137 protein-coding genes and 4 pseudogenes (2 of these 141 only partly in view) are annotated in these 108329 nt (G+C 50.0%); 67 read left to right on the forward strand and 74 right to left on the reverse strand.

Annotation, left to right across the window (positions count from 1 at the left end):
* The 34 genes from C2U43_RS14565 to C2U43_RS14730 form a co-directional block, all read left to right on the forward strand.
* Positions 1-179, forward strand: the final stretch of a protein-coding gene (locus C2U43_RS14565) for a Mor transcription activator family protein (RefSeq protein WP_044712148.1). 229 nt of this gene lie to the left of the window's left edge; the window shows 179 of its 408 coding nt (coding positions 230-408); the start codon falls outside the window, past its left edge; the stop codon is at positions 177-179.
* Between the two features lie 12 nt (positions 180-191).
* A complete protein-coding gene (locus tag C2U43_RS14570; protein WP_044712145.1) occupies positions 192-710 on the forward strand; it encodes a hypothetical protein in 519 nt (172 codons plus the stop codon).
* A gap of 85 nt (positions 711-795) precedes the next feature.
* Complete coding sequence (locus C2U43_RS14575) at positions 796-1386, forward strand: glycoside hydrolase family 108 protein (RefSeq protein WP_044712143.1); 591 nt, start codon at positions 796-798, stop codon at positions 1384-1386.
* A 1-nt stretch (position 1387) separates the two neighbouring features.
* Complete coding sequence (locus C2U43_RS14580; protein WP_023277381.1) at positions 1388-1606, forward strand: hypothetical protein; 219 nt, start codon at positions 1388-1390, stop codon at positions 1604-1606.
* Positions 1599-2006 carry a hypothetical protein gene (locus C2U43_RS14585; protein WP_044712134.1) on the forward strand — a complete coding sequence of 136 codons (408 nt, stop codon included), beginning with the start codon at positions 1599-1601 and terminating at the stop codon, positions 2004-2006. The genes C2U43_RS14580 and C2U43_RS14585 overlap by 8 nt, the downstream gene beginning before the upstream one ends.
* The gene (locus C2U43_RS14590; protein ID WP_103285374.1) at positions 1994-2602 is read left to right on the forward strand and encodes a hypothetical protein; all 609 of its coding nucleotides are present in this window, start codon (positions 1994-1996) and stop codon (positions 2600-2602) included. Before C2U43_RS14585 ends, C2U43_RS14590 begins: the two co-directional genes overlap by 13 nt.
* Positions 2599-2805: a TraR/DksA family transcriptional regulator gene (locus C2U43_RS14595; protein ID WP_044712129.1), complete on the forward strand. Its 207-nt coding sequence runs from the start codon at positions 2599-2601 to the stop codon at positions 2803-2805. Before C2U43_RS14590 ends, C2U43_RS14595 begins: the two co-directional genes overlap by 4 nt.
* Complete coding sequence (locus C2U43_RS14600; protein WP_016239613.1) at positions 2806-3111, forward strand: DUF2730 family protein; 306 nt, start codon at positions 2806-2808, stop codon at positions 3109-3111. It abuts the gene before it with no gap.
* Positions 3112-3123: 12 nt separating this feature from the next.
* Entirely contained in the window at positions 3124-3411 is a 288-nt protein-coding gene (locus C2U43_RS14605) for a VpaChn25_0724 family phage protein (protein WP_016239612.1), read from the forward strand.
* Positions 3412-3437: 26 nt separating this feature from the next.
* Positions 3438-3788: a hypothetical protein gene (locus tag C2U43_RS14610; RefSeq protein WP_233899539.1), complete on the forward strand. Its 351-nt coding sequence runs from the start codon at positions 3438-3440 to the stop codon at positions 3786-3788.
* Positions 3781-4059 (forward strand): hypothetical protein, encoded by a 279-nt coding sequence (locus C2U43_RS14615; protein WP_044712124.1) that lies wholly within the window; start codon positions 3781-3783, stop codon positions 4057-4059. Before C2U43_RS14610 ends, C2U43_RS14615 begins: the two co-directional genes overlap by 8 nt.
* Positions 4049-4627, forward strand: a complete 579-nt coding sequence (locus tag C2U43_RS14620) for a DUF3486 family protein (protein ID WP_016239609.1) — start codon at positions 4049-4051, stop codon at positions 4625-4627. Before C2U43_RS14615 ends, C2U43_RS14620 begins: the two co-directional genes overlap by 11 nt.
* The gene (locus tag C2U43_RS14625) at positions 4624-6207 is read left to right on the forward strand and encodes a terminase large subunit domain-containing protein (RefSeq protein WP_044712121.1); all 1584 of its coding nucleotides are present in this window, start codon (positions 4624-4626) and stop codon (positions 6205-6207) included. The genes C2U43_RS14620 and C2U43_RS14625 overlap by 4 nt, the downstream gene beginning before the upstream one ends.
* A complete protein-coding gene (locus C2U43_RS14630; RefSeq protein ID WP_044712119.1) occupies positions 6207-7775 on the forward strand; it encodes a DUF935 domain-containing protein in 1569 nt (522 codons plus the stop codon). The genes C2U43_RS14625 and C2U43_RS14630 overlap by 1 nt, the downstream gene beginning before the upstream one ends.
* Positions 7768-8562: a phage head morphogenesis protein gene (locus C2U43_RS14635; RefSeq protein WP_044712118.1), complete on the forward strand. Its 795-nt coding sequence runs from the start codon at positions 7768-7770 to the stop codon at positions 8560-8562. Before C2U43_RS14630 ends, C2U43_RS14635 begins: the two co-directional genes overlap by 8 nt.
* 203 nt (positions 8563-8765) lie before the next feature.
* A complete protein-coding gene (locus C2U43_RS14640) occupies positions 8766-9722 on the forward strand; it encodes a phage protease (protein ID WP_044712117.1) in 957 nt (318 codons plus the stop codon).
* Between the two features lie 3 nt (positions 9723-9725).
* Positions 9726-10619 (forward strand): Mu-like prophage major head subunit gpT family protein, encoded by an 894-nt coding sequence (locus tag C2U43_RS14645; protein WP_016239604.1) that lies wholly within the window; start codon positions 9726-9728, stop codon positions 10617-10619.
* A gap of 83 nt (positions 10620-10702) precedes the next feature.
* Positions 10703-11296 (forward strand): hypothetical protein, encoded by a 594-nt coding sequence (locus tag C2U43_RS14650; RefSeq protein WP_044712112.1) that lies wholly within the window; start codon positions 10703-10705, stop codon positions 11294-11296.
* Positions 11296-11736 (forward strand): gp436 family protein, encoded by a 441-nt coding sequence (locus tag C2U43_RS14655; protein ID WP_044712109.1) that lies wholly within the window; start codon positions 11296-11298, stop codon positions 11734-11736. Before C2U43_RS14650 ends, C2U43_RS14655 begins: the two co-directional genes overlap by 1 nt.
* Positions 11736-12278: a phage virion morphogenesis protein gene (locus C2U43_RS14660; protein WP_044712108.1), complete on the forward strand. Its 543-nt coding sequence runs from the start codon at positions 11736-11738 to the stop codon at positions 12276-12278. The genes C2U43_RS14655 and C2U43_RS14660 overlap by 1 nt, the downstream gene beginning before the upstream one ends.
* The gene (locus C2U43_RS14665; protein WP_044712105.1) at positions 12275-12898 is read left to right on the forward strand and encodes a hypothetical protein; all 624 of its coding nucleotides are present in this window, start codon (positions 12275-12277) and stop codon (positions 12896-12898) included. Before C2U43_RS14660 ends, C2U43_RS14665 begins: the two co-directional genes overlap by 4 nt.
* Entirely contained in the window at positions 12879-13067 is a 189-nt protein-coding gene (locus C2U43_RS14670; protein WP_044712104.1) for a DUF2635 domain-containing protein, read from the forward strand. Before C2U43_RS14665 ends, C2U43_RS14670 begins: the two co-directional genes overlap by 20 nt.
* Complete coding sequence (locus tag C2U43_RS14675) at positions 13067-14545, forward strand: phage tail sheath subtilisin-like domain-containing protein (protein WP_044712103.1); 1479 nt, start codon at positions 13067-13069, stop codon at positions 14543-14545. The genes C2U43_RS14670 and C2U43_RS14675 overlap by 1 nt, the downstream gene beginning before the upstream one ends.
* Before the next feature lie 9 nt (positions 14546-14554).
* Positions 14555-14911 (forward strand): phage tail tube protein, encoded by a 357-nt coding sequence (locus C2U43_RS14680; RefSeq protein ID WP_044712102.1) that lies wholly within the window; start codon positions 14555-14557, stop codon positions 14909-14911.
* Between the two features lie 3 nt (positions 14912-14914).
* Positions 14915-15310: a phage tail assembly protein gene (locus tag C2U43_RS14685; protein WP_044712101.1), complete on the forward strand. Its 396-nt coding sequence runs from the start codon at positions 14915-14917 to the stop codon at positions 15308-15310.
* A gap of 86 nt (positions 15311-15396) precedes the next feature.
* The gene (locus C2U43_RS14690) at positions 15397-17319 is read left to right on the forward strand and encodes a phage tail tape measure protein (RefSeq protein ID WP_044712098.1); all 1923 of its coding nucleotides are present in this window, start codon (positions 15397-15399) and stop codon (positions 17317-17319) included.
* Positions 17319-18650 carry a DNA circularization protein gene (locus C2U43_RS14695; protein ID WP_044712096.1) on the forward strand — a complete coding sequence of 444 codons (1332 nt, stop codon included), beginning with the start codon at positions 17319-17321 and terminating at the stop codon, positions 18648-18650. Before C2U43_RS14690 ends, C2U43_RS14695 begins: the two co-directional genes overlap by 1 nt.
* Positions 18650-19741, forward strand: a complete 1092-nt coding sequence (locus C2U43_RS14700) for a phage baseplate assembly protein (protein WP_044712094.1) — start codon at positions 18650-18652, stop codon at positions 19739-19741. The genes C2U43_RS14695 and C2U43_RS14700 overlap by 1 nt, the downstream gene beginning before the upstream one ends.
* Entirely contained in the window at positions 19732-20274 is a 543-nt protein-coding gene (locus tag C2U43_RS14705; protein ID WP_044712092.1) for a phage baseplate assembly protein V, read from the forward strand. The genes C2U43_RS14700 and C2U43_RS14705 overlap by 10 nt, the downstream gene beginning before the upstream one ends.
* Entirely contained in the window at positions 20271-20723 is a 453-nt protein-coding gene (locus C2U43_RS14710) for a phage GP46 family protein (protein ID WP_016239591.1), read from the forward strand. Before C2U43_RS14705 ends, C2U43_RS14710 begins: the two co-directional genes overlap by 4 nt.
* Positions 20713-21789: a baseplate J/gp47 family protein gene (locus C2U43_RS14715; RefSeq protein ID WP_044712086.1), complete on the forward strand. Its 1077-nt coding sequence runs from the start codon at positions 20713-20715 to the stop codon at positions 21787-21789. The genes C2U43_RS14710 and C2U43_RS14715 overlap by 11 nt, the downstream gene beginning before the upstream one ends.
* Positions 21774-22364, forward strand: a complete 591-nt coding sequence (locus tag C2U43_RS14720; protein ID WP_044712085.1) for a putative phage tail protein — start codon at positions 21774-21776, stop codon at positions 22362-22364. Before C2U43_RS14715 ends, C2U43_RS14720 begins: the two co-directional genes overlap by 16 nt.
* Before the next feature lie 35 nt (positions 22365-22399).
* Entirely contained in the window at positions 22400-23146 is a 747-nt protein-coding gene (locus tag C2U43_RS14725) for a phage tail protein (RefSeq protein WP_424953106.1), read from the forward strand.
* Positions 23146-23745, forward strand: coding sequence for a tail fiber assembly protein (locus C2U43_RS14730; protein WP_071445145.1), 600 nt, complete (start codon positions 23146-23148; stop codon positions 23743-23745). Before C2U43_RS14725 ends, C2U43_RS14730 begins: the two co-directional genes overlap by 1 nt.
* Here C2U43_RS14730 and C2U43_RS14735 read toward each other — a convergent pair.
* Positions 23717-24169 (reverse strand): tail fiber assembly protein, encoded by a 453-nt coding sequence (locus tag C2U43_RS14735; protein WP_103285376.1) that lies wholly within the window; start codon positions 24167-24169, stop codon positions 23717-23719. The two genes, C2U43_RS14730 and C2U43_RS14735, sit on opposite strands and share 29 nt — an antisense overlap.
* A gap of 4 nt (positions 24170-24173) precedes the next feature.
* Positions 24174-24527, reverse strand: coding sequence for a gp53-like domain-containing protein (locus C2U43_RS30070; protein WP_199771084.1), 354 nt, complete (start codon positions 24525-24527; stop codon positions 24174-24176).
* Between the two features lie 125 nt (positions 24528-24652).
* Here C2U43_RS30070 and C2U43_RS14745 point away from each other — a divergent pair, with 125 nt between their 5' ends.
* Positions 24653-25207, forward strand: a complete 555-nt coding sequence (locus C2U43_RS14745; RefSeq protein WP_044712083.1) for a recombinase family protein — start codon at positions 24653-24655, stop codon at positions 25205-25207.
* A gap of 26 nt (positions 25208-25233) precedes the next feature.
* Here C2U43_RS14745 and C2U43_RS14750 read toward each other — a convergent pair whose 3' ends face one another.
* The 15 genes from C2U43_RS14750 to C2U43_RS14815 all read right to left on the reverse strand — a co-directional run bounded on the left by C2U43_RS14750 (position 25234) and on the right by C2U43_RS14815 (position 34831).
* Entirely contained in the window at positions 25234-25557 is a 324-nt protein-coding gene (locus tag C2U43_RS14750; protein WP_103285377.1) for a DUF4054 domain-containing protein, read from the reverse strand.
* A 14-nt stretch (positions 25558-25571) separates the two neighbouring features.
* On the reverse strand, positions 25572-26540 hold the full coding sequence (locus tag C2U43_RS14755) for a major capsid family protein (protein ID WP_103285378.1): 969 nt from the start codon (positions 26538-26540) through the stop codon (positions 25572-25574).
* A 3-nt stretch (positions 26541-26543) separates the two neighbouring features.
* Positions 26544-27026 carry a structural cement protein Gp24 gene (locus C2U43_RS14760; RefSeq protein ID WP_103285379.1) on the reverse strand — a complete coding sequence of 161 codons (483 nt, stop codon included), beginning with the start codon at positions 27024-27026 and terminating at the stop codon, positions 26544-26546.
* 2 nt (positions 27027-27028) lie between these two features.
* Entirely contained in the window at positions 27029-28171 is a 1143-nt protein-coding gene (locus C2U43_RS14765) for a DUF2213 domain-containing protein (protein WP_103285380.1), read from the reverse strand.
* Positions 28172-28174: 3 nt separating this feature from the next.
* Positions 28175-29026, reverse strand: coding sequence for a phage head morphogenesis protein (locus C2U43_RS14770; protein WP_103285381.1), 852 nt, complete (start codon positions 29024-29026; stop codon positions 28175-28177).
* The gene (locus tag C2U43_RS14775; RefSeq protein WP_103285382.1) at positions 29004-30326 is read right to left on the reverse strand and encodes a phage portal protein; all 1323 of its coding nucleotides are present in this window, start codon (positions 30324-30326) and stop codon (positions 29004-29006) included. Before C2U43_RS14775 ends, C2U43_RS14770 begins: the two co-directional genes overlap by 23 nt.
* Complete coding sequence (terL, locus tag C2U43_RS14780; RefSeq protein ID WP_103285383.1) at positions 30326-31744, reverse strand: phage terminase large subunit; 1419 nt, start codon at positions 31742-31744, stop codon at positions 30326-30328. The genes C2U43_RS14775 and terL overlap by 1 nt, the downstream gene beginning before the upstream one ends.
* Positions 31710-32708 carry a terminase small subunit gene (locus C2U43_RS14785; RefSeq protein ID WP_103285384.1) on the reverse strand — a complete coding sequence of 333 codons (999 nt, stop codon included), beginning with the start codon at positions 32706-32708 and terminating at the stop codon, positions 31710-31712. The genes terL and C2U43_RS14785 overlap by 35 nt, the downstream gene beginning before the upstream one ends.
* 3 nt (positions 32709-32711) lie before the next feature.
* Positions 32712-32900, reverse strand: a complete 189-nt coding sequence (locus tag C2U43_RS14790) for a hypothetical protein (protein ID WP_103285385.1) — start codon at positions 32898-32900, stop codon at positions 32712-32714.
* Positions 32901-33027: 127 nt separating this feature from the next.
* Entirely contained in the window at positions 33028-33225 is a 198-nt protein-coding gene (locus C2U43_RS29790) for a YnfU family zinc-binding protein (RefSeq protein ID WP_316340051.1), read from the reverse strand.
* A gap of 50 nt (positions 33226-33275) precedes the next feature.
* Entirely contained in the window at positions 33276-33479 is a 204-nt protein-coding gene (locus tag C2U43_RS29795; RefSeq protein ID WP_103285386.1) for a hypothetical protein, read from the reverse strand.
* A complete protein-coding gene (locus C2U43_RS14800; RefSeq protein ID WP_103285387.1) occupies positions 33436-33708 on the reverse strand; it encodes a hypothetical protein in 273 nt (90 codons plus the stop codon). Before C2U43_RS14800 ends, C2U43_RS29795 begins: the two co-directional genes overlap by 44 nt.
* Complete coding sequence (locus tag C2U43_RS14805) at positions 33705-34184, reverse strand: glycoside hydrolase family 24 protein (protein ID WP_103285388.1); 480 nt, start codon at positions 34182-34184, stop codon at positions 33705-33707. The genes C2U43_RS14800 and C2U43_RS14805 overlap by 4 nt, the downstream gene beginning before the upstream one ends.
* A gap of 3 nt (positions 34185-34187) precedes the next feature.
* Positions 34188-34457, reverse strand: a complete 270-nt coding sequence (locus tag C2U43_RS14810) for a phage holin family protein (RefSeq protein ID WP_103285389.1) — start codon at positions 34455-34457, stop codon at positions 34188-34190.
* Positions 34454-34831, reverse strand: a complete 378-nt coding sequence (locus C2U43_RS14815) for a putative holin (protein WP_103285390.1) — start codon at positions 34829-34831, stop codon at positions 34454-34456. Before C2U43_RS14815 ends, C2U43_RS14810 begins: the two co-directional genes overlap by 4 nt.
* 218 nt (positions 34832-35049) lie before the next feature.
* Between C2U43_RS14815 and C2U43_RS14820 the strand changes: the two genes are divergently transcribed.
* Positions 35050-35460 (forward strand): hypothetical protein, encoded by a 411-nt coding sequence (locus C2U43_RS14820; RefSeq protein ID WP_060683741.1) that lies wholly within the window; start codon positions 35050-35052, stop codon positions 35458-35460.
* Positions 35461-35656: 196 nt separating this feature from the next.
* Here C2U43_RS14820 and C2U43_RS14825 read toward each other — a convergent pair whose 3' ends face one another.
* From C2U43_RS14825 to C2U43_RS14920, 20 genes are all read right to left on the reverse strand, one after another.
* A complete protein-coding gene (locus tag C2U43_RS14825; RefSeq protein WP_060682531.1) occupies positions 35657-36466 on the reverse strand; it encodes an antitermination protein Q in 810 nt (269 codons plus the stop codon).
* The gene (locus tag C2U43_RS14830) at positions 36463-36603 is read right to left on the reverse strand and encodes a YlcG family protein (protein WP_001664172.1); all 141 of its coding nucleotides are present in this window, start codon (positions 36601-36603) and stop codon (positions 36463-36465) included. Before C2U43_RS14830 ends, C2U43_RS14825 begins: the two co-directional genes overlap by 4 nt.
* A complete protein-coding gene (locus C2U43_RS14835) occupies positions 36600-37208 on the reverse strand; it encodes a recombination protein NinG (protein ID WP_060683712.1) in 609 nt (202 codons plus the stop codon). The genes C2U43_RS14830 and C2U43_RS14835 overlap by 4 nt, the downstream gene beginning before the upstream one ends.
* A gap of 2 nt (positions 37209-37210) precedes the next feature.
* The gene (locus C2U43_RS14840) at positions 37211-37417 is read right to left on the reverse strand and encodes a hypothetical protein (RefSeq protein WP_103285391.1); all 207 of its coding nucleotides are present in this window, start codon (positions 37415-37417) and stop codon (positions 37211-37213) included.
* Positions 37417-38016 (reverse strand): DUF1367 family protein, encoded by a 600-nt coding sequence (locus C2U43_RS14845; RefSeq protein ID WP_103285392.1) that lies wholly within the window; start codon positions 38014-38016, stop codon positions 37417-37419. Before C2U43_RS14845 ends, C2U43_RS14840 begins: the two co-directional genes overlap by 1 nt.
* Positions 38017-38109: 93 nt before the next feature.
* Positions 38110-38397 carry a hypothetical protein gene (locus tag C2U43_RS14850; RefSeq protein ID WP_103285393.1) on the reverse strand — a complete coding sequence of 96 codons (288 nt, stop codon included), beginning with the start codon at positions 38395-38397 and terminating at the stop codon, positions 38110-38112.
* Positions 38398-38687: 290 nt separating this feature from the next.
* Complete coding sequence (locus tag C2U43_RS14855; protein ID WP_103285394.1) at positions 38688-39557, reverse strand: hypothetical protein; 870 nt, start codon at positions 39555-39557, stop codon at positions 38688-38690.
* A complete protein-coding gene (locus C2U43_RS30075; protein WP_327003348.1) occupies positions 39545-39745 on the reverse strand; it encodes a hypothetical protein in 201 nt (66 codons plus the stop codon). The genes C2U43_RS14855 and C2U43_RS30075 overlap by 13 nt, the downstream gene beginning before the upstream one ends.
* A complete protein-coding gene (locus C2U43_RS14865) occupies positions 39727-40707 on the reverse strand; it encodes an IS5-like element ISKpn26 family transposase (RefSeq protein ID WP_000019450.1) in 981 nt (326 codons plus the stop codon). Before C2U43_RS14865 ends, C2U43_RS30075 begins: the two co-directional genes overlap by 19 nt.
* Before the next feature lie 68 nt (positions 40708-40775).
* Complete coding sequence (locus C2U43_RS14870; protein ID WP_103285395.1) at positions 40776-41390, reverse strand: hypothetical protein; 615 nt, start codon at positions 41388-41390, stop codon at positions 40776-40778.
* Between the two features lie 9 nt (positions 41391-41399).
* Complete coding sequence (locus C2U43_RS14875) at positions 41400-42167, reverse strand: TIGR04255 family protein (protein ID WP_103285396.1); 768 nt, start codon at positions 42165-42167, stop codon at positions 41400-41402.
* A gap of 122 nt (positions 42168-42289) precedes the next feature.
* Positions 42290-42637, reverse strand: a complete 348-nt coding sequence (locus tag C2U43_RS14880) for a hypothetical protein (RefSeq protein WP_103285397.1) — start codon at positions 42635-42637, stop codon at positions 42290-42292.
* On the reverse strand, positions 42634-42879 hold the full coding sequence (locus tag C2U43_RS14885; protein WP_103285398.1) for a hypothetical protein: 246 nt from the start codon (positions 42877-42879) through the stop codon (positions 42634-42636). The genes C2U43_RS14880 and C2U43_RS14885 overlap by 4 nt, the downstream gene beginning before the upstream one ends.
* 49 nt (positions 42880-42928) lie before the next feature.
* Entirely contained in the window at positions 42929-43468 is a 540-nt protein-coding gene (locus C2U43_RS29800; protein ID WP_233899540.1) for a protein regulator of cytokinesis family protein, read from the reverse strand.
* The gene (locus C2U43_RS14895; RefSeq protein ID WP_103285399.1) at positions 43465-43776 is read right to left on the reverse strand and encodes a hypothetical protein; all 312 of its coding nucleotides are present in this window, start codon (positions 43774-43776) and stop codon (positions 43465-43467) included. Before C2U43_RS14895 ends, C2U43_RS29800 begins: the two co-directional genes overlap by 4 nt.
* Positions 43777-43794: 18 nt before the next feature.
* On the reverse strand, positions 43795-44544 hold the full coding sequence (locus tag C2U43_RS14900; RefSeq protein ID WP_103285400.1) for an ATP-binding protein: 750 nt from the start codon (positions 44542-44544) through the stop codon (positions 43795-43797).
* Between the two features lie 2 nt (positions 44545-44546).
* Complete coding sequence (locus tag C2U43_RS14905; RefSeq protein WP_170972981.1) at positions 44547-45437, reverse strand: hypothetical protein; 891 nt, start codon at positions 45435-45437, stop codon at positions 44547-44549.
* Positions 45438-45453: 16 nt separating this feature from the next.
* Positions 45454-45645, reverse strand: a complete 192-nt coding sequence (locus C2U43_RS14910; protein ID WP_103285401.1) for a ClpX C4-type zinc finger protein — start codon at positions 45643-45645, stop codon at positions 45454-45456.
* Between the two features lie 85 nt (positions 45646-45730).
* A complete protein-coding gene (locus C2U43_RS14915; protein ID WP_103285402.1) occupies positions 45731-46270 on the reverse strand; it encodes a toxin YdaT domain-containing protein in 540 nt (179 codons plus the stop codon).
* Between the two features lie 39 nt (positions 46271-46309).
* Positions 46310-46519 carry a transcriptional regulator gene (locus C2U43_RS14920; protein WP_099531219.1) on the reverse strand — a complete coding sequence of 70 codons (210 nt, stop codon included), beginning with the start codon at positions 46517-46519 and terminating at the stop codon, positions 46310-46312.
* Positions 46520-46628: 109 nt separating this feature from the next.
* Between C2U43_RS14920 and C2U43_RS14925 the strand changes: the two genes are divergently transcribed.
* The 3 genes and pseudogenes from C2U43_RS14925 to C2U43_RS29805 all read left to right on the forward strand — a co-directional run.
* Positions 46629-47330, forward strand: a complete 702-nt coding sequence (locus C2U43_RS14925; protein WP_199771085.1) for an XRE family transcriptional regulator — start codon at positions 46629-46631, stop codon at positions 47328-47330.
* Between the two features lie 21 nt (positions 47331-47351).
* Positions 47352-48506 carry a type I restriction endonuclease gene (locus C2U43_RS14930; protein WP_103285403.1) on the forward strand — a complete coding sequence of 385 codons (1155 nt, stop codon included), beginning with the start codon at positions 47352-47354 and terminating at the stop codon, positions 48504-48506.
* A gap of 256 nt (positions 48507-48762) precedes the next feature.
* A pseudogene (locus C2U43_RS29805) lies at positions 48763-48879 on the forward strand (hypothetical protein); the annotation flags it as partial.
* Between the two features lie 253 nt (positions 48880-49132).
* Here the strand turns inward: C2U43_RS29805 and C2U43_RS30210 are convergent.
* Complete coding sequence (locus C2U43_RS30210) at positions 49133-49408, reverse strand: YdiH family protein (protein ID WP_375290870.1); 276 nt, start codon at positions 49406-49408, stop codon at positions 49133-49135.
* A gap of 106 nt (positions 49409-49514) precedes the next feature.
* Here C2U43_RS30210 and C2U43_RS14940 point away from each other — a divergent pair, with 106 nt between their 5' ends.
* The 9 genes from C2U43_RS14940 (at position 49515) to C2U43_RS14975 (ending at position 56115) form a co-directional block, all read left to right on the forward strand.
* On the forward strand, positions 49515-49721 hold the full coding sequence (locus C2U43_RS14940; protein WP_016156718.1) for a hypothetical protein: 207 nt from the start codon (positions 49515-49517) through the stop codon (positions 49719-49721).
* Positions 49722-49732: 11 nt separating this feature from the next.
* Entirely contained in the window at positions 49733-49894 is a 162-nt protein-coding gene (locus tag C2U43_RS29595) for a YdaE family protein (protein ID WP_057064861.1), read from the forward strand.
* Positions 49895-50034: 140 nt separating this feature from the next.
* Positions 50035-52797: a RecE family exodeoxyribonuclease gene (locus tag C2U43_RS14945; protein ID WP_103285405.1), complete on the forward strand. Its 2763-nt coding sequence runs from the start codon at positions 50035-50037 to the stop codon at positions 52795-52797.
* 11 nt (positions 52798-52808) lie between these two features.
* A complete protein-coding gene (locus C2U43_RS14950; RefSeq protein WP_103285406.1) occupies positions 52809-53921 on the forward strand; it encodes a RecT family recombinase in 1113 nt (370 codons plus the stop codon).
* A gap of 34 nt (positions 53922-53955) precedes the next feature.
* Positions 53956-54300 (forward strand): hypothetical protein, encoded by a 345-nt coding sequence (locus tag C2U43_RS14955; protein WP_103285407.1) that lies wholly within the window; start codon positions 53956-53958, stop codon positions 54298-54300.
* On the forward strand, positions 54293-54496 hold the full coding sequence (locus C2U43_RS14960; RefSeq protein ID WP_103285408.1) for a hypothetical protein: 204 nt from the start codon (positions 54293-54295) through the stop codon (positions 54494-54496). Before C2U43_RS14955 ends, C2U43_RS14960 begins: the two co-directional genes overlap by 8 nt.
* Positions 54483-54725 carry a DUF4060 family protein gene (locus tag C2U43_RS14965; protein WP_001237028.1) on the forward strand — a complete coding sequence of 81 codons (243 nt, stop codon included), beginning with the start codon at positions 54483-54485 and terminating at the stop codon, positions 54723-54725. The genes C2U43_RS14960 and C2U43_RS14965 overlap by 14 nt, the downstream gene beginning before the upstream one ends.
* Before the next feature lie 63 nt (positions 54726-54788).
* On the forward strand, positions 54789-55061 hold the full coding sequence (locus tag C2U43_RS14970; RefSeq protein ID WP_032170291.1) for an excisionase: 273 nt from the start codon (positions 54789-54791) through the stop codon (positions 55059-55061).
* Complete coding sequence (locus C2U43_RS14975; protein WP_103285409.1) at positions 55030-56115, forward strand: tyrosine-type recombinase/integrase; 1086 nt, start codon at positions 55030-55032, stop codon at positions 56113-56115. Before C2U43_RS14970 ends, C2U43_RS14975 begins: the two co-directional genes overlap by 32 nt.
* 336 nt (positions 56116-56451) lie before the next feature.
* Here C2U43_RS14975 and C2U43_RS14980 read toward each other — a convergent pair whose 3' ends face one another.
* From C2U43_RS14980 to yobA, 3 genes are read right to left on the reverse strand one after another with little or no spacing between them, the layout of a single operon-like run.
* Positions 56452-56790, reverse strand: a complete 339-nt coding sequence (locus C2U43_RS14980; RefSeq protein WP_003833793.1) for a YebY family protein — start codon at positions 56788-56790, stop codon at positions 56452-56454.
* 20 nt (positions 56791-56810) lie between these two features.
* Complete coding sequence (gene copD / locus C2U43_RS14985) at positions 56811-57683, reverse strand: copper homeostasis membrane protein CopD (RefSeq protein ID WP_032943772.1); 873 nt, start codon at positions 57681-57683, stop codon at positions 56811-56813.
* Between the two features lie 3 nt (positions 57684-57686).
* On the reverse strand, positions 57687-58061 hold the full coding sequence (yobA, locus tag C2U43_RS14990; protein ID WP_103285410.1) for a CopC domain-containing protein YobA: 375 nt from the start codon (positions 58059-58061) through the stop codon (positions 57687-57689).
* A gap of 143 nt (positions 58062-58204) precedes the next feature.
* Here yobA and C2U43_RS14995 point away from each other — a divergent pair, with 143 nt between their 5' ends.
* The 3 genes from C2U43_RS14995 (at position 58205) to exoX (ending at position 59884) form a co-directional block, all read left to right on the forward strand.
* Positions 58205-58435 (forward strand): DNA polymerase III subunit theta, encoded by a 231-nt coding sequence (locus tag C2U43_RS14995; RefSeq protein WP_003034925.1) that lies wholly within the window; start codon positions 58205-58207, stop codon positions 58433-58435.
* A gap of 106 nt (positions 58436-58541) precedes the next feature.
* Positions 58542-59198 carry a carbon-nitrogen hydrolase family protein gene (locus tag C2U43_RS15000; RefSeq protein ID WP_008785043.1) on the forward strand — a complete coding sequence of 219 codons (657 nt, stop codon included), beginning with the start codon at positions 58542-58544 and terminating at the stop codon, positions 59196-59198.
* Positions 59199-59221: 23 nt separating this feature from the next.
* Complete coding sequence (gene exoX, locus C2U43_RS15005; protein WP_003833802.1) at positions 59222-59884, forward strand: exodeoxyribonuclease X; 663 nt, start codon at positions 59222-59224, stop codon at positions 59882-59884.
* Here exoX and ptrB read toward each other — a convergent pair.
* The 4 genes from ptrB to yebG form a co-directional block, all read right to left on the reverse strand.
* Positions 59875-61929, reverse strand: coding sequence for an oligopeptidase B (ptrB, locus tag C2U43_RS15010; RefSeq protein ID WP_172979250.1), 2055 nt, complete (start codon positions 61927-61929; stop codon positions 59875-59877). The two genes, exoX and ptrB, sit on opposite strands and share 10 nt — an antisense overlap.
* A gap of 86 nt (positions 61930-62015) precedes the next feature.
* Complete coding sequence (locus C2U43_RS15015; RefSeq protein WP_103285412.1) at positions 62016-62675, reverse strand: tellurite resistance TerB family protein; 660 nt, start codon at positions 62673-62675, stop codon at positions 62016-62018.
* Between the two features lie 94 nt (positions 62676-62769).
* On the reverse strand, positions 62770-63123 hold the full coding sequence (yebF, locus tag C2U43_RS15020) for a protein YebF (protein ID WP_020996626.1): 354 nt from the start codon (positions 63121-63123) through the stop codon (positions 62770-62772).
* A gap of 121 nt (positions 63124-63244) precedes the next feature.
* Positions 63245-63535 carry a DNA damage-inducible protein YebG gene (yebG, locus tag C2U43_RS15025; protein ID WP_032943780.1) on the reverse strand — a complete coding sequence of 97 codons (291 nt, stop codon included), beginning with the start codon at positions 63533-63535 and terminating at the stop codon, positions 63245-63247.
* 132 nt (positions 63536-63667) lie between these two features.
* On the opposite strand from yebG, the gene purT reads away from it, so the two are divergent.
* The gene (purT, locus tag C2U43_RS15030; RefSeq protein WP_103285413.1) at positions 63668-64846 is read left to right on the forward strand and encodes a formate-dependent phosphoribosylglycinamide formyltransferase; all 1179 of its coding nucleotides are present in this window, start codon (positions 63668-63670) and stop codon (positions 64844-64846) included.
* A gap of 67 nt (positions 64847-64913) precedes the next feature.
* Here the strand turns inward: purT and kdgA are convergent, their stop codons facing one another.
* From kdgA to zwf, 3 genes are all read right to left on the reverse strand, one after another.
* On the reverse strand, positions 64914-65555 hold the full coding sequence (kdgA, locus tag C2U43_RS15035) for a bifunctional 4-hydroxy-2-oxoglutarate aldolase/2-dehydro-3-deoxy-phosphogluconate aldolase (protein ID WP_003034901.1): 642 nt from the start codon (positions 65553-65555) through the stop codon (positions 64914-64916).
* 34 nt (positions 65556-65589) lie between these two features.
* Positions 65590-67401: a phosphogluconate dehydratase gene (gene edd, locus C2U43_RS15040; protein WP_032943782.1), complete on the reverse strand. Its 1812-nt coding sequence runs from the start codon at positions 67399-67401 to the stop codon at positions 65590-65592.
* Between the two features lie 233 nt (positions 67402-67634).
* A complete protein-coding gene (zwf, locus tag C2U43_RS15045; protein WP_003833817.1) occupies positions 67635-69110 on the reverse strand; it encodes a glucose-6-phosphate dehydrogenase in 1476 nt (491 codons plus the stop codon).
* Between the two features lie 364 nt (positions 69111-69474).
* On the opposite strand from zwf, the gene C2U43_RS15055 reads away from it, so the two are divergent.
* Positions 69475-70344 carry a MurR/RpiR family transcriptional regulator gene (locus C2U43_RS15055; RefSeq protein ID WP_008785051.1) on the forward strand — a complete coding sequence of 290 codons (870 nt, stop codon included), beginning with the start codon at positions 69475-69477 and terminating at the stop codon, positions 70342-70344.
* Positions 70345-70463: 119 nt separating this feature from the next.
* Entirely contained in the window at positions 70464-71906 is a 1443-nt protein-coding gene (pyk, locus tag C2U43_RS15060) for a pyruvate kinase (RefSeq protein ID WP_003034890.1), read from the forward strand.
* A gap of 46 nt (positions 71907-71952) precedes the next feature.
* On the opposite strand, the gene lpxM is transcribed toward pyk, so the two are convergent.
* The 3 genes from lpxM to znuA form a co-directional block, all read right to left on the reverse strand.
* The gene (gene lpxM / locus C2U43_RS15065) at positions 71953-72924 is read right to left on the reverse strand and encodes a lauroyl-Kdo(2)-lipid IV(A) myristoyltransferase (protein ID WP_103285414.1); all 972 of its coding nucleotides are present in this window, start codon (positions 72922-72924) and stop codon (positions 71953-71955) included.
* A gap of 119 nt (positions 72925-73043) precedes the next feature.
* Positions 73044-74363 (reverse strand): murein DD-endopeptidase MepM, encoded by a 1320-nt coding sequence (gene mepM, locus C2U43_RS15070; RefSeq protein WP_003833825.1) that lies wholly within the window; start codon positions 74361-74363, stop codon positions 73044-73046.
* A 15-nt stretch (positions 74364-74378) separates the two neighbouring features.
* Complete coding sequence (znuA, locus tag C2U43_RS15075; protein ID WP_158654538.1) at positions 74379-75323, reverse strand: zinc ABC transporter substrate-binding protein ZnuA; 945 nt, start codon at positions 75321-75323, stop codon at positions 74379-74381.
* A 78-nt stretch (positions 75324-75401) separates the two neighbouring features.
* Here znuA and znuC point away from each other — a divergent pair, with 78 nt between their 5' ends.
* Positions 75402-76157, forward strand: coding sequence for a zinc ABC transporter ATP-binding protein ZnuC (gene znuC, locus C2U43_RS15080; RefSeq protein WP_003833829.1), 756 nt, complete (start codon positions 75402-75404; stop codon positions 76155-76157).
* Positions 76154-76939, forward strand: a complete 786-nt coding sequence (gene znuB, locus C2U43_RS15085; protein ID WP_003034874.1) for a zinc ABC transporter permease subunit ZnuB — start codon at positions 76154-76156, stop codon at positions 76937-76939. Before znuC ends, znuB begins: the two co-directional genes overlap by 4 nt.
* 78 nt (positions 76940-77017) lie before the next feature.
* On the opposite strand, the gene ruvB is transcribed toward znuB, so the two are convergent.
* The 3 genes from ruvB to C2U43_RS15100 form a co-directional block, all read right to left on the reverse strand.
* Positions 77018-78028: a Holliday junction branch migration DNA helicase RuvB gene (gene ruvB, locus C2U43_RS15090; protein ID WP_003034872.1), complete on the reverse strand. Its 1011-nt coding sequence runs from the start codon at positions 78026-78028 to the stop codon at positions 77018-77020.
* 8 nt (positions 78029-78036) lie between these two features.
* Complete coding sequence (gene ruvA, locus C2U43_RS15095) at positions 78037-78648, reverse strand: Holliday junction branch migration protein RuvA (RefSeq protein ID WP_003034869.1); 612 nt, start codon at positions 78646-78648, stop codon at positions 78037-78039.
* A 453-nt stretch (positions 78649-79101) separates the two neighbouring features.
* Positions 79102-80082: an IS5-like element ISKpn26 family transposase gene (locus tag C2U43_RS15100; RefSeq protein WP_000019450.1), complete on the reverse strand. Its 981-nt coding sequence runs from the start codon at positions 80080-80082 to the stop codon at positions 79102-79104.
* A gap of 836 nt (positions 80083-80918) precedes the next feature.
* Here C2U43_RS15100 and C2U43_RS15105 point away from each other — a divergent pair.
* A complete protein-coding gene (locus C2U43_RS15105) occupies positions 80919-81815 on the forward strand; it encodes a DUF4034 domain-containing protein (RefSeq protein WP_103285996.1) in 897 nt (298 codons plus the stop codon).
* 254 nt (positions 81816-82069) lie between these two features.
* Complete coding sequence (locus C2U43_RS15110; RefSeq protein WP_103285416.1) at positions 82070-82681, forward strand: YebB family permuted papain-like enzyme; 612 nt, start codon at positions 82070-82072, stop codon at positions 82679-82681.
* Here C2U43_RS15110 and ruvC read toward each other — a convergent pair.
* From ruvC to aspS, 4 genes are read right to left on the reverse strand one after another with little or no spacing between them, the layout of a single operon-like run.
* A complete protein-coding gene (gene ruvC, locus C2U43_RS15115) occupies positions 82673-83194 on the reverse strand; it encodes a crossover junction endodeoxyribonuclease RuvC (RefSeq protein ID WP_003034867.1) in 522 nt (173 codons plus the stop codon). The genes C2U43_RS15110 and ruvC overlap by 9 nt on opposite strands.
* Before the next feature lie 34 nt (positions 83195-83228).
* Positions 83229-83972, reverse strand: coding sequence for a YebC/PmpR family DNA-binding transcriptional regulator (locus tag C2U43_RS15120; RefSeq protein ID WP_003833836.1), 744 nt, complete (start codon positions 83970-83972; stop codon positions 83229-83231).
* A gap of 28 nt (positions 83973-84000) precedes the next feature.
* Positions 84001-84444, reverse strand: coding sequence for a dihydroneopterin triphosphate diphosphatase (gene nudB, locus C2U43_RS15125; protein WP_003034863.1), 444 nt, complete (start codon positions 84442-84444; stop codon positions 84001-84003).
* A gap of 1 nt (position 84445) precedes the next feature.
* Positions 84446-86218, reverse strand: a complete 1773-nt coding sequence (gene aspS, locus C2U43_RS15130) for an aspartate--tRNA ligase (RefSeq protein WP_003833841.1) — start codon at positions 86216-86218, stop codon at positions 84446-84448.
* Positions 86219-86505: 287 nt separating this feature from the next.
* Between aspS and C2U43_RS15135 the strand changes: the two genes are divergently transcribed.
* The 3 genes and pseudogenes from C2U43_RS15135 to C2U43_RS15145 all read left to right on the forward strand — a co-directional run bounded on the left by C2U43_RS15135 (position 86506) and on the right by C2U43_RS15145 (position 89139).
* Positions 86506-87072 carry a hydrolase gene (locus C2U43_RS15135; RefSeq protein ID WP_103285417.1) on the forward strand — a complete coding sequence of 189 codons (567 nt, stop codon included), beginning with the start codon at positions 86506-86508 and terminating at the stop codon, positions 87070-87072.
* Positions 87069-87551, forward strand: a pseudogene (locus tag C2U43_RS15140) (DUF72 domain-containing protein); the annotation flags it as partial. The gene C2U43_RS15135 and the pseudogene C2U43_RS15140, both read left to right, overlap by 4 nt.
* A 64-nt stretch (positions 87552-87615) precedes the next feature.
* On the forward strand, positions 87616-89139 hold the full coding sequence (locus C2U43_RS15145) for a recombinase family protein (protein WP_103285419.1): 1524 nt from the start codon (positions 87616-87618) through the stop codon (positions 89137-89139).
* Here C2U43_RS15145 and C2U43_RS15150 read toward each other — a convergent pair.
* Both C2U43_RS15150 and C2U43_RS15155 read right to left on the reverse strand, forming a co-directional pair.
* A complete protein-coding gene (locus C2U43_RS15150; RefSeq protein WP_103285420.1) occupies positions 89136-89915 on the reverse strand; it encodes a phage baseplate protein in 780 nt (259 codons plus the stop codon). The genes C2U43_RS15145 and C2U43_RS15150 overlap by 4 nt on opposite strands.
* A gap of 92 nt (positions 89916-90007) precedes the next feature.
* Positions 90008-91834 carry a tape measure protein gene (locus tag C2U43_RS15155; protein WP_103285997.1) on the reverse strand — a complete coding sequence of 609 codons (1827 nt, stop codon included), beginning with the start codon at positions 91832-91834 and terminating at the stop codon, positions 90008-90010.
* A gap of 105 nt (positions 91835-91939) precedes the next feature.
* Here C2U43_RS15155 and C2U43_RS15160 point away from each other — a divergent pair, with 105 nt between their 5' ends.
* Positions 91940-92971: an IS630-like element ISEc33 family transposase gene (locus tag C2U43_RS15160; RefSeq protein ID WP_001752311.1), complete on the forward strand. Its 1032-nt coding sequence runs from the start codon at positions 91940-91942 to the stop codon at positions 92969-92971.
* Positions 92972-92992: 21 nt separating this feature from the next.
* Here C2U43_RS15160 and C2U43_RS15165 read toward each other — a convergent pair.
* The 10 genes and pseudogenes from C2U43_RS15165 to C2U43_RS15225 all read right to left on the reverse strand — a co-directional run.
* Positions 92993-93334: pseudogene (locus C2U43_RS15165) on the reverse strand (tape measure protein); the annotation flags it as partial.
* Positions 93335-93419: 85 nt separating this feature from the next.
* Positions 93420-93635, reverse strand: a complete 216-nt coding sequence (locus C2U43_RS15170) for a hypothetical protein (RefSeq protein WP_103285421.1) — start codon at positions 93633-93635, stop codon at positions 93420-93422.
* A gap of 23 nt (positions 93636-93658) precedes the next feature.
* The gene (locus tag C2U43_RS15175; protein WP_103285422.1) at positions 93659-94075 is read right to left on the reverse strand and encodes a hypothetical protein; all 417 of its coding nucleotides are present in this window, start codon (positions 94073-94075) and stop codon (positions 93659-93661) included.
* An 8-nt stretch (positions 94076-94083) separates the two neighbouring features.
* Positions 94084-94803: a transposase gene (locus C2U43_RS15180; RefSeq protein ID WP_103285423.1), complete on the reverse strand. Its 720-nt coding sequence runs from the start codon at positions 94801-94803 to the stop codon at positions 94084-94086.
* Positions 94804-95186: 383 nt separating this feature from the next.
* The gene (locus tag C2U43_RS15185) at positions 95187-96218 is read right to left on the reverse strand and encodes an IS630-like element ISEc33 family transposase (RefSeq protein WP_001395480.1); all 1032 of its coding nucleotides are present in this window, start codon (positions 96216-96218) and stop codon (positions 95187-95189) included.
* A gap of 286 nt (positions 96219-96504) precedes the next feature.
* On the reverse strand, positions 96505-96729 hold the full coding sequence (locus C2U43_RS15190) for a hypothetical protein (protein WP_103285424.1): 225 nt from the start codon (positions 96727-96729) through the stop codon (positions 96505-96507).
* Positions 96729-97055 carry a hypothetical protein gene (locus C2U43_RS15195; protein WP_103285425.1) on the reverse strand — a complete coding sequence of 109 codons (327 nt, stop codon included), beginning with the start codon at positions 97053-97055 and terminating at the stop codon, positions 96729-96731. The genes C2U43_RS15190 and C2U43_RS15195 overlap by 1 nt, the downstream gene beginning before the upstream one ends.
* A gap of 582 nt (positions 97056-97637) precedes the next feature.
* On the reverse strand, positions 97638-97928 hold the full coding sequence (locus tag C2U43_RS15210) for a hypothetical protein (protein ID WP_103285428.1): 291 nt from the start codon (positions 97926-97928) through the stop codon (positions 97638-97640).
* 343 nt (positions 97929-98271) lie between these two features.
* On the reverse strand, positions 98272-98562 hold the full coding sequence (locus tag C2U43_RS15220; RefSeq protein ID WP_103285430.1) for a hypothetical protein: 291 nt from the start codon (positions 98560-98562) through the stop codon (positions 98272-98274).
* Positions 98559-99530, reverse strand: coding sequence for a helix-turn-helix domain-containing protein (locus tag C2U43_RS15225; protein WP_103285431.1), 972 nt, complete (start codon positions 99528-99530; stop codon positions 98559-98561). The genes C2U43_RS15220 and C2U43_RS15225 overlap by 4 nt, the downstream gene beginning before the upstream one ends.
* A gap of 1228 nt (positions 99531-100758) precedes the next feature.
* Here C2U43_RS15225 and C2U43_RS15230 point away from each other — a divergent pair.
* A complete protein-coding gene (locus tag C2U43_RS15230) occupies positions 100759-102162 on the forward strand; it encodes an ISNCY-like element ISKpn21 family transposase (protein WP_001567368.1) in 1404 nt (467 codons plus the stop codon).
* 28 nt (positions 102163-102190) lie between these two features.
* Here the strand turns inward: C2U43_RS15230 and C2U43_RS15235 are convergent, their stop codons facing one another.
* Positions 102191-102823 (reverse strand): DUF6904 family protein, encoded by a 633-nt coding sequence (locus C2U43_RS15235; RefSeq protein ID WP_001567369.1) that lies wholly within the window; start codon positions 102821-102823, stop codon positions 102191-102193.
* 520 nt (positions 102824-103343) lie between these two features.
* Positions 103344-104177: a hypothetical protein gene (locus tag C2U43_RS15240; RefSeq protein WP_233899541.1), complete on the reverse strand. Its 834-nt coding sequence runs from the start codon at positions 104175-104177 to the stop codon at positions 103344-103346.
* 93 nt (positions 104178-104270) lie between these two features.
* Here C2U43_RS15240 and C2U43_RS15245 point away from each other — a divergent pair.
* The 4 genes and pseudogenes from C2U43_RS15245 to cmoB form a co-directional block, all read left to right on the forward strand.
* A pseudogene (locus C2U43_RS15245) lies at positions 104271-104618 on the forward strand (DUF72 domain-containing protein); the annotation flags it as partial.
* Between the two features lie 174 nt (positions 104619-104792).
* Positions 104793-105188, forward strand: coding sequence for an MAPEG family protein (locus tag C2U43_RS15250; protein WP_003833847.1), 396 nt, complete (start codon positions 104793-104795; stop codon positions 105186-105188).
* A 40-nt stretch (positions 105189-105228) separates the two neighbouring features.
* Positions 105229-105972, forward strand: a complete 744-nt coding sequence (cmoA, locus tag C2U43_RS15255) for a carboxy-S-adenosyl-L-methionine synthase CmoA (RefSeq protein ID WP_103285433.1) — start codon at positions 105229-105231, stop codon at positions 105970-105972.
* Positions 105969-106937 (forward strand): tRNA 5-methoxyuridine(34)/uridine 5-oxyacetic acid(34) synthase CmoB, encoded by a 969-nt coding sequence (gene cmoB, locus C2U43_RS15260; protein ID WP_003833851.1) that lies wholly within the window; start codon positions 105969-105971, stop codon positions 106935-106937. Before cmoA ends, cmoB begins: the two co-directional genes overlap by 4 nt.
* Before the next feature lie 234 nt (positions 106938-107171).
* Here the strand turns inward: cmoB and cutC are convergent, their stop codons facing one another.
* Both cutC and C2U43_RS15270 read right to left on the reverse strand, forming a co-directional pair.
* Positions 107172-107918: a copper homeostasis protein CutC gene (gene cutC, locus C2U43_RS15265; protein ID WP_103285434.1), complete on the reverse strand. Its 747-nt coding sequence runs from the start codon at positions 107916-107918 to the stop codon at positions 107172-107174.
* A 2-nt stretch (positions 107919-107920) separates the two neighbouring features.
* A protein-coding gene (locus tag C2U43_RS15270) for a VOC family protein (protein WP_003833855.1) crosses the window boundary here: on the reverse strand, positions 107921-108329 show its 3' portion. Its footprint extends 158 nt past the window's final position; 409 of the gene's 567 nt are visible here — the last part of the coding sequence; its start codon lies beyond the right edge, outside the window; its stop codon occupies positions 107921-107923.

Consider the following 108329-nt stretch of genomic DNA (forward strand, 5'->3'; position numbering starts at 1 on the left):
GCGGCCAGACTCTTGAATCACTGATTCGTGATATGAAAATCTGGCGTGATTTCAATGGCAGAAACATCACAGAGTTGGTTGAGCGTTACCGTGTTACCTATAAAACGGTGTATAAAGCCATCAGACGCATGCGTAAACTAGAGCACCGCAAGCATCAACTGGACCTGTTTGGCAATTAAGGATGTTGTTTTATGAGAATGTTGTTATTGATCCCATTGTTACTGGCGTCGTTATCGGTTTCAGCGACTGACTCTTTACTCGAAAAAGTAAAAGAGTCAGTTTCTGGTGTTACACCTATTGATGCCACAGAGTGGTATAAAAAAGGCGATACAAATTTCGCTGAATATGAAGGCGAGTACCGAGGCGTCAAACAGAAAATTAAAGTGGCTGTAAAAACTGGTGAAATCCATATTAAATCTGAAGTTGATAGAGGTGACTTAGCAAAAGATATGGATGCTTTCATGAGAGAGTCTACACTGCGGTGTAACCTGATTTTTAGAAGCATCATTTTACCAGCGGATAAACTGGCAGCTGTGACAGACTGGAATAACGATGAATCTGACGGATTTGAGTTCATGGAAGCCGAAACAGTGTCTGAATCAACCAGACATGAGGCCATGAATGGTGCACCCCATAAAAATATTTATGGGTGGGATGTTAGTATTCGGAGAGAATTAGGAAAAACAGCCTGCTCAGCAATAAAGAACTAATACAATGAAGCCGGTTAATCCGGCTTTTTTTTCGTCCGGCACATGATGGAAGGGAAATTTAACCCACTTCCAAAGGTGCCGTTTTATGAGCAACACCCCCGATTCTCCCGCATTTCGCAATGCTCTTGCTTTCGTGCTCAGCGCAGAACGCGGATATGTCAATGACCCCACTGACCGTGGCGGTGAAACCAACTTCGGTATATCAGATAAACGCGACGGTGTTGCCGATGGCATGACCGACGTTAATGGCGATGGCAAGCCTGATACGCGTATTCGTGATTTAACGGTTGAACAGGCCGGACAGATTTACTTCCGTGACTACTGGTATCCGGCGTATTGCCAGTTTTGGCCGGATGATATAGCCCTGTTTGTCTTTGACTCTGCCGTCCAGCATGGCGTCAAAAAGGCTGTCCAGTTGCTTCAGGAAGCTGCGGGTTTCACCGGCAAAAGTGTTGACGGTATCGCCGGTAAAAACACCCGCGCAGCCGTTGAACGAGCTGACCCTGACTGGCTGCTGAACCGTTTATTTCTGCGTCGTTCCCGCTATTACGCCGACATCATCAAATCAAACCCTTCACAGGGCAAGTTCCTCAACGGCTGGTTTAACCGCCTGGACAACCTCGCTGACGCCTGTCGTGAGATTTCCGGTGTCCGCTATTCGGTAGCCCGGAGCTGATATGGGCAAGGGATGGGACGCTTCGCTGAAACAGGGGCGACGTGACCGGCTGCGGCAGGAAGTGCTTCACCGAATGGCAGGCGGCCCCGTCCCTGTTCCGACAAGTTATGCAGGTCATGACGGTACACACGCCAGTTACTACATGCGCGGCTGGTCATCCGTCGATATCAGAGACATCGTCTGGCAATGCCAGCGATACAAGGAAAAACATAATGTTTAAATCGTTTAGCTACGACTGGTTAAAGCTGGCGCTGGTACAGGTTTTGCGCTCCGGATGGAGCATTGTCATTCTCGTCGGTTTGTCGTTGTTTATCTGTAGTTTTACGGGGCGTCACGCCTTTCTGGTCTGGTGGCTGGCGTTGTCCGGTGTGGTCCTGGTCGGGTTCAGCATCTTTCTTGGCAATCTGCCTTACAGGCTTCTTAAACCTGAAACGCACATCAGCCGGCATGCCTGTTTCTGGTCGTGGGTTGTCTGGGGCGTTGGGTTCGTTCTTATCTGCCTGAGTCCACTTTATGCCAGCCCGCTGTACCTCCTTTTCCTTGAACCACTCGGCGCAGCCACAGGATTTCTGTTCTGTCAGTGGGTTGCACGTAAGGGGCTGCTTGTATGGATCCAGTAACCCTCACCACCATTGCCTCCGTTCTGATGAAGGCCGGACCGTCATTACTGCGTACTGTGGGCGGCTGGTTCGGTGGTGACACCGCCAGAACGGCAGATTCTGTGGCGGGGATCGTTGAGAACGTCAACAGCGTCATTAACCCGCAGGACCAGCAGCGAGTGCTTGAGCAGAAACTGGCGGCGCTGCCGCCAGAACAGTTCGTCCAGCTCCAGTCCCTGAAAGTCCAGATTGAGCAATTCCAGCTTGAGTGGGACAAAGCCGTACTGGCTGACCGTCAGGCTGCTCACCATGAACAGCAGGAAACCATCCGTAACGGGGACAACGCCACGGATGAATATGTCCGTCAGACCAGACCGCTGATGGCCCGGCTGTCGCTCTACAGCAGCATTGCGTATGTGATGCTGATGTCTGTGGGTCAGCAGGCTGGCGCGGTATCCGGTGCTTTTGGTCATGCCTTCTCCATGCCATCACCGGACTGGGATATCGCACTCATGCTGGCGACACCGGCGCTTGGGTATCTCGGTTTTCGCACCCTTGACGGGTTCGCCCGGTACAGCAAATCAAGCAAACACAAAACGATGGCGGCGGGTAGATGACGGATGAACTGGACAAGGCCAGCGGCCTTGAGATGGCAGACCGTGAACGGGCATTAAATGCTCAGTTAAACAGGGTTAAAGAATCCCCTGACACTCCAGGCCACTGCAACGACTGTGGTGACGAAATTGACCCGAAACGACTGGCGGCCATGCCGGATGCCGTGACCTGCATTGACTGCCAGACACTCAGGGAGACGGCATAAATGGAATGGGAAACCGTAAGAAGTAACTGGGCTGTCATCTGGGCCGGACTGATGTCCGGAATCAATATTATCCACCTGCTGCTGGTAAAAACCTATGCCCGCCGGGAAGAGATGGAGAAAGTTAACAGCCGGATGAGTGCACTTGAAAAGGCCATCGACGGGATGCCGTCGCGACAGGAACTCCACCAGTTGCAACTGGATATGAGCAACCTGCGCGGCGAAATACGGGAGTTCTCCGGAATGCTCCGGCAGGCCACACGTATCAGCGATCTGTTGCTGGAAAACGAACTGAAGGAAAAAAATTAAGAGGCTATGAGCATGCAAGAAATCCTCAACAGCGACCAGCGTCTGGTCATTCTGCGCTCACTGGTGGAGTGCGGAGACAGCGCAAACGAATCCATTCTACAGACCTGCCTTCAGACTTACGGCCATCGGGTTTCCCGTGACACCGTCCGCACCCTCCTTGCGTGGCTACGTGAACAGGGACTCGTCACCCTGTCAGATGTCTCCGGGTGTTACGTCGCCGGCATCACTGGACGCGGTGAAGATGTGGCCTTCGGGCTGGCGACGGTCCCCGGCGTCAAAAAACCACGTGCGCGGGAGTGACTATGGAACGGGCCAGAATACTTCAAATGTTAATGACCTGCCGCCAGCAGGCGGAACAGTTGCGCCGCCTGTCAGGTCTGGCGGAACGTCGGGAGTCCGGTGAAATTGGCATATCAGCGAATGCGCTTTTTCAGGCCGCTGTGATCATTGATTCCCTTATCAGTGCAAATGAAAAAGCACTGGAAGGCATTGCGCGGCTGGACCGCTCTGAAACCCAGCTTATCGGAGAGCGTGATCAGGTCATCGCCGCACTGGACAGCATGTATGAGGCTGTAACCGGTGCGCCCCCGGAGTGGAGCAGCGCATTTGGCTTTACGGATGCGATTAACGGCGTGACAGAGCGTATTTTTGAACTGGAGAATATCAGCCATGACTAAAGCCCTTAAGCCACTGAGCAGTAGCCAGCGTGACATTATCCGGAAAATGGCCGCCATTCTCGTCTGTGCGGAAATTGAAGTCAGAGCCATTGCGCCACGGTTTGAAAAATCGACGGGTAAAAAATACAACTCCGAATCCGCTGATTCGTATCTGAACACATTCCTCAACAGCAACCCGGAATATAAACGCGTCTGGAAGTTGCTGCTGAAAGACAAATCCAGCGTTGAACGTGACTTCCTTGACCGTATGAGGAGGGAGAATGGCAAGTGAACGCCAGACGCGCGGACGACCTTCAAAGATTGATTTGCTCCCGGATGCGGTCCGGGAGCAACTTCATCAGATGCTACGCGACAAACGACATACCCAGGAAGAAATCCGCGAAGCGATTAACGAGTTGATCAACGAATATAACCTTCCGGAGGACATGCAAATCAGCCGTACCGGTCTGAACCGCTACGCAAGCCGCATGGAAACGATGGGGTCAAAGATTCGCGCTTCACGCGAGATGGCTGAAATATGGGCATCAAAACTTGGCTCAGCGCCGACGTCTGACGTCGGAAAATTACTGCTGGAGTTTGTCAAAACACTGGCCTTTGAAACCTCAATGGAAATGGCTGACAGCGATAAAACTGTCGAACCAAAAGCGCTGGGCCAGCTTGCGCTTGTCGCCCAGCGACTGGAAGCTGCAGCGATGGCAAGCCACAAACGCGAGAAAGAAATCCAGCAGGAGTTTGCGAAAAAAGCCGCTGCGGCCGCAGAGACCATTACCCGTTCTGCTGGTCTGTCTGCTGAGACGGCGGCTGATATCAAACGTCAGATTCTGGGGATTGCAGAATGACGACGATGACGCCGGACAGAACACTCACCAGTCAGTCCGCTGCGGCTATCCTGTCGGGCGAGTTCGACAAAAGCCAGCTACTGCTTCCCTACCAGAAGCGGTGGATTGCCGACTCCTCTCAACTGAAGATTGCCGAGAAGTCGCGTCGTACCGGTCTGACCTGGGCGGAAGCGGCTGACGCGGCCCTCAACGGCTCAATGTCGGTGGAGGCTGGCGGGTGCGACACGTTCTACGTCGGCACAACGAAAGACATGGCCCGTGAGTTTATTGATGCCTGTGCCATGTGGGCGAAAGCCTATGACCGCGCCGCGTCTGGCATTGGTGAAGAAGTGCTGAAGGATGAAGACAAAGACATCCTGGTCTATGTCATCCAGTTCGCCAGTGGCTACAAAATCAAGGCGCTGTCGTCTAACCCGTCGAACCTGCGTGGTATGCAGGGTAACGTCATCATTGACGAGGCCGCATTCCAGGCTGACCTTGCAGCGGTACTCAAGGCGGCGCTGGCGCTGACAATGTGGGGGAATAATGTTCGCCTTATTTCCACCCACAACGGTATTGATAACCTGTTTAACACCATCATTACCGACAGCCGGGCCGGGAAAAAACGCTACTCTGTCCATCACGTCGATATTGAAACGGCCATTGCTGAGGGGCTGTATCAGCGCATCTGTCAGGTCACAAAAAAAGTCTGGTCTGTGGAAGCCGAAGCGGAATGGCTGGCTAACCTGCTGAGCGACACGGCTACAGAGGAAGATGCCCGCGAGGAATACTACTGCGAGCCGAAGAACGGCGGTGGCGTCTATATCGCACGTTCCCTGCGCGAACGCGCGGCCAGAGGTCCGACCGTTGTCCTGCGCTTCACTGGTACGGCTGATTTTAACGCGATGCCGGACGGGCTGCGCCGTGTGGACATGCAGGAATGGCTGGAGACGGTCGTACTTCCCGAACTGGAGAAACTGCCGCAGAACCTGCGCCACTGTCTGGGGGAAGACTTTGCGCGTAATGGTGACCTGACCGTGTTTGCACCGGTGACAGTCAACGATGACACGACGCGCAACGTCCCGTTCCTGGTGGAACTCAGCAATGTGCCATTTAAACAGCAGGAGCAGGCGCTGTTTTATATCTGTGACAGGCTTCCCCGCCGTGACGGCATCAAGCTCGATGCGCGGGGTAACGGTCAGTATCTGGCAGAACAGGCGGCGGAAAAATACGGTGATGAAGTTGAGCAGGTGCAGCTTTCCGTCAAATACTACCGGGAAAACATGCCCCGGTTCCGTGCGGCATTCGAAGACAATGAACTGGTACTGCCAAAACATGAAGATGTGATCACCGACCTCGGCGCAATTCAGCTTTATCGCGGCGTACCTGGCATTGATGATGCACGCACTACCGGCACCGATGGCCGCAAGCGTCACGGTGACTCCGCTATCGCTATTTTTCTCGGTTTCCTCGCCAGTCGCGAGGACTGCCGGCGTTATGAAGTCTACAAGTTAAAGAAACCTTCCCGCCCCGATGAGCGTAATGAACACCGTCAGGTCCGCATCACACGGGGTCTTAAAAATCAGCGGGGATTACTCTGATGTTTAAACAACTAACCGGAGCCGTTCGTCGGCTGTTCAGTCCTGCCACGGGGGAAGTTGTCACCGTGAACAAGGACGAGCTGAAACAGACGCAATCCGCAGCGGCGGTAATGAGTGTACGTTCCCCCTCGGCAGGTATCAGCGTTGCCAGTACGCTGAGTCCCGGCAGGCTTGCGGGGATTTTACGTAATGCAGCCGATGGTCATGCCCGTGATTTCTTCATCATGGCGGAGGAACTGGAGGAACGTGACCTCCACTACGCCAGCGTTTTACGTACGCGCAAGCTGACGGTTTCCGGGATTGAACCTTCGGTGGAGGCCGGGAGCGATTCCCCTCGTGATGTGGAAATCGCAGATGATATCCGTAATCTCATGGCGCAACCGCAGGTTCCTGAACTGCTGTTCGATCTGCTGGACGGGCTTGGTAAAGGGGTTGGTGTCTGCGAAATCCTCTGGAATACCAGCACCACACTCTGGAAACCCCGCGATTATGAATGGGTTGATCCGCGCTTTCTGAAACCTGACCGGGAAACCCTGCGTGATTTCAGGCTACTGACGGACAGGAACCCCATTGATGGTGAACCATTGTCACCGGGGAAATTTATCGTCCATAAACCCCGCCTGAAATCCGGTTTGCCCTTGCGTAACGGTCTGGCGCGTCTGGTGGCCGTTATGTATATGCTCAAGTCCTACACCGTCCGGGACTGGTGGGCGTTTGCTGAAAAATTTGGTATCCCGATTGTAGTGGGTAAATACGGCAACAATGCCAGCCCGGAACAAATCCAGACATTGCTGGATGCGATTGCATCACTGGCATCAGATGCCGGCTGCGCAATCCCCGATTCGATGAAACTGGAGATGCAGGAAGCGGCGAGCCGTAACAGCGGTGGCACTCTCTTTAAAGAGATGGCCGAATGGTGTGACGCGCAGATTAGTAAGGCCGTACTGGGGCAGACCATGACCACCGATGACGGCAGTTCACGTGCTCAGGCGGAAGTCCACAATGGTGTGCGTATGGACATCGCCAAATGGGATGCCTGGCAGTTATCCAACACGCTGTCTGAATTCCTTGTCCGTCCCTATGTGGATATGAATTACGGGCCACAGGAGCATTACCCCCGCGTCGTTCTGCGCATCAGCAAACCGGAAGACCTTAAGGTACTGGTGGATGCACTGTCGCCACTGATTGACCGGGGTATGGAAGTTCAGATGTCAGAGATCCGTGACAAATTCGGGCTGTCTGAACCGGAGAAAGGCGCAAAAATTCTGACACCAACGGCGCAAATGGCTAACCCACTACCGGCCATGAACCGTGAGCAGACTGCACTTAACCGCAGCCAGCCTGACGCCCTTGATATGATGGTGGATGACGCCATGAAAGACTGGCAGCGTACCGGCGATGCGTTCACCAGTCCGGTGCTTGCGCTGGCAAAGAACTCTGACAGTTTTGAATCTTTTCTCGCTGGTCTGCCGGCGCTTCAGAAAGAACTTAATGCGGATGAGTTTGCGACGCAACTGGCGATGCTCTGTTTTAAAGCCCGGTCGCTGGGAGATGTAAACGATGGCTAAGCCGGTCAGCGATAAATACAGCATTATTCCCCAGGAAGCACTGGCCTGGCTGAAGGCGAAAAAGCTGAAGCCGGGATTTGATTACCGTGATGTCTGGATGGAAGAACACAGCATCGGCTTTACTGTGGCAAAAATGACGCAGCTTGATTTGCTGGCGGACGTTCGCCAACTCGTGGAGGACGCACTGGAGAACGGCCAGACCTTTGAGCAGTTTCGCGAGGTTCTTAAACCTATGCTGGTCAAACGTGGATGGTGGGGACAGCAACTGATGGATGACCCCCTGACCGGTGAAACCCGTACTGTCCAGCTCGGCAGTGACCGCCGGATGCGCGTTATCTATGACACTAATATGCGGACCGCCCGCGCGGCGGGACAATGGCAGCGTATTGAACGGACCCAACGGGCAATGCCTTATCTTGTCTACACCGTCGGACCCTCACGTGAGCACCGTGCAGAACATCTGCGCTGGAAGGATGTCTGTCTACCGGTGGACCATCCCTTCTGGCGAACACACATGGGGCCGAACGGCTGGGGCTGCAAATGCGGTGCACGGCAAGTCAGCCGGTATGAGTATGAGCAGATGAAGGCCAACGGCACTATCAACACGGAAGCCCCTGAAGTCCGCACGGTCAGGTGGGTTAACAAACGCACCGGCGAAGAAGAGACCATTCCGGAGGGGATTGATCCCGGCTGGGCGTACAACCCCGGAATCTCCCGCAGTCGCGAGCTGGATGAACAGCTACGCAGAAAACAGGACGCGTTTGACAGTCATTCGCCACAAAGATAAAAATCATCCCACAACGCGCGTGGCGGCATTAACGATTATTACGTCATGACGGCATATGAAAAAATCGTTAAACGCGCCACAGCGTTTTTAAACGTGTTTTAAACGCGGTTTCATGCCGCGTTTACAGTGAAGCCGGTTAATCCACCTGCATCCCCGTTTCCCCCCACACTGTCCGGAAGTAAACAACGTGACCGGACAACACCATGAACCCGAACAATACGGAACTGCTGGCGCTCTGCTTTCAGCTTCCTGACCTTACCGATGATGCATTGCCTGAATGGCTGCCGATGATACCGGCGGGAACCTTTACAGGGCGTGATGGCCGTTCATGGGTGAACAATAATCCTGAAGCCATCATTCGTGCCTCGATGGCTTATCCAAAGCTCCCGTTTGATATCGAGCACTCCACCGAACTGAAAGGCCCGAAAGGCGATGAAGCCCCGGCTTATGGCTGGATTGACGGCTATCGCGTCAGTGATGGCGTGGTGGAGGCGCACGTTGAATGGACTGATGACGGCGTGGCGCAGCTGCGCGGCAAGAAGTATCTCTATTACAGTCCGGCCTTTCGGTTCACTGCGGACGGTCAGGTCACCCGCCTGTCCAGCGCCGCGCTGACCAACAAACCCAACCTTGATTTACCCGCACTCAACTCTGAGGAAAACACGATGACCGTACCTGTCCAGATTGTGACAGTACTTGGCCTCGCGGCCACTGCCACAGCAGACGACGCAGTAAAAGCCATTCAGCAGATTAAGACCGCCGAGCAGGTGGCGCTTAACCGCGCTGAGAATCCTGACCTGACGAAATTCATTCCGGTAGAGACCCACCAGTTAGCACTTAACCGTGCGGAAAGTGCTGAAAGCAAACTCAATGAGATTGCCATCAAAGAATCAGAAGCTCTGGTGGACAGTGCCATCGAGTCGGGGAAAGTCGCACCGGCTAACCGCGAAATGTATCTCGCCACCTGCCGCTCTGAAGAAGGCCGCCAGCGATTCTCTGAATTCGTGAAAGCGGCACCGGTCATTGTCAGCAAGACCACGACGACCAAAAAAGAAAGCACCGAAGGTCACGCCTCGCTTTCTGACGAAGACCTCGCGATGTGCCGCCATATGGGCATCAGCGAAGAAGAATTCCTTTCCGTTCGTAAGCAGGAGAAATAATTCATGCAGGTATCCGCAGAAGTATTGCATGCCCTGACCACCGCACTGAGCGCCGCCTTTACCAAAGGTGTTGGTCGTGTCAATCCGCAGTATCGATCCATCGCCACGGTTATCCCCAGTTCCGGCGCATCTAACACTTATGGCTGGGTTGAAGACTTCCCGACCATCAAAGAATGGATCGGGGCGCGTCAACTGAAAGAACTGGCTCAGGCCGGGTATGTCATTACCAACAAGACCTGGGAAAACTCGGTCAAGGTTAAGCGTGAAAAAATCGAGGACGATCAGATTGGTCAGTATTCCGTGATTGCTGAGCAGCTTGGCCGCGATACCACGATTTTCCCGGACAAACTGTCGTTTGAGTTGCTGTGCAAAGGCTTCGATACGCTGTGCTGGGATGGTCAGTATTTCTTCGATACCGATCACCCTGTTGGTACATCCACCAAATCGAACGTTGTGGGCGACCCGGCGACCGATACGGGTGAGCCGTGGTTCCTGATTGATGCAACGCATGCGCTGCTGCCCATCATTTATCAGGAACGCCGTCCGTTTAACTTCATCGCCCTTGATGATCTCACCAGCGAGCGCGTGTTCCTTCAGAACGAATTCGCCTACGGGACCGATGGCCGCAGCAACGTTGGTTTTGGTTTCTGGCAGACCTGTGTGGGATCAAAAGCCGCACTGAACAAAGCGAACTATGAAGCCGCCGTCTCCGCAATGATGGGTATCACGGACTCTAACGGCGAACCTCTGGGCATGAATCCGACATTGCTGGTCGTCGGTAAGAATAACCGTGGTGCGGCCAAAGCGCTGATTGAAGCGGTTACGGCTGATGGTGGCGGTTCAAACATCTATTACAAGGATGTTGATCTGCTGGTCTCTCCTTACGTCAAAGCATGACGTCATTACGTAAAAAATCACGTAACGCCGGATTAAGGAGGGGTTAACCCTCCTTTAAACCCACCCTGAATGAGGTTTAAAAAGTGAGTGGAAAAGTTAATAAGTCAGCCGCTGGTAAGACCGGAACCACTTCGGAAAAGAAAGCCGACAAAGCAACGAAGAATACGACTGTCCCGGCGCAACCGACACCGGTGGCACCAGTTATTACTGATGACAGTCAGACATCACAACCGACGGTTGCAGCTTCAGATGTCGCATCTGACCCGGAACCTGTACCCGGTGACGGTGGAATAACGGCTATCCCGGCCACAGTCAGCCTTGTCACCATGCCGGGCGAGAACACGGGTGATGACCTGAGAAAACATCTCTGGCAGGAAACGCTGGCACATGACCATTCAGAGGCTGTTCGCATTGCTGAAAATGTCGTGGTGCTGGAGGTCCGCGCCATTCCTGAAAATGGTTTTCACCGGGCAGGCCGATTCTGGCCGCACGATACGGTGCATGTGTTTGTCAGCGATAACCCGGATGAACAGATTCTGGAAGATGCCGGTGGTAAGCCGCTACAGGGTTGCGTGATCAGCACCGACACAGCCCTGCGTCTGAAGGCTGAAAAGATGCTGATTGTGACCGAACTGGCGACCATTGCCGGGACTGAAGCCAACGTGGAGAGCGAATAATGGGCATCTACGTAACGCGTGAAGACCTGCTGGCAACCGATGGTGACCGCGTCTGGAACATGGCAATCAACAAAGAGACGCAGCAGCTTGACGAAGAAAAGATCCAGCGTGCGATTGATGATACTGATGCAGAAATTAATTCCTTTCTGGCAAAGCGTTATCAGTTGCCGCTGAACCTTCCGATCCTGCCGAGTCCGTTGCGCCGGGCGGCGGTTTCCATCGCGTTCTACTGGCTGTCTGAACGGGACCATCAGATCACCGATGAAATCCAGAAGCGTTACGACGAAGCCCTCCGCACCCTGCGTGAAATCGCCAACGGCACCCGTGACCTCGGTGTGCCGTCTGACACCCCGGTCCCTGAGACCGACACTGGAAAGCTGATCATCGTCAGTGAAAACCGTCGTCTGTTCACCCGTAACAACCTGAAAGGGGTGCTGTGATGGGAATTACTGTCGAGGTCAGAGGAGACCAGAAGCTTCAGGACATTCGCCGTGCGATTGAGCGACTGGCTGACCAGTCGCTGCAACAGGAGCTACTGGAGAGCATTGGCGCTGTGGTGGAGTCACAGACCCGCCGACGTATCTCCAGCGAGAAATCCAGTCCTGCCGGTGAGAAGTGGCAGGACTGGTCTGACAGCTACGCGAAAACCCGACACAGCAACCAGAGTCTGTTACAGGGCAACGGCGACCTGCTCGACAGTATCCAGTATGTGGTCAGCGGCTCTGTCGTTCGTGTGGGTACGCCGCTTGATTATGGCCGGACGCATAACGAGGGTTTTTCCGGCTCGGTGTCTGTGTCAGCCCATAAGCGCCTCATCTCACAGGCATTTGGTCGGGCGCTTAAACACGGGGTATGGCAAACCGTGGGGGCGCATAAACGTATGTTAAACATCCCGCAGCGTGAATTCCTCGGCCTGTCCTCCGGGAACAGTCAGGAACTGCTGCACGTCATCGGGGATTTCTGGAATGAGGTTCTGCAATGAGTGAGCGTCCGGCATTTGTCACCCTGGGCAGCACGGTCAGTGCCGCCGAGAATATTGTTAACTGGCTGAAAGCTGAACTTGAGGGTGAAAAACAACCAGACCGGGTTGAAAAGTTGGAACGTCACATCGGTCAGTTTAACACCCCGGAACAGGTCAAAAGCTATATGTCCGGGCGTGGCGGCAGTATCCGTATAGCAGCCTTGCGGGTCAGAAACATCCAGAACCGTCGCGGCATGACCGGCCTTGTGACCTGGGCGGCCTACATCATGATGGCTGATTTCTGGGGATACCCGCGCGATGCCCGCTGTGAGGTTATCGCCGGACGCCTTGCCCGTCGTATCAGTTGTCGTGAAGCGGCTGCGGGCATGAAGGCTGAGCGTATGGCTGAGAACATTGCCGCTGAAAACCTCTGGTCGGGTGGCCTGGACAATCTCGGGATCACCATGTGGGCCGTTACATGGGAACAGGAATTCCGTCTTGATGATGAGATAGACCTGTCCACGCTGCCGGAATTCCTGCGACTGGGTGCAACCATTGTGGTGAACGGACAGCCGGTAAGCGATGAGCCGCAAATCATAAACGTAAGAGAAGGACAGACTGATGACAAAGAAAATGATTAAGCCATCACGGGCGGGCCTGCTCGTTCGTAAGGCTGATGGCAGTCACCTTGCCGCTGATGGCGAGACACTGCCGGTCAATGCGTACTGGCTGCGCCGTGAAAAAGAAGGCGATGTGAATATCACTGAGCCACCGAAGTCCCGCACATCTAAAACCGATAAGGAGGCATGATGTCCATCGGTAATATTCCTGATGATATTCGTGTCCCGCTGGTCTGGATCGATATCGATAACTCTATGGCGATGAGTGCCGCGCCGGCACAGTCCCGAAAAATTCTGGTTGTGGGTCAGCAGCTCGCCAGCGCGACTGCTTTACCGTTGACGCTGAATCGTATTACTGGCGACAGCATGGCCGATGAACTCTATGGCCGTGGCTCGATGCTGGGTGAAATGGCAAAGATGGTCCGTAAGGCCAACAGCTACACCGAGATGTATGCGATGGGACTGGAGGATATTGCCCAGGGCGCCGCAGCGAGTGCCACAGTCACGATGCTCGGCACCGCCACTCAGGCCGGTACACTGGCACTGATGATCAATGGCGTGTCTGTCCAGGTCGGGGTCAGCATCGGTGATGAAGCGGAAACCATTGCCGGCAATATCATCACTGCGATTACCGCAAAGCCTGCCACTCAGGTCACCGCCACAGCAAAAGCTGAGGCTGCTGCAACGGTAGTGCTGACCGTGAAGTGGAAAGGTGTCACGGGAAATGACAGCGATGTGCGCCTGAACTATTACGCCGGAGAAAAAACACCTGCCGGCATCAGTGCAACACTGACTGCATTTTCGGGTGGCACGGGGACGCCGGATATTCAGGCGGTTGTCGCTGCGCTGGGAGATGACTGGTACACGGATATCATCTTCCCGTACCTCGATACCCAGAGCCTGAACACTATCCGTGACGAACTGCTGGAGCGCTGGGGACCGCTCAAAATGATGGAGGCTTTGCTGTGGTCTGCTTATCGCGGAACACATGCCCAGAGCGGTACATTCGGACATACCCGCAATGACTGGCTGATTTCCTGTATTGGCACCAACATCGCACCTGAACCGTCATGGTTATGGGCCGCCAGCTACGGCGCAACGGCGGCATACCAGTTGGCCCTTGACCCGGCCCGTCCTCTCCAGACTCTGATCCTGAGCGGCATTAAGCCGCCCGCTCGCGGTATCCGCTGGGATATGCCGGAGCGTAACCTGCTGCTGCATGACGGTATCGCCACGCACTTTGTCGATGCCGGAGATAACGTCTGTATTGAGCGCGAAATCACCATGTACCGCGTTAACCGCTATGGCGATACTGACATTTCATACCTCGATGTGCAGTCGCCGGCAACGCTTGGCCGTATCCGCTATGTCATCAAAAACCGTTTCACCAGTCGCTACCCACGCCACAAGCTGGCAGGTGATGACGTGCTTGATTTGCTCGATGCCGGTCAGCCAGTCATGACGCCAAAAATCTGTCGGGCTGAGTTACTGGATATTGCGCTGACGGAGCTTATCCCGGCAGGTCTGGTGGAGGATTTCGAGGATTATAAAGACACGCTTGATGTCACCATCGACAGCAAAGACCCAAACCGTCTGAACTTTATCTGCCACCCGAATCTGGTGAATCAGTTGCGCGTTCTGGCCGGTCTCATCCAGTTCAAACTTTAAGGAGCCAGCATGGCAAATATTCTGGGTATGGCGGCGATTCGTATTAATGGCCGTGAAATCAAAACTGAAGGCAAATCCACCCTGAATCCGGGAGGCTATGCCCGCCAGCAACACATGGGCGGCGGTAAAGTCTGGGGTAATTCCCGCAAGATGGCGGCCCCCTCCATCAAGCTGACCATTGCTGCGGATCGCGATGTCGATGTGATTGAAATCAGTAACTGGGAGGACGTGACCATCATGTTCTACGGTGACAACGGTCTCAATTACATGATGACCGGCGCGGCCACCGATAACCCGGCAGAACTGGACGAAGACGCGGGGACGGTCTCGGCTAACTTCATCGGCGTCAAGTGTGTGAAGGTGTAAGACATGGCTGAAATGACATTCACTCTGGTACACGGTCTGCGTACCGGCAAAGGCACTACCGACGAAATGCTTCACAAGGATGTGACGCTTCGCGAGCTGACATCACGGGATGTTATCGAATCACAACTGGCCTCCGAGCGCGTCGTGATTGGGGATAACGGCAAGGCGGTTGCCTACTGCTCTGAGGTCATGATGGGGCTGGAGATGATGCGCCGGCAGATTAAAAAGATTGGTGAAATCCCCGGCCCGCTGGACATGAATCAAATTTATGCTCTGCATCCGGAAGATTTGAAGTTGCTGACAGAAAAGGGTCAGGCGATGGATGACATGCTGGGGGAGACTGCTGAACGGGGGCGACATGATGCCGATGGCAGCGGCGCTCAATCTACTGCTGATTAACCTCTCTCAGCGTTTCGATGTTAACCGGCTTGAGCAACTGCCCCTGCGGCAGTTGCTTATTCAGGTCAGGCAACTGAGGAAGCAATATGACAAACCGCCTAAGCACTGAAATTCTGATTAACCTTGCCGGGAACCTGACGGCCAAAGCCCGCCAGTACGGCGCTAACATGAGCGAGTTTGCCAGCCGTAACCAGAAAGCAATGTCTGTTGTGAAGGCGGCGTCTGAATCTGCCGGACGTGGTCTGGATATGCTCAGTAATCGCTATACAACGATGATTGCCGGCCTTGCCAGCGGCGCAGCGCTGAGGGATTTTGCTAAAACAGACCGACAATTAACCGGGCTGGGTATTGCCGCCGGTAAAACTCGCGATGAGATGCGCAATATCTTTGATGGTATTCAGGATACCGCTATCAAATTCCGGGTCGATGACTCGGAGGTGCTGGCGGCGCTGGAGAATGTCAACAAAACGACCGGTGATCTGGATTTTGGTATTCAGAATAAGGGCATGATAGCCGCTTCTATTGCTGCATCAGGCTCTCAGGGGGATTCGATTGGCGGGCTGTTTTCTCAGTTCCCCAAATTTGGTCTTCAGACTGAAAAGCAGACGCTTGCAGCTATGGACACGTTAAACCTTCTGGGAAAAGAAGGCGCATTTGAGCTGAAAGACATTGCAGAAAAAGGCGTCAGAGCCTTCTCTATGTACTCCGCTGCTGGAGGGAGTGGCGTTAAAGGAGTCAAAGACGTAGGTGTTGTACTGGAATCTGCCATTGATGCCACAGGCAACCGTGATACAGCAGCCACGGCGACTGAAAACCTTATTCGTGATCTGCAGTTGCCAAAGGTTGTTGACACTCTCAAGAAGAAAGCAGGAATTAACGTATATGGCAAAGATGGAAAAATGCGTTCTCTTCCAGAAATTCTGGCTGAAGTAGCGAAATCATCTGGTAGCAAAGGATCGAAAGAGCAGAATAAAAGACTCCTGGAAGCCGGTTTTAACCAGGACAGTATTTTACTTATCAGCAGTGCCACTTCTGGTAAAGGCGCGGAAAACCTCAAGCGATACCAGTCAGTTGTCGGAGACGGTACAGGCATCATGAAAGATGCTGAATATGCGGCGAAAGATTTTACTTCGGCGCTGACCAGCCTGAATGTTACCTGGAAGAAATTTTCTAACAGCAATCTTGCCGGACCGGTACAGGAACTGGCTGATGCCATCAATTCAGTAGATCAAAAGACGGTTCAGAACTGGCTTGAAGTCGGCAAGAAAATTGCCATTGCGACTGCCGGAGTCATTGCAGCACGCAAAGCATTTAAAATCGGTAAAGGTGCATGGGATTTTCTCCAGCCAGAGAAAGGCGGAAAAGGTATCCCTAAAGGCGTCTCCGATGTTTTTGGTTCCGGAGTTATGCCCGTTTATGTTGTGAACATGGGCAAAGGTGGGATGGGTGGTCCTGGTGATTTAATCCCCGATGGACCTGATGGAAAAAATCCCCGGAAACCTAATAGTCCCAGACGTCTTGGCAGCCCACAGGGAATGGTCGGCCTGACCATGCTGGCGTCAACTATTCCATATCTTTATGAAGAACCATCACTGAGCAGTGATGACAAAGCTGGCATGGTTCAGTGGGCAAAGGATCGTGCTAAACGCAAAGCGAATGAGAAACCGGTTATTGACCCACGCCCGTGGGCATCGATGACACCGGCAACGCCGTTTATCCCTGCGTCTGAAAATTCCCCGGCAGAGAGGTCGCGCCCTGAAACGAGTGACCATTCTTTGTTTGGTGTCATCGTTGATTTTCTGCGTGGCACCAACGCCGCAATTGAAAACAAAAACGCGTTTGATAAACCTGTTCAGCCACCTGCATTACCCACAACCCTACAGAAAATGCAGGGCGAAATCCGCGTGATCCTTGAAGGGGGCGGTGGCCGTGTTAAAAGCGTCACTATGAACCAGCCGGGTATCAAACTTAGTGCGTCTGCTGGCGTGTCCAGCGTGGAGCAAGGCTGATGGTTGCTACCCGATGGGAAGACCTGCGCGATGCTTCGTTCCGGGGCGTCTCCTTCTATCTGGTCGATAACGAAGGCACCAGTGGCCGTCGGGCAATTCCCCGCGCCTACCCCAAAAAAGAAGTGGGCTGGACCGAAGATAACGGTGCCGTTCTGACCCAACAGCAAATCAACGGCAAGCTGATTGGAAAGAACTACCAGAGCCAACTGGAGGCACTTCTCCGCGCACTGAACACACCGGGACCCGGCGAACTTATCCATCCGTGGTTCGGCATTCAGAAGGTTCAGGTTGGCAAGGTAACACACCGTCTGAGCACTGAGGAAGGCGGCATTGCCTACATCTCTTTTGAGGTATCTGAAGCGGGCGAACGTCTGTTTCCAGCACCGGCAGAAAATACCAGTCTGACGGTACTCAGCGCTGCGGATAAGGTCAAAGCTGCGCTGGCGAATGGCGATGTCTTTGCCCTGCTTGATGGTCTTGGCGAAATGGCCGATACGTGGATGGACGACATGGAGAATCTGGTGGTGGGTGTGTTGACGCTGCCCTCTGCGATTACTGAATGGACTGACCGTTTAGGGCGTTTTCGTGGGTTGATTGAGCTGGCTGTCGCGAAACCAGCCGGGTTTATCAATGATGTTGTGGACCTTATCAGCGGTGTCCGTGAGACCGTAACTGAACCTCTGTGGTCAATGCGGGTTTATGATCAACTCCGCAACCGATGGCAGGGAGATCAGTTTTCCGGCTCATCTTCTTCGCCGTGGCCGTCGCCGGTTTCACCAACAAATACAAGTGACCGCGCGACAGCCGCTGCACTTCACCAGTTGCCCAAATATATGTCAGTCACACCAGGTTCAGTGACTGACGGAAAGTATGGTTTTGCCAGCAGCCTTCCGGACGTTGTCCCTGAGCTGACCGATGCCATGCAGGACAACATCACTCATTTCCGTCAGTTGATTGTCGTTGCCAGCCTGATTGGACAGGCAGAGACCGTTGCCAGCACTGAGTTCAGAAGCAGTGAGGAAGCCATAAGTTCGGGTGACACGCTGGCTGAGCAACTGAATGAACAGGCTGTGTACGCCGTAGAAAACGGTCAGCGGGATTTGTGGCATGCCCTGCGTGAGCTGCGCTTTGCCGTCGTCAATGACGTGCGGGTCAGGAGCGCTCAGCTACCACAGACACGAACGGTCATCCTGACCACAACATCCCCGGTATCCCTTATTGCATGGCGTGAAACCGGTAATACCGAGAACCGTGATGCCATCGCCTCAAGGAACCGATTGAAAGACCCGGCTTTCATTCTTCCGGGTAAACCTGTCGAGGTAACAGATTGATGGAAATGGTTGTGCTTGAGGTTGACGGCCAGCAGTGGGACGGATGGACAGAGATGTCCATCACTTCCTCACTGGAGGCTGTTGCCGGCGAATTTGATCTCACTGTCACCACGCAATGGTCAGAAGCTTCACCGCGCGTGATTAAGCAGGGCATGCCCTGCATCGTCAGGCTGGGAAAAGATACGGTTCTGACGGGGTATATCGATGATTTCATTCCCAGCTATGACGCAGAAAACATGAGTATTCGCGTTATGGGGCGGGATAAAACCGGCGATCTCGTTGACAGCTCAGTGGTGCATAAATCCGGCCAGTGGAAAGGTGTTCGACTGGAGCAACTGGCAGTGGAAATCTGCAAACCCTATGGCATCAGTGTTATCAGTGAAACTGACACTGGTGAAACCTTCGGTAGCGTGGTGCTTGAACAGGGAGAGACCGCCTTCGATCTTCTTGACCGCCTGGCTAAACAACGCGGCGTTCTGCTGACTGCTGATGGTCTGGGTAATCTGATCATCACCCGTGCATCAACAAAGCGTGCCGGCGTTCCTCTGATTTTCGGGACCAATATTCTTGCAGCCCGTGGCCGGTTCAGTTGGCGTGAGCGAAACAGCCAGTACATCGTGAAAGGCACATCCAGTGCGGGTGGGAGTACGTGGGATGATCAGCCTGTCAAAGTGATTGGAGGACGTCAGACCATCGTTGATGACGGTGATATCAACCGTTACCGCCCGAAAATCCTGGTCAATGAAGACAGCCTGACCGTCGGCGGCGCAAGTACACGCGGTGAATGGTACAAAGCGCGGATGATGGGCGAAGCCAACAGCACCGAAATTACACTGGCAGGATGGCGCGAGAATGGCGATGAAGGTCCGTTATGGCAGAAAAACAGGCTCGTTGATATTGATGACCCGATACAGAACCTGAAGGACTCATGGCTGATTAAAACCGTCACGTTTACTGAAGGTGATAACGGACGTCTCTGCGTTCTGACGCTGGTTCCCCCTGAGTCGATGGATATGCCTGAAACCAGTACGAAAAAAGCAGGCAAGAAAGGCAATAAATCAAAGGCAAAAACGGTGGCAACATGGGACTGAATCCGGCAAATATCGGTCGCACACTTGAAGGTATTGGACGCCGGCTACGGCTGCTCGTTGACAGGGCCGTTGTTCGTATCGTTACAGACAGTCTCGGGCGTCAGAACCTTCAAATTCAGTCTCTGGCGGATTCCACCAATGATGATGTTGAACGTTTCCAGAATTACGGCCTGACGTCTGTGCCGCCAGTCGGTTCAGAAGCACTCATTCTGGCTGTGGGGGGACGCCGGGAAGGTCTGGTGGCAATCGCTGTAGAAGACAAGCGCTGCCGTCCAAAAGGTCTGGAGGATGGAGAGGTCAGGTTATATCACGGCGATGGTCAGTCTTATATCACCCTGAAAAAAGGTGGTCTTATCGAAGTTAAAGGGAAATCGGTTAATTACGATGCCAGCGAATTGTTTGCGATAAATACAAAATTATTAAAAGTTAACGGCCCATCTGTATTTTCAAAGGATATTCAGGTCGCCGGTAAATCTGTTCTTGAGCATTTCCATATTGACGGGGATAGCAAAAAAACATCGGAGATGAAATGACAATTGGTATCAGCTGGAATAATCAGCTATCCAGAGGTGAACTGACAATTAACCATGATGGTTTATCGCGTGATGAAGGACTGGTCACTTTGGTTCTGATTTGTCTTTTCACCGACGTCCGTGCTGATACTGATGACATTATTCCTGATAACTCATCGGACCCGAGAGGCTGGCCCGGCGACACATTTAGTGATTATCCGTGGGGATCGAAACTCTGGTTGCTGGATCGCGAGAAGCTGACGGAATCCGTCAGAATGCGGGTGGAAGATTATGCACTGCTTTCTATGCAACCGCTTTTACGTTCTGGTTATGCGCGTAATGCAGCAGTCACAGCCACTATAAGCGGCAATGACCGAATTAATTTTATTGTCATTCTAACCCGCCCGGATAAAACGACGCTCCGGATTGAAATAAGTAAACGCTGGGAGTCCACTGCTAATGCCTTATAACGTTCCCGCGCTGCGCAAGCTTATTACTGACGGCGAAAAAGATATTGCCTTTGAACTGGGGCTGCAAAAACTTCCGCCAGTAGGCGTTGAGAAAGCTCTAAATACCTCATTCAGCAATCAGATTCGTGATTTATACGACCATCAGAGCTGGATTAAAGACCAGATTATTCCGTCTGTTAAATCTGATGATGAAACCATCATTGAGACTGCGGCCAGCGAAGGCGTCATCAGAAAACAGGCCACGTTTGCTACGGGGCCAGCGGTATTTAAAGGGAATACACCGCTTCCGGAAGATATGGAGATGCAAACCGCTACCGGTATTGTTTATGCCGTGACGACTTCCGGCGTTCCTGTAGATGGGGTCATGACTGTAACCATTCAGGCCAGCGATGCCGGCGCGTCAGGAAACCTTCCGGAAGGTGAAAGCCTGACCTTGCTGTCCCCCGTTCCCGGCGTGGAAAGTATTGGTTTAACGGGTACGGGGGGCATCATCGGTGGTGCGGATATTGAGCCAGTTCCTGAATTGCTTGACCGGCTTTTATTCCGTAAACGCAATCCCCCCGTTGGTGGGGCTGTGCATGACTATGTCATCTGGGCGCGAGAAATGGCTGGTGTCAGTCGGGCGTGGGCATTTGATGCCTGGCATGGCCCCTGCACAATCGGACTGGCATGGGTTTATGACGATCGTTCAGTGATTACCCCCGGATATCAGGACCGGAAAAATATGGAAGATTACCTTTTCCGTCATACCGACCCGGCGACTGGCGTATGGGTTGGTAAACCTGGAGGAATAGAAGTCTGGCCCGTGGAACTGGTGCTCCGTCCCGTCAATATGATTATTGGCATAACACCGGATACGCCGGCCACGCGTAAAGCTGTCCAGTCCCGCCTGTTGACGCTTCAGAAGACGCTGCAACCAGGACAAACGCTGCCCATTTCAGCGATTCGTACTGCTATCGGCACCGCATCTGGCGTGACGGATTACTCGCTGAATCTGACCGCTGACATTCCATGTGCACAGAATGAACTTATCACTATCGGAGTGCTGACATGGCCCACAGTGTAGATGAATGGCTGGGCGCTTTATGGCAGGTCATGCCACGTGGCAAAGCGTGGTCACGCGATGAGGATGGTGATTTAAACCGTTTTTTACGGGCGTTAGCCAGACGTTTAAGTCAGACGGAATTTGATGCAGAAAACCTGCTACCAGAGATGCGGCCAGAAACAACATTTATGCTGCTGGAAGAATGGGAGGAATACCTTGAACTGCCGGAGTGTGGGCAGCTAAGCGGTACTGTAGAAGACCGGCGTCGTGCTGTCGTGGAGAAGTATCACCGCAAAGGTGGCCTTTCCCCGTGGCAGATTGAAGCGGTGGCTGCTGCGCTTGGATTTACTATACGGGTTACTGTCATTCTCCCTCACCACTGCATGCGTAGCTGCATGCATCCCCTTTATTCAGCCCGTTATCGCTGGACGTTAAAGATTGATGTGATTGGTATCAGCGGCGGACGTTTTACCTGTATCGATAACGTCATGACACCGCTTCTGAGCGAACGGGCAAGAGAACTGGAGTGTGTGCTGACGAAATACCGTCTGGGCGGCACAGCATACGAATATTTTTATTCTTCAGGAGATAACTGATGTATCACGTAGATAATTCGACCGGTATTCCGGTTATGCCACAACCGTCTCCTGTCACCAGTGAGACAGAGCTTTTCTTTACTGAAGGTGGTAATGGAGTTCCTCCGACGTACCCCGGCCCGGACTGGTTTAATACCATTCAAAGTGAGCTGCTTAATATTCTCAGGTCCGCTGGGCTTGATCCTGACAAAATGGACAACACGCAGATTCTGGCCGCTCTCAAAAAACTGTTTCTGAGTCGCTCCAATCCATTTGGCGACATTAAAGCTGATGGTGCGGCAGCAATCGCGACGGCTCTCTCAAACCTTGGTTTAGGGGAAGGCTCCGCGTTACCGGTTGGTGTTCCTGTTCCGTGGCCGTCAGCAACGCCGCCAGCAGGGTGGCTCAAGTGCAATGGTGCGGCTTTTACCGCGGCTCAATATCCTAAGCTGGCGCAGGCTTACCCTACGTTTATCCTGCCTGATTTGCGCGGTGAGTTTATCCGTGGCTGGGATGATGGGCGCGGTGTAGATGCTGGGCGTACTTTACTTTTTGCGCAAGGTAGCCAGAACCTTTCACATAGTCATGATGAAACCGCTGCTTATGGGGGCAACCCGGGCGGGGATGTATCAACAGATAGAAGCCGTTTTGCCAAAACATATTATACAGGTCTGAATGATCTGTATTCGAGGCCAGTTAATGGTTGGACGGGGGCCATTTCAGACCTGTCAACGGCTGCGAGCGGTGGTGGTGAGTCTCGCCCACGCAATATTGCATTTAACTACATCGTGAGGGCCGCATAATGTCTCAGGCACAATTAAACAGCGAACTAATTGCCATCGTGGCTGGTGAAATCACCGTATTTAACTACGATGGCGAAACCAGAGAATATCTTTCCTCATCGGTTGAGTTTTTGCCCTTGGGGGTGGGGATTCCCGCCAATTCATGCGTTGATGCGCCAGGCAAAATCAAAAAGGGTTTTGCCATTTGCAGGGCAGCAGGTGGCAAAGTCTGGGAGTATGTAGCCGATCATCGGGGCGAGACGGTATACAGTACAAAGACAGGTGAACAAATCGTCATCACCGTGCCGGGGGCGTATCCGGAAGATACCACCACGCTGGCCCCGTCCACACCATACGATAAGTGGAACGGTAGCCAGTGGATGACGGACTCAAAAGCGCAGCACGCTGCAGATGTGGCAGAAGCGGAACAGCAGAAAACTACGTTGCTGGCGGAGGCGACGGCGATTATCGCCCCGCTGGCAGATGCTCAGGCTGGAGGCTACATCGACGATGCTGATGTGTCACGGCTGGCAGAATGGCAGCGGTACCGATACAAGCTGACGAAAGTCGATACCAGTACCGCGCCTGGCATTACCTTTCCACCGAAGCCGGAGGTGTAGGCCATTTGATATCTGGTGCTCTGATCGTGCCTACAGCTTCCAGTGCGTCCAGATAATCCAGCCACAGATTGTACTGTGCCAGCTCATCACCTTTCAGCCGACCTATTGCCGCTTTTCCGGGCCACTGTTTTCCGCTAATAAACTCGTTGGCCTGAGCGATAAGCACCTGTCGGGCTTTTTCTGCTTCGGCAATGAGTTCCTCTTTGCTCTTTGAGGGCGCGTCAATCCAGCATGGCATACCGTTAGCATCGGAACGTCTTATTTTCCCCTCTGGCGGTATTCCTGAATATTCAAAGTACATTTCGTCACTTACACCAACAGGATCGGCAGGCCATGACGATGCCTTTTCATAATCCGCCTGCAAAGCAACAGGATAAAATAGATTACTTTTCGGGCTATAAGCGTAATTAAATGTTTTATCCATAGTTTTATTTCCCGTATGCGATAAATCCATAATCGGCAATTGCTGTTGTCATTGATGAGTTATAAAGCGTGATCTGGTTTTTCCCGCTCCATTTAATCCCCACGCTAGCAGTAAAACCGGGAGCCAGTGCGCCCGTATAAGGCACTACTGCAAGAATGCCAGAGGGGAACGGGAAAGGAAGTTCAATCACTTTTGTCTCACCTGCTACCATTCCGCCTGTATTGCCTCCAACCCATTGCCGGATTAAACCAGAAGGCTCTTTTGCGTAGCCACTTAGGGCTAACTGAGCGTCAAACGCTGACATATCCGGTATCTGGTTCGCGCCAGTGCCCACGTCCCGTTTTGCGGCTTCTTTCAAACCAACGTTTTCCGGAACACACCACCACTTCTGACTATGTTGGCCATTTTCTGCAGTACAGCCAGAAATGACGTTGCTCGATACAATGCGGGCCAATAATGCGTTTACAGGTGGGGTGATTTTCTATACTGATTGGATATGTACGGGTATCAACAAATGACCAGAACCTTGAATTACAACTTGACGCGCTTAACAGGTTAGATTGCGACCAGATATTTGAGGATAAAATATCCGGTGCGAAATCGAAAAGACCTGGTCTGGACAAGATGATGAAGAAGTTACGCCCTGGGGACACCGTTGTTGTCTGGAAGTTAGATAGGTTAGGTCGTTCTCTAATCCATCTTGTGGATTTGCTACGTTATTTCCGTGAGAACAACATTGAATTTATCTCCGTTACAGAGGGGATAAGAATTAGCACCTCAATTGGGCGCTTCGCTTATACGATGCTGAGCGCAGCAGCCGAGATGGAAAGGGAAAACATAATAGAGCGAACACGAGCTGGATTGGCTGTTGCAAGGGCAAAAGGACGAATAGGTGGACGAAGACCAAAGTTGACGCCTGAGCAATGGGCGCAGGCTGGAAGACTATTGGCCGCAGGGGAAACGCGGCAGCGGGTAGCAATCATCTATGATGTTGGAATTTCTACTCTGTACAAAAAATTTCCAGCGGCTGACATATAAATCACGATCACACAGGCGATCCAATGTTATTTGTCAATGTGTCGCGATTTGATTGGCGCGCGGCAACCATCGTGATTTGCACCAAACCCGGCATCCGGGGCGGAATACCCTAAAGACAATCCAGCCACTGAACGACTGGTTATTGACTGGGCAGTTTTGCCGCTGGAATTTCCGGAAGGGGTTAACGCACCTGAGGCATAAAGAAGATGTGCCGCTAAAGCATGAAGCCCTTGCTCATAGAGCTTGTTCCATACTTTGCGGCTCATCTGGTTTGCTGCATCCTGTAGCGCCCCTTCTATTCGAGCAGGGGCAACACTGGCGAACTCGGGGTAACGAACGGTGAAATCCATGCTACCCCCTGTGATTACTCTGCCGGAGAGGATTTGTAATCCACATACACCGCGGACTGCGGCTGTTTCCACATCGCACCACCGAAGGCAGAACGATAGCCACACTCATAGGTCAACAGGTCGCGGGAGCGCACAGCCAGAAGCTCTGGCATATGAACTTCCATTTCAAGGTAATCAGCCTCGTAGGTGTAAACCGCCAGACGCGTTTTTCCCGCCTTGATGCCGACAGCGTAATTGCTTGGCACCTTAACAAACGTGATGCTGAACGATTCGTTACCTGACGCCTTACGCAGTGCAGCCATAATCCGATCCATCGCAGCGATAGGAAGCAGGTCAGTGCCTACGATTACTGGCGTTGGGTCGAACTTCTGCATAGCAAGCATGAAGTCGCTGGCATCCATTGCGATGTGCGTTGGCTGGATGCGATAACTGGACTTGCGCCACGCCACGTTGTAAGCATCCAGCACCAGCTTAACGAATTCATCTGACGTCATATCAGTAATGGTCTTGTTGGCTGGATCGGTAATCAACTGAACAGCAGAGCCAGTCAATAACCCTTCTTGCCCCTTCACTCCGCCATGCCCCACGTATCCAGCATACTGAATCGTTGCCAGGGCGTTTGCGTACAGGTCATCCTGCTTTTTGGATTGCAGGTTGATGTTCAGGCGGGCGATCTTCTCCAGTTCCTGCTGCGTCCAGGTGGCGGCCTTTGCCCACAGCCCAACAGGCGCTTTCATCCATTCGATATCGCTATCGATAGTTTTCAGGCTGTTGGTTTTATTACCGATAATGCCGTCTTTTACAGAGCCGACAACTTTAGATACGCCGAAATCAACGTACTCCAGAGCGAAGTCCAACCCTTCTTTAACCGGCAATGCTTCACCGATGTTAATTTCCGGCAACTCTTTTTCCTGCAACTGCATATCGCGCTCAGTTAGCGCCTCTTGCAGTACGTTTTCAAAATCTGCGGCTTCCATTGGCATTGGTTATACTCCTGCTGCCGTTTTCTGTACGTAACCCAGGGTGATCGCCACGCAGTTATTACCTGCGCTTACATCCTCAACCCAGTAACCCAAATCAATATTGCCGATTGCCACATTGGTAACCTTGCCAGCATCTGCCCCGGCAGGGATGATGTAAGCGGTGTCGCCGCGAGCAAAGTCTGCTGCATCTACGGTCAGGGCGCCCACGCAGTCACCGTGAGAGAAGTGACCGATGTTTGCCTGCTTGTTAGCTGGTGACGCTTCACCGTAGATATCGCGAACGACAATGCCGTGAATGCGGGTATCAGCCGCCAGGGGCATTACTCCGCCCAGTGGGTTAACGGCCACGAAAGTACCGTAGGCCAGTGGTGTATCCGTCAGGTTCTCTTCGCCCCATACTTTGTCGTTAGAGCTTGAAGCGCGTTTGATCGAGCCGGGTTTAATGGTGCCGTCGGCACCGTCCCAGTCAATGAATCCGAATGCCATGATTATTTACCCCCGAGGCGCTGGTTAGCGGTTTTCGTAGTTTTTGCTGCATTGTCGTTCAGCAGGTGACTGCCGATCTCGCTGCGTGGTTTTGATGTGGCCTGAATGGCCGCGTATGCCGCGCGAACTTCGCTGTCGGTCATGGCTTTAACCTGGGCGTCGTTGAATGCGCGAGTACTGACCAGCACAGCAGCGCGAACATCGCGGGCTGATTTGGCATCGTTGAAATTGACTTTCGGGAAGCGGGACTTAGCATCGTTCAGCGTGGATTCCGTTTCGCTGCCCGCTTTCAGCGTTTCCAGCTCCTCTTCCAGTTCCTTCACCTTCGCTTTCAGGTCGGCGTTCTCGGTTTCCAGCGAGGTGATCTTCGCGTCCTTGTCGGCATCAGCACCTTCCCCGTCCGCATCCGCTGGCCCGGCTGGTGTCATCCCTTCCAGTTGAGACTTAAGCTCAGCAAGCTGTGCCAGCACCTGTTGTGCCTGCGCTGCCGCTTCTTCAGTACCCTGCCCCTGAAGATCTGCCAGGGCCTTTTCCAGCGCGGCAATCATGCCGACCAGTTCGTCAGCAGTCAGTGCGGCACCTTCTGCATCTTTCAGTTTTTTGCCCTTCAGGAAACTCAGGGCGTCAGTTAATGTTTTGAACATCGGCTTACCTTTTTTGTCGTTTAGCTTGCATTGACGCCCGTAGCGCCCCTCTGCAACACCCGCAACGTGATTGCCGCGAATATTGATGTGGTAAAATTTCCCGCCACGCTCCACCAGCTCCGCAGGCTCATACCCCACTGAAACCTCACGTATCCCCGTCTCCTCGAGCGTCTCTATTGCTGCGGCATCAGTCAGATAAACGTCGCAAACCACCTCACCACCCTCGATACGGGTATTGGCGATATGACCGGATGCTTTGTCTTTGTGGTCTGCTGCGGTGACTTCCCCGTCGTCTGGGTGAGTTATGGTGAACGGGAGGCCATTGAATGAAGCGAGAGTTTCGGGTTTTGATAGTTCGTCGAGGGTGCGAACTACGGTGATTTTTTTGTTGGCATCGCTGCCAGTTAATCCCAGTTCGTGACCGTAATACTCAATCGGCCCGGCGCGGGTGATCGTCGCAGTGGTAATCACGTACCCCTGCGGTGTTCGTTTCCACTTCATTGATTAATCCCATGAGACGTAAGGGAGGGCCAGACATCGGCATTGGTAATCCTCGCCGGGTTTACCGATGAATGCCCCGATGGTTGAGCGTTTCTTCCACGTTTTGCCGCCGTCGTCTGAGTAGACCGTCGGATCGGAGTATTTACAGAGCATGCCGTTTAACGCGGAATGACTGTCGCGCTCCCGTTCATCGCCAGTGCCGCCCCACTCATACAGGTCAAGACCAAGAGCCACATTGCGCGCTTCAGTCAAATCTGCGTTCAGTTTCGAGGTCTGGTCGCGAGCGATGAACCTTGCACGATTGCGGGTGACCTCCCCACGCTCCTTAATCAGGTCAATGAGGTTTTCATGTCGGCCGCCGTCTTTCATGTTCTCGAAAACCGCCGCGCCGATATCGTGGATAAAGTCGGTATGGATGGAGGTGATCAGGTCAACGTTGTCATTAACCGCCTTCTCCATTTCTGGTTTTATCGCGCCATCGCCGAGCATCCCGGTCAGATCAATCCCAAAAGCCTGAGAGAACGTGCGCTGCGTCTGCTCTTTGTTCTGCAGGTTTGCCCGCGTAACGAATCCGGCAGAGAGTCGGGCGGCGACTTCCTTGATGGAAATGCTCGCCAGGCGCTGCATGACAGCGGCAAGACGCGTCGTAATCGAGAGAGGTGTGCTATCAGGGGCATCGACAAGCACAGGCTTACCCAACTCGTCAATAAACGCCTGGACCATGCTGTCGATAAAATCCGTCAACCTGTCCCGATACCATACCTCTGCTCGCTTACTGGCGGTCGGTGGACGCATTCGCCGACGACGCGGTTTCAAACGTCCCTGCTTACGCTCAAGAAGCAGTTTTAATTCCATAATCCCCTCGGAAGCCAGCATTCGCCCCGGCGCTGACTATCGCCTTGATTTCAGATTCGGTAACAGTCTTCAGCACGCCGCGGTTTACCATCTCCCTGATGGCAACCTCTTCCGTCAGAATTGACGACGTTACCAGCGTATTGAAGCCCGTCGCATACTGGCTAAACCGGTTAGCTTCGTCTGCCTCGTTGATGCTGTCGATTGTCGGATATTCGTAGGTAAGGCTTTCCGTAATGGCGAGTTTATCCAGCGTGAACTGGTCGGCGAAATCCTGCATTGGACGAAGCCGGGACTCCTGCAGTCCGTTAATCGTCTCGTAATAGGATTTATTGTCTTCCTCGCCGCTGCTGAACCCGCTGGCAGACTCACCAAACAGAACCGTTATGGGCCTGTCCAGCGCACCGGCCAGTACAATCGCCATTTTGCTAATCACATCCGACAGCCCGGTAAATTGCGCGTTTTTCTGCTCATAGCGCCCCTGTGCCTGTGTATCACCAGCATCAATCAATAACATCCCGGTTGAAGATTTGGTGTCCTTCATCACCCTGGCATACTCGCGAACCTGCCCTTCCTGACCAGCTGCGATCTGGTTATTCATGCCGGGGATAAACAGCACATCGACGTTTGCCTCCTGTATGGTGTCGCCGGTGCTGAGGATTGCAGTGTCGAAGGTTTTGATGTGCTCATAGGGCGCCTGAAGGTCTGACGTACCAAACTTTGCGCGATCCTTAATGCTGTGATTGCCCAGCTTTGTCCGGCAGCAGCGGGAATGATGAAACCTGAGTTGCTTCGTCCCGACGTCAAGTTGATACGTTAGCGGCTCACCGAAACAGTCCGAACGTATGTCGGTAATGACATTACTGTCCGGCGTGTACTCCCCTTTACGGAACACCAGGAATTTAACGATATCTTCGCTCTGCAAATTGAGCGGCAGGGCGATCTGGTCATCAGCACAATCTGTGATAGCCACGATTAGCGAATCGCCCAGCAGGGAGGCCCACCCCAGCGCGCTGTGAAAGACTGCATTCAATTTCAGTTCTTTTTCAGCGTCAGCGATGCGCTTGGTTATAGAGCTATCGACGTCGCCCGAAAATTTACGGGGCAACTTCAGCATGTCGTCGGCGGTTTTGTTGATGTACTTTTTCACCACCCACGATTTTTTATACATCGCGAGCAGTTCTTTATCCGGCACATCGGGCTTACTGCTGCTATACCGCACCGCGCCGATCTTCTCGCCGAGTGAAGTCATTAAGCTAACCAGGCCATCATTCAGACGACCAACGATATTTTTTTTCGTCATTACATGATGTCCAGTGGGCTGAGTGTTTTTCTCTGATACAAATCGCGTAATCCCTGCGTCATTGCATCGACAACGTCATCGTTCGCGCCGACCGGGAAGGTGGTGATTTCCTCGACCGTCTCGGTGATCCAAGGGGCAATATCTTTGTGAGGTAGGAAAACGTTACCCGCTTCCCATACGGCGGTAATCGCATGCGCACGAGCTACTTTGCTACCGTCCGGTTCGACGGGTACCAGCCCTGCAACAGTGCTTTTCAGTGAGTCAATAACCGCCGGGCCATTGGCTTTGTCCTCCACCAGCTTGCGTAAGCCTTTGGGGTATTCGTCAGCCATGCGCTTAACGGCTTTGAGCGTTGCTGTAAAGCTCATGCGCGCCCTGACCTGGTGAAGCAGATAGGCGTTTGCTCCCTTTTTGCCCCAGACCTGACCGACAACGTAGTCGGTGCCCTCACTGTCTTTGAACGTCATATCCCAGCTGTGGACGACGATGTCGAAGGTGGCCGGCAAGTCTTTCGGGAGGTAATACTTGATCCACTCATCTTTGAAGATTGAGCCGCCAGCCTGCTTCGGTGACTGCTGATACATCGCGGACCAGAAGTAATCCCCCAGGATAGCTTTTGTCTCTAACAGCTTGTCGATCGGGTGCAGGTCTGGCACCAGCGCTTCGCCCCGTTCGTTGATGGCGGGGAACGCCAGCACTTTAGCTTTCGGGGTTTTCTCCACCACTCGACCGGACAGGTCATCTGTCGCCCAGCGGGTCGCCATGATGATTTCGCCACTGTTTTTGGACAGACGCGTTTTGAACGTGGATACGTACCAGTTCCAGATCGATTTTTTGGTAGTCGGGGACAGCGCCTCTTTGGAGTTTTTTATCGGGTCATCGATGATACCGAGATCGATTTTCTTACCTGTTAACGGACCGCCTACGCCAGCACAAACATACGTTCCCTTATGGTTGGCTATACCGAATTCGTCAGTGTTACGCTTGACGGCAACACCATCGTCGGGTTTATTGCCCAGCCAGGCGTCAGGAAATATGTTGCGGTATTCAGGCGTAGACATAATGCGCTGAACGTCGGCGTTCATGTCCCCGGCAAGGTCAGCAGAGTACGACAGCGCACCTACGCGCATTTCAGGGTACTTGCCGAAGAAATACGCTGGCAAATAACGAGAGACAATATCCGATTTACCATGCTGCGGCGGCGCGCCGAGAATAAGTATCGGGCGCAGCCCGTTCATCATATCCAGCAGGAATTGATCCAGCTCGTCGCAAACCGTCTGAGAGAACTTGCTGGTGATGTATTCGGGGTTTATGTACTGAATGAAGTCGTGGAGGCTTGCTCGGGCACTGCGCCGCTTGAGTAGTTCCCTGGCTGCTGCCTGTTTACTTACCGCCGATAATTGCGGCGAGTTGCTCATCAGTGAGATCCTCCGCACTTACAGAGTGGCTGTGCTGTATGGGCTCACCATTCGGGCCACTTAACTCAGTTTTGGTTTTCAGCATTCCGAGGTGCTGTGCGACCATCTTCATAGCCTCATCCTGATTGCGAGTGATCATTTCAAGGCCAAATTTGCCCTCTTTAATCCCGGCAAAAAGACGGCGTTCTGCGCCCTTCAAATCTCGCGTATCGTGGAAAACAGGACGGCTCAGACCAACGCCATTGCAGCGGGGGCAATCCGGGTTCGGGTCCAGTGTGCCGTCGTAGCCGTAGCCGCCCGTATCCTTAGGCTGTATGGCACCTTCCTTCCCCTTAACCTTTTCTTCCGCCTCTTCAAACTCAACTGCATCGCGCCACTGGTAGTTAAATCCGAGCCCCCAGCAGTATCGGCAACAGCCGCGGTGATGCTCGGTCAGTTGAGTAGCGTCTGCCGTCGCAATGTCCCACCACCATTTCAACACTTCGTCTTGTGTAACTTTCACTCTTCGCGAACGTTCATCCAGCGCGTCACGAATTGCCTGGCTGACCTTAGCATTCCTTAGCAATCGAGAGGCGTTAACGTAAGCCGTATTACCTTCGCCTTTGTAGCCAGCCCGCTTGTATGCAGCGGTCCTGTTCAGATCGAGAAGATACTCTTCGACAAACCTGATCTGCATATCGTTAAGGCCGTAATTGCGCAGGTTGAAGGGTTGCGCACTTTTCGGTATATCGGTCTGCGCATCAGTTGGGGATTGCTCATACTGCGCAGTGGTAGGGGCTTGTTCAGTCTGCGCATTGCGCACTTTCTTTTGCGCAGTTTTTTGCGCAGTTGGCTTTTTGATGTAGCGCCGCGCAGATGTGTAATTCAGTCCCTGCGCTTCACACCAGTCTTTTGGTGATACGCCGGTTACGGCATGATCGGACAGGAACCGTTGCTGAAGCACGCCCCAGTCCGGTTTGCTCATTCATCACTCCATTGTTGATCCTGTGGGCTCTACCGTCACTTTCTGGGTCATGCCATGCTTCACGATGAACGCAGCCACCTTTTCGTAATCAGGCTCGCGCTGCATCAGCATGCAGAACAGGGTCAGCGTTTTGATATAAACCGGCAACCACCATTTGGCTTTGAGTTCGACTAACAGCTTGCAAATTGCCATTGGTAACTCCGCTTATCCCCTACAGGGTATATTTACGATTTATCCGCTACAGCCATTACGATGGGTCTGCCCATAGTGATGGCAATAAAAAACCGCCCGTAGGCGGTTATATTCAGCAGGTCGCATGTTATCTGTGAATGACAAACAGTGATTTGCATTGAGGGCAGAGCAACGGTAGTTCTTGCCGTACTTTTGTGGACGGGTGGTTCGAGTTATGGCCGCATATCGGGCAAGCCACTGTTGTTTTGGTCGCCGCTTCAACGCGTTTAAGTGCGTAATCGAAGAATGACATATTTTTAACCCCTCTAAGAATGAGGTCTATCATACCACGATTGATTATTTTTTAATCTAAAATAGCCACAACTTAGCACTTAATCACCGAGTTAATAAACTGCTATCGGTTGGTTGTTTGCAGTTCGCCTGCCACGATTTGTTATGCGCCAGGATGTCGCGCTTCGTCTGGCGGTCCATCACTTCGATGTCGTGCTCAGTAAGGCGAATCGCGCTCACCCAGTCACATCCTGTATCGATGACCTCAACCTTTGCGGGTCCAGTTTGCGCGCAGCTCGCGATCAACATCGTCATCAGGCATATGGCTAACTGTCTGCTGTACATTGCTGGCCTCCTTCGTTACTTCAACGCGGCGTTCTGCAGCTGCTTTGGTGGCTGCGGCGTTATCGTCGGTGCGCTGTTTATCCGCTTTGGTTTCCGCCTTTTCGCGACCACGCATGCTGCCCAGACCGAAAGCACCGAGAATGAGCAGTCCAGCTGTCACGACAAACGCCAGAATAGCTTTCAGTTTCGTCATTGCTTCGGCTCCGCAATAAATCCACCAGCCTCTTTGAATTTCTTCAGGAGGTTTTCAACCTTGTGTTCGTGCTGACCGTAACCAGCGCCGGGCAGTGATGCCCAGATGTTGCTGCAGCGATCAATGGCCTGCCGGATATAGCCGTCGTCAATGAGCTGCAGCGCGCGTCGTTCTTTAATCTGCTGCAGCGCCACCGCATCCTGGCTGGTCGGAGAGAAATCCTTCAGGCCAAGTTGTTTACGATACGCATCCCAGTAACGCGCCAGTAACTGATAGCGGCCAGCGGCGGTGGATTTAATCTTTAAGCGCGGTAGGTCGATTAATTTTCGCGGGTGATCGGCATAGCCGGAAAAGAGAGAGCCGCCCACTATTACGTCATAACCCCGGTTACGCGTCGGCTGCCCTGGCTTGTCGGTGCCTTCCGACCAGGCCAGCATGTTCAGGAACGCGGTGCGCTGTGCGTTGATTGCCTGCATTACCTAACTCCTTTTGCCGGTGATATTCCCCCGGGAGAGGATCATCACAACCAGAAACCCGATATTGACCACCAGCTCAGAACGGTCGACGACCGGATAATCGCCAATCCAGATACGAATGGGGATCGAGAAGAAAGAGAGCGCCAGCACGTAGGCCAGCAGCGAGAAGTACCATTTATGCGTGCGGCCACCCCGACTGAAGCCTGCAATAGCCAGACCTGCCATCAGCGCGATAAGTGCATGCATTTGAAGCAGTATGAATGGAGTAATCATTGCCCCTCCTCAGCCGCCTTTTTCTCAGCGCGCTTTTTGAGGGCGAGAACAATAGTGATCGCCGTTGCTGCTGACACCATCGCGCCGAGAGACTCAGGGATACCCGCGCCATCGGTACCAGGCAGATATTGCCCGACGATGGTGTTGATAACGCGGGTTGCCAGTGGCGCAGCCAGGATGCCGGAGATAAAGGCTGCAATGCCGTACATGCATCGCTCGATGATGCTGAGGTTGTGAGACGTGAGAACGTAGATAAGCGCCCCGGCCAGCGCCCCAAGGATTACGCCAGCCTCAGTGTTTGCCCAGAATCCGGCAAATGTGGCAGTCGTAACCGCTGCATGCGCCGTAGCGCTGCCGGATAGTGGTTCGGACATAGATTTTCCATTTTGAAAGGTTCAGGCTCCCGGACGCTTAACGACAAAGCACCTGATGGGGGTTCCGGGAGCCTGAAATAGAAAAAGGCCGCCAAGCGGCAGCCAACAGTCGATTCAATACCGGGATATTTATCCACGCCCGGCACGTGGTTTCCCTGCTTTCCACAGACAAAGGAAATTGCTAAATTGGTCATTCCACAGACAATTAGGGAATGACCATGGATGTAGGATTACTTATCGCGTCCCTTAAAAACGGGATCGGCGCGCTTTCTGCTGTGCAAAGTAACGAGGTCCTGCGCGAGCGCATCGCTTTCATTGGAGAGCAGATCGACGTACTTCAAAAAGCCCATGCTGCCACCATAGAAGAACTTGCCGAGGCGAAGGCCAAATGCGTAGAACTTGCGAAGGAAGTAGCGGCTTACCGGGCAAAGGATGAGTTTGTCGAGCACATGGGTGCGGCCTTTAGAAAAAATCCCGCGGGTGGGTATATCAGCGCGGTTTATTGTCCCAACTGTCTTAAACAAGTCGGAAGCGGGTTCGATGATTTTCCGTACCATTGCGGCTCCTGCGGCTGGACTTCAAGATTTGAAGGAAGGGAGATTGATAACGTAATGAAAACCCTCCCTTAATGTTAAGGCGAGGGTAGCGCCTCGCCGTTACCTCCAGAAACGCAAAAGCCCCACGGAGTTAACCGCAGGGCTTGAATATTTTATTGCTGGTCGAAACGATTGAACGGATTCCCAGCGTTAGAGCCGATACTAGACGAAAATTCCGTAAACTACAATATCTATTTTCTCTAAAATTTACCTTCCATAGAAAAAATCACTATTGAGTAACTGATTTCAATGCACTGTCTGCATATCCCTCCTGCCGGTGACACTCTTCTACCAATAATTCGAATAATGGCTGGATGTGGTCATAAGCCGTGGTTTTCTTCACATCCCACTCGGTGCGTACACCCTCCAGCACATTAGAGAATTTAAGCCGGGCATAACCTCTGCCTGTGCAGCGCTCACAAACTTTCATAACCGGCACGCCCTGCATCTCCGTTTCTTTCTTGTCCAGTACCTTCCCTTTCCCATGGCAGCGACACGCATTGCTGATAACACCTTTTCCGTTACAGGCTGAGCATAAAACGCGCGCAGTCTCCCGTACCGACTTCCATTCCTCCCAATAGGACGGGCAAACCCCCTTCGTGATTTTTGCCCATTTAGGCGGTTTCCCATCCGGGTACTGAACTTTATTTGTGAAAATATCTGCCTCGGTAAAGCCGTCCCCATCGCAACAGTCGCATTTGCGAACGCTTGCCGCACTACGGGCGTAATCCTGATAAGCAAAAGCGCACAGTATTTCGAGAACTCGTTGGCGTAATCCTTCATCGAGTTCAGTAACTGGTCTGAAATGTCGTGATATCTCAACGGCTGAACCATATAGAGCCTCCATTGCCCGCTCCGGGCTGCTGATGCCAATTTTTGCCAGGTAAAGATCGAAACCAAATCCGCACTTAGCATTAACGAGGCCAAGCGCGGCCATCACATCAGTACCAGTGAGATTGTCTGTAGCTGTTGCCCGCGAGGAGTCACTGAACATCGGGGACTTCGGTGCAAAGTATTTTGCGATTGATTCGAGGTTCATCGTGTTTCTCCAGCATAAGTTTTCACGTAATTCTTCAGTATTCGGTAGTCCGTCAGCACAGAGCCGGGAAAGTGATATAAGCGCAATCGTTGCCAACGAACGCGGAGGTGATCGGCAAAGTAGGATTCGAATGTCATGCGGCCTCCCTTGCTTTGACGAGTTGTCGCCTCAGCGCGCTGTAATGCTTTCTGATGGCTTCGAGTTCTTCGATGGTGTATCGGTGCGGGGTGTTATTGTTTTCGAGCGCCTCAACGCGTTCAGCTCCAATTTTCTCTATAAGGCCAAGGCGGTACTGCTGCTGATTGCCCGACAGCTGAACGTTACAGTGGTGGCACTGTTTACGGATATTGTCTTCGTGATAGCGGAGATGTGACGCTTTCCCACGTGAGCGGTAATGCCCGGCTTCCCACTGGACGGTGTCGAACGTCCCACAACTGATGCATGGCAAATCATGGTCACGCTCGCGAATATAGTCATTGACTACACGCTGCGTTAAATCTTCCCAGTGCTTCAGCGGCTTAACCGCAGCTTTACGCTGGCGCCAGGCGGCTCGCTCTTTCTTCTCAGTAGCGCGCTGTTTGGCGGACTCTTTGCGCTTAGCGTCTTCACGGGCTTTTCTGGTCTGCTCTTTGCCGACAGCGCTGGCGCACTCATAACCGCAGACAGTCTGCGTATCACGCACCGGGTGAAACCACTGGCGGCATTCTTTGTTGGCGCACTTACGGCGCGGTAGCTTAGCCATGCTCACCCCCACGCCCTGTTTTGCCAGACCTTACTCGGGCACGGTGCTTTCTCGCTTTCCGGCAGCTGCACGCTGACAGTCCAGGTGATGTTGTCGCGATTCAGGCTACGTTCTACCGTGGCGCCACGGCGGCGGTAACTGGCCACCAGTTCGTCGGCCTGCTCGGTTGTGCACTCGTGATGGTGAAACCAGGAATATTTCATCGCCATCACCCCGCAAAGCTCATGAGCTGCGATGCGGCGTTTTCCGCTTCACGCTGGTCTTTAAATGCCCGGGACAATACCCAGCGCCACAGAACATCGAGCGCGGCTTTGTACAGCTGCTGGAACTCGGTTTCGTCCATGTTGGCGAAGGCGATACTGCGGGGGTGTTTGCGAAGGGTGCCATCGGGAAGCTGTATGGCGTCGTAGTGGCCAGACTCGATGATCACCCATGCACGGTATGCGTCATAGGATTTGCAGATGCTAATGCTACCGGCTCGCTTATCAGCGATACGGTCGAGATATTGCTCGGCAGCATCCAGGAGTGCGGCTTCACTTCCCGCGAATGAGGCAAGGAATTTGGCGTAGCCGGTTACCAGTTTGCGCTCGTTGGAGGAGATCGCCCCGCCAGTAGGCTCCCAGTATTCGAAACCGAGATTGAGTAACGCGAAGAAACGGCGATGGAATGCGGGATTCCTCACCTGCCGGAACTCGGCCACCAGCACGGCGCCGAGTTTGATTTTTGATTGCAGAATATCGCTGGTCTCCGGCGTCGCGGGGATCAGGATTCCTGAGGACTGCTTGATGAGTTGTAATTCGTGCGCCATGGTTTCTCTCCGTGGCGCATCAAGTTGTCAGTTGTTCAGGCTGACGCGGGAATTATGGCGGTTTGATTATGGAAAATCAAAGGTCATTTTAATCTAACTATTCACTGCCTCGGGAAGGGGGTGAACCTTTGATCGCTCAATAAGTTTTCCGATATCATCTTGGCTAACCATCCCATGCGATCCCTCTCCTAACGCTACTGCATAGCTCTTACCTAAGTGATTCATGACATGTACTTTTAAAGTTCGCTCTGAGTATTGAGGGGCGTCATCGTGGGCTGGATTAAATACTAAAGACTTAGGTAAAACGAAGCCTGCGTCCGGCGAAGTCCGAACAACGTCTCCGTTTCGCCAACATCCAACCAGCAGATAATCAATATTCATATTTTACCGCCTTAATGATGAATGGTACTTACCAGAGAGCCACATAGAAACTTGGCTTGATGACATTATATCAGGCAGCGGCTTCGTGTTCTCTACAAAGTTCCGGCAGGTTAGCCCTCACCAGTGCTTCAGCAAACGGCGGCGGGACGGCGTTACCGCAGCGGGCAACCCAATAAGAAACATGCCTATAAAACATTATCATTAATTGCACTTAGATATAGAGCAAACGTAATCATTATAAATTTAAATAAAAAATGAAGACTACAGTTGATAAATTATTATGCTCTGAGTTAACTGCCGAAAAAGCCAGCAGGTAACGCACCTTCTGCACCTGCATCGTTGTATGTATAGTACTCTAGAGAATAACGTTTAAATTGACGTTCTAGACTCTTTGTGAACTCCCCCTCGGGGAGAGTGTTTATACTTTCCAAAACAACGCCCTCCATTGAAGAAAATATCCCTTTTATTCTTTCAACCATTGCAGGTACATTATTTTTCATAACCTGAGCTAATTCACGCCCTCGAAAACTTTCAGGAATGGTTAGCACTATTGACAGATTATATTTTATCTCATCATCTAACTCTTCGTCAGTTGAGAGGGCAAAGTGCACACCTGAGCAACAATTAACATAATCATCACTTTTCCACATTTTTTTCAACAACTTATCCTTGCTGGCAATTCTCCTGTTAAATGCATCTGGAAAAGTAGCCTGGTTAAATCGCCCGCTGATCCAATTAAGAAGGCACTCTAAAGCCAAGGGACCCCACTTTAACTTCAAATTTGGGGTGCTATTTTTTAAGAGAAACTCTCTTTCTATTTGGGCGAATCCAAGCGAAGAAATCTCCATCCACTTGACATTATCTTCACCATCAACAAAATATGGCAAACATAATCTGCGAGGGTTTCTGGCATTCTTAAACTCCGAACGTTCGTCACATGGGGTACCTATCACTACTTGCACCCAATGTTCTCTTTCGAAGTCCATATCGATCAAAGCACATTCATATAATACCGGAATCAAAACTGCATCTTTCTCGGTATATAATGATGCTAGTTTTTCAGGTAATGTGGCTAAGAGTGCGGGATGATTAAAGAGACTCACGAATGATCCTCTCATCCATCCCGCCTTGATTAACTCCTCTCGATTTAACCCTGACATCCCTTAACCCTCCAATTACTAGGGAAGGTGCGAATAAGCAGGTCATTTCTTCCCAAGCTGACTCGCTGATTAAAATTTCGCGGATCTGGGCCGATTTTTTTCCCGCAAACACATCGAATCAGCCTATTTAGGCTATTTTTTCCACCATTTCTGGCGTTATTTCCGGTTTTTACTGAGATCTCTCCCACTGACGTATCATTTGGTCCACCCGAAACAGGTTGGCCAGGGTGAATAACATCGCCAGTTGGTTATCGTTTTTCAGCAGCCCTTTGTATCTGGCTTTCACGAAGCCGAACTGCCGCTTGATGATGCGAAACGGGTGCTCCACCCTGGCACGGATGCTGGCTTTCATGTATTCGATGTTGATGGCCGTTTTGTTCTTGCGCGGATGCTGCTTCAAGGTTTTTACCCTGCCGGGACGCTCGGCGATCAGCCAGTCCACATCCACCTCGGCCAGCTCCTCGCGCTGTGGCGCTCCTTGGTAGCCGGCATCGGCTGAGACAAATTGCTCCTCTCCATGAAGCAGATTACCCAGCTGATTGAGGTCATGCTCGTTGGCCGCGGTGGTGACTAGGCTGTGGGTCAGGCCACTCTTGGCATCGACACCAATGTGGGCCTTCATGCCAAAGTGCCACTGATTGCCTTTCTTGGTCTGATGCATCTCCGGATCGCGTTGCTGCTCTTTGTTCTTGGTAGAGCTGGGTGCCTCAATGATGGTGGCATCCACCAAAGTGCCTTGGGTCATCATGACGCCTGCTTCGGCCAGCCAGCGATTGATGGTCTTGAACAATTGACGGGCCAGTTGATGCTGCTCGAGCAGGTGGCGGAAATTCATGATGGTGGTGCGATCCGGCAGGGCGCTATCCAGGGATAATCGGGCAAACAGGCGCATGGAGGCGATTTCGTACAGGGCATCTTCCATGGCACCGTCGCTCAGGTTGTACCAATGCTGCATGCAGTGAATACGCAGCATGGTCTCCAGCGGATAGGGCCGTCGGCCATTGCCCGCCTTGGGATAAAACGGCTCGATGACAGCGGTCATATTCTGCCATGGCAGAATCTGCTCCATGCGGGAGAGGAAAATCTCTTTTCGGGTCTGACGGCGCTTAGTGCTGAATTCACTATCGGCGAAGGTGAGTTGATGGCTCATGATGTCCCTCTGGGATGCGCTCCGGATGAATATGATGATCTCATATCAGGAACTTGTTCGCACCTTCCCTAGGCCAATCTGGCTCTAACCGAATACCCTTCAATCTGCGCATAAATGTCATAATACGCATCGACCATTTTATTAAGATCTAATGGTTCTTCATAGAACGCCGTTCTAATCCCCTCATTACCCATTTTCCCAAAAATAAATTTCTTCAGATATGGCGCGTGGCTTATATCCATTTCCTTATAGAAAGCTTCAAATGCATTTATTCTTGATATGGTTGCATTTTTTATTCTAGTTTCTTTTTTACCATTCCAATTGTAAATCGTTTTTCTTTCCACCTTAAGTAACGAAGCCCATTGAGATACGTTAAAGTTGAATCCCTTCTGTAAAGCATTGCTTTTTTCGATGGCACTTGGTTCTTTTTTTACATCAATTTTCGATGAAGAATTATAGTTTCTTACAATTGGTTTAATTTCAACAGGAGATGCTCCAGTCATTGAACCAACATTTAATAAACTAGATAAAGCGAAAACACCTAAAAGGGCCTTACCAACGACAGTGCCTAAATTTTTTCGCGCCTCAATAGTATTGTTGGTTGTCTTGTATGATTGCGCAGAACTAGCCGGCAAAAATGGTCCGGTACCGATTTTTATCCCGCTTGTAACGAAACCAGTCATACTAACCTCCTATAATACTATGTGTTTGAATATTGCATTAGATGCAACTCTTAACTCATTGAGTTTATTTGATATAACGTCAAGATTAAACTCTTCCATCCTATCTTCTAAAAAATAAAATGAATCTATATCGACATGTGCTACAACCCCAGCATCAATATCAACTGGATTTAATATGTCAGAAGCAAGTTCTGCAAGTTCTGGTGTAATTTTAGGGCCATTGATAACGACACCGCTATTTATACTCAAGAAATATCTTTTCTCCATATCTTCGTACCTAGAAGAAAGATTGCTTCCTCCCCTATTATAACCATCAATTATAGGCTGTAAGAATTCAGTTCGATTAATACCAAATTCATTCGATAAGTCAGCTGAATGTGGAAACTTATTTAAAAATCTCATCCCTATAAAAGAAAAATGCGATATGCCCAGAGCTTCCTGAAGAGAAGATAAAAGCTTTTTCATTCTCTTTTCAAAATCATCAAAACAATCATAATTTTTTGTATGTAATATGATATGCTCAGGCGTTATACGAATTGCCCATTCTTTATTGGCCGAAACCAATGTCAAAACAGGATCTTCTTCCTGAATCATTTCCGGGATACCCGCTCCCTTGAACTCTATCTTAAATGTCTGTACATTTTTTTTAGGCAATACAATAGGATACTCCTTCCTCAAAGCTTCAAGTATATAATCTGATGCTGAAAGAAAAGTGGTATTAGGTATGCGCCCAAACTGAATCTTTGAAAGCATATATATTAAGTTTTTATTCATCATAAGTATAATCCTCCATCACATCACAACCAACATTTTACACACTTTTTTGGCTTACCACATAAAAATTACACACTTTTTTTTCATTTTTCTGCTCCCTCGCACCGGAATCCCGCCAGCCGAATCTACCGCTTGGCGAGCGTAATGGCTTCTTCATGCGCTTTTTCTTGCTCATTCCAGTAGCCGTTTGTTTTTGGCAACAAAACGGGATTAGCTAACTTTGCCTCCAGTTCTGCCATGCGCTTCTCTGCGGCTTCCAGTAGAGAATGAAGCCGAACGCATTCTCCGTTGCGTTGCCCAACGACCGCATTAAGATCATCAATTGCTCGTCGTGCTTGCAGAAGCTCTCGGAGCGCACAAGCAATATCCGCGCTTTCCTGTGCAAATTCATAATCACCGATTCCTAAAGCCTCCTGTTCCGCCCCGTGAAATTCTTGAAGACGGAAAAGCAACTGCCCCTCTGTTAAGTTCATCGTTCCATCCCCTGCTTTAGTTCCTCAGTTAAAAAATCAACGCCTTTTTGATAGATGCCAATAAGCTCTATGTCGTCATCAGTTTTTTCTTTCCATGCTTGCATTGAAGAAAGGCCGTCTTTCAGCCGGGGCAAAAGGCATTGACATAGATAGGCTCTTCGCCCCTCGATGCACTCACGAGAAGCGTCGTTAATGTAGAAATTAATCAATCTCGCAGCGGCGCATTCTGATGCTGGAATCATAGCTCTGCTCCTTGCGCCGCTTCACGCAGCGCCTGTTTGTTGAGTGCTGTCATTGGGCTGCTCCAGTTCTAAGTTGAGCCATTCGCAAAGCTGATTCTGCAATGTTGTCTTCTTCGGTTTTCAACGGCTCCAAATCCACTTCACCTTCCCTGGCGTTAATTACCCACTGACCGAATGGAGTGATATTGCGGATTCCATGAGGACCTTTACCTGCCAGCCCTATTTCAACAAGTCGCGCCATCGCTTCTGCGCCAATGTCATACCCTTCCCCGTCTTCGCATGTTTCATTGAAACGCATCAAGGCGTTGATATCTTGCTCCTGCAAACGAGGCCAGTGACCCGCCGCCAGCTCCCTGCACTTGCTCTCGGCGTTAGCGAGCTGTACTGCCATGTCTGTGACTTCAGCTTCAAGGTTTTCAGTGTATTCAATCAGGAGATCGATTCTTTCCGGCGTTACGGTTTTAACGTATTTGCAAATCGATGACGCATAATTATCATCCTGGAGTGTGCCAGCCAGGCCATTACAAAATTTGCGGTTCCCTTTTGTCGCCTTGATATCGGCGATGATTTTTTTAACATCTGGTTTCATGCTGATGCTCTCCCGTAAAACGCCAGTACACGCTGCATAGCCGGACTTGTGCGGCATACTGATGTGACCATGTTTTCGCTCATGTTCGATTTGAGCTGCTTGATGTTCAGCTCCCCGCCAGGCTGAAGTGAATAGACCGGGCGGTGCGGCTCGCCAGTGCGGATTACTACCGCTCTGCGTACCAGGTGAAGCAGCAGGTTGTGTGCCTTCTTGCAGTCACATCCCAGCAGGCTCTGGACCTGACGAGGCGTGATGGTCTGGTTAACCCGAAGGAAATCGACGATTGCCCACAGTGATTTGCTTGCCATAGTGATTTTCCCTCGAGGTTATTTAACGATCCGGAGATGGCTAACGTTCTTGCGATAGCTGCCCCAGTCAAAGTTCACCCACATCCCGCCATCCATCTGGAGGCGATCGATAACCCGCGCACCCAATGCGCCGAGAAGTTCGTCATGGTTCAGATTCGTCAGAACGCCAACTGGACGCATCGACGACAGCCGACGGTCGATAACCTGATTCAGGATAACTTTCTCCCCGTTGCTACCGCGCTGAATACCGACTTCATCCAACACCAGCAGATCAACTTTGCAGAGGTCATCCAGAAGTGAAGCCTCTGACTGGCCACCGTCGTAACACTCGCGAACACGCAGCATCAGGTCAGGGATTGTCACCACCAGCACTGATTGGCCACCGGACAGGAGATGATTTCCGATCGCTGCTGCCAGATGGTTTTTACCGGTACCAGGCCCGCCACTGAACACGAAGCTCGCAAAGCCAGCCCCAAAGTTCTGTGCGTAGCTTTTCGCCATGGTGTAGGCCTTGCGCTGTTGCTCACCGGATACTTCGTAGTTGGCGAACGTGCAGCTGCGGTGCAGGCTCTGGATACCAGATCGACCGAAGATTTTCTCTGTGCGCGCTTTCTGATTCCGCTTTCCCAGCTCTTCGCAATGTTTCAGGCCTTCTTCACGCTGCCACGCCAGCAGTTCTGCTGCGCTGGTGAACTTCGGCTGTACGCCTGGCGGAATGAGTTTTTTCAGGCGCTCAAGAGCGCTGCCAGTACCAATCATGTTTTTCATCGCTACCCCCTGAACCCTGGTGGAATGGTGTTATCTGGTCGGGAAATCGTATTCAGATCCCGCATACCTGACGATGCAGTCACTTCCCAGGCTTCCTCGTAGTGCTTAGAGGGGCCAAAGAACGTTGCGGCCTGTTTCACGTACTCGGTGTTAAGTTTCCCCGTAGCTTTCACGAAGTCGGCATATCGCTGTGTACCGTTGAGCAACTCCTGAGCTGTAGCTCCTGAGTTAACTCTGGCGTTCCAGGCTTTGCAGGCGTCGGCCTTGCTATTTCCTCCAGCGCGTTTTGGATAAATCGACCACGCCTGCTCGAAGTCATCCGGATAGGCATTTTTTTTTGGTGGCGTCTCATCATCGGAAGAATCATCACTCTCTGGGGGTGTGGCGTAGCCATGCCCCAAAGTGTTTTCTTCTTCCTGTTCCTGTTCCTGTTCCTGTTCCTGTTCCTGGTTAAGGAACGGTTCAAGAACCCTTTCTGAACCCTTTAGCTTCAAGCCACCAATGTGAGCTATCGCATCAGCCATAACCCGCGCCAGTTCTGGCTTCACCGAAGATTTATCCGGCACTTGAGAAAACAAACGCATAGCCGCTATACCCTGATTAGGGTTCTCAACTGGGTTCCAGCTCATGAAGTTCCGAATAAGGACCCATTTCGAGGCAAAATCACGCGTTGCAAAACCGTTCATAGATAGCTCATCAAACCCTTTCGCAACCCTTTCAGATGTCCAGTTGAGGTCTTCCGAAACGTATCCATCAGGCAGTCGAAAACAACCAATCATGTTCGTGTGTTGCCCCGTGAGCAGATACAGCGCGAGCAAACGGGCATCATCAGAAACCCGACGCATTCCATCGCTTATCCAAAAAGATGTATGCACCTTGCCGTAATCACGCATAAAAACCCCTGAATGCTTAAATTACTGTCGGTTCGTCAGTTCTGGCGGAGTGCTTAAAGACGATCTCGACGCACAAAAAAACGCATTCCTGACAGATTGAGACGCCATCCCCAACGACGAGAACGCCAGCAATTTCGACATTCGTCTTTCCGCAAAAAGAGCACTTATGGGTTGGCTGGATATTTACCTTGGTACTGGTTGCTGACATACTTACCCCGCAATGATTTCGCAATGAATTGCACCAGAAAGCCGTTGGTGTTCGAGCACCGCGGCTTTCGCCATTTTTGAACCGGTCATATAGCCCCCAGCATCATCTGCACCATCTCCATCAGTGGACCGGTTAACCCAGGGTCAACGCGGTACATCTCTACTATCCCCTCGCTCAACTCTTTCAGCTTCTGATGCCGTGGCGCATCCATCGCGACAGCTATCTTCGCTTCGCTGGTTTCCTTCTCCATACGTGCCAGGCGAGCCATGATGTTGCCTTCTGGCAGCAGGCGACTGCGGAACTCGAGCGGCAGAACAGCAAGAATTGCCGGAGTCAGCTGGCGGACGTTCTCGCGGTATCTTTCACTGTTGAAATGGTTGTCCAGGAAGCGGAAAAGCTTCTGACGCTGCCGACTGAGATCATCGGGGAAATTGATCTCGTCACCTCCCTGCGCCCGGTACTCTTCGATGATCAGTGCAGAAACGACATCCTGACCATCTACACCCGCCCATGAGCGAACGGCATCTCGAATATCTTCGTGACACGGTCCCTTATAGGGTTGAGCGCGATTTATCACCGCTTGTTGCGGTACTCCTGTATCCTGGTAAAACGTAAGTGATTGCATTTGCAGCCCCCTGAAGGTTAGCGCCGCCGGTCAGACGGCTTAATGTGGAAATAAATCGGATAAGTCAGGCCTGATTTCATGGGCTTTGACCTCACCATTAGTAGCCTTGACGATTGATAGAACGTGCTTTGGGGATACAGATCCTCCGTTCAACCACTTATGAACGGCTGGTTGAGAAACTCCACAGGCGTCAGCAAGCCTTTGCTGACTCCCCACGATTTCCAGTGCCTTGTAAATAACTAAATTCATAAATCATTCCTCGAATGGTGATTAACAATGAAAAGATAACCTAAGTTATGCCAGTAGTCCATAATATTTGTTATTTTACTTTCTATAACCACGGTTATAAATTGACGACATGAAAACCTTCGCAGAACGATTAATCGCCGCTATGACCGCAGCAGGCTTGTCCCAAGGGCAGCTAGCTGAACGTGTTGGACTCTCACAACCGGCGATTCAAAAAATGACATCAGGAAAGACAAATGGCAGCCGTAAGATGGTTGAGCTTTCGCGTGCGCTAAGCGTCAGACCTGAATGGCTGAGCGCAGGAAGTGGTCCGATGCGTCATGAAGACAACACCCCACCAGAGAAAGAGTGGGGGAAAATTGACTCATGGGACAGAAACACACCGCTTCCTGAAGATGAAGTGGAGATCCCCTTTTTGAGAGATATAGAGTTTGCTTGTGGTGACGGCAGGGTTTCTGACGAGGATTACAACGGTTTTAAACTGAGGTTTTCGAAAGCGACTCTGCGCAAGGTAGGTGCTAACACTGATGGCTCAGGTGTTCTATGTTTCCCTGCGAGAGGAAATAGTATGGAACCCAATATTCCTGATGGCACTACGGTCGCTGTAAACACAAAAGATAAAAAAATCGTTGATGGGAAAATGTATGCCATCAACGAAGATGGGTGGAAAAGAATTAAACTGCTTTATCGCACAGGACCCGAGATGATCAGCATTCGCAGTTACAACAGTGCTGAGTATCCATCTGAGGATAAAAATCTAGGAGACATAGAAATTATAGGCAGGGTTTTTTGGTGGTCAGTTTTAGACTATTAACACAGATATGGGACACCCCAAATGGATGCATTTAAAAACAGGTTAAAGCTTCATAGTGATCATGTTAAAAACGTTGGACTGCATTGCACTACTGAAGAAACAACAAAGCAGGCACTAATTTTACCATTTTTGGATATTCTCGGTTTTAGTCCATACGATCCACAAAAAGTAAAAGCTGAATATGGTGCTGATTTTCCTGGGGTGAAAGCTAATGAGCGGGTTGACTATGCCCTGTTTTGTCAAGGGATTCCAGTCATGTTCATTGAAGCCAAAGCCTATAAAGAAAAAATTGATAATCACTGCCCGCAGTTATCAAGATATTTTAACTCAACCCCAGAGGTAACAATCTCAGCCATAACCAATGGAGTTGAGTGGAGATTTTTTACTGACCTAAAAGAGAAAAATATTATGGACCCCACTCCATTCTTAAAAATAAGAATGGATGAAGCTACAGACGCTGATGCTGAGCAACTGTTTAGATTTAGACATGACAAGTTCAAGCCCGAAGCCTTAAGAACCCTCGCAGAAGAAAGCGTATACCTTTCCGCTTTTACTAAAACAATAAGTTCAAGCCTTCGAGAAGTTGACCAGGAATTTGTTAGATATGTAGCAAGCAGATCTAATGTAGAAAGACAATTGAACCAAAGATTTCTTGAGTCGATAACACCATTAGTTAAACAAGCAGTAGAATTATCAGTAAGTGCCATGGTAGTTTCTGGGCTATCTGGAAAAAACCCAACAGAATCCTTGCACGATGAAGTTCATGACGAGAACGAACAAGAAAAGTCTGATGCACAAGCGGATGTTGTAGACCCAGATAATCCTAATATTGTTACTACTCATAACGAAAGGCAGCTCTTTGATAAAATCGTATCAATCATTGGATTTGAGCACGACATTCAATACAAAGACACTGCATCGTACTTCGGTGTTCTCTTCCAGGGTAAAACGAACCGCTGGATAGTTCGCTACTATGATAAGAAATCGAAATCATCGATCCAACTACCTATAGATTTGAATGACATAACAATTAATGAAATCTCTAGAGCAGGATTAACCTGCGATGCTTCAAGGATTTACATGGATAATCCTGAGGATATTTTGAGGATATCGGGATTAGTTCTTGATTCTTTTGAGTACGTAAAAAACGACGAAAATTTCCGCAAGAAGCAATAACATAACCGGCCTCATGGCCGGTTTCTCCTTCGCCATCCTAAAGCAATAAATCCACTTCTGCTATCCATACCCCATTTTTATAAAATTAAATTCCCTTTGTTATTAGGCATATATAACTCAATTCCCATTTTTATAAGTTAAGTTATGGACAATATCGATAACTATAGTTATTCTTACCCCATCGCGAAACACTAAGCGCATCAAGTTCAAACGTTCCGCCAGCCTGGCGACAAGGGCAAAGCACAGGAGCTGTGAGATGGAAGAGTTAAAACACGTAATCGCATTGTTGCTGGAAGACGCCAAACGCTTGCAGCAGATTAAGCCAAACGCAGGTACTGAGGCCCGCATTACACAGGCTATAAAAGTGCTTGAACCTGCCTTTAACGCCAAAATCGAATGCTCAACAAGAAAGGCATCGCTCGAAGCCCCAAAAAAAGCCGAAGAAACCATTATTTTTGATGGCGTGCTAGCTAATGAACAGTTTGCAACTCATGTGGTGGATAAATTTCACCCTACCATTTCTCGAGTGATTGAAGAGATGGTTTTGAATGGCAAGCCGGAAGATCAAATTAAAGAAGCCGCAGCAACAACCGGCAGAGCAATCGTTGCTGGGGTAAGGGAGTTAATTAGAAGTGCCTCCACTCGTTTGAAGGGTGAGCCTTCGCCTCACGCTCAAGTTCAGAAGGACTAAGTTCGAGAAGGTCGGCAAATCTGGCCCTTAACCTTTGAACTTCGCAAAGAAACTCAGCTTCATTGCAACTATTTTGGGGTGGATTGTGGTGAAGAAACTGAAATGCGAGTTGGGTTATATCAATATTATTTTTCATTTTTGAATTCCTTGCTGGCTGTGTGAGAACTACCAGCATACCACCGAGCCTGAAGTGGATAAAAGACAGGCACATAAGAGTGGGTTTCGCGGTGGTGAACTGCAGAGTTAAAACGCTCAACTGTGAAGATCAGCGTCACGGCACCACCAGCGAAGTTCACTCAGCAATAGTGGAGAACATCATGGTTCATCAGCACTACGGTACACAGACGGTAAACCGCGGCGCAGTTCAGCCTGGAATGCTCGTCAAACACAAGGATTCAACCTGGACGGCATCAGCTAATGCTCGTGGTCGTTTGTATCTGCATCGCGGCGTTGAGATGACTTACACCAGGGATTTGCTGGTTGAAGTTTATCTGAACGGTCTGGGGAATGGCCTCAGCCATTAACGTAGAGTGTCATGCAAGACAAGAAATGCGGTTATTGCAGCAAACCGGTTAAACCGGAAGAGGTAATCAAAAGCACCCTTCTCTATCGCAACGGCTCACTGCTGGCGCGCAAAGAGAAAGAGTACTGTTCCAGACGTTGCGCTTCGCACGACCAGATGGCTCACGAAGGCTAACGTACACCCCGCGCAAGGCGGGATCTACGTCCGGTGCCACCGACCAAAGTTACACCGGAATTTATAGCAAACCAAATAAGACACCCAATGGGCGCTATCAATGGTCCGGGGATTCTAACACCCAAAAATGAGGATCTCACATGGAATTCTTTAATGTGGTTAAAGCCACTCAGAAATCCGGAAAGCAAGATGCAGTGATTTGGTTCACTGCTAAAACCGAGGCTCGCGCCAACCTGCAGCTGGATGTTGCACTGGAAGATGCTGGCATCGAAACGGGTCGCGGTAAGGACTACGCCAAACCGATTCGCACTGATTTCCCGGTTGTTGATGACCTTCCGGAAGAAGGTGAAGTTGATTTCACTTGGTGTGATCGTTATGAACTGGCCGAAGACCAGCGCACCTGGAATGTTAAACAACAGACTGAAGATGAGTCTGTCGACGACGCAGATATTGAAGACAGCACCGCAGAAGAATCTCAGCAGTCAGAGCAGCCGAACCTGATCGTCGTTGCCACCCTGCCATTCCGTCAGCGCGTACTGGCTCAGTTCATCGGTGATGGTGAATATCTCTATCACGTCGACGCTGGTCAGAAAAACGAGATTGTCCGCCTTGAGATGGACACTGATAACGCGTACGCCCAAAACCTGCTGCTGGCTGCTGAGAATGTGGAAGCATTCAAAAAAGCCATTGAGCACGATATCCATAAAGTCGTGAATGCCGTTAAGAAAGCCTTCCCTGTCGACGGTAAAAAACCGGAACTGGCAACAGTTATCCAGTTCCTGACGGTGTGGTTCAACACTGATTACATCGACCGTGGCATCCTGGCGCGCGAATGGACCGCCGGTAACCGCATCAGCAATGTTCAGCGCACCGATTCCGGTACCAACGCCGACGGCGGATATGTCACTGACCGTGGCGAAAATGCTTACCACACGCTGGATACTCTGGATTTAGAGATTGCCTGCGCCCTGCTCCCAATGGACTTTAACCATCTTGAAATCCCGGGCAGCATCCACCGCCGCGCCAAAGAGATAGTGGCCAACAAAGAACAACCATGGAAATCATGGAGCAGCATCCTGCGCAATCAGCCTGGCGTTCTGTCGGTAAACCGCGCTGCCATCTTCAATCTGGTGCGCATCGCGCCGGAAAATATTCACCTGACGCCAGTTGCACATCTGGAGTTCGTTAACCAGACCATGACAGCTGAGTTCAATTCAGCAACTGAGTTGCTGCCGTTGCCAGTAGCTGGCGCGCAGGAACCAAACAGTCAGGATCAACCTCGAGTTGAGAATCTTGGCGCTGGAATTTTCTCCATAGAAAGCCTGATGGGTGATCAACAACCAAAAACAGATGACCGTTCACCACTTAATGAGGAAGCCACCAGCGATGTGCAGATGGAAGAAACTGTCAGTGATGAAGAACAGACTGGTGATGAAGTGCAGTCAGGCGAAAGCAGTCTGGAAACTGGTGAAGAGTCACATACCGGCCAGCAGGCCGATGTGAAACAAAAACCGGAAAATGCGCATCAGAATGATGAATCTGCGCACCAAAACGCCAAAAAAGTGAATCAAACCGAGCCAGAAGCTCAATCTGACGAACCGGCTGTTGTTTACCCTGCTTACTTTGAGCCAGGCCGCTATGAAGGTCTGCCGAACGAGGTTTATCACGCAGCGAACGGGATCAGCAGCACCCAGGTGAAAGATGCCCGCGTGAGCCTGATGTACTTCAACGCGCGCCACGTTGCCAAAACGATCACCAAAGAGCGTTCTCCTGTGCTGGACATGGGTAACCTGGTGCACGGCCTTGCGTTGCAGCCAGAGCAGCTCGATGAAGAGTTCAGCGTTGAACCGGTGATCCCGGAAGGCGCGTTCACCACAACGGCAACAATCCGCGCGTTTATTGATGAGTACAACGCAGGCCTGCCGGCGCAGCTGAGCGCCGACGACATCAAAGCGTTGCTGGAAGAATACAACGCCACTCTGCCTGCTCAGGTGCCACTGGGTGGTTCAGTCGAGGAAACTGGCCAGAGCTACATGTCTCTGCCCGAAGAGTACCAGCGGATCGAAGCGGACCAGAAGCAGACCGCAGCGGCGATGAAAGCCTGCATCAAGGAATACAACGCCACTCTGCCTGCTCAGGTGAAAACCAGCGGTAGCCGTGATGCGTTACTCGAGCAGCTGGCAATCATCAATCCCGACCTGGTCGCGCAGGAAGCGCAGAAGCCGCAGCCGCTGAAAGTGTCCGGTACCAAAGCGGATCTGATTCAGGCCGTGAAGTCTGTTAATCCAGGCGCTGTCTTTGCCGACGAACTGCTGGATGCGTGGCGCGAGAATCCGCAAGGGAAAGTACTGGTCACCCGCCAGCAACTGAGCACCGCACTGGCCATTCAGAAAGCCCTGCTACAGCACCCAACCGCCGGGATGCTGCTCCAGCACCCAAGTCGCGCCGTTGAGGTCAGCTATTTTGGCTTTGACGATGAAACCGGTCTGGAAGTCCGCGTTCGTCCAGACCTTGAGATCGACCTGGACGGAGTGCGCATCGGTGCCGACCTGAAAACTATCAGCATGTGGAACATTAAGCAGGAAGGCCTGCGCGCCAAACTGCACCGGGAAATCATCGACCGTGACTATCACCTGAGCGCCGCCATGTATTGCGAGACCGCAGCACTGGACCAGTTCTTCTGGATTTTCGTCAACAAAGACGAGAACTACCACTGGATCGCCATCATCGAAGCATCCGCCGAACTGCTGGAGCTGGGCATGCTTGAGTACCGTAAATCAATGCGTGCTATCGCTACCGGCTTTGACACTGGCGAATGGCCAGCGCCCATCACCGCTGATTACACCGACGAACTGAACGACTTCGACCTGCGCCGCCTTGAAGCGCTGCGTACTCAGGCATAAGGGGAACGATGATGGAAAACATGAATATCGTAACTGCAGAGCAACAGGCTCCGAACACTATTTCCGCCAGCAACGCCATTTTTAATGTTCAAGCATTAACGCAGCTTCAGTCGGTGGCGGGCCTGATGGCACAGGCTGCCGTCACGGTTCCCGAGCATCTTCGCGGGAATCCTGCCGACTGCATGGCAATCATCATGCAGGCCATGCAATGGGGCATGAACCCTTACGCAGTGGCGCAGAAAACGCACCTGGTCAACGGTGTGCTGGGCTATGAAGCGCAGTTGGTAAACGCGGTGATCTCCAGCTCTAACGCCATCGTTGGCCGCTTTCACTATGAGTACGAAGGCGACTGGTCGAAATGCGCCAGCAGCCGCGAAGAGATCGTGAAGAAGCCTGCAAAAGGCGGTGGAACTTACGACAAGAAAGAAATGGTACGGGGCTGGAACAGCGCCGACGAGCAAGGCCTGTCGGTTCGTGTGGGTGCCGTCATTCGCGGCGAAAGTGAGATTACCTGGGGCGAACCGGTATTCCTCTCCAGCGTGATTACACGTAACTCTCCACTGTGGATTTCGAACCCGAAACAGCAGATCGCATATCTGGCCCTTAAATACTGGGCGCGACTGTACTGCCCTGCGGTCGTTCTCGGCGTTTATACCCCGGATGAAGTCGAGCAGCGCACAGAGAAGGAGATTAACCCGGCGCCGCAACGCGTTAGCCTGGCGGATATCGCAGGTGACACCGTCACAACTACGCAAAGCGCACACGAATCGTCGGTAAATATCGACGCTCTTGCCGATGATTTCCGCGAGCGCATCGAGGCAGCACAGGATGTTGATAGCGCCAAAGCACTGCGTGCTGATATCGAAAGCGCGAAGGCCACGCTCGGATCTGCCCTGTTCACCGAGCTGAAGAATAAGGCAGTGAAGCGCTACTACCTGGTTGATTCACGTAACAAGGTTGAAGCCGCGATAAACTCCCTGCCGTCTCCGGATGAACCGGATGCAGCTGAACGGTTTGGGGAAGTTGAGCGAGTTCTTGCAACGGCGAAACGTCATCTGGGCGACGAACTGCACGATCAGTTCAGCATCACCTTGGCGGATATGAAACCGGAATACGTGGCCTAAGGGAGGCGGGAGGGCGAACCCTCCCGGTAACGAGATGAGTAAATCTTTAAACGCACGCTGCATCCGCCGCTGGGAAATTGAGTTCAAAGGACGTTGCGATTCGAAAGTAAGTCCTTGGTGGCGCAAACACCACCTTCGCGGTTACATCCGGGAATACGCCCTGACAACTGCCGACTGCATGGTTGAGCGTATGGCTGAGGACAACGCTCTGGTTGATTTTCAAGGTAATGGTCGCGGCTGGTCACCGGAGTTCTCTGCCTGGTACCACGAACGCCGAGAACAGTATCTTAAAGAGGCGCGCGACTATCTAAACGAAGACGCCACCAATGACGAGATCGACGAGGAAATCCAGAACGAGCTGGAGGCCTGGAATGACTGAGCTAAATTATAACCCGGCAGACCCCGATAAAATGCAACTCCCGAAGGGTAAGACCTGCGGCGACTGCGCCCATATCCGGCGCTGTAAGGCAATTTTCGGGCATACCGAAACCGATGCATATTGCGACTGGTCGCCATCCCGAGCGGTTTTCCGTCAACCATCCAACCCAGAAGGCGGTGACCATGCGACTAATTAACCGCGGAAATCAGCAATCCCCATTAGCACGCCAGGCATGCGACATCGCACTGGCTACCCACCAGCAACGCTACGGCGACTACGGGCGTAGCAAGATGAAAGAGACGTACACGGTGAGAGTTGAAGGCGTGAAGGTCTGGGTAGAAGTAGTGAACCGCAAGGCCAGCTACGTGGCCACGGCGATGACAGGTATGCGCCGGCTGCGCGCACTGCCGGGTCAGGTTTCTTGATAACGATATTTCATTAACAGTTTTCCGGCAGCTCTATAATGAGTTGCCGGATCCGGAGGTAGTATGGCCAAGCTTCTTAATCTGCAGGAATGGGCGAATTCGACTTATTCAACCCCGCCGTCTCTTTCAACACTTCGCCGCTGGGCGCGGGAGGGGCGCATTTACCCTGCTCCGGAACTTCACGGAAAAGAATATAAGGTTCAGCCTGACGCCATCTATGTGGATCCGAGCAAAAAGAACCTTCGTCCCAAATCAAAACGCTTAGCGCTGCCAACTGGCGGCACTCTACTGGAGAGACTGACTCATGGCGAAAAGGCCAGTACGTTACGACGCTAACCTGCCCCGTAACCTGACCTATCGTAAAAGAGACAGGCTTTATAGCTGGCGAAACCCGATTACCGGTCAAGAATTATCTCTTGGCCGGATCGACAGAAAGGACGCCATTTCTCAGGCCATCGAGGCCAACAACTACATCGACCAAAATTACCTTCCGTCAGCGCTGCTTGACCGCATAAAGGAAACACCAACGTTTACGGTTAAAGCGTGGCTCGAGCGCTACGAAGTAATTCTTGAGCGAAGAGAATTGAAGCCCAACACGATGAAGGTCAGGCGCAATCAGATCGCCACTATCAGTGATGAATTCGGACGTATGCCGCTATCGTCGGTCAGCACGAAGGATGTATCTACTTTCCTGGAGAGTTACATACTCTGCGATAAGAAGAGTATGGCCTCAGGCCTGCGTTCGGTATTGTTGGATATTTTCAGGGAGGCGATCGTCGAGGGACATATTGAAAGGAACCCGGCAGAGCCGACAAGAACGCCGACGCCAAAAGTTAAGCGTGAGCGTCTTTTACTCGAGCAGTTTGAGATAATAAGGGATGCCGCAACCGCTCATTCTGGATGGGCTGCAAATGCATGTGACCTGGCGCTGGTCACCGGGCAGAGAAGAGAGGACGTATCGTTGTTCAGATTCAGCGATATCAGGGATGGAAGGTTGTTTGTGACGCAGGAAAAGACAGGTCACAAATTGGCGTTGCCACTTGATTTGCGACTGGACTCTGCTGATTTGGTGCTGCAGGATATTATCGACCGTTGTCGTAAAAACAACCCGTCAGACTTCATGCTTTATTCTGCGGTAAGGCGTGGCGGCAGGAAGCCAGGTCCGTTAACCCCGGACGGAATCACCCAAGCATTTTCTGATATCAGGGATTCCACAGAGTTAAAGTTTGGCCCCAACCCTCCCCCGTTCCATGAGATCAGGAGCTTGGCGAGCAGACTCTATGAAAGAGAGCGCGGAGAGGATTTCGCACAGAGACTGCTGGGGCATAAAAATTTAACAATGACCAAAAAATACCTGGACGCACGCGGTGCAGAATATGTTATGGTTTAGACAGGATATGGAAATTTCGAGTAATTTTCGTGGGATTTCGTGATAGCACCGAAAAAACCTTACGAAAACAAGCACATAAAAAGAGACCGAATACGATTCCTGTATTCGGTCCAGGGAAATGGCTCTTGGGAGAGAGCCGTGCGCTAAAAGTTGGCATTAATGCAGGCTAAGTTACCCTGCCATTTAAGAATAGATGACAGCGCCAGGTTTTCCAGTCCGCGACTAAAGTGGCCGGAAAAAAAGGACGTTTGTTACGCATCCAAACGCAAAAACCGCAAGTTCTCCTGCGAGATCCTTGCGGTTTTTTATTGGAAATCAGAGCGCTACATCTGACAATTAGCAGAGCTTTTCTGCACGCTCTACAAACGGTGCCAGGCTCATTTTTTCGCCCGGTTTCGCAGGATCATCGATCTGGATAATCTCGATCGGCTTTGCCGTGGTTTTTCCGCTCTCTACCTGCTGTCTGGCGACATCATTCAACGGGTATTGCACCAGCGTACTGGGATTGATGACATACAGCGCGTTACCTGGACGGCAGGTCAGCATCACCTCTTCCCGATTAAACGCCCACTTATCTTTGCCAACCTCAAAACGGCTGACGGTAATGACCTGCGGCGCAGCCAGCGCGGCTCCGGAGCTTGCCAGGAGTAATAAAGAGATAATGATTTTTTTCATGCGTTTCGCCAGTCCATCAATCAGAAAGGTTCAAGGGTTGCAAACAGGCTGACAATCGCCAGCACAACGGCTCCTATACCCCATTCCAGCTTGGTCATCCAAATAAAATAGAGAGTCATGCCGCGGTTATCCTGCCGCATGCGTGGTACCAGAACATACCGATTCACCAGCGCAATCGCCACCATTAACATGACCAGGGCACCTTTTAACAAAAGCAGTCGACCGTAAGCCATGTGCCAGGGAACAGAAAAACCGACAATAAACAGCGCATTCATAATACCGGTTAGTAAAACACCGATAACGAAAAGATGCCCATAGCGTGAGAAGCGCATCATGGTACTGATGGCCTGTTCCCGCCAGCGACCTTGCGCCATTCGCATACAGTAAAGTACCGGCAGCAAACCGCCGAACCAGGCGGCAGCGCATACCAAATGTAAGGCGTGGTTAACCTGCTGGATTGCGCCAGGGATACCGCTGTGCAGCGTCGCATGTCCGACGCCAGCCAGCAAAATAAACTGCGCAATTGTCAGCATTAACAGCAGTCGCGGCATACTGCGCGGCACCATGATGGTCACCACCAGCGTGACCAACGCGAGGATAATCTGCCATAACCAGACGCCGCCAAATTGCGTTTGCAACACGGCGAGCCAAACATCTGGAGAGACAACATCCCGCCAGCCTGAGCCCATTAACCCACCCTGAATCGCCAGCATCAGCGTCGCGCTGATAAAGCTCCACGTTGCAGCATGCCGTTGCAGACGTAAAAAACGACGCATCATTAAACGACGAACCGAAACGGGGGCCAGCCATGCGCCATAAAGCGCACAGCCAAACACCAGCATCAAAGCTGTAAAATGGATAAACCGTAGCGCAACCCAGGTAAATGCCAGCATTGGTTATTTCACGCTAAAGGTATATTGCCCCTTCGTCTTGTGACCATCCACGGAGACAACGTGCCAGTCGACCGTATATTTTCCTGCTTCAAGCGTTTGATCAAGCGGAACAATCAGCTGCGTTTTGTCCTGCTCACTGCGCGTTGCCTTGCCCGTTTTGATCTGTTCTTTGTTAGGACCGGTCAGCGTTGCGCCGCTGAATCCCGGCTCTACGCCTTCAGAAAAATTCAGCGTCAACGCCTGAGGAGATGCCGCAACTTCAGCGTTAGCCGCCGGACTTTGTTTTGTGAGGTGGGCATGCGCCAATGCCGCAGGTGTTGCCAGGACGCTGGCGAGTACGATGAGCGCGTTGCGAAGCATAGATGCAGATGAAGCCATTTCAACTATTCCTTTTTGTTATGTCTAACCTGTAGAGAATAACCTTCTACAATGGTCGAGTCGAGAATCATCATTTCTGTCTTGCCATTAACGCACACTCTTAGTAACTTTGCGCGCCGAAAGACAGAGAAAAGGAGAAGCCCATGAACATCAATCTGGCCAAACTTGAGCAAGCGGAAATGGACAAGGTCAATGTCGATCTGGCTGCGGCTGGAGTGGCATTTAAGGAGCGATACAATATGCCCGTTGTTGCAGAAGTTGTTGAACGCGAACAGCCAGAGCATTTACGCGACTGGTTCCGCGAAAGACTCATTGCGCACCGCCTGGCATCCGTTTCGCTTTCACGTTTACCATACGAGCCTAAAGTTAAATAAAACTTATATTACGTTACGATTCCTTACATGACGCCTGCTACAGTATAAGCATATTCTTAATCCACACATTAAGGATGGTTGTAGACACTATGAAAAGGAAATCATTATGTCATACTGGAAAATCGCAGCAGCACAATACGAACCTCTTCACACCTCAGTTACCGAACATGTCGCGCATCACCTGCAATTCATTCATGCGGCAGCTCAATGCCAATGTGAATTGCTGGTCTTCCCTTCCCTCTCATTGCTGGGTTGTGTTGATGAGAATGACGCGCTTCCTGCCCCACCCGATGAAGCGCTGTTAGAACCTCTCGCACATGCCGCCGCGACTTATCGCATGACGATAATTGCGGGACTACCGGTAGAACATAACAACCGGTTCGTGAAAGGCATTGCGCTTTTCTCTCCCTGGATGACTTCGCCATTAACCTTCCATCAGAGCCACGGGGCTTGTATTGCCAGACAGCGAAATGCCATCAGCGTTGTAGATAGCCAACCGGAAGGCATTGATATCGACCCGGCTTATTCGCTGTTCACCAGCTGCCAGTCAGTCAGTGAACCGGAACTGCTCTCCTCTACATCTCGTCTACAAAGTTTCTCACATAAATTCGCCATCGCGGTATTAATGGCCAATGCGCGGGGTAGCAGTGCGTTATGGGATGAACGAGGTCGATTGATTGTTCGCGCAGACAGCGGTTCGTTGCTGTTAACCGGCCAACGCACGCCACGGGGTTGGCAAGGTGATATCATTCCATTACGCTAGTCGTTTTGGGTCAGGAGCATGGCATGTTGCGCATAATAGATACAGAAACCTGTGGTCTACAGGGAGGCATTGTTGAAATTGCTTCTGTCGACGTGGTTGATGGAAAAATAGTCAACCCCATGAGCCACCTGGTACGCCCTGACCGCCCCATCAGCCCACAGGCGATGGCTATCCATCGCATTACTGAAGCAATGGTGGCCGATAAGCCATGGATTGAAGACGTCATCCCGCAGTATTACGGTAGCGAATGGTACGTTGCGCACAATGCCAGCTTTGACCGCCGCGTATTGCCCGACATGCCCGGGGAATGGATTTGCACCATGAAGCTCTCCCGTCGGTTGTGGCCGGGGATCAAATACAGCAACATGGCGCTGTATAAATCGCGCAAGCTGAGCGTCCAGACGCCAGCGGGTCTCCACCATCACCGCGCCCTGTACGATTGCTACATCACTGCGGCACTGCTGATCGACATCATGCAAACGTCAGGCTGGACAGCCGATCAAATGGTCGATATTACCGGCCGTCCCGCGTTACTCACTACTTTCACTTTTGGTAAGTACCGCGGAAAACCGGTATCAGAAGTGGCTGAACGCGATCCGGGCTATCTGCGCTGGTTATTTAATAACCTTGACAATATGAGCCCGGAACTGCGATTAACGCTAAAACACTATTTGGATCACGCCTGAGCAGGCAGTGTTCCCTGCGCCAGTCCAATCAAAAAAGCGTACTCAAGGGCCACGCCTTCGTAAGATTTAAAACGCCCGGATTTACCGCCGTGTCCGGAATCCATATCCGTGCAAAGTAGCAGCAAACGATCGTCCGTTTTCAGCTCACGCAGTTTTGCCACCCATTTTGCTGGCTCCCAGTATTGCACCTGGGAATCGTGTAATCCCGTCGTGACCAGCAGATGTGGGTATGCCTGCGCGGTTACATTGTCATACGGGCTGTAGCTTTTCATATAGGTGTAATACTCTTCGTCCTGCGGATTACCCCACTCTTCAAACTCACCGGTCGTCAGGGGAATTGATTCATCGAGCATTGTGGTTACCACATCGACAAACGGCACCTGAGCAATAACACCATGGAAGCGTTCCGGGCGTTCATTAATGGCGACGCCCATTAACATGCCTCCGGCGCTTCCGCCCATGCCATAACATAACTCAGGCGCGCCATAGCCCATTTTTAGCAACGCATCACAGACGTCGAGGTAATCATTAAAAGTATTTTTCTTGTGCAGAAACTTACCGTCCTCGTACCACTGTTGTCCTAATTCACCACCACCACGCACATGGGCAATAGCATAAACAAAGCCGCGATCCAGTAAGCTCAAACGGCTGCTGCTGAAATCGGCATCCATGCTGGCGCCATATGAGCCATAGCCATAAACCAGTAACGGATTTTTTCCTTTCAGGAAATACTTTTGATGATAAACCAGCGAAACCGGAACCTCGGTGCCATCACGCGCAGTTATCCATAGGTGTTCGCTACGGTAATTCGCCGCATCAAATCCGGGGACCTCCGTCTGCTTAAGCACACGACGTTCCCCGGTGTCCATATCCAGTTCAAACAACGTGTCCGGGGTGGTCATGGAGGAATAGCCATAGCGCAGACGCGATGTCTCCGGCTCTGGATTATAGGCAAGCCAGGTCACATAAGCCGGATCGTCAAAGGCGATCCCGACCACTTCGCGCGTTTTACGATTAATCTGTCGTAGGCTGGTTAAGCCCCGCTGACGCTCTTCTACCACCAGCCAGTCAGTGAATAGCGTAAAGCCCTCGAGCATCACGTTGTCGCGCGCAGGGATCAGCGTCTCCCAGGCTTGCTCATCACGAACGCGGGTACGATACAGGCCGAAATTTTTCCCCTGACGGTTGGAGCGCAGATAAAAATTGTGTTGATAGTGATCGAGACTGTATTCATGGTCTTTGCGTCGCGCTAAAAAGACCAACGGTTCGGCATCCGCCAGTTCTGCGTCAAGCAGTAAAACCTCACTGGTGGTCGCGCTGGCGATATGAATAACCACATAGTGTAGCGAGGTGGTTTTATGCAGGCTGACATAAAACATATCATCGGCTTCTTCATACACCAGCTCATCCAGTGACGATGGCGAGCCGACCATATGTCGCCACACCTGATACGGCAATAACGTTGTTTCGTGCTTGCGCACGTAATAGAAAGTCTGAGAATCATTCGCCCAGACCAGATCCGCTTCGACGTTTTCCAGCACTTCCGGATACCAGTTGCCGCTTTGCAGGTTGCGAAAACGCACGCCATATTGCCGGCGAGAGAGATAATCTTCCGCCAGCGCCATGATGGTGTTATCCGGAGATATCGCCAGTCCTCCCAGCGTATAAAACTCGCTGTGTGCCGCGCGCTGGTTCCCATCCAACAGAGTATCCCAATCATCCCACTCTTCACTGAGGGCAGACTGACGCTGATAAATAGCATATTCGCACCCCGGTTCATAAATATGCCGGTAGCGATAACCATTCTTCACATAGGGGGCGGAAGCATCCTGAGGCGGGATACGGTCGATAATCTCTTTCAGGACGCGATCCTGCAAAGCCTGCTGCGAGGCCATAACCTGGCGGCCATACGCATTTTCTTGTTGCAGATAATCCAGCACTTCTGGCTGCGAGCGGGTGTCATCTCGCAGCCAGTAATAATTATCAACACGAGTATCGCCATGCTGCGTCATGGCGTGGGGAATACGAGAAGCTTTTGGTAGCATGTCATTGTTCTTTTGCTTAAACATCCTATAAGGGTGGCAAAAGACAGCAATGATGCAAGCGAAACATGCACCTTAGCGGTAAGTAATTAACCCGGTAAAGCCTGTTTTTGTTCTTTGAGATCCTGTTCAATACCTTCACGAACATCCTGCGGGATCTTCAACGCATCGCCCAGCGCATTGAGATAGCTACGCTCCATAAAGTGGTCGATATCAATCGCCGCACAGCTCAGGAAGTAAATTTCTAGCGCTTCTTCTTCGTTGCGGATCCCTTGCGCCAGGCGCTGGGGATCTAACGGTTGTTCAATGGCTCTTTCAATCAGAACGCGGCCCTGCTCTTCCACGCCCGCTTCACGAAGCTGCTGCTCAATGGCCACTCGTTCTTTAGCATCAATATGACCGTCGCTTTTCGCCGCAAAAACCAGCGCCAGGATCAGACGCTCGGTTCGCTCATCCAGCGGTGAGCTTTGTACGCCGAACTGCGGCTCATCCTGATGCGCAGCGCGAACTTTATCTTTGTATTTGTTCCATAATACGGTACCGGCAACCGCGCCGCCGCCCACCAGAAGCGCGCTGGTGCCGTATTTACTCAGTAATTTACGTGAAGATTTGTTGGCAACCAGTAATCCTGCCAGACCGCCTAACGCGCCTGGAACCAGAAGTTTACTCAGCCCTTGCTCGCCAGAAGATGACGTGGAGGATCCTTTTTGCCCAAGAAGAGATTGTAGTTGATTCAGCCAATTAGCCATTTTGCCCCTCAAGTACAGACGAATAATCATCAAAGCGTACCCGAGGGGATGTCAGGAAGTGTTCAGGTCATCAAAAGATGTGCAAATACCTGCGTTACTGCGGCTGATACTCCGCCGTTCCGGCTTTGCAGTCGACTTTTACCTGATAGTGAATATCCGCGCTTTTACCGCGAACCGTCAGGGGAACTGACCATTTCCCGTCTTTGCCCGTAATATCGGGCGTGTTGACCCAGGCGACAGGGTCGGCTTGCCCGACGAGTTTTTGATCGTCAGCCCAGCGCGCGATGCGATTTTGCTGATAGTCACGTTTCACGCTTGCCGCAATACCGTCAGCATCCAGTCCTTCGCACTTGGGGAACTGAACATTCTTGCTTTCCATATTTGCCGCAAATACCGATACGCTGGCAGACAATAACAGCAGGCTCAATAACGCTCTTTTTTTATACATTCTTTTCTCCTTAATCTCCCCTTCGTCCTTCAGGTTGCCTGCGGCAACGTGAAATAACGTCAGGGATTGCACAATGATTCAGGGAAAAGCATGGTACAAAACGTCAGGAGCGCAAGTCGTTTCAGGCAGCCTGAGTATCATCCTCAGTATGTGCATCGTTTTCGACAGCCTGTGGCGAAGGCAGCTTGCCGTTTTTCAGAATGGCGCTCAGCACATCTTTTTGCTCAGCCAGCCACAGGGAAAGCGCTTCACGCTGCTCGTCTTCGAGCGCTACCGGCGATTGCTCCAGCCATGTGTCGAGCAGATCTGCTGTATCCAGCATTTTGTCATACGCATCGGCTTCCTTTTTGCTGGTAAACGACATTTTTTCCTCACCTTCCCGAATGACTACGTATTTAACTTCAACCGCCATTTTTGCAGCCTCTTAAATTACCTGTATTTATGTACAGTATATTCTTTTTAAGCCCTGAAATCAACCTGGTAATAAAGACAGACGCAAACGTTTTCGTATATACTGCGCCCAGATAAAACAGGGGATTAATTTATGACGTTATTAGGCACAGCGCTGCGTCCCGCAGCAACGCGAGTGATGTTATTAGGTTCAGGTGAACTGGGTAAAGAAGTGGCGATTGAATGCCAACGCCTGGGTGTGGAAGTCATTGCCCTGGATCGTTACCCCGACGCGCCAGCCATGCACGTTGCCCATCGCTCCTATGTAATCAACATGCTGGATGGAGAGGCATTACGCCAGCTTGTCGAGCGTGAAAAACCACATTACATCGTGCCGGAAATAGAGGCGATTGCCACGGATATGCTGATCAAACTGGAACAGGAAGGTCAACACGTTGTGCCTTGCGCACGAGCGACCCAACTGACCATGAACCGGGAAGGAATCCGTCGCCTCGCCGCCGAAGAATTGTCTTTACCCACATCATCTTTCCGTTTTGCAGACACCGAAACACGCTTTCGTGAGGCCGTTGCCGAAATCGGCTATCCCTGCATTGTGAAGCCGGTCATGAGTTCTTCCGGCAAGGGGCAGAGCTTTATCCGTTCAGCCGATCAGCTCACCGAGGCGTGGAACTATGCTCAACAGGGAGGCCGGGCAGGTGCCGGGCGCGTTATCGTCGAAGGCGTAGTGAATTTTGATTTTGAAATCACCCTGCTAACCGTCAGCGCCGTTGATGGTGTGCATTTCTGCGCGCCGGTAGGTCATCGCCAGGAAGATGGCGATTATCGCGAGTCCTGGCAGCCGCAGCAGATGAGTGACCTGGCGCTTGCGCGCGCGCAGGAGATTGCCCGCAAGGTGGTACTGGCGCTGGGCGGTCACGGACTGTTTGGCGTGGAGCTGTTTGTCTGCGGTGATGAGGTGATTTTCAGCGAAGTCTCCCCTCGCCCTCACGACACGGGTATGGTGACCTTAATTTCGCAGGATCTGTCTGAGTTTGCCCTGCACGTACGTGCATTTCTCGGTCTGCCCGTTGGCGAAATCCGCCAGTATGGACCTTCTGCTTCCGCCGTTATTCTGCCGCAACTTACCAGCCAGAATATCACGTTTGATAACGTGCAAGCCGCTGTAGGTGCGGGTATGCAAGTGCGTTTCTTTGGCAAGCCGGAAATCGACGGGAGCCGTCGTCTGGGCGTTGTGCTGGCCACAGCGCAGAGCATTGAAGATGCGGTGATACGCGCAAAAGACGCAGCCGCACAGGTGAAAGTCGCAGGATAAAAACCAGACCCGTAGGCCGGATAAAGCATTGATGCCATATCCGACCTACGGTTTACGCATTAACGGCTTACTGCTTCGCGCCTTCTACTGCTTCACGAGCCAGCTTGGTAATACGATCGTAATCACCCGCTTCCAGCGCATCCGCCGGAACCAACCAGGAACCACCGATGCACAGCACGCTTTTCAGTGCCAGGTAGTCACGGTAGTTCGCCGGAGAGATACCGCCGGTTGGGCAGAAACGCACCTGAGAGAACGGACCCGCAATTGCCTGCAGCGCTTTGGTACCACCATTTGCTTCAGCAGGGAAGAATTTGAACTCTTTCAAACCGTAGTCCATACCCAGCATCAGTTCAGACACGGTGCTGATACCAGGGATCAGCGGAATAGTGCCTTCCGTTGCGGCTTTCAGCAGCGGCTCGGTCAGGCCCGGGCTGATAGCAAACTGCGCACCGGCTTCGGTTACTTCAGCCAGCTGTTGCGGATTCAGTACAGTACCTGCACCAACGATAGCGTCCGGAACTTCTTTTGCGATCGCGCGAATGGCATCCATCGCACATGCGGTACGTAAGGTCACTTCCAGAACGCGCACGCCGCCTGCAACCAGCGCTTTTGCCATCGGCACTGCGTGTTCCAGTTTATTAACCACGATAACCGGTACAACCGGGCCAGTGGTCAGGATTGCTTCTGCACTTGTCTTCCAGTTTTTCATCAGAGTTTTCTCTCGCCTGATTACAAAATAAGTCTTAAAAAGTGATACAGGTTGCGCCCTGTTCCGCACCGGACAGCTTTTCACGCAACGCGCTGAACATTTCACGGCCTGTGCCCACGCGCGATGCGCTGAGGTCAGGAATGTGAGGCTGACGAGAAGCAAGTTCCTCTTCATCAACCAGCAGCGTCAATTCACCTGTCTGTCCATTCACACGAATGATGTCGCCATCGCGTACTTTTGCCAGTAGCCCGCCATCGTAGGCTTCTGGGGTTACATGGATTGCTGAAGGCACTTTACCTGAAGCACCTGAAAGTCGTCCATCGGTAACTAACGCAATTTTGAAACAACGGTCCAATAATACACCAAGTGGCGGCATGAGTTTATGTAATTCTGGCATTCCGTTTGCTTTTGGTCCCTGATGGCGCACAACGACTACGCAATCACGGTCGAGCAGTCCCGCATCGAAGGCCGGCAATACATCATGCTGACTTTCAAAAACAACCGCGGGCGCTTCAATTACCTGATTTTCTACCGGAACCGCCGACGTTTTCATCACAGCACGTCCGAGGTTACCGCTCAGCACTTTGGTACCGCCGTGGTGGGAGAATGGCTTATCGATGGTAGCAATCACATTGCTGTCCAGAGACTTCGCTGCCCCTTCGCGCCAGTCCAGCTCACCATCGTTGAGCCAGGGTTCCATGGTGTAACGCGACAAACCAAACCCGGCAACGGTGTTCACATCTTCATGCAGCAGACCCGCGTTCAGCAGTTCGCGCATTAACACCGGCACGCCACCCGCTGCCTGGAAGTGGTTAATATCTGCCGGACCATTCGGATACAGACGCGCCATCAACGGCACGATATCGGACAGATCGGAGAAGTCGTCCCAGTTAATCAGAATCCCGGCTGCGCGCGCCATCGCAACCAGGTGCATTGTATGGTTGGTTGACCCCCCGGTCGCCAGCAGCGCGACAATACCGTTCACCACTACTTTTTCATCGATCATTTTACCGATCGGCATCCATTCATTGCCGTTGCCGGTCAGACGCGTTACCTGACGAGCAGCCGCGGCGGTCAACGCCTCGCGCAGCGGGGCATCCGGGTGTACGAATGAGGACCCAGGCAGTTGCATCCCCATAAACTCCACCACCATCTGGTTGGTGTTTGCCGTGCCATAGAACGTACAGGTCCCCGGTGCGTGATAAGACGCCGCTTCGGATTCAAGAAGCGCCATGCGATCGACTTTACCTTCAGCATACAGCTGACGGATACGCACTTTTTCTTTGTTCGCCAGACCACTCGCCATCGGGCCGGAGGGAATAAAGATCGAAGGCAGATGACCAAATGACAGTGCCGCCATCACCAACCCCGGGACAATTTTGTCGCACACGCCAAGGAATAACGCGCCGTCGAACATATTGTGTGAGAGGCCGACAGCAGCCGACATCGCAATCACTTCGCGACTCAGCAACGAAAGCTCCATCCCATCCTGTCCCTGGGTCACACCGTCGCACATCGCAGGAACACCGCCAGCGACCTGGCCTACCGCATTGGCTTCATGCAGCGCTTTACGAATGATGTCGGGATAATGTTCGTACGGCTGATGCGCGGAAAGCATGTCGTTATAGGAAGTAATGATCGCGATATTGTTACGCAGCATGCTTTTCAGCGAGGCCTTGTCATCCGGCTGGCAGGCAGCAAAACCATGCGCCAGGTTACCGCACGCCAGTTGTGAACGATGAACGGTAGTCGATTTCGCTTGTTCAATACGGGCAAGGTAGGCGGAACGCGTGTCGCGAGAACGTTCGACAATACGTTTTGTTACGCGTAACAAATTCGGATTCATAGAGGCTCCTAAAATTTATCTGTCAGAGCGTTGGATCAACAATGTGTTTCAGTTGGGTTAAAAACAGCTGAATCGCTTGTTAGCCGTAGCTCAGGGGCAAAATCGTTGCAGGCAGTGTAATAAAAAAAGCCCCGCGGGTGAATCCACGCGGAGCTTAAAAGTGCAAAAATTATTCTACAATCTGTGTTAGATCATGTTACCGGTAAAATAACACCTATGGGCTAGATGATATTTTACTCGAATTCGTTCCAGGAACGACCATCACGGGTAATCATGGCCACAGAGGCAACCGGTCCCCAGGTCCCGGCCTGATACGGCTTCGGTGCATCGTTGTCCATTGCCCAGGCTTCGGTAATAGAATCGACCCACTTCCATGCTTCTTCAACTTCATCTCGACGCACAAACAGCGCCTGAATGCCGCGCATCGTTTCAAGCAGCAGGCGCTCATAAGCGTCGGCCAGATGCGTTTGGTTGAAGGTTTCGGAGTAGCTCAGATCAAGTTTGGTAATTTGCAGGTTATGCTTGTGATCCAGCCCCGGCACTTTGTTCAGTACCTGGATATCGACACCTTCATCAGGCTGCAAACGGATAGTCAGCTTGTTCTGCGGCAGGTCCTGCCAGGATTCTCTGAACAGGTTCAGCTCAGGCGTTTTGAAGTAAACCACCACTTCAGAGCACTTGGTCGGTAAACGTTTACCGGTACGCAGATAGAACGGTACGCCCGCCCAGCGCCAGTTATCGATATCCACACGGATCGCCACAAACGTTTCCGTGTTGCTGCTCTTGTTCGCGCCTTCTTCTTCCAGGTATCCCGGAACTTTTTTGCCCTGGGCAAAACCGGCGGTGTACTGACCACGAACTGTCTTTTCACGTACGTTCGAACGATCGATACGACGCAGTGATTTCAGTACTTTCACTTTTTCATCACGGATGCTGTCGGCGCTCAGATCGGACGGCGGAGACATCGCGATCATGCACAGGATCTGCAGCAGGTGGTTCTGGATCATGTCGCGCATTTGACCGGCCTGGTCAAAGTAGCCCCAGCGCCCTTCAATGCCCACTTCTTCCGCCACGGTAATTTCTACGTGGTCGATAGTGCGGTTATCCCAGTTATTCACAAACAGGGAATTGGCAAAACGCAGTGCCAACAGGTTCAGTACCGTCTCTTTGCCGAGATAGTGGTCGATGCGGTAAACCTGGCACTCTTCGAAATACTCGCCAACCTGATCGTTGATTTCACGGGATGTTGCCAGTGATGTACCCAGCGGTTTTTCCATCACCACGCGGGCAGGCTTAGCATTCAGCTTTGCTTCACCCAGACCTTTGCAGATCGCGCCAAAGGTGCTCGGCGGCATTGCGAAATAGTTGATGGTGGTACGCGATTTTTGATCCAGCATTTTGCCCAGACGCTTAAACGCGGCGGTGTCGTTGACGTCCAGGTTACAAAACTCAAGACGACCGCTGAGGGTTTCCCACAAACTTTCATCAATTTTTTCTTTCATGAAGGTTTCGAGCGCTTCGCGCACAACCTTGGTATAGGCTGCTTTGTCCCAGTCGGCACGCCCAACCCCAATGATGCGGGTATCCGGGTTAATCTGGCCGGCCTTTTCCAGTTGATACAGGGAAGGCAGCAATTTCCGTCGCGCCAGGTCGCCCTTCGCGCCGAAAATGACCAGATCACATGCCTGGGCTGTTTGCGTTACCGCCATGTCATTCTCCTCAATTAAGTGCCTGGTGCTTTTGCCAGACACTGGTTGTAATTTTATTACAGTGCACTGTACTGCTTTTACGTGAATCCGGAAACCGTAAACGCTTATCCAGCCGTGCTGTTACCGCGAACAGCCGCTTTATTGGCGTATAACCCATCAAAATGGATAAAAAAGTCGTCTTTTTCGTACCCATGAAGAAGTATGAAAATCCGACTCCGATCATGTAATGAAAAAAAACAACAACTATTTTGTCCATTTTGCCCCGTTGCTGCACTAGCAGGGGTACTATCTACCAGAGTTACCACTCGATTTCCCCTTATCGTTGAAATCGTTTTTGCCCATGACCCATGAGCCTACCTACATCATGAATATGCTGGAAAAAATCCAGTTAAAACTGGAACATTTGAGCAAGTCAGAGCGTAAAGTCGCCGACATTATTCTTGCCTCTCCCGAGCAGGCAATTCACTCAAGCATCGCTGCGCTTGCTGTAGAAGCCAACGTCAGCGAACCGACGGTGAACCGTTTCTGTCGTAGCATGGATACGCGTGGCTTCCCTGATTTTAAACTGCATCTGGCACAAAGTCTGGCAAATGGTACCCCTTATGTTAATCGCAATGTGGATGAGGATGACAGCGTAGAATCTTATACGGGGAAAATCTTCGAATCGGCGATGGCAAGCCTTGACCACGTTCGTCAGTCGCTGGATAACGCGGCGGTAAACCGGGCGGTAGATTTGTTAACCCAGGCAAAGAAAATCGCCTTCTTTGGTTTAGGTTCTTCCGCCGCGGTAGCGCACGACGCGATGAACAAATTTTTCCGCTTTAACGTACCGGTAATCTATTCCGACGACATTGTCCTGCAACGTATGAGTTGTATGAATTGTAGCGACGACGACGTCATTGTGCTTATTTCTCATACTGGAAGAACCAAAAGTCTGGTTGAACTGGCGCAGTTAGCAAGGGAAAACGACGCTATGGTTATCGCCCTCACCTCTCCCGGCACGCCACTGGCGCGTGAAGCCACGCTGGCTATTACCCTCGATGTACCGGAAGATACTGACATTTATATGCCCATGGTCTCTCGACTTGCTCAACTGACCGTGATAGATGTGCTGGCTACAGGATTTACTTTGCGCCGAGGGGCAAAATTTAGAGATAACTTGAAGCGTGTCAAGGAAGCGCTCAAGGAATCGCGTTTTGATAAAGAATTACTCATCAAGAGTGATGACCGCTAAAAGCAATAACAATGTTCTACCCTTTTATCATCCGGGTCGTTCATTTTACCGTTAATATTTGAGAACGGCCGGATTAATGTTCACGCAACACCTAGTTGTTTCAGTCAACGGAGTATTACATGTCCAGAAGGCTTCGCAGAACCAAAATCGTTACCACGTTAGGCCCGGCAACTGACCGCGATAACAACCTTGAGAAGATTATCGCCGCGGGTGCGAACGTTGTACGTATGAACTTTTCCCACGGCTCTCCAGAAGATCACAAACTGCGGGCGGATAAGGTCCGTGAAATTGCCGCAAAACTGGGACGTCATGTAGCTATTTTGGGTGACCTGCAGGGACCTAAAATCCGCGTATCTACCTTTAAAGAAGGTAAAGTTTTTCTTAATGTTGGCGACAAGTTCCTGTTAGACGCCAACCTCGGTAAAGGCGAAGGCGACAAAGAAAAAGTCGGCATTGATTATAAGGGACTGCCTGCAGACGTCGTGCCTGGCGACATCCTGCTGCTCGACGACGGTCGCGTACAGCTTAAAGTGCTGGAAGTTCAGGGCATGAAAGTCTTCACCGAAGTCACTGTCGGTGGCCCGCTGTCCAATAACAAGGGCATCAACAAACTGGGCGGCGGTCTCTCTGCTGAAGCCCTGACCGAAAAAGACAAAGCCGACATCATTACCGCTGCGCAAATCAGCGTTGACTATTTGGCTGTCTCCTTCCCGCGCTGCGGCGAAGATCTAAACTATGCCCGCCGTCTGGCGCGCGACGCCGGTTGCGATGCGAAAATTGTCGCCAAGGTAGAACGTGCAGAAGCCGTCTGCGACCAGAATGCGATGGATGACATCATCCTGGCTTCTGACGTAGTGATGGTAGCCCGTGGCGACCTGGGTGTTGAAATCGGTGACCCTGAGCTGGTAGGTATTCAGAAAGCGTTGATTCGCCGTGCGCGTCAGCTGAACCGTGCGGTCATCACCGCCACACAGATGATGGAGTCGATGATCACCAACCCAATGCCGACTCGTGCGGAAGTGATGGACGTGGCTAACGCCGTCCTCGACGGCACCGATGCCGTAATGCTCTCTGCCGAAACAGCAGCAGGTCAGTACCCGGCGGAAACCGTCGCGGCAATGGCGCGCGTTTGCCTGGGTGCAGAGAAGATCCCAAGCATCAACGTCTCTAAACACCGCCTTGACGTGCAGTTTGATAACGTTGAAGAAGCGATTGCGATGTCAGCGATGTACGCTGCTAACCACCTGAAAGGGGTCACCGCTATCATCGCTATGACGGAGTCTGGTCGTACTGCGCTGATGACTTCTCGTATCAGTTCCGGTCTGCCAATTTTCGCGATGTCTCGTCATGAACGTACGTTGAATCTGACCTCTCTGTATCGCGGTGTCACCCCGGTTCACTTTGACAGCGAAACAGATGGCGTCGTTGCCGCCAATGAAGCAGTGAACCTGCTGCGCGATAAAGGCTATCTGGTTTCCGGCGATCTGGTGATCGTGACACAGGGCGATGTGATGAGCACCATTGGCTCAACTAACACCACGCGTATCCTGACCGTCGAGTAACACCAGAGTTTGATGTAAAAAAGCCTCTCGTTTGAGAGGCTTTTTTTTATTTCTTCGGATAGAGATCTTTGCGCTTATAGGGCTCAATCTCGCCGGGTTTACGCGTCTTAAGCAGTTTCAGTATCCAGGTGTATTGTTCGACATGAGGCGTGACAAAAATCTCCACCTCTTCGTTCATTCGTCTGGCAATGGTGTGGTCATCCGCTGTGAGGATGTCATCCATCGGAGGACGGACCTTAATCGTCAGGCGGTGAGTTTTACCGTCATACACCGGAAACAGCGGCACTACACGCGCGTGGCAGACCTTCATCAAGCGACCAATTGCCGGTAACGTTGCTTTATAGGTAGCAAAAAAATCGACAAACTCGCTGTGCTCTGGCCCATGGTCCTGATCCGGCAGGTAGTATCCCCAATATCCCTGACGTACAGACTGAATAAACGGTTTGATGCCATCATTACGCGCATGTAATCGACCTCCGAAACGACGGCGTACCGTGTTCCAGACGTAATCAAATACCGGGTTTCCCTGATTGTGGAACATTGCTGCCATTTTCTGTCCCTGGGAAGCCATCAGCATCGCCGGGATATCTACGCCCCAGCCATGAGGAACGAGAAAAATCACTTTTTCATCGTTGCGGCGCATCTCTTCGATGATTTCAAGGCCCTGCCAGTCAACCCGATTCTGAATTTTCTCCGGCCCGCGCAGGGCGAGTTCCGCCATCATGACCATCGCCTGAGGGGCGGTCGCGAACATCTCATCGACAATGGCTTCGCGCTCAGCTTCGCTGCGTTCAGGAAAACAAAGGGATAAATTGATCAGCGCTCTGCGACGTGAGCTTTTTCCCAAGCGTCCAACCATCCGTCCGAGCTTTGCCAGAATAGGATCGCGAAATGACGCTGGCGTTAACGCAATCCCAGCTATCGCCGCTACACCCAGCCAGGTGCCCCAGTAGCGCGGATGGCGAAATGATTTATCAAACTCAGGGATATACTCAATATTCTTTTTTTTCGTTTCCATGCTCTTCCAGTGTCTGGTGCCGCGAAAAGTAAATCTGCTGATAGTGTAGCGGCGCACCGTGCGCCGTACAAAATAAAAAAGCCGGCACGCATCGCGTACCGGCTTTATCAGTGTGCTAATTAATCAAAACGTAGCTGAGGCATAACTTCTTTCACCTGCGCCAGATAATCGGTGCGATCCGAGCCGGTCAGACCTTCTGTACGCGGCAGTTTCGCCGTCAGAGGGTTCACGGCCTGCTGGTTGATCCACACTTCGTAGTGCAGATGCGGACCTGTTGAACGCCCGGTGTTACCTGACAGCGCGATACGATCGCCACGTTTCACTTTTTGACCTGGTTTCACCAACAGCTTACGCAGGTGCATATAACGGGTGGTGTAGGTGCGACCATGACGAACCGCAACATAGTATCCGGCAGCGCCGCTACGCTTCGCTACAACCACTTCACCATCGCCTACCGACAGTACCGGCGTCCCCTGCGGCATCGCAAAGTCGACACCTTTGTGCGGCGCTACGCGTCCAGTCACCGGATTCAGGCGACGCGGGTTAAAGTTCGAGGAGATGCGGAACTGTTTCGCCGTCGGGAAACGCATGAAGCCTTTCGCCAGCCCGGTACCGTTACGGTCATAGAACTTACCGTCTTCAGCACGGATGGCGTAATAGTCTTTGCCTTCAGAACGTAAACGCACGCCCAGCAGCTGGCTTTGCTCGCGCTTACCGTCCAGCATTTCGCGAGACATCAGCACTGAGAACTCATCGCCTTTTTTCAGTTTGCGGAAATCCATCTGCCACTGCATGGCCTTAATCACCGCGCTGATTTCAGAGCTGGTCAGTCCGGCCTCTTTGGCGCTGGCGACGAAGCTTCCGCCCACCGTGCCTTTGATACGGCTGTTAACCCAATCGCCCTGCTGCATTTCGCTGCTCATTTTGAAACCTGTCGCAGTGCGATCGTAAGTGCGGGTTTCACGGCGGGACACTTCCCAGGTCAGACGCTGCAGGTCACCTTCCGCGCTTAAGGTCCAGGATAACTGCTGACCAATTTTCAGATTGCGCAGTTCTTTATCGGAAGCAGCGAGCTGACTGATGTCGCCCATATCGATGCCGTACTGATTCAGAATACTGCTCAGTGTATCGCCTGTGGAGACGACATACTCATGCACGCCGGCTTCACCAGACGTTTTGTCATCCAGTTCATCCTGCGGAATGGCTTCGTCTTCCTGCGCGGCCTGATCGATAGGTTCACTGGCCTCAGGCAACAGTGAACGAATTTCGCTTTTTTCCAGCTCGATAGTTTTAACGATGGGTGCTGAATCGGGATGGTAAACATAAGGCCGCCAGACGGCGACGGCCAATGTCAGTACGGTAAGCGACCCCAGCATAACGCGATGGGGTCGCGGCAGATTATTAAATGCCAGAGCGACAGAGCGGGCTATCTGTTGCACGTATTCACTTCCTCATTAATCTCCTTTCAGGCAGCTCGCATACTGGTTGGCTAATTGGTTCAAAAACGCTGAATAGCTTGTTTTACCCAGTTTGATATTCGTTCCGAGCGGATCCAACGTTCCCATTCGAACGGATGTCCCTCTCGCGACGGCTTCAACGACCGCTGGCCTGAACTGTGGCTCAGCAAAAACGCAGGTTGCTTTTTGCTCAACCAACTGTGTTCTTATTTCATGTAAACGCTGCGCACCAGGTTGAATCTCAGGGTTCACGGTAAAGTGACCAAGCGGTGTTAGTCCGTAGTGTTTCTCGTAGTAGCCATAGGCGTCATGAAAAACGAAATAACCTTTTCCCTTGAGCGGTGCGAGCTCGTTACCTACCTGCTTATCGGTTGCGGCTAATTGTGCCTCAAAATCCTTCAGGTTGGCGTCAAGTTTGGCTCGACTTTGCGGCATAAGTTCCACTAATTTTTCATGGATTGCAACCGCTGAGGCCCGCGCTATCTCTGGGGAAAGCCAAAGATGCATGTTGTAATCGCCATGATGGTGATGCTCGTCACTTTTTTCACTGCCAGCATCATTGTGTCCATGATCGTCATCGTCGTCATCAGCACCTTTCATGAGTAACGGTTTCACGTCATTGAGCTGCGCAATCGTTACCTGTTTCGCGTTAGGAATATTCTTGACTGACTTTTCCATAAACGCTTCCATCTCAGGTCCAATCCAAACAACTAAGTCCGCGCCCTGTAAGCGTTTTACGTCTGATGGACGCAGTGAATAGTCATGTTCGGAAGCTCCGTCAGGCAGGAGAACCTCAGTGTTTGTTACCCCGTCTGCAATGGCTGAAGCAATAAACCCCAGCGGCTTGAGTGAGGCCACCACAGCGGCATTTGCTGCCTGTGTTGCACTACCCCAAAGAGCAGCGGATAATGCTGCGAAAAGAAGCGTATTTTTATGTAACATAATGCGACCAATCATCGTAATGAATGTAAGAAATGTGATATTATAACATTCTATAACTTCTGCAAGACTAAAATTGATATGACGACTTTGGTTTCACTGGAAAATGTCTCGGTCTCTTATGGTCAACGCCGCGTCCTGTCTGACGTATCGCTTGAACTTCGACCCGGTAAAATTTTAACGCTTCTCGGCCCAAATGGTGCCGGGAAGTCTACGCTGGTGCGCGTTGTATTAGGGCTGGTAGCGGCTGATGAGGGAGTAATCAAGCGTAATGGTCAATTGCGGATTGGCTATGTACCGCAAAAACTGTACCTCGATACTACGCTGCCACTGACGGTAAGTCGGTTTATGCGCTTACGTCCCGGCACCAAAAAAGAGGATATCCTTCCGGCACTGAAGCGCGTTCAGGCCGGGCATCTGATGGATGCGCCGATGCAAAAGCTCTCTGGCGGGGAAACGCAACGCGTCCTGTTGGCCCGTGCTTTATTGAATAAACCTCAGCTACTGGTGCTCGATGAACCAACCCAGGGCGTGGATGTCAATGGGCAGGTCGCACTGTACGACCTTATCGACCAGTTGCGACGTGAACTGGATTGCGCCGTACTGATGGTTTCCCATGACCTGCATCTGGTGATGGCCAAAACCGATGAGGTACTGTGCCTGAACCATCATATTTGCTGTTCCGGTGCGCCGGAAGTGGTTTCTATGCACCCGGAATTCATCTCAATGTTCGGGCAACGCGGCGCCGAACAACTCGGAATTTACCGTCATAATCACAATCACCGCCACGATTTACAGGGTCGTATCGTCTTACGCCGGGGAAATGGTCACTCATGATTGAATTGTTATTACCCGGCTGGTTAGCTGGGATCATGCTGGCCTGTGCCGCTGGCCCACTCGGCTCGTTTGTAGTCTGGCGTCGAATGTCTTATTTCGGTGATACGCTGGCCCACGCTTCGCTGCTGGGGGTCGCCTTTGGCCTGCTGCTGGATGTAAACCCTTTCTATGCGGTTATCGCCGTCACCCTTTTGCTGGCTGGCGGTCTGGTATGGCTGGAGAAGCGCCCTCACCTTGCGATCGATACCTTGCTGGGTATTATGGCGCACAGCGCATTGTCATTAGGGCTGGTTGTTGTCAGCCTGATGTCCAACATCCGTGTAGATCTGATGGCTTACCTGTTTGGTGATTTGCTCGCCGTGACGCCAGAAGATCTTATCTCCATCGCCATCGGCGTGGTTATTGTTCTGGCGATTCTGTTCTGGCAGTGGCGTAACCTGCTGTCGATGACCATCAGTCCGGATCTGGCATTTGTCGATGGCGTGAAGCTGCAACGCGTGAAGCTGCTGCTGATGCTGGTTACGGCGTTAACGATTGGCGTGGCGATGAAGTTTGTCGGGGCGCTTATTATCACCTCACTGCTTATCATCCCTGCGGCGACCGCCCGTCGCTTTGCCCGTACGCCGGAGCAGATGGCTGGGGTTGCCGTTGGAGTGGGAATGATAGCGGTTACAGGCGGGCTGACCTTCTCGGCCTTCTATGACACCCCGGCAGGTCCTTCCGTGGTGCTGTGCGCCGCGCTGCTGTTTATTTTCAGCATGATGAAAAAGCAAGCGAGCTAAGCATGCGTTGCCCGGTGGCGCTGCGCTTACCGGGCCTACAAAATCGCCCAGGCCTGATGAGCGTCGCGACATCAGGCATTAAGGCATCTGTGGCGGTGTAATGCCAAAATGGTTCCAGGCGCGCACGGTTGCCATACGTCCACGCGGCGTACGTTGTAGAAAACCTTGCTGAATCAGATACGGCTCCAGCACGTCCTCAATGGTTTCACGCTCTTCCCCAATCGCCGCTGCCAGGTTATCCAGTCCTACCGGCCCGCCAAAGAATTTATCGATAACCGCCAGCAGCAGCTTACGGTCCATATAATCGAATCCTTCCGCATCCACATTGAGCATATCCAGCGCCTGGGCGGCAATATCAGCCGAAATCGTGCCGTCATGCTTCACTTCAGCGAAATCGCGTACCCGGCGTAATAAACGGTTGGCGATACGCGGCGTACCGCGGGCGCGGCGTGCCACTTCCAGCGCGCCTTCATCGCTCATTTCCAGGCCCATAAAGCGTGCGCTACGCCCAACAATGTGCTGCAGGTCAGCCACCTGATAGAACTCCAGGCGCTGCACAATACCAAAACGGTCACGCAGCGGAGAGGTTAACGACCCGGCGCGCGTCGTCGCCCCGATTAGCGTGAACGGCGGCAGATCGATCTTAATCGAACGGGCAGCCGGCCCTTCACCAATCATGATATCCAGCTGATAATCTTCCATCGCCGGATACAGCACCTCTTCCACCACCGGTGACAGACGATGAATTTCATCGATAAACAGCACATCGTGGGGTTCAAGGTTGGTAAGCATTGCCGCCAGATCACCCGCTTTTTCCAGTACCGGACCAGACGTGGTGCGCAGATTAACGCCCATTTCATTGGCGACAATATTGGCAAGCGTAGTTTTACCAAGACCAGGAGGACCGAAAATCAGCAGGTGATCGAGAGCATCACCGCGCAGCTTCGCCGCCTGGATAAAAATCTCCATTTGCGAACGAACCTGAGGCTGGCCAATATACTCTTCCAGCAATTTTGGGCGAATCGCACGATCCACCAGATCTTCAGGGGTAGTGCTGACAGCCGAAATCAGGCGATCTGCTTCAATCATCCGTTACCTCACAACGCCGCGCGAAGCGCTTCACGAATCAGGGTTTCACTGCTGGCATCAGGGCGGGCAATTTTGCTCACCATGCGGCTGGCTTCCTGTGGTTTATAGCCCAACGCCACCAGCGCAGCAACCGCTTCCTGCTCGGCGTCGTCCGTTGTCGGGCTTGCCGGAGACGTCAGGACCAGATCCGCTGCTGGTGTAAAGAGATCACCATGCAAACCTTTAAAGCGGTCTTTCATTTCTACAATCAGGCGTTCTGCGGTTTTCTTACCAATACCCGGTAATTTCACCAGCGCGCCCAGCTCTTCGCGCTCTACGGCATTAACGAACTGCTGAGCAGACATACCGGAGAGGATCGCCAGCGCCAGCTTCGGCCCCACGCCATTGGTTTTGATTAACTCTTTAAACAGCGTGCGCTCTTGCTTGTTGTTAAAGCCATACAATAGCTGAGCATCTTCTCGCACCACAAAATGGGTGAAAATAATCGCTTCTTGCCCGGCTTCCGGCAACTCGTAGAAACAGGTCATCGGCATATGCACTTCATAGCCTACCCCGCCCGTTTCCAGAAGGACCAACGGGGGTTGTTTTTCAATAATGATGCCTCTGAGTCTGCCTATCACGTGACGCTCCTGCGTTAAGGGCTAAAAGGTAATGCGCTATCATAAAAAAAGGCTGGATAGATATCCAGATGAAAATGGGTTATTCAACGTTTCCCTTTGACCGTCCCCCGCCCCTAACGAAATACACGGTACACTCGTTAATGACTTTTTTACCTCCTACACGGATAACTTTCTGCCACTGTTCTGTAGTGCAAATTCGGTAGCCTCTATTGATAAATCTCAGTGCTTCTTCGCGATCCTCCGTCTCCAGTAACAGTTGGTGACGGCGATTAATAATACGCCAGGTCATCAGTACCGGCAGGTTAGGGAAGGTGCGAATAAGCAGGTCATTTCTTCCCAAGCTGACTCGCTGATTAAAATTTCGCGGATCTGGGCCGATTTTTTTCCCGCAAACACATCGAATCAGCCTATTTAGGCTATTTTTTCCACCATTTCTGGCGTTATTTCCGGTTTTTACTGAGATCTCTCCCACTGACGTATCATTTGGTCCACCCGAAACAGGTTGGCCAGGGTGAATAACATCGCCAGTTGGTTATCGTTTTTCAGCAGCCCTTTGTATCTGGCTTTCACGAAGCCGAACTGCCGCTTGATGATGCGAAACGGGTGCTCCACCCTGGCACGGATGCTGGCTTTCATGTATTCGATGTTGATGGCCGTTTTGTTCTTGCGCGGATGCTGCTTCAAGGTTTTTACCCTGCCGGGACGCTCGGCGATCAGCCAGTCCACATCCACCTCGGCCAGCTCCTCGCGCTGTGGCGCTCCTTGGTAGCCGGCATCGGCTGAGACAAATTGCTCCTCTCCATGAAGCAGATTACCCAGCTGATTGAGGTCATGCTCGTTGGCCGCGGTGGTGACTAGGCTGTGGGTCAGGCCACTCTTGGCATCGACACCAATGTGGGCCTTCATGCCAAAGTGCCACTGATTGCCTTTCTTGGTCTGATGCATCTCCGGATCGCGTTGCTGCTCTTTGTTCTTGGTAGAGCTGGGTGCCTCAATGATGGTGGCATCCACCAAAGTGCCTTGGGTCATCATGACGCCTGCTTCGGCCAGCCAGCGATTGATGGTCTTGAACAATTGACGGGCCAGTTGATGCTGCTCGAGCAGGTGGCGGAAATTCATGATGGTGGTGCGATCCGGCAGGGCGCTATCCAGGGATAATCGGGCAAACAGGCGCATGGAGGCGATTTCGTACAGGGCATCTTCCATGGCACCGTCGCTCAGGTTGTACCAATGCTGCATGCAGTGAATACGCAGCATGGTCTCCAGCGGATAGGGCCGTCGGCCATTGCCCGCCTTGGGATAAAACGGCTCGATGACAGCGGTCATATTCTGCCATGGCAGAATCTGCTCCATGCGGGAGAGGAAAATCTCTTTTCGGGTCTGACGGCGCTTAGTGCTGAATTCACTATCGGCGAAGGTGAGTTGATGGCTCATGATGTCCCTCTGGGATGCGCTCCGGATGAATATGATGATCTCATATCAGGAACTTGTTCGCACCTTCCTTAGGATACCGTTTATAGTAGAGAAGGAGCGTTAGACTCATAAAAGCGACTATTGACCAGAGAGCAATTAAATAAGGTTTAAGGCTGGTATTGAAAAAGAGGTGATGGCAGAGTTTAGCTATGCGTGGGTCGTTCTGCACATATTGCACGCACATTGCGTTTGATGGCGACTTAAGCTCCCTGGTGGCATGAAAAATGTAAGATTTCTCTCCTTGCCAATATGTAATGTCGTACGAATATAGGCCCGCACAAGTATCTCGCCGCGAGAGACAATCACCATCCATCTTACGCGCAATAGTACTAACGTAGCGAATCGCGGAGACGGTTCCGGTAACGCGAATGCTATTGCGATAGTCGTCATAATCCGTGAGCAAAACATATGCACTGAAAATAAAGAGCGCGCCCCACAATGTACGCTTTATTATCGTGACGTTGCGCATCTTCGCTCCCAATTCCGCATCCAACCACAGCGACGTCCCACACTGAGCGTCGATAAAATCACACACATACACTGTCATGATAAATAATAAAAATCACGCAAATTATAGATTCATTGAATGTCCTGTTTCATACACCTCAGATTAGTTGAACATCTAAAAGATAATCGCCATTCTCTTATAAACTATTTACTTAAATAGTTTCAAAACAGCATCCATCCACCAAATTATTCACGGAATGAATATGCACTTCAAAAGCATCATTTTTTATTCTTTATTAGCAACCCCCATGCTGGCTTCAGCAAATAGCATTACAGAATCCCAGGAACGAATGGTCATTGAACAACAGGCCATCGCTTATACGGTCAGCGGAGACTGGGCCAAATTAGACGCAATGATTCAGGAATATAATACCGGATTTCCAACCACCAGCGGCGGAACTCATAAACTGGTTCTAGCCTGGGGTGGAATCTATGGCCTTTACGCAGGCGATGTTTCCGGTAAAAGTATCGATGATGTTGCGACTCAGTGGCTTAAGGCTCGGCCAAACTCTACCGGGGCGAGAATGTTGCAAGCCATGGTATTTGATGTCAAAGCCGTCGGTTTGCGTGGAGAAGGCGCCGCCAGTTCGGTAGATCCCGATGTCTGGCCTAAATACAAAAAACTCATGGTCGAGGAAAAAGAATTCCTGCTGAAAAATAAAGATATTGCCGATAAGGACGCAACCTGGTATCAGGAAATGGAAATGGTTGCTCGTAATCTTGACGATAAAGAGCTGCTCTACAGTACCCTGCAGGAAGGGAGCAAAAAATTCCCTACATATCAGAACATTTATTTACAGGCAATGGAAGGTCGTTTACCTAAATGGGGTGGTTCAGCCGAAGAGGTCGAGAAAATCGCACGTATGGCGGCGGAGAACAACAAAAATCAGTCAGGTTTATCTTATTACTCCTATATCTGGTTCAATGCGATCTCTTTCCAACCAGAATTTATGACCTTATTAAATAAACATGAGGTTATTTCATGGGACAATATGCGACAAGGCTGGGAAGATCGCTATCAACAATATCCATCGACCAGGACACTCAATAATATCCTTGCAACTGCCTGTATTGCGCGTGATAAAGACGTGTTCCTGAAGGCCGACAAGATGATTCAAGGGCAAACAGAACCAGATGTCTGGCCACAAGGGGTAGAGTATCGGAATTGTCAGGCATCCTTCCGCTAACCGTGGGTAGTAATGATAGAATATGGTAGCCTCAGCGGTTAAACGCTGGGGCGCTTTCACGCTGTTATTACACAGTTGCTCTTTCGTGACGTCCCCTATCCATCAATAAATTGACACGGAAAATTAATAGGCGATTAAATACTCATCTGAAATATTCATTCAGAACACTATCTGGTCACTTTTTCAATTTAATGTTACTTATGCACCAAGTTGGAAGAAGGAAATTATTTCAGACAATAATAATGGAGTGAATCATGGAAAAAAACTATACAGCCAACTATGAGACTGGAGATATTGTCTTTACCTGTATAGGCGCTGCCCTCTTCGGCCAAATATCAGCGGCATCACAAAACTGGTGCAACCACGTTGGGATTATTATCGGTCATAATGGCGAAGACTACCTGGTTGCTGAAAGCCGGATCCCGCTGTCAACCGTCACCACGCTCTCACTATTTATTCAGCGCTCTGCTGAACAACGCTACGCCGTTCGTCGCCTGCGCGACGGCCTGACGGTCAAGCAGAAGCTCGCCATCATGGAGCAAGTTCCTGCCAGGTTGAATAAATTTTATCACACCGGATTTAAATACGAGTCATCCCGCCAGTTTTGTTCAAAATTTGTATTTGATATCTATAAGGATGCGTTGGATATTTCAGTGGGTGATATCGAAACTTTCCAAAACTTATTTCAGAGAAACCCACAAGCGAAGTTAACGTTCTGGAAATTCTGGTTTATGGGGGCAATTCCGTGGGACAGGAAAACGGTTACCCCTGCCAGCTTATGGCTGCATCCTAATTTAGAATTGATTACCGCGCAGGGAATCGAAACGTCCCAACCTGAGCGGCTGAGACGTTGTAATTTAACGTAACCGACCTCGCGCCAGATTCAGCCTCGACTCGCTCATTTGCATGGCGTTCTGACTGACATGGCAGTGGGTAATGGCAATCGCTAGTGCATCCGCGGCATCTGCTTGCGGATTCGCCGGGAGTTTTAGCAGCGTGCGTACCATATGCTGGACCTGGCTTTTTTCCGCGCTACCGATCCCCACCACGGTCTGTTTTACCTGGCGGGCCGCGTATTCAAAGACCGGTAGATCCTGATTGGTCGCCGCAACGATTGCCACGCCGCGAGCCTGTCCCAGCTTTAGCGCCGAGTCGGCGTTCTTCGCCATAAAAACCTGCTCAATGGCAAAATAGTCCGGCTGAAACTGGGTGATGATTTCCGTCACGCCCGCGTAAATCAACTTCAGACGTGACGGGAGATCGTCGACTTTGGTGCGAATGCAGCCGCTGCCGAGGTAGGTCAGTTGCCTGCCGACCTGACGAATAACGCCATAACCGGTGATGCGAGACCCCGGGTCAATGCCGAGAATAATAGACATCACGCATCTCCTGTTATTTTATGGCTTAACCACATCATTCTAAGGTGGCAGCAACCTCATCGGAGATTTCACCGTTGTGGTAAACTTCCTGCACGTCGTCGCAGTCTTCCAGCATATCGATCAGACGCATCAGCTTCGGCGCTGTTTCTGCATCCATATCCGCTTTGGTGGATGGGATCATAGACACTTCAGCTGCGTCCGCTTTCAGACCAGCCGCTTCCAGCGCGTCACGCACTTTGCCCATCTCTTCCCACGCGGTGTAAACGTCAATTGCGCCGTCGTCGAAGGTCACAACGTCTTCAGCACCTGCTTCCAGCGCCGCTTCCATGATGGCGTCTTCGTCGCCCTGTTCAAAGGAGATCACGCCTTTTTTGCTGAACAGGTAAGCCACGGAACCGTCGGTACCGAGGTTACCACCCGTTTTCGTGAACGCGTGACGCACTTCCGCAACGGTACGGTTACGGTTGTCAGACAGACATTCAATCATAACGGCTGTACCGCCAGGACCGTAACCTTCATAGATGATGGTTTCCATGTTGGAATCTTCATCACCACCCACACCGCGCGCGATTGCACGGTTCAGGGTGTCACGGGTCATGTTGTTAGCCAGCGCTTTATCAACCGCTGCACGCAGACGAGGGTTAGCATCCGGATCGCCGCCGCCCAGTTTAGCCGCCGTCACCAGCTCACGAATTATTTTGGTGAAAATTTTACCGCGTTTAGCATCCTGCGCTGCTTTACGGTGTCTGGTGTTGGCCCATTTACTATGACCTGCCATAAATAATATCTCCAAAAAGCGCGCCTTTTCAGGCGACGTTAATTACAAACTCTTCAATCGCCTGCCGGTTACTCCACGACTTGGTTAATTGGGCGGCTTCAACCGCATTAACCCAACGATAGGTCAGATGTTCGGTGAACACGATCTCTCGTTCTGAGGGAAGTGCCAGGCAAAACCAGGATTCAGTATTACGTTCAATTCCCGGTGCATAGCGATGACGTAAATGGCTAAAAATCTCAAACTCCACCGTGCGCTGACAGTCAATTAAGGTCAGTTGCTCAGATGCAACATCAATGGCGACCTCTTCCTTTACTTCGCGCATAGCGGCTTGCGACGCGGTTTCACCTTCTTCAAGGCTGCCGGTGACCGACTGCCAGAAATCAGGATCGTCGCGTCGCTGTAACATCAGCACTCTCCCGGTGTCCTTTGCATAAATCACGACTAACACCGAGACAGGCTGTTTATATGTCATATCAGTTATTCTCGGCCTTCTTAACAACCTGAATGCTCAGTTCCGCCAGCGCAGCTGCGTTGGCAAAGCTTGGCGCTTCAGTCATCAGACACGCTGCAGCCGTGGTTTTCGGGAAAGCAATAACGTCACGAATGTTGTCAGTACCGGTCAACAGCATAGTCAGACGGTCCAGACCAAACGCCAGGCCCGCATGCGGCGGTGTACCATATTTTAGCGCATCCAGCAGGAAGCCGAATTTCTCACGCTGTTCTTGCTCATTAATGCCCAGAATACCGAATACGGTTTGCTGCATGTCGCCGTTGTGAATACGCACGGAACCGCCGCCTACTTCGTAGCCGTTGATGACCATATCGTACGCGTTGGCAACCGCGTCTTCCGGCGCAGCTTTCAGCTCAGCGGCCGTCATATCTTTCGGCGCGGTGAACGGGTGGTGCATTGCGGTCAGCCCGCCTTCACCATCGTCTTCGAACATTGGGAAGTCGATAACCCACAGCGGCGCCCATTTGGCTTCGTCGGTGATGTTCAGGTCTTTACCCAGTTTCAGACGCAGCGCGCCCATCGCGTCGGCAACTACTTTCTTGTTGTCGGCACCGAAGAAAATCATGTCGCCGTCTTGCGCACCGGTACGTGCCAGAATCGCTTCCACAATTTCTGCGTTCAGGAACTTAGCAACTGGGCTGGTAATACCTTCCAGACCTTTCGCACGTTCGGTGACTTTGATGTAAGCCAGGCCTTTCGCGCCGTAAATCTTGATAAAGTTACCGTAATCGTCGATCTGCTTACGGCTCAGCGCAGCACCGCCCGGTACACGCAGAGCAGCTACGCGGCCTTTCGCATCGTTTGCCGGACCAGAGAACACTGCGAACTCAACGTCTTTCACCAGATCGGCAACGTCAACCAGCTCCATCGGGTTACGCAGGTCTGGTTTATCGGAACCGTAACGACGCTCAGCTTCAGCAAAGGTCATGATCGGGAAATCACCCAGATCGACACCTTTCACTTCCAGCCACAGATTACGCACCAGCGCTTCCATCACTTCACGCACCTGCGGTGCGGTCATGAAGGAAGTCTCAACGTCGATCTGGGTAAATTCAGGCTGACGGTCAGCACGTAAGTCTTCATCACGGAAGCATTTAACGATCTGATAGTAGCGGTCAAAGCCAGACATCATCAGCAGCTGTTTAAACAACTGAGGTGATTGCGGCAGCGCGTAGAATTTACCTTTATGTACGCGAGAAGGTACCAGGTAATCGCGCGCGCCTTCCGGCGTCGCTTTGGTCAGCATCGGTGTTTCGATGTCGAGGAAGCCGTGGTCGTCCATAAAACGACGCACCAGACTGGTGATTTTGGCACGCGTTTTCAGGCGCTGCGCCATTTCAGGGCGACGCAGATCTAAATAGCGATACTTCAGTCGCGCTTCTTCGGTGTTGACGTGGTTAGAGTCCAACGGCAGCGAGTCTGAACGGTTGATGATGGTCAGATCGGAGGCCAGCACTTCAATTTCGCCCGTCGCCATATCGGCGTTGACGTTTTTCGCGTCACGCGCACGCACGGTGCCCGTAACCTGGATGCAGAACTCATTACGCAGTTCGGAGGCCAGCTTTAACGCGTCCGCACGGTCCGGATCGAAAAATACCTGCACGATACCTTCGCGGTCGCGCATATCGATAAAGATCAGGCTACCAAGATCACGACGACGGTTGACCCAACCACACAGAGTCACCTGCTGCCCCTCGTGGGACAGACGTAGCTGTCCGCAATATTCTGTACGCATGAGATATCCCTTAACTTTGCCGCAGGCGGATTGTCACCTGTCTCGCAGATGACGAAGTCGCAGCTTTAGCTGAATGTCACAACTGAATGAAAAAAGGCGGCTATTATACTGGAAATTCTGCCGCACGATAAGAGCCTACTGGGATAGACTCTCAGTCCTGTACTGACTGTACGCCTGTTTCCTGGACGGGCATTGCGTAATCTCACAAAAAATAACAAAAATTGTCGCCCCTTTCACACTGATTCGCGATTAAGGTGTAACGGAATTCTTTTATTACTGGAGTGACCATGCTGGAATTGAACGCTAAAACAACCGCCCTTGTCGTGATTGATTTACAGGAAGGGATCCTGCCTTTCGCTGGCGGCCCTCATACGGCACATGATGTGGTTACCCGCGCCGCGCAGTTGGCGGAAAAATTCCGTGCCCACGGTTCCCCGGTGGTAATGGTGCGCGTCGGTTGGTCTGACGATTACGCCGAAGCGCTGAAACAACCCGTAGATGCTCAGACTCCGGCAAAAGCGTTACCTGAAAACTGGTGGCATTACCCAGCTTCTCTGGGGAAATGCGCCAGCGATATCGAAGTGACTAAACGCCAGTGGGGAGCCTTCTATGGTACCGATCTGGAATTGCAGCTGCGTCGCCGGGGTATTGATACCATCGTCCTGTGCGGGATCTCGACGAACATTGGCGTTGAGTCGACGGCGCGAAATGCGTGGGAGCTGGGTTTCAGTCTTATCATTGCAGAGGATGCCTGTAGCGCCGCCAGTGCTGAGCAACACCAGGGCAGCATGACCCACATTTTCCCGCGCATTGCGCGCGTTCGCAGCGTGGAGGAGATTCTGCAAGCGCTATGATTTATATCGGTTTACCCCAGTGGTCGCATCCAAAATGGGTGCGTCTGGGGATCACCAGCCTTGAAGAGTATGCCCGCCACTTTAACTGCGTGGAGGGCAATACCACGCTGTATGCGCTGCCTAAATCCGATATTGTTGCCCGCTGGCAGGCACAGACCACCGATGCGTTTCGATTTTGTTTTAAATTTCCGGCGACCATTTCGCATCAGGCTGCGCTGCGTAATTGTGATGACCTGGTACAGGAATTTTTTACGCGCATGTCGCCGCTGGAATCGCGCATTGGACAATACTGGCTGCAATTACCCGCGACTTTTGGCCCACGCGATCTGCCTGCCCTGTGGCAGTTTCTCGATGAGCTCCCGAATGCCTTTACCTACGGTGTGGAAGTTCGCCACCCAGACTTTTTTGCCAAAGGCGAATCCGAGCAGCTATTTAATCGCGGTTTACACGAGCGTGGAGTAAACCGGGTGATTTTAGATAGACACGTTTAAATACACTACCTAAAGCGATACAATCTAGGTATCAGTTTTGAGGTGGTAAACAATGAAACGTGTCATTTCATACATTCGTTTCTCATCAGAGAAGCAAGCTAAAGGCGACTCACTCCGCAGACAGTCTAAGATGGTCACTGATTGGCTTAAGGCTCATCCTGAGTACTATCTGGATGAATCCCTTACTTTTCGTGATTTAGGCGTTAGCGGGTTCACTGGTAAACACTTACAAGGTGGCTTAGGTGACTTCTTAACCGCTATCGAGAAAGGGCTTGTTAAAGCTGGTGATACGCTCTTGATAGAATCCCTTGACCGTCTGTCACGTCAAGATGTAGACCAAGCAAGTGAGCTATTACGAAACATTCTCCGCTCTGGTGTAGATGTAGTCACCCTGTCCGATGGTGAACATTACACAAAGGAATCTCTTAAAGACCCGTTAGCCTTGATTAAAAGCATTCTGATAATGCAAAGAGCACATGAGGAATCATTACGTAAATCTGAACGTATCCAAGCTGCATGGGATGCAAAGAAGGAAGAGGCTAAAGCTGGTATCAAGATTTCTAAGCGTTGTCCTGCATGGCTCAAGCTTAATGATGACCGTAAAAGCTTCTCTGTAATCCCTGAGAAGGTAGAGACAGTAAAGAGATGCTTTCAGCTACGGCTAGAGGGTAAGTCTATCTGGGATATTGTCAGGACTCTTAATGCTGAAGGTCACCAAACACTAAACCAATATAAAGCGGGTTCATTTGGTCAAACTTCTGTACAAGACCTTTTGAAGAATCGTTCTGTAATTGGTTACTTCACCCCTAAAGGCTGTGAAGAGATTGCAGGTTATTACCCTTCTATTATTCCTGAGACTGATTTCTATAGGGTTCAGCAATTATCTTATAGTCGATATGGAAGGAAGCCTGTCTCTGAAAATCCTATGGCTGTGAACCTCTTCAAAGGTGTTATCCGTTGTTCTGAATGTGGTCATACTTTGATTATTAATGGATTTACTGAAAAACGTCATGGTATTTACCGTTGTCCCTGTAAGCAAGAAAACCGTTGTAATGCCAAGGGATTATCAAGAAAACAGACAGACGGAACATTACTTACTCTACTCTCTCGTATAGACCGTTTTGAACCAGAACAAATAAATGTTATTGACACCTTAAAATTACAGCGCGAAGGGATTCTTAAGAATATTGAAAAGCTGGTGGAGTTGTCGCTTATAATTGATGATATGACGGCTATCACTTCCAAGCTTAAACAGCTTAAAAGCGACCTGTCACTAATTGAATCTGACATTGGAAAAGAGAATCAGCGAATCAAATCTATTGATACTGGTTCTTTGTCTGATTGTGATTTGAGTACAAAGGCAGGAAGGATTGAAGCACAATTGATTATTCGTGGTGTTGTTAAAGAAGCTGTCTTAGACACTACTAATAAGCGTTGCAAGGTTGTCTTTCACAACGGTAAGGTAATTGACCTACCCATAACAGAAAACCCCTCAGAAGCTGTTACAGAGGCTATACAGTCGCTTACTGAGATTGCTTCTAAGGGGTTATTAGATATCGATGAGTTTTCACTTTAACGGTAAGTCTTGTTAGGATTTATAGAATACTTTTTGAGGACTCGACCAGCTTCATTATTAGCCTTCTGAATGCTGGTTGTTTCTTCTTTAGAAAGATTTGAATAGTCAATCTTCCAAGACTTATTACAACTAATTTGAGCATCAAGAATCTTGCTTCTTCCTTCTGGTGAATAGCCCGACAAATCTGTTACCTGCATTAACTCTTTGCAAGATAACATTGGTGAACCATAAGATGTTGTAGTATTACCAGTGTTTTTCTTAGAAGTTACACCGTCATCTTTAGTCGTGGATGTTTTACCAGTTGCTGCACTAACATCTGTAGTCCCTACAACGGCTTTAAAGTTAATTTCTTGGAAGGTCATCTGAATACGTAGACCGTTAGAAATTGTGTGTTCTTTAGAAGCTTTGAATTGGGTAATTACAGAGTCATCAATCTTAATACCATCTTTACAGACGATTGAAATAATTTGCTTCTGGTCTCTCCAAGTCTCTACAGTTGAAATAAAGTTTTCGACTAATTGACCTTGTCTGGTTCTTATAATAGAACCGCTTGAACCTACTACTACAACACCTGAGATAGAAATTGTCTTGGGTGCGCTTTGGACGTTATCAGTGATTGTCTGTCCACTCTGCATTGTTTGAGTCGTCACCATCATAGGTGAATCATATTCCACATTCTCAGTTGCAGATAATGTTAAGAAAGCATCTACATTATCTCTAAGGTGGAAATAAACTCCATCCTTTCCACTATATCTAAGTTGTTTTGTGTCAAACATTGTTGTATTCCTCTTAAGGGTGAGCTACGTGAATACACCTGAGTAGTTATAGGTCGTAATTTTTAATTTTCACGTAGCACACGGTTAAATTATTAGTCTTCTGGATAGCTTGAGCTAATTAAAGTAGCCTCTGCATAATTATCATAGATATTGCTGCTGAAGTTAATAAAGCTATCTTGGTCTGGTTTAATAGCAACCTCACCACCAAGAGATACTTTAACAGGCTCCTGAATACGTTTACTCAAAGCATTAATTTCATTCCGTAGCGACTGAATATCTGAACTTGTCAAACTGTTCTGAGTGATATTGTTTAGTTCTGGATGCTGGAATCTTGCAATATTCAAAGCTGCATTATCCAAAAAATCACCCACTGAACTAAAAATTCGACTCCACCCTTCATTAATTTCATTCGGTTTATCAGGGTCACCAGAATAAGCAGAGTTAAAATCAGTTCCAACACCGACACCAGAAGGATGTAGATTAGCGTTTTTAGCTGACTCTGAATTAACATAATTAGCGGCTTTCTTCAGCGCATACAATGCAAGAGTAACACCTCTAATTTGTGGAATCATTGAGGCAAACGCTAAAGCTAATTCAGTTCCATCATTAGCGAAACCAAATGCAGCAGCAGTACCAACACCACCAACTACACCATTAAATCTCCCACCTTTACCGCCAACCTGTGAAGTTACCTGTCCAGCAACCTGATTAGCTCTTGCTCCAAGCGTTGTAATTGCTCTGACAAGATTTAAAACCCCTGCCGTAGAACTTGCTACTGCTTTCACTGATAACGCCATAGTAAGCCCTTTGACGAAATTAAGTAGTTTCTCACCAGCACCATCAATTAACTTTTGCTGTGCATCATCAAGAGTGAAATAGAACTTTTTAACCTGAAGCATCCACCCTTCAAGTTTGTTATTGAACGCACGAATATCATCAACACCATTTTTAAGCATGTTGATAAGTCCACCGATAGCATCACCAGCAGAACCGCTAACCATACCCATTTCACTAAGCAAACTGCTTAGGCTGGATAAGAAGCCGTTTAACTCATCCTGTGAACCTGAGAAGACTTTAACAAGCGTATCATCCCAATTGTTAGCCAGCTTCCCTACAGCGGTTTGAGTGCTCTTAGCGACTTCAGCCCAGCCACCCGCTTTATCAATCATCAAGCCCATCTGTTTAGCGACTTTAGGAAGAGTATCAGCGGAAAGAATCTTCCCGTTTTTCATGGCTGCATCAAGCTCTGTAGCAGTCATACCCAATGCTTCAGCGAATAGTTTAAATGCACCTGCCATACGGTCACCTAACTGACCACGAAGTTCTTCAGCCTGAATCTTGCCCTTGCTCGCCATTTGCTCAAAAGCTTTCAAAATGCCGTTTAGCTCATCGTTACTAAGCCCCATTAACCGGCTCATAGCAGTTGCATTACCAAATAGTTGTTGTGTCTCATCCTGTGACATAGAACCCTGAGCACCAGCGGCAAACTTAGCGTAGCTTGATAAACCTTCACTAATATTTAAACCTGTCTTGTCAGCCAGCCCTCTGATAAATGTTTCAGCTTCAGGCGCTTTATCACCAAGAACAAATTTAGCTGCTCGCTGTGCTGAATCTCTTTTCAAACCAGCATTCATAATGCTCTTGTAAGCGTTAAGAGCACCCATTACAGAATAGAATGCACCTGATAACTTAATTGCATTACTTGCTAAGTTACCAAAGGAATCATTTACTTTATTGATGTTGGTGGTCTTTGTCTGTGACCTATATTTACCCAGCGCTTCACGAAGAGACTGATTTAGCTTTGCAAGCTCAACATTAAACTTTTCATTTCCAATATTACCAGCCTTACCGCTTAAGCTGTAATACTGTGCTTTAAACATTTTCGCCATTAGCGGATTAACATCACCAAGCTTACTCATACTAAATAGCTGCGCGGAATAGTAGATCACTGAAAGGGAACTCAGCCCGGATTGTGCGATCTGATCAATCGCCAAACCAACCAAAATCACCAACCGGACTGAGCGATGCCGATCATAGTACCAATACCCCGTGGCGAACGACGCCTGATGCAGAAAGCTATTCATAAAACGCGTGATAAAAATCATGCCCGCAGACTCACGGCCATGCTGATGCTTCATCGGGGTGAACGGGTCAGCGATGTTGCCAGAACTCTCTGTTGTGCCCGTTCATCCGTTGGTCGCTGGATTAACTGGTTTACGCACTCAGGTATTGAAGGCCTGAAATCCTTACCCGCAGGGCGCTCCCGACGCTGGCCTTTTGAACATATCTGCACCCTGTTACGTGAGCTGATAAAGCATTCTCCCGGCGATTTTGGTTATCAACGTTCACGCTGGAGCACCGAATTACTGGCAATAAAAATCAATGAGATAACCGGTTGCCAGTTACATGCAGGAACCGTTCGCCGCTGGTTGCCATCTGCGGGGCTTGTATGGCGCAGGGCCGCGCCAACTCTGCGTATCCGTGACCCACATAAAGATGAAAAGATGGCGGTAATCCACAAAGCGCTGGATGAATGCAGCGCAGAGCATCCGGTATTTTATGAAGATGAAGTGGATATCCACCTTAATCCTAAAATCGGTGCGGACTGGCAGTTGCGCGGACAGCAGAAACGGGTAGTGACGCCGGGGCAGAACGAAAAATACTATCTGGCCGGCGCACTGCACAGTGGCACGGGTAAAGTCAGCTACGTGGGCGGCAACAGCAAAAGTTCAGCGCTGTTTATCGCTCTGCTGAAGCACCTGAAAGCCACTTACCGGCGGGCGAAAACAATCACGCTGATCGTTGATAACTACATTATCCATAAAAGCCGCGAAACACAGCGCTGGTTGAAAGCAAATCCCAAGTTCAGGGTAATTTACCAGCCGGTTTACTCGCCGTGGGTGAATCATGTGGAACAGCTATGGCAGGCACTTCATGACACGATAACCCGTAATCATCAGTGCCGCTCAATGTGGCAGTTACTGAAAAAGGTCCGCCATTTTATGGAAACCGCCAGCCCATTCCCCGGAGGAAAACATGGTCAGGCAAAAGTGTAGCGGTATTAGGCGCAGCTATTTAGCACTATGCGCTGCTGTGATTGCTCGGCTACCACTAATTCGCGGTTGCCTTGCTGCTTTAACAGTTTCTTCAACCTGAGTTTTAAAACGAAATGCTTTAGTAGCTTTAGCTCTTTCTTCCAGTCTATTAAAGGTCTGGTTAATCTTCTTTTCCATATTCCCCAAAGAGGCCGTTAAATCCTTATCCATGCTCTTTGGGTTAATTTTAAACGCTTTATTTAAATTACGTTCAATCTTTGTAGCTGACTGCATAGCGAGTTTTTCAACTCGTTGCAATCCCTTAATAACGTTTTCATTGAAACCTAATTCAACGACAAACGAATCAACTGTAAACTTGCTCATTATTCATATTTCACCTCTTTAAGTGTTTATATACGAAAAAGGGAAAGACTAACCAATCAAGGCTAATCTCTCCCCTTTGTAATTTTTAATGAAGGATATAAGTGTAAGAACCAGACTCACCGATTAATTGAGCATCAGCCGGAACACGGTCAATACACCATGAAGGAATCCTTCTAACCTTTGGTTTATGTGAGGTGATAACTTGACGTTTGCTTTTAATTCTTAACTTTGGTTTGGTCTGAAGCTTTAAATTCTCACAAACCGACTTAATAACTTCATAACGTTGCTGTAAATCAATCATTCATCACCTCACATTAGTTTCAATTAGGAGTCCAGCAATTCCTCTATTAAGTAGCCTTTTCCAGCTAAATCCCGATACCGCTTATCTAATTCTGCCTGATAAGAATCGAGATTTTTTAGATAGTCATCTTTAAATTCAGCAAGTAACTCTTCGTTAGTTTTACTGGTAACGTCCCTGATGTAATTCCCACCAATCGCTACTCTAATAGTTCTTGTCCCATCATCAAAGTCTATCATTTCAGTAATTCCTGGTGGATTATAACTATCTCTTAATCGCTCAATATCCCGATTAACATCCCTAATCAGGAAAGTTAAGTCATCTCGACCATCAAGCTTTAAATCTTCCAGAGTCTCACCTTCGTAAATACATTCACGAAGATATCCGGTAATCTCATCGATAGCATCAAACTTCTTTCTAAGAATATAAAAAATAGGACTCATTCTTCACCTCAAATAGCCTTTGCATATTTGCTAGAAATCTTCACTAATTGCTCAATATCAGCTTGCATAGCAACCTTCTTAGCGTCTTCATATTCACTAACAAGCATCTTCATAGTTTTAAGCTGGTTAGCAAGTTCTTGCTTAAATCTGTTTAATTGTTTGCTATGACGCTCAAGTAGATTCTTTTCAGCTAACTGACAAATCTCTTCATCTGTTTTATCAGACAATAAAATATATGAGCCTGTACCGCGTGAAGCTGGTCTAACATCAATTAAACGGAATCCTTCAGGGATGTTCTGAAGAACCTTTGAAACATTCTCTCTTGCTGTACCAAAACCATCATTATCTTCAATTGAGTAATACGCGAATGGATTTTGTCTAATTTCCACTTCAATATCAAAATCAGTTGGCTTCTCAGTTTCTTCAAAGTTCTTGACATTGTCGTAAGCAGAGTCAAGCTTAATTCTTTGTTCTTTCATCAATGGGTAATATTCACGCTCAAGGTTTAACAGTGCTTCACTCTTACAAATATCAGGCAACTCAGTTGGTTCAGGATAAACATTGATAATTTCGCTTGGGATTGCTGTCTTACGTTCCCATTCTTCCTTAGCAACTCTATCAGCAATTGCTTCTTGCTGTTTATGTACTGGATGAGCACTATTACCAATTGAGTTAATAGCTAGTGGCTTGTTATCAATTTCTTTTTCAAACTCATTGCGAATAGTCATTTTAAATTTCCTTCTAAGTGTGTATTTAAGTTTTCGTGAAGTACACTCAGTAGCCACACTTAGAAGGCAACTACGAATTATCCAAAGCTACCAAATGTACTTGACGAAAAAGCCCTAAACATTTCTGTGAAGGGCTGGATGATTTCTTAAAATGAAAGGCAGGTGAAGACTTTCTTCAAAGACTCTCTAACAAAAGCACTTGAAGAAATACCCTAATTAACTTTAGGGCTAATGAGGTAGATTCTACCGAATCCACTTACCTGTAAGGATTATCAAGAGTTAAATGGTTTTAAGATGACCTCTCAAATGTGGGATTAAGAAGCCATAATGAAAGCATTGCACTCTCAAACATATTATCCACTAAATAGCTGCGCCTAATACCGCTACACTTTTGCCTGACCATGTTTTCCTCCGGGGAATGGGCTGGCGGTTTCCATAAAATGGCGGACCTTTTTCAGTAACTGCCACATTGAGCGGCACTGATGATTACGGGTTATCGTGTCATGAAGTGCCTGCCATAGCCGTTCCACATGATTCACCCACGGCGAGTAAACCGGCTGGTAAATTACCCTGAACTTGGGATTTGCTTTCAACCAGCGCTGTGTTTCGCGGCTTTTATGGATAATGTAGTTATCAACGATCAGCGTGATTGTTTTCGCCCGCCGGTAAGTGGCTTTCAGGTGCTTCAGCAGAGCGATAAACAGCGCTGAACTTTTGCTGTTGCCGCCCACGTAGCTGACTTTACCCGTGCCACTGTGCAGTGCGCCGGCCAGATAGTATTTTTCGTTCTGCCCCGGCGTCACTACCCGTTTCTGCTGTCCGCGCAACTGCCAGTCCGCACCGATTTTAGGATTAAGGTGGATATCCACTTCATCTTCATAAAATACCGGATGCTCTGCGCTGCATTCATCCAGCGCTTTGTGGATTACCGCCATCTTTTCATCTTTATGTGGGTCACGGATACGCAGAGTTGGCGCGGCCCTGCGCCATACAAGCCCCGCAGATGGCAACCAGCGGCGAACGGTTCCTGCATGTAACTGGCAACCGGTTATCTCATTGATTTTTATTGCCAGTAATTCGGTGCTCCAGCGTGAACGTTGATAACCAAAATCGCCGGGAGAATGCTTTATCAGCTCACGTAACAGGGTGCAGATATGTTCAAAAGGCCAGCGTCGGGAGCGCCCTGCGGGTAAGGATTTCAGGCCTTCAATACCTGAGTGCGTAAACCAGTTAATCCAGCGACCAACGGATGAACGGGCACAACAGAGAGTTCTGGCAACATCGCTGACCCGTTCACCCCGATGAAGCATCAGCATGGCCGTGAGTCTGCGGGCATGATTTTTATCACGCGTTTTATGAATAGCTTTCTGCATCAGGCGTCGTTCGCCACGGGGTATTGGTACTATGATCGGCATCGCTCAGTCCGGTTGGTGATTTTGGTTGGTTTGGCGATTGATCAGATCGCACAATCCGGGCTGAGTTCCCTTTCAGTGATCTACTATTCCGCGCAGCTATTTAGATGTAGAATGATTGAAATATAAACAGAGAGAATTGCTCTCCCTATATAACTATATTCGCATGCTTAACGCTATTTGTCAAACACATTTTTAACATTCTGGTAACATCAATTCTTATTTACTGCGTTACCAATCATGCAACCACATAATAAACCAAGCAACGTCCAAGCAATTACCAAATCCATTACAGAACCCCTCTTTTCTTTGCTGCTAAGATAACTCGTTTGACGGTATTTTCAGGAGATGTAAAGTAGGCACTGTTTTTCTCAATCAGAGTATCGGGAATCTCAATAACTCCTACAGGCTCACCGATAGTGATATTCTTAAACTGCCAGATATCACCTTTAACCTGTTCAAAAACTTTTTCAAAGTTGAACTTTTTGATGCTCATGTCAATTTGTACTTTCATTAATGCAAAACCTCGTTTGTTTGTAGTTGAAAAATATTGTCAGAGTACAAAATCGCAATAGCCGCTTTCATGTATTTTTCAGGGCTAACGCTAAGTTTGTTTGTTTCTTTGATAACAAGTCGCTTCATGTTGCTGTCTGTAATTGGTAGCATCATTCGAGGCTCGTCACATTCTACCGACTGAATATAATCTTCAATTTTTTCTGAGTTCTCAGCTATTAGCTCTAACAACCTGTCAAAGTCAATGCTAATACCTGCATCAGTGAAGTGTTGAATCATGGTCACGGTGTCAGTATCAACAAAAATCTGTAATTCGTATTCGTTCATTTCTTAAATCCTTTCTGTATCGCATTCTAAGACGTTTTAACCCCCTTTTCAGAGTGCTTAAGGTGATTGCCTAAGTTACTCGATTCAGGGGCTTAAAATCGCTTAGAGTGCGTCTGGTAAAGCCTGAGAGATATGTTTTAGAGTTTTTAGCTCAAGTCTGAGACTAATAACCCCATCTGGTGACCGTAGTCTTTTAACCAGCTTCGTTTAACTGGAGTCTTCAGAGAACGGTTAGGGCTTAATAGTTGAAGATAGATATCATCATCGCTGTGGATGTTTCCCCATCCTTCGTATAACTCAAGCAAGTTTTCAAAATAACGAAATGCTTTATTAGTCTGAAGTCGTACTGTGATAGTTTTCATCAAGCACCCCATTCAGAAATAAGCTTAATTCCCTGCTCAAGTTGTTCAGGGTCGTTATAGTCGAGTGTCACCAGTGGCATTAATTTGTGTTTAAGCTGGTGGATTTGAGAGGGTTTTAATCGTTTGTTTGCTTTGAGGGTCACATCTTCAAATTCAGCATCTGCTAAATTCTGTCTTATTAAATGATTACCGAGTGTGGAATATTGGAACCTGTAACACATTAAACCCCCAATTTATCAGCCAGCCTGCAAACCTTATCACTCAGGACTTGAATCATTGTGCATCCGGTCACCTTAGTTTGTGCTCTCAGTTCATCCAATTGCTCTACGGTGATACGGATGGCTTTAGAACCCTCTGCAACGTCCTTGATAGCGTCAAATGGTGTAAGGGCTGTGTGTTCCTTCAGAACCTCACCAATAAGCGCTGTGTGGCTCATGGCTGGGTATTTGTCTTTGATTGCTGCCAGTCTAGAATATGCCTCTGGCAAAAGGCGTGTAACTGTGTGTCTCATTAAAAATTTCCTTCTTAAAATCTTTGGCTTATAACTAACTTTAACATATTTATAACAACTTGTCAACAATTCATTTACATGCTAATATGGTTATAGGGCTGATACAGGCCATTCCCCAAATAAGGGGTTTGAATGGACTTACTAAGATTAATTTCTGAATCTCATAGATTCGCGGGTTTGGGTTTTATTGTGCTGGTGGTGCTATTGGTTTACAGGCTTCTCCGGTTAATTATTACCAAGAGCAGTCATTTCAAGCTGACCGTTAAATTTTTCAATACTGAAATTTCTGCTTCAGCAGATAGTGAGGATAAAACATAGTGATGATAAATTTGCTGGTGGTTAGTCACCAGCGTTTTTCAATAATGTTCGTTGCCTTCAGATTATTAGGGTCGCCATTCTTAAGTTTAAGCTGTTTCGTTACCCACAAATCATAATGATGCAATACAGCAAACTTCAAAGCATCAACTTTTAAACCTGTCACGCCGTCATAGAAGAAATAGTTCTTTCCTTCCTTTCTCGGTCGAATCCGGTAAACCTCCCCATGAGTATCTTTCATCAAGTAACCTTCACGAGAAATGCTATAACGCTTTAGTAGATAATCTTTGTATTTCTTGCCACCGTTGTATTCCCTCATTGAATACCTCCACCTGCATAGTACATCTTAGGTTTGATTCTTTGCTTCTTATTTTCACTAACTGTTTTCTTCTTTGGTGTGAAAGAAAAGTCGTCATCGTCACCGCTATAATAATCATTAAAAGCTGGTAACTCATTGTCAATCTTATTGATTGCTTTTGCCTTCTGAAACTTCGCTCTAATTGCTGCTTTACGCTGTTCGCGCTTTAATTCCTCTTCAGAGTCTTCTTCATCAAGGTCAATGTCTGGTAGTTCATCTTCGGGTGATTCGAAGCGGGGGCAAGGTGTATCTTTCTGGTCACTAATAGCAGTCACATCAGAGTTTACTTCATCTTGTTTAGAAGCCTCTTTAGAGCTTACTTCAAGGTCATCTAAGTCAGATTGTTTAGAAGCCTCTTTAACAGTCTCTTCAATACCAAGAGAATCACATTCATGTGAATCACAGAGCGAAGCTCCCTTCTTAATAGACTCTTCTTCAAGGTTCCCTTCAGTGTTATTAATAAGTTCTTTCTTGTTATTACCGTTATTATACGTGTCAAGTTTCTTGACTGACTGAGTTAAGTTTCTTGACTCAGTGGGTAAACTTTCTTGACTCAGTGGGTAAACTTTCTTGACTGACTCTGTAAGCTTAGAATCAAGCTTTGCTTTTCTGGCTTCCTTAGCTGTCAGTTCTGTTAAAACTTCCGGTACTTCATCTAGGGAACAGACCTTAATGATGCACTGATTACTTGCAATATTGGTTTTCTTAATCAGACCGTGTTTCTCCAGTCTCTTCATACATTCAATAACTGAAGTTCTGGAAATACCTGCATACTGCCCAAGGTGAGCATAAGACGGCGTGTAATACTGACCTTTGCCAACATAATACTTTTGTTCATTCATCATAACCGTGTAAATAATCCTGTCAGTTGCTTTGATAGATTTAGTCATCTGATAAATACGGTCATCAAACATGTGAAATTTTTCCATTACATTTTCCTTTTTAAAAATCAAAAAGAGAAAGGGCTGACCACGTATAGTGACCAACCCTAGAGGGAGTGAATTAAATTAGAAGATGGACTGATAAAGGAACCCAGAAACCTAAGCGATTACGCGAGTATTAACAGCAAAAGGAAAGCCTTGAATGAATAAGAGGCCGTGAAAATCCGTCAATACTCTGACGCCTCCCAACGTTGAAACCTCTTAATGTTCTGAGTTCTTTTATCAGCCCATATAGAAACTATACCAGATGTGATTATATATTGCAACAACTATTTCACAGTGTAACCACTGTTTGGCTATAAATTAAGCAATCGAACTAAGGGGTATTGACAAAGGTCTTGACAAGATTTTACCCTTTTAAAAGATACTTAAAAGACTCCGTTAAACAGACTCATCTTTCTGGGTTCTTCTCTCTTCTTAAAAGCCTCTTAAGAGTTCTATATAGAGATAACCAGTCTCAGACTTCATAGAAAAACTCTATGAGATAGTCTTCTATCGAATCCTATAAAACATATCTCTCAGGCTTCACCAGACGCATTCTAAGCGATTCTAAGCCCCTGTATTGGATAACTTAGGCAATCACCTTAAGCACTCTGAAAATAGCTCTAAAACTCACTACAGAGCTTCCTGTGATGTTAGATAAGATTGTATAAAATCTGCACAGGAGTTATCCAGCCTCTAAATTTTTTATAAAATCGTATCAGCCCCTCTTCATTTCCCCTTCCCGATAATCTTCAAAAATATCTGTCACAGGTCTATGGCTGCTTGGTACGGTACATTCACGATATAGCACCCCCTTTGCAAAAGCAGTTAAAATATCATTGACTTCCTTCGAGGATTCCTGCAAGGAACCAAACAAAACCCCATTCACATCTAATTAGAACTTTAAAGAAGTTTTCACCTATCAATAGCTGTAACATTTTATAGCTCTGTGAAGACTTCTCCAGCTTTCCCTGTAACAGCCACAAACTTATGTAACCTTTTACATCAATAACTTAAAAGAACACCTCTTACATATCTATCCAGACCTTTCCCCTCAAAAAAGACAAACCCTTATAAATCAGTACTGATATACATACAGCGTGTTTTTAACATAATGACTCTTTCGCGTACCAAGAATGTAATGGCTCAATAGTAATGTCCGCCTGTGGCTCAATTCAGATGTCCGCGCTATGGTAAGCTTCACTGGTCCGTTTAAACTACCGGGAGGCATATCATGAGCGCAGAAAGCTCAGGAGTGTTTACTTTGAAAGAGATCAACCGGATCAAGATTATACAGGACGTCATTGAACGTCGCATCACAACGCGCCGTGCGGCCGAGCACCTCGGTATCAGCGACAGGCAATGCCGCAGACTTCTTGCCCGTTACCGTGAAGGCGGACCGCTTGGTATGGCCAGCAGACGATGTGGCATGCGTGGTAACCGCCAGTTGCCACCCGGGCTCGCAGATCAGGCTCTGGAACTGATCAAGACGCGTTATGCTGATTTCGGTCCGACTCTGGCGCGTGAAAAGCTCGAAGAACTCCACGGACTGTTTCTTGGCAAAGAAACTGTCCGGCGCATCATGGTGCGGGCTGGCTTATGGGTTCCCCGTAAACAACGTGCCGCAAGGATCCCTCAACCACGGTACCGGCGTCCGTGTACTGGTGAGCTGATACAAATAGATGGCTGTGATCACGACTGGTTTGAAGGCCGTGGCCCGGCCTGCACCGCGCTGGTCTATGTTGATGATGCAACCAGCAAACTGATGGAACTGTTGTTTGTTAAATCGGAGTCCACGTTTTCTTACTTCGAAGCCACGCGGCGCTATATCGATAAGCATGGTAAACCGCTGGCACTGTACAGCGATAAAGCCGGTGTTTTTCGTGTTAACAATAAACACGCCACAGGCGGAGACGGGCATACTCAGTTTGGGCGAGCCATGCATGAACTGAACATCCAGACTATCTGTGCAGAAACCAGTCCCGCCAAAGGGCGTGTAGAACGAGCTCACCTCACTTTACAGGATCGTCTGGTCAAAGAGCTGCGGTTACAGGGCATTTGTTCAATGGAGGCTGCAAATGACTTCGCTGAGGCCTATATGGCTGACTATAACCGCCGTTTTGGCAAAGTACCGCGACATGATTTTGACGTACACCGTGCTGTAGAACATGATGAGGACCTGGGGCTTATTTTCACTGTTCGTGAAAAACGTAAAGTCTCAAAATCGTTGACGATACAATATGATAAAATGTTGTACCTGATTGAAGACAGCGAACTGAGTCGCCGTGCAATAGGTAAATATATCGATGTGTATCACTATCCTGATGGCAGAAAAGAGCTGCGCCTGAACGGTACGCTACTTCCCTACTCTACCTACGACCGACTGTCAGAAATCGACCAGGGCGCGATTGTCGATAACAAGCGTCTTGGCCGAACCCTGGAGTTTATCAGTCTGGTGCAGAGCAAGCGGGATAACACGCGCTCTCAGTCAATTCCCGCTGGAGATGGCCCTTCCCGACGACGGCCAAAGCAGGAAGGGAAGAAATCCCAGCGCTCACTGGATAATGATGACATGCTCGAAGCACTCAAACAGCTTCAGTCACGTTCAGAGGACATTTTTGGTAAAAGAGCCCGCTGATGGTACTCACTGGCCGGACAGTGGTTGCTCACCAGTTGATATTGTCCGGCCAGACCCATGATGTATTATTCATTTCGTTCAGCATCTTTATGTCCTGCTTTTCACGGGCATACTTACCCCATAATGAATGAAAAGAACGAACAATACTGATTAACTGCTTTTTTCTTTGCTCCGGAGATAGGCTGATAAAATAGCAGCACCTGCTGTCAATATTATCCTCAATGAAATTAAAATCAGAGTCTGATGCATATTTTACTGTTAGCATAATATCATTCGACGTTGTTCTCTCAGACTCTGTTAATGCTGATTCTATCAGGTATTCAAAGGCATACATGACAGACAGCTGGTTTTTGTCTGTCTGAATATAACCCATTGAGTTTCTGAGTATTGAGGACTGTACCAGGACCAGAGGCCATAAAAGCTCAACACCATAAAGCTTATATGTATCATGTTGATCATACTGATGTTGCTCAACACGACGATTACCTTCCCGTGCTTTACGAATATCATAGGCAAGGGATAACATAAATCCGTCTTTAACTTTAATCAGTGGGCTTTCATCCACGATGTAATGAATGAGTTCATGTAATTCATTCAGGGCTTCTGAATCTCCCCACAGTATAAAACCTGCATTGTTCGGCGTTAACTCGTATCGAAGCATGGGCTCAATCATCCTGTTGTTTCAGTCGGAGGAAAGTCTATCAGTAAAGAGAATGAGAGATCAAAGTGGTCATTTTAATTGAGCTGGATAACGGACATTTCAATTGAGCCTTGACAAAGAAGCATCTACGTGAATTTTACATAGCTAACAAGACTACCTTTCACTATTTTTTAAGAAGGGACTACGAAGATTTGACAAGGTAACTATAACTTTCACGTAGCTGATTGTTACCTCTTGCAACTGTAAACTAGGTTACCAAGCATCTAGATAGCGTTATATAGTCCTGTATATAGCACTTTTCTAGGAGTCGAGAGAGGGATGACTGATACGACACAGTTTTCTCTAAACAGAGATTGTACAGATTTTTTATAGATATCAATAAGTTACTCTAAAAAGAGACTGTGCTGATACTGCATAGAATCCGTGTATTACTGCATAAATACTTAGGAATCTACCGTTAAATTGCATAGTTATAGGGGTTGGTACAACCTGATAATGCCTGTAAATAACAGGTATAGCATTATTGGTTAATTAATTCATTCGACTCTATATTATTAGCTTTTTCTTTTTCCTTTTTAATTTTAGCCTCTACCATATCTAACATTTTCATTGTCTGTGATGAAGTTAGCTCTTTTTTATGTCGTAGTGCATTACGTATGGTAGATGTTTCTATATCTGAAACTGTAAAAAGTTCTTCTGCCCTACTCTTCAATTGCTGCAATGAATGACTATCATCAACTTTAAAGAAGTCATCCATTACTTCAAGTGATGCAACAATCAAATCCTGTAGTCTCTCTTTTTCTTTTGCTATATTTTCAATGGTTTGTTTTTCAATAGACACTGATTCTTTTAAGTTGCTAATCTCTTTAAGTATTTGTTCCTTTACTGTCTGAAGCTCTTCTGTGACTAGCTCTTCACGTTTACCACGCTCTACTTCTGCTTTAATATCAGCATCAATTTTAGCATTTTCTTTCTCTTCCTCTCTGGCTGCCTGAACCTTCAAACCTGTTAACTTGATTGAATCACGATATTCCTTTTCTTTTGAAAGATAGATATTTTCACTGTGTTTATCTGTAGCCCATTTTTGAGCATGAGAAAGTAACCATTGAGCATAAGGAGTAATAACAGCTAGCACACTCCCGCAAAAGATAGGTGCTAACAGATAATGTACATAAAAAAATTCCTGAGACAGGATATAATCTATTCGAAACTTAACAGGCGCATCACTCATAAAGAGCATTGCTAAGTTAGGCCAGTTGAACCATACCCATGCAAGAATGATATATCCCCATAATGGGCTTTTAATCCTATCGTTTATTGCTTGCATAGTAGAATCTAACCACCCATCACTCATAGCTAACCCTCGGAAATCTTACATTTCTGTCTATCATAACCACTAGCATCGAGTTTAGGAACCATCTGAAATAATAGGTGTATTTAGACCTTGCTAATGCTGGACAGCCGCCCGGTGCATGCCGCAATCCCGCATACTGAAGCAATACGTGACGCCCAGCGCAAGAAACCGAAGGTTCCGGTGCATGCGGTAGTGACGGCAAACCATCCGATGGTACGCTTTATCGGTAGCGATAATATGGCACAAAACAGCGATCTTTTTGCCGTCTGGCTGACCAAGCTGTCGCTATGGCAACGCACCACGACGCCGTATCTGTTTTTGCATACGCCGGACATTGCGCAGGCCCCGGAGCTTGTTGATACGCTATGGACAGATTTACGCAGCGCCCTGCCAGAGATCGGATCAGCACCCTCTATTCCACAGCAATCTTCTCTTTTCTGAAAATGCCACCTATCATAGTCAGTGCCATCAACCCAACCGTACTCTAAATAATTCGAGTTGCAGGAAGATGGCAAGGGAGAGAATCCTCAGGAGCTTACATTAGTAAGTGACTGAGGGGAGCGAGTACAGCCACCGCGCATGCAACTTGAAGTATGACGAGTAAAGGGAGTTTGTATGGTAAGCGCGCTTTATGCCGTATTGGGTGCGTTATTGTTAATAAAGTTCTCCTTTGACGTCGTTCGCCTGCGCATGCAATATCGCGTTGCCTATGGCGATGGAGGTTTTAGTGAACTGCAAAGCGCTATCCGCATTCACGGTAATGCGGTGGAATATATTCCCGTCGCGTTAGTGCTGCTGTTATTTATGGAAATGAACGGCGCAGAGACGTGGATGGTGCATATTTGCGGGCTGATGTTGATTGCCGGACGACTGATGCATTATTACGGATTCCACCACCGGCTCTTCCGCTGGCGCCGTTCAGGTATGAGCGCAACCTGGTGTTCGCTGTTGCTAATGGTGCTGGCGAATCTTTGGTATATGCCCTGGGAGTTGGTTTTCTCCCTGCATTAGCGCACAATACGCCACTTTATTTTTCCCGGATTTTTACGTTATGTCTCACCGCGACACGCTTTTTTCTGCGCCTATCGCCAGTCTGGGTGACTGGACCTTTGATGAACGGGTAGCTGAAGTCTTCCCGGATATGATCCAGCGTTCCGTTCCTGGCTATTCCAATATCATATCTATGATTGGCATGTTGGCCGAACGTTTCGTACAACCCAACACGCAGGTCTACGATCTGGGCTGTTCTCTGGGCGCGGCGACGCTCTCGGTGCGTCGCAATATTCATCACGAGAATTGCAAAATTATTGCCGTCGATAACTCCCCGGCGATGGTTGAGCGCTGCCGTCGTCATATTGATGCCTATAAGGCACCGACCCCGGTTGAGGTTGTCGAAGGCGATATTCGCAACATTACTATCGAAAACGCCTCGATGGTGGTGCTGAATTTTACCCTGCAATTCCTTGAGCCACCTGAGCGCCAGGCATTGTTGTATAAGATTTATCAAGGGTTGAATCCCGGCGGCGCGCTGGTGCTGTCTGAAAAATTCAGTTTCGAAGACGCTAACGTTGGCGAGCTGCTGTTCAACATGCACCACGACTTCAAACGGGCCAATGGCTACAGCGAACTGGAAATTAGTCAGAAACGCAGCATGCTGGAAAACGTGATGCTGACCGACTCGGTAGAAACGCACAAAGCGCGACTGCATCAGGCCGGCTTTGAGCACAGCGAATTGTGGTTCCAGTGCTTCAATTTTGGCTCTCTGGTGGCGTTGAAAGCTGAGGTTGGCGCATGATCGATTTTGGTAACTTTTATCAGTTGATTGCCAAAAATCATCTGTCCCATTGGCTGGAAACGCTTCCGGCGCAAATCGCTGCCTGGCAGCGCGATCAGCATGGTTTATTTAAACAATGGTCAAACGCCGTCGAGTTTCTGCCCGAGCTGACGCCGCATCGTCTGGATTTACTACACAGCGTTACCGCAGAAAGTAAAGAACCGCTCAGCGAAGGCCAGCTTAAACGTATCGACACCCTGATGCGTAACCTGATGCCATGGCGTAAAGGACCGTACTCGCTGTACGGCGTCAACATCGATACCGAATGGCGTTCCGACTGGAAGTGGGATCGCGTTCTGCCGCACTTGTCTGATCTCACCGGCCGTACCATTCTTGATGTTGGCTGTGGCAGTGGTTATCACATGTGGCGCATGATTGGCGCTGGAGCGCATCTGGCGGTTGGGATCGATCCTACGCAACTGTTTCTGTGCCAGTTTGAGGCGGTACGTAAACTGCTGGGCAATGACCAGCGTGCTCACCTACTGCCGCTGGGTATTGAGCAACTTCCAGCGCTAAACGCCTTTGACACTGTGTTCTCCATGGGCGTGCTTTATCACCGCCGATCGCCGCTGGAACATCTGTGGCAGTTAAAGGATCAGTTGGTAAAAGATGGCGAACTGGTGCTGGAAACGCTGGTCGTCGAAGGTGATGAAAATACCGTACTGGTGCCGGGCGATCGCTACGCGCAGATGCGTAACGTCTACTTTATTCCGTCTGCGCTGGCGCTAAAAAACTGGCTGGAAAAATGCGGTTTTGTTGATGTGCGCATCGCCGATGTCTGCGTCACCACCACCGAAGAGCAGCGCCGCACCGAGTGGATGGTAACCGAGTCGCTGGCCGACTTCCTCGATCCGAACGACCACAGCAAAACGGTAGAAGGTTACCCCGCCCCGCTGCGTGCGGTCTTGATTGCGCGTAAGCCGTGATGGATTGCCGAATGACCGTTACGTATAGCACCGTTTCTCCAAAATAGTTCAAGTTGCAGCAAGGCGGCAACGCAGCAAATCCCCGGGAGCGTAGATAACTACGTGACCGGGGTGCGCGAGGCGGCCAACGCTGCTGCGGCTTGAAATATGAAGGAGAAAAAAAGGCCCCTGTTGAAATTGCAGGGGCCTGGTACGAGCAAGCATCATATTGGGCGACATGATGCAACGGTAAAATCAGCTGGCCTGATGGTGTGCAATGATTGCTTTCATTTCAGCAACCGCCGTCCCGTCTACCGCATAGCGCGAATACTCATTCGCCTGCGCATCCGAAGACATCGACAACCCCGAATTGCGATAACGCATTGGTGAAGCCAGCCATACTCCGGCAGAACTGTGGACTTCCTGCACTCCAGCATCAAGGAACAGGGACAAATTCGAGGCGCGAACCCCCGCTCCGGCCATAATGATTGGAGCACCGGGCTGCGCAATAAGTTCCATTATTTTTGTTAAACCTTGCGCCGCATCTGATTTTTGCCCTGAAGTGAGTACTCTGGCAATGCCCAAATCAGCTAATTTTTTAAGCGCATTGAGTGGGTTAGCACACATATCAAAGGCCCGATGAAAAGTGACTTGCAGCGAACCGGCGGCAATCATTATTTTCTCCATGCGCGGCATATCGACATTGCCATCCACATCTAAAATGCCGGTCACCAGCCCTGAGAATCCCAGTTCCCTGACCATCACAATATCATCCAGCATTGCAGCAAATTCACCTTCGGTGTAGCAAAAGTCGCCTCCACGTGGGCGAATAATGGGATTGACGGGAATCGAAATGTGCTGGCGAACTGAACGCAAGACGCTCAGTGACGGCGTTAAGCCCCCTTCTTTGGGTGCCGAGCATAGTTCAATACGATCCGCGCCGTTTTGCTGCGCCGTGCGCGCGCACTCCATGCTGTAACAGCAGATTTCCAGTATAGCCATGCTCACTCCTGACGTTCGCTTGCCACAATGGTTTCAATCGACCACGGATGGAATTTTATCGTCACGCTACCATCGCTAACCGCCAGCGTCGGATTCGGTAAACGCTCACGCTCTCCTTTTGGCGAGCTGGTTTTCACAAAAATGCCCGGTTGACTCAGACCGTGATCGGAAAGCAGCGCCAGCGCTCGCGCATTCAGCGTTTCCGCTTCTCCCGGCAGAACAATTTCAATATGTTCCCAGCCTTCATGTGGGTAGCGTTTTTCGCCCGGCCACGGCAGTTCGACGATGGAAAATTGCCAATGTTGCACACAAACCGGCTCATGCAGTTTAAAAAGACAAATAGGTCTGCCGTTAATGATGTTTTCTGACAACAATTCACCGCACTGTTCAAACCCACGACGCCAGCGCTCT

The organism is Citrobacter freundii complex sp. CFNIH9, assembly GCF_002903305.1.
GTDB classification, from domain to species: domain Bacteria; phylum Pseudomonadota; class Gammaproteobacteria; order Enterobacterales; family Enterobacteriaceae; genus Citrobacter; species Citrobacter portucalensis.

Excerpts from the sequence above, each read along its gene's own strand:
- C2U43_RS14570 (WP_044712145.1), top strand. The coding sequence starts at position 192 with ATGAGAATGTTGTTATTGATCCCATTGTTACTGGCGTCGTTATCGGTT.
- C2U43_RS14575 (WP_044712143.1), top strand. The coding sequence starts at position 796 with ATGAGCAACACCCCCGATTCTCCCGCATTTCGCAATGCTCTTGCTTTC.
- C2U43_RS14580 (WP_023277381.1), top strand. The coding sequence starts at position 1,388 with ATGGGCAAGGGATGGGACGCTTCGCTGAAACAGGGGCGACGTGACCGG.
- C2U43_RS14585 (WP_044712134.1), top strand. The coding sequence starts at position 1,599 with ATGTTTAAATCGTTTAGCTACGACTGGTTAAAGCTGGCGCTGGTACAG.
- C2U43_RS14590 (WP_103285374.1), top strand. The coding sequence starts at position 1,994 with ATGGATCCAGTAACCCTCACCACCATTGCCTCCGTTCTGATGAAGGCC.
- C2U43_RS14595 (WP_044712129.1), top strand. The coding sequence starts at position 2,599 with ATGACGGATGAACTGGACAAGGCCAGCGGCCTTGAGATGGCAGACCGT.
- C2U43_RS14600 (WP_016239613.1), top strand. The coding sequence starts at position 2,806 with ATGGAATGGGAAACCGTAAGAAGTAACTGGGCTGTCATCTGGGCCGGA.
- C2U43_RS14605 (WP_016239612.1), top strand. The coding sequence starts at position 3,124 with ATGCAAGAAATCCTCAACAGCGACCAGCGTCTGGTCATTCTGCGCTCA.
- C2U43_RS14610 (WP_233899539.1), top strand. The coding sequence starts at position 3,438 with ATGTTAATGACCTGCCGCCAGCAGGCGGAACAGTTGCGCCGCCTGTCA.
- C2U43_RS14615 (WP_044712124.1), top strand. The coding sequence starts at position 3,781 with ATGACTAAAGCCCTTAAGCCACTGAGCAGTAGCCAGCGTGACATTATC.
- C2U43_RS14620 (WP_016239609.1), top strand. The coding sequence starts at position 4,049 with ATGGCAAGTGAACGCCAGACGCGCGGACGACCTTCAAAGATTGATTTG.
- C2U43_RS14625 (WP_044712121.1), top strand. The coding sequence starts at position 4,624 with ATGACGACGATGACGCCGGACAGAACACTCACCAGTCAGTCCGCTGCG.
- C2U43_RS14630 (WP_044712119.1), top strand. The coding sequence starts at position 6,207 with ATGTTTAAACAACTAACCGGAGCCGTTCGTCGGCTGTTCAGTCCTGCC.
- C2U43_RS14635 (WP_044712118.1), top strand. The coding sequence starts at position 7,768 with ATGGCTAAGCCGGTCAGCGATAAATACAGCATTATTCCCCAGGAAGCA.
- C2U43_RS14640 (WP_044712117.1), top strand. The coding sequence starts at position 8,766 with ATGAACCCGAACAATACGGAACTGCTGGCGCTCTGCTTTCAGCTTCCT.
- C2U43_RS14645 (WP_016239604.1), top strand. The coding sequence starts at position 9,726 with ATGCAGGTATCCGCAGAAGTATTGCATGCCCTGACCACCGCACTGAGC.
- C2U43_RS14655 (WP_044712109.1), top strand. The coding sequence starts at position 11,296 with ATGGGCATCTACGTAACGCGTGAAGACCTGCTGGCAACCGATGGTGAC.
- C2U43_RS14660 (WP_044712108.1), top strand. The coding sequence starts at position 11,736 with ATGGGAATTACTGTCGAGGTCAGAGGAGACCAGAAGCTTCAGGACATT.
- C2U43_RS14665 (WP_044712105.1), top strand. The coding sequence starts at position 12,275 with ATGAGTGAGCGTCCGGCATTTGTCACCCTGGGCAGCACGGTCAGTGCC.
- C2U43_RS14670 (WP_044712104.1), top strand. The coding sequence starts at position 12,879 with ATGACAAAGAAAATGATTAAGCCATCACGGGCGGGCCTGCTCGTTCGT.
- C2U43_RS14675 (WP_044712103.1), top strand. The coding sequence starts at position 13,067 with ATGTCCATCGGTAATATTCCTGATGATATTCGTGTCCCGCTGGTCTGG.
- C2U43_RS14680 (WP_044712102.1), top strand. The coding sequence starts at position 14,555 with ATGGCAAATATTCTGGGTATGGCGGCGATTCGTATTAATGGCCGTGAA.
- C2U43_RS14685 (WP_044712101.1), top strand. The coding sequence starts at position 14,915 with ATGGCTGAAATGACATTCACTCTGGTACACGGTCTGCGTACCGGCAAA.
- C2U43_RS14690 (WP_044712098.1), top strand. The coding sequence starts at position 15,397 with ATGACAAACCGCCTAAGCACTGAAATTCTGATTAACCTTGCCGGGAAC.
- C2U43_RS14695 (WP_044712096.1), top strand. The coding sequence starts at position 17,319 with ATGGTTGCTACCCGATGGGAAGACCTGCGCGATGCTTCGTTCCGGGGC.
- C2U43_RS14700 (WP_044712094.1), top strand. The coding sequence starts at position 18,650 with ATGGAAATGGTTGTGCTTGAGGTTGACGGCCAGCAGTGGGACGGATGG.
- C2U43_RS14705 (WP_044712092.1), top strand. The coding sequence starts at position 19,732 with ATGGGACTGAATCCGGCAAATATCGGTCGCACACTTGAAGGTATTGGA.
- C2U43_RS14710 (WP_016239591.1), top strand. The coding sequence starts at position 20,271 with ATGACAATTGGTATCAGCTGGAATAATCAGCTATCCAGAGGTGAACTG.
- C2U43_RS14715 (WP_044712086.1), top strand. The coding sequence starts at position 20,713 with ATGCCTTATAACGTTCCCGCGCTGCGCAAGCTTATTACTGACGGCGAA.
- C2U43_RS14720 (WP_044712085.1), top strand. The coding sequence starts at position 21,774 with ATGGCCCACAGTGTAGATGAATGGCTGGGCGCTTTATGGCAGGTCATG.
- C2U43_RS14725 (WP_424953106.1), top strand. The coding sequence starts at position 22,400 with ATGCCACAACCGTCTCCTGTCACCAGTGAGACAGAGCTTTTCTTTACT.
- C2U43_RS14730 (WP_071445145.1), top strand. The coding sequence starts at position 23,146 with ATGTCTCAGGCACAATTAAACAGCGAACTAATTGCCATCGTGGCTGGT.
- C2U43_RS14735 (WP_103285376.1), bottom strand. The coding sequence starts at position 24,169 with ATGGATAAAACATTTAATTACGCTTATAGCCCGAAAAGTAATCTATTT.
- C2U43_RS14750 (WP_103285377.1), bottom strand. The coding sequence starts at position 25,557 with ATGGATTTCACCGTTCGTTACCCCGAGTTCGCCAGTGTTGCCCCTGCT.
- C2U43_RS14755 (WP_103285378.1), bottom strand. The coding sequence starts at position 26,540 with ATGCCAATGGAAGCCGCAGATTTTGAAAACGTACTGCAAGAGGCGCTA.
- C2U43_RS14760 (WP_103285379.1), bottom strand. The coding sequence starts at position 27,026 with ATGGCATTCGGATTCATTGACTGGGACGGTGCCGACGGCACCATTAAA.
- C2U43_RS14765 (WP_103285380.1), bottom strand. The coding sequence starts at position 28,171 with ATGAAGTGGAAACGAACACCGCAGGGGTACGTGATTACCACTGCGACG.
- C2U43_RS14770 (WP_103285381.1), bottom strand. The coding sequence starts at position 29,026 with ATGGAATTAAAACTGCTTCTTGAGCGTAAGCAGGGACGTTTGAAACCG.
- C2U43_RS14775 (WP_103285382.1), bottom strand. The coding sequence starts at position 30,326 with ATGACGAAAAAAAATATCGTTGGTCGTCTGAATGATGGCCTGGTTAGC.
- terL (WP_103285383.1), bottom strand. The coding sequence starts at position 31,744 with ATGAGCAACTCGCCGCAATTATCGGCGGTAAGTAAACAGGCAGCAGCC.
- C2U43_RS14785 (WP_103285384.1), bottom strand. The coding sequence starts at position 32,708 with ATGAGCAAACCGGACTGGGGCGTGCTTCAGCAACGGTTCCTGTCCGAT.
- C2U43_RS14790 (WP_103285385.1), bottom strand. The coding sequence starts at position 32,900 with ATGGCAATTTGCAAGCTGTTAGTCGAACTCAAAGCCAAATGGTGGTTG.
- C2U43_RS29790 (WP_316340051.1), bottom strand. The coding sequence starts at position 33,225 with ATGATAGACCTCATTCTTAGAGGGGTTAAAAATATGTCATTCTTCGAT.
- C2U43_RS29795 (WP_103285386.1), bottom strand. The coding sequence starts at position 33,479 with ATGTTGATCGCGAGCTGCGCGCAAACTGGACCCGCAAAGGTTGAGGTC.
- C2U43_RS14800 (WP_103285387.1), bottom strand. The coding sequence starts at position 33,708 with ATGACGAAACTGAAAGCTATTCTGGCGTTTGTCGTGACAGCTGGACTG.
- C2U43_RS14805 (WP_103285388.1), bottom strand. The coding sequence starts at position 34,184 with ATGCAGGCAATCAACGCACAGCGCACCGCGTTCCTGAACATGCTGGCC.
- C2U43_RS14810 (WP_103285389.1), bottom strand. The coding sequence starts at position 34,457 with ATGATTACTCCATTCATACTGCTTCAAATGCATGCACTTATCGCGCTG.
- C2U43_RS14815 (WP_103285390.1), bottom strand. The coding sequence starts at position 34,831 with ATGTCCGAACCACTATCCGGCAGCGCTACGGCGCATGCAGCGGTTACG.
- C2U43_RS14820 (WP_060683741.1), top strand. The coding sequence starts at position 35,050 with ATGGATGTAGGATTACTTATCGCGTCCCTTAAAAACGGGATCGGCGCG.
- C2U43_RS14825 (WP_060682531.1), bottom strand. The coding sequence starts at position 36,466 with ATGAACCTCGAATCAATCGCAAAATACTTTGCACCGAAGTCCCCGATG.
- C2U43_RS14830 (WP_001664172.1), bottom strand. The coding sequence starts at position 36,603 with ATGACATTCGAATCCTACTTTGCCGATCACCTCCGCGTTCGTTGGCAA.
- C2U43_RS14835 (WP_060683712.1), bottom strand. The coding sequence starts at position 37,208 with ATGGCTAAGCTACCGCGCCGTAAGTGCGCCAACAAAGAATGCCGCCAG.
- C2U43_RS14840 (WP_103285391.1), bottom strand. The coding sequence starts at position 37,417 with ATGGCGATGAAATATTCCTGGTTTCACCATCACGAGTGCACAACCGAG.
- C2U43_RS14845 (WP_103285392.1), bottom strand. The coding sequence starts at position 38,016 with ATGGCGCACGAATTACAACTCATCAAGCAGTCCTCAGGAATCCTGATC.
- C2U43_RS14850 (WP_103285393.1), bottom strand. The coding sequence starts at position 38,397 with ATGAATATTGATTATCTGCTGGTTGGATGTTGGCGAAACGGAGACGTT.
- C2U43_RS14855 (WP_103285394.1), bottom strand. The coding sequence starts at position 39,557 with ATGTCAGGGTTAAATCGAGAGGAGTTAATCAAGGCGGGATGGATGAGA.
- C2U43_RS14865 (WP_000019450.1), bottom strand. The coding sequence starts at position 40,707 with ATGAGCCATCAACTCACCTTCGCCGATAGTGAATTCAGCACTAAGCGC.
- C2U43_RS14870 (WP_103285395.1), bottom strand. The coding sequence starts at position 41,390 with ATGACTGGTTTCGTTACAAGCGGGATAAAAATCGGTACCGGACCATTT.
- C2U43_RS14875 (WP_103285396.1), bottom strand. The coding sequence starts at position 42,167 with ATGATGAATAAAAACTTAATATATATGCTTTCAAAGATTCAGTTTGGG.
- C2U43_RS14880 (WP_103285397.1), bottom strand. The coding sequence starts at position 42,637 with ATGAACTTAACAGAGGGGCAGTTGCTTTTCCGTCTTCAAGAATTTCAC.
- C2U43_RS14885 (WP_103285398.1), bottom strand. The coding sequence starts at position 42,879 with ATGATTCCAGCATCAGAATGCGCCGCTGCGAGATTGATTAATTTCTAC.
- C2U43_RS29800 (WP_233899540.1), bottom strand. The coding sequence starts at position 43,468 with ATGAAACCAGATGTTAAAAAAATCATCGCCGATATCAAGGCGACAAAA.
- C2U43_RS14895 (WP_103285399.1), bottom strand. The coding sequence starts at position 43,776 with ATGGCAAGCAAATCACTGTGGGCAATCGTCGATTTCCTTCGGGTTAAC.
- C2U43_RS14900 (WP_103285400.1), bottom strand. The coding sequence starts at position 44,544 with ATGAAAAACATGATTGGTACTGGCAGCGCTCTTGAGCGCCTGAAAAAA.
- C2U43_RS14905 (WP_170972981.1), bottom strand. The coding sequence starts at position 45,437 with ATGCGTGATTACGGCAAGGTGCATACATCTTTTTGGATAAGCGATGGA.
- C2U43_RS14910 (WP_103285401.1), bottom strand. The coding sequence starts at position 45,645 with ATGTCAGCAACCAGTACCAAGGTAAATATCCAGCCAACCCATAAGTGC.
- C2U43_RS14915 (WP_103285402.1), bottom strand. The coding sequence starts at position 46,270 with ATGCAATCACTTACGTTTTACCAGGATACAGGAGTACCGCAACAAGCG.
- C2U43_RS14920 (WP_099531219.1), bottom strand. The coding sequence starts at position 46,519 with ATGAATTTAGTTATTTACAAGGCACTGGAAATCGTGGGGAGTCAGCAA.
- C2U43_RS14925 (WP_199771085.1), top strand. The coding sequence starts at position 46,629 with ATGAAAACCTTCGCAGAACGATTAATCGCCGCTATGACCGCAGCAGGC.
- C2U43_RS14930 (WP_103285403.1), top strand. The coding sequence starts at position 47,352 with ATGGATGCATTTAAAAACAGGTTAAAGCTTCATAGTGATCATGTTAAA.
- C2U43_RS30210 (WP_375290870.1), bottom strand. The coding sequence starts at position 49,408 with ATGTGCCTGTCTTTTATCCACTTCAGGCTCGGTGGTATGCTGGTAGTT.
- C2U43_RS14940 (WP_016156718.1), top strand. The coding sequence starts at position 49,515 with ATGGTTCATCAGCACTACGGTACACAGACGGTAAACCGCGGCGCAGTT.
- C2U43_RS29595 (WP_057064861.1), top strand. The coding sequence starts at position 49,733 with ATGCAAGACAAGAAATGCGGTTATTGCAGCAAACCGGTTAAACCGGAA.
- C2U43_RS14945 (WP_103285405.1), top strand. The coding sequence starts at position 50,035 with ATGGAATTCTTTAATGTGGTTAAAGCCACTCAGAAATCCGGAAAGCAA.
- C2U43_RS14950 (WP_103285406.1), top strand. The coding sequence starts at position 52,809 with ATGGAAAACATGAATATCGTAACTGCAGAGCAACAGGCTCCGAACACT.
- C2U43_RS14955 (WP_103285407.1), top strand. The coding sequence starts at position 53,956 with ATGAGTAAATCTTTAAACGCACGCTGCATCCGCCGCTGGGAAATTGAG.
- C2U43_RS14960 (WP_103285408.1), top strand. The coding sequence starts at position 54,293 with ATGACTGAGCTAAATTATAACCCGGCAGACCCCGATAAAATGCAACTC.
- C2U43_RS14965 (WP_001237028.1), top strand. The coding sequence starts at position 54,483 with ATGCGACTAATTAACCGCGGAAATCAGCAATCCCCATTAGCACGCCAG.
- C2U43_RS14970 (WP_032170291.1), top strand. The coding sequence starts at position 54,789 with ATGGCCAAGCTTCTTAATCTGCAGGAATGGGCGAATTCGACTTATTCA.
- C2U43_RS14975 (WP_103285409.1), top strand. The coding sequence starts at position 55,030 with ATGGCGAAAAGGCCAGTACGTTACGACGCTAACCTGCCCCGTAACCTG.
- C2U43_RS14980 (WP_003833793.1), bottom strand. The coding sequence starts at position 56,790 with ATGAAAAAAATCATTATCTCTTTATTACTCCTGGCAAGCTCCGGAGCC.
- copD (WP_032943772.1), bottom strand. The coding sequence starts at position 57,683 with ATGCTGGCATTTACCTGGGTTGCGCTACGGTTTATCCATTTTACAGCT.
- yobA (WP_103285410.1), bottom strand. The coding sequence starts at position 58,061 with ATGGCTTCATCTGCATCTATGCTTCGCAACGCGCTCATCGTACTCGCC.
- C2U43_RS14995 (WP_003034925.1), top strand. The coding sequence starts at position 58,205 with ATGAACATCAATCTGGCCAAACTTGAGCAAGCGGAAATGGACAAGGTC.
- C2U43_RS15000 (WP_008785043.1), top strand. The coding sequence starts at position 58,542 with ATGTCATACTGGAAAATCGCAGCAGCACAATACGAACCTCTTCACACC.
- exoX (WP_003833802.1), top strand. The coding sequence starts at position 59,222 with ATGTTGCGCATAATAGATACAGAAACCTGTGGTCTACAGGGAGGCATT.
- ptrB (WP_172979250.1), bottom strand. The coding sequence starts at position 61,929 with ATGCTACCAAAAGCTTCTCGTATTCCCCACGCCATGACGCAGCATGGC.
- C2U43_RS15015 (WP_103285412.1), bottom strand. The coding sequence starts at position 62,675 with ATGGCTAATTGGCTGAATCAACTACAATCTCTTCTTGGGCAAAAAGGA.
- yebF (WP_020996626.1), bottom strand. The coding sequence starts at position 63,123 with ATGTATAAAAAAAGAGCGTTATTGAGCCTGCTGTTATTGTCTGCCAGC.
- yebG (WP_032943780.1), bottom strand. The coding sequence starts at position 63,535 with ATGGCGGTTGAAGTTAAATACGTAGTCATTCGGGAAGGTGAGGAAAAA.
- purT (WP_103285413.1), top strand. The coding sequence starts at position 63,668 with ATGACGTTATTAGGCACAGCGCTGCGTCCCGCAGCAACGCGAGTGATG.
- kdgA (WP_003034901.1), bottom strand. The coding sequence starts at position 65,555 with ATGAAAAACTGGAAGACAAGTGCAGAAGCAATCCTGACCACTGGCCCG.
- edd (WP_032943782.1), bottom strand. The coding sequence starts at position 67,401 with ATGAATCCGAATTTGTTACGCGTAACAAAACGTATTGTCGAACGTTCT.
- zwf (WP_003833817.1), bottom strand. The coding sequence starts at position 69,110 with ATGGCGGTAACGCAAACAGCCCAGGCATGTGATCTGGTCATTTTCGGC.
- C2U43_RS15055 (WP_008785051.1), top strand. The coding sequence starts at position 69,475 with ATGAATATGCTGGAAAAAATCCAGTTAAAACTGGAACATTTGAGCAAG.
- pyk (WP_003034890.1), top strand. The coding sequence starts at position 70,464 with ATGTCCAGAAGGCTTCGCAGAACCAAAATCGTTACCACGTTAGGCCCG.
- lpxM (WP_103285414.1), bottom strand. The coding sequence starts at position 72,924 with ATGGAAACGAAAAAAAAGAATATTGAGTATATCCCTGAGTTTGATAAA.
- znuA (WP_158654538.1), bottom strand. The coding sequence starts at position 75,323 with ATGTTACATAAAAATACGCTTCTTTTCGCAGCATTATCCGCTGCTCTT.
- znuC (WP_003833829.1), top strand. The coding sequence starts at position 75,402 with ATGACGACTTTGGTTTCACTGGAAAATGTCTCGGTCTCTTATGGTCAA.
- znuB (WP_003034874.1), top strand. The coding sequence starts at position 76,154 with ATGATTGAATTGTTATTACCCGGCTGGTTAGCTGGGATCATGCTGGCC.
- ruvB (WP_003034872.1), bottom strand. The coding sequence starts at position 78,028 with ATGATTGAAGCAGATCGCCTGATTTCGGCTGTCAGCACTACCCCTGAA.
- C2U43_RS15100 (WP_000019450.1), bottom strand. The coding sequence starts at position 80,082 with ATGAGCCATCAACTCACCTTCGCCGATAGTGAATTCAGCACTAAGCGC.
- C2U43_RS15105 (WP_103285996.1), top strand. The coding sequence starts at position 80,919 with ATGGTCATTGAACAACAGGCCATCGCTTATACGGTCAGCGGAGACTGG.
- C2U43_RS15110 (WP_103285416.1), top strand. The coding sequence starts at position 82,070 with ATGGAAAAAAACTATACAGCCAACTATGAGACTGGAGATATTGTCTTT.
- ruvC (WP_003034867.1), bottom strand. The coding sequence starts at position 83,194 with ATGTCTATTATTCTCGGCATTGACCCGGGGTCTCGCATCACCGGTTAT.
- C2U43_RS15120 (WP_003833836.1), bottom strand. The coding sequence starts at position 83,972 with ATGGCAGGTCATAGTAAATGGGCCAACACCAGACACCGTAAAGCAGCG.
- nudB (WP_003034863.1), bottom strand. The coding sequence starts at position 84,444 with ATGACATATAAACAGCCTGTCTCGGTGTTAGTCGTGATTTATGCAAAG.
- aspS (WP_003833841.1), bottom strand. The coding sequence starts at position 86,218 with ATGCGTACAGAATATTGCGGACAGCTACGTCTGTCCCACGAGGGGCAG.
- C2U43_RS15135 (WP_103285417.1), top strand. The coding sequence starts at position 86,506 with ATGCTGGAATTGAACGCTAAAACAACCGCCCTTGTCGTGATTGATTTA.
- C2U43_RS15145 (WP_103285419.1), top strand. The coding sequence starts at position 87,616 with ATGAAACGTGTCATTTCATACATTCGTTTCTCATCAGAGAAGCAAGCT.
- C2U43_RS15150 (WP_103285420.1), bottom strand. The coding sequence starts at position 89,915 with ATGTTTGACACAAAACAACTTAGATATAGTGGAAAGGATGGAGTTTAT.
- C2U43_RS15155 (WP_103285997.1), bottom strand. The coding sequence starts at position 91,834 with ATGAGTAAGCTTGGTGATGTTAATCCGCTAATGGCGAAAATGTTTAAA.
- C2U43_RS15160 (WP_001752311.1), top strand. The coding sequence starts at position 91,940 with ATGCCGATCATAGTACCAATACCCCGTGGCGAACGACGCCTGATGCAG.
- C2U43_RS15170 (WP_103285421.1), bottom strand. The coding sequence starts at position 93,635 with ATGATTGATTTACAGCAACGTTATGAAGTTATTAAGTCGGTTTGTGAG.
- C2U43_RS15175 (WP_103285422.1), bottom strand. The coding sequence starts at position 94,075 with ATGAGTCCTATTTTTTATATTCTTAGAAAGAAGTTTGATGCTATCGAT.
- C2U43_RS15180 (WP_103285423.1), bottom strand. The coding sequence starts at position 94,803 with ATGACTATTCGCAATGAGTTTGAAAAAGAAATTGATAACAAGCCACTA.
- C2U43_RS15185 (WP_001395480.1), bottom strand. The coding sequence starts at position 96,218 with ATGCCGATCATAGTACCAATACCCCGTGGCGAACGACGCCTGATGCAG.
- C2U43_RS15190 (WP_103285424.1), bottom strand. The coding sequence starts at position 96,729 with ATGAAAGTACAAATTGACATGAGCATCAAAAAGTTCAACTTTGAAAAA.
- C2U43_RS15195 (WP_103285425.1), bottom strand. The coding sequence starts at position 97,055 with ATGAACGAATACGAATTACAGATTTTTGTTGATACTGACACCGTGACC.
- C2U43_RS15210 (WP_103285428.1), bottom strand. The coding sequence starts at position 97,928 with ATGAGACACACAGTTACACGCCTTTTGCCAGAGGCATATTCTAGACTG.
- C2U43_RS15220 (WP_103285430.1), bottom strand. The coding sequence starts at position 98,562 with ATGAGGGAATACAACGGTGGCAAGAAATACAAAGATTATCTACTAAAG.
- C2U43_RS15225 (WP_103285431.1), bottom strand. The coding sequence starts at position 99,530 with ATGGAAAAATTTCACATGTTTGATGACCGTATTTATCAGATGACTAAA.
- C2U43_RS15230 (WP_001567368.1), top strand. The coding sequence starts at position 100,759 with ATGAGCGCAGAAAGCTCAGGAGTGTTTACTTTGAAAGAGATCAACCGG.
- C2U43_RS15235 (WP_001567369.1), bottom strand. The coding sequence starts at position 102,823 with ATGCTTCGATACGAGTTAACGCCGAACAATGCAGGTTTTATACTGTGG.
- C2U43_RS15240 (WP_233899541.1), bottom strand. The coding sequence starts at position 104,177 with ATGAGTGATGGGTGGTTAGATTCTACTATGCAAGCAATAAACGATAGG.
- C2U43_RS15250 (WP_003833847.1), top strand. The coding sequence starts at position 104,793 with ATGGTAAGCGCGCTTTATGCCGTATTGGGTGCGTTATTGTTAATAAAG.
- cmoA (WP_103285433.1), top strand. The coding sequence starts at position 105,229 with ATGTCTCACCGCGACACGCTTTTTTCTGCGCCTATCGCCAGTCTGGGT.
- cmoB (WP_003833851.1), top strand. The coding sequence starts at position 105,969 with ATGATCGATTTTGGTAACTTTTATCAGTTGATTGCCAAAAATCATCTG.
- cutC (WP_103285434.1), bottom strand. The coding sequence starts at position 107,918 with ATGGCTATACTGGAAATCTGCTGTTACAGCATGGAGTGCGCGCGCACG.